General features: G+C 58.1%; 107 protein-coding genes (2 of these 107 cut by a window edge). 40 read left to right on the forward strand and 67 right to left on the reverse strand.

All coding sequences use genetic code 11. From position 1 onward, the window contains the following. Positions 1–640, reverse strand: the 5' portion of a protein-coding gene (locus A8B84_RS08250; protein WP_064227199.1) for an Acg family FMN-binding oxidoreductase. It extends 380 nt beyond the left edge of the window; the window shows 640 of its 1,020 coding nt (coding positions 1–640); the start codon lies at positions 638–640; the stop codon falls past the left edge of the window. 204 nt (positions 641–844) lie between these two features. On the opposite strand from A8B84_RS08250, the gene A8B84_RS08255 reads away from it, so the two are divergent. Further along, complete coding sequence (locus A8B84_RS08255) at positions 845–1,315, forward strand: C40 family peptidase (protein ID WP_227512638.1); 471 nt, start codon at positions 845–847, stop codon at positions 1,313–1,315. A gap of 20 nt (positions 1,316–1,335) precedes the next feature. On the opposite strand, the gene A8B84_RS08260 is transcribed toward A8B84_RS08255, so the two are convergent. Both A8B84_RS08260 and A8B84_RS08265 read right to left on the reverse strand, forming a co-directional pair. Beyond that, on the reverse strand, positions 1,336–1,809 hold the full coding sequence (locus A8B84_RS08260; protein ID WP_064227197.1) for a DUF4442 domain-containing protein: 474 nt from the start codon (positions 1,807–1,809) through the stop codon (positions 1,336–1,338). A 115-nt stretch (positions 1,810–1,924) separates the two neighbouring features. Further along, positions 1,925–2,530 (reverse strand): LysE/ArgO family amino acid transporter, encoded by a 606-nt coding sequence (locus A8B84_RS08265; protein WP_064227196.1) that lies wholly within the window; start codon positions 2,528–2,530, stop codon positions 1,925–1,927. A gap of 88 nt (positions 2,531–2,618) precedes the next feature. On the opposite strand from A8B84_RS08265, the gene A8B84_RS08270 reads away from it, so the two are divergent. Genes A8B84_RS08270 through A8B84_RS08280 form a run of 3 tightly spaced genes read left to right on the forward strand, consistent with a single transcriptional unit; the run spans position 2,619 to position 4,331 of the window. Continuing rightward, complete coding sequence (locus tag A8B84_RS08270) at positions 2,619–3,500, forward strand: LysR family transcriptional regulator ArgP (protein WP_064227195.1); 882 nt, start codon at positions 2,619–2,621, stop codon at positions 3,498–3,500. Between the two features lie 33 nt (positions 3,501–3,533). Continuing rightward, positions 3,534–3,875 carry a gamma-glutamylcyclotransferase gene (locus A8B84_RS08275; protein ID WP_227512637.1) on the forward strand — a complete coding sequence of 114 codons (342 nt, stop codon included), beginning with the start codon at positions 3,534–3,536 and terminating at the stop codon, positions 3,873–3,875. Between the two features lie 36 nt (positions 3,876–3,911). After that, positions 3,912–4,331, forward strand: coding sequence for a DUF2721 domain-containing protein (locus A8B84_RS08280; protein ID WP_064227193.1), 420 nt, complete (start codon positions 3,912–3,914; stop codon positions 4,329–4,331). Here the strand turns inward: A8B84_RS08280 and A8B84_RS08285 are convergent. After that, positions 4,322–4,942 (reverse strand): CPBP family intramembrane glutamic endopeptidase, encoded by a 621-nt coding sequence (locus tag A8B84_RS08285; RefSeq protein ID WP_201257868.1) that lies wholly within the window; start codon positions 4,940–4,942, stop codon positions 4,322–4,324. The genes A8B84_RS08280 and A8B84_RS08285 overlap by 10 nt on opposite strands. Continuing rightward, the gene (locus A8B84_RS08290) at positions 4,943–5,788 is read right to left on the reverse strand and encodes a crotonase/enoyl-CoA hydratase family protein (RefSeq protein ID WP_227512655.1); all 846 of its coding nucleotides are present in this window, start codon (positions 5,786–5,788) and stop codon (positions 4,943–4,945) included. A gap of 138 nt (positions 5,789–5,926) precedes the next feature. Between A8B84_RS08290 and A8B84_RS08295 the strand changes: the two genes are divergently transcribed. The 3 genes from A8B84_RS08295 (at position 5,927) to A8B84_RS08305 (ending at position 11,205) form a co-directional block, all read left to right on the forward strand. Then, a complete protein-coding gene (locus A8B84_RS08295) occupies positions 5,927–6,898 on the forward strand; it encodes a ribonuclease Z (RefSeq protein WP_064227191.1) in 972 nt (323 codons plus the stop codon). 142 nt (positions 6,899–7,040) lie between these two features. Beyond that, on the forward strand, positions 7,041–10,796 hold the full coding sequence (locus A8B84_RS08300) for a DUF1631 family protein (RefSeq protein WP_064227190.1): 3,756 nt from the start codon (positions 7,041–7,043) through the stop codon (positions 10,794–10,796). Positions 10,797–10,998: 202 nt separating this feature from the next. After that, positions 10,999–11,205, forward strand: coding sequence for a cold-shock protein (locus A8B84_RS08305; RefSeq protein ID WP_008176018.1), 207 nt, complete (start codon positions 10,999–11,001; stop codon positions 11,203–11,205). Positions 11,206–11,295: 90 nt separating this feature from the next. Here the strand turns inward: A8B84_RS08305 and A8B84_RS08310 are convergent, their stop codons facing one another. Further along, positions 11,296–11,775 carry an Lrp/AsnC family transcriptional regulator gene (locus A8B84_RS08310; protein ID WP_064227189.1) on the reverse strand — a complete coding sequence of 160 codons (480 nt, stop codon included), beginning with the start codon at positions 11,773–11,775 and terminating at the stop codon, positions 11,296–11,298. 157 nt (positions 11,776–11,932) lie between these two features. Between A8B84_RS08310 and A8B84_RS08315 the strand changes: the two genes are divergently transcribed. The 4 genes from A8B84_RS08315 (at position 11,933) to A8B84_RS08330 (ending at position 18,629) form a co-directional block, all read left to right on the forward strand. Then, positions 11,933–15,451, forward strand: a complete 3,519-nt coding sequence (locus A8B84_RS08315) for an indolepyruvate ferredoxin oxidoreductase family protein (protein WP_064227188.1) — start codon at positions 11,933–11,935, stop codon at positions 15,449–15,451. Further along, on the forward strand, positions 15,444–16,631 hold the full coding sequence (locus tag A8B84_RS08320) for an aromatic amino acid transaminase (protein ID WP_064227187.1): 1,188 nt from the start codon (positions 15,444–15,446) through the stop codon (positions 16,629–16,631). The genes A8B84_RS08315 and A8B84_RS08320 overlap by 8 nt, the downstream gene beginning before the upstream one ends. 56 nt (positions 16,632–16,687) lie before the next feature. Next, positions 16,688–18,070 (forward strand): sodium-dependent transporter, encoded by a 1,383-nt coding sequence (locus A8B84_RS08325; RefSeq protein WP_064227186.1) that lies wholly within the window; start codon positions 16,688–16,690, stop codon positions 18,068–18,070. A gap of 139 nt (positions 18,071–18,209) precedes the next feature. After that, positions 18,210–18,629 carry a universal stress protein gene (locus tag A8B84_RS08330; protein ID WP_064227185.1) on the forward strand — a complete coding sequence of 140 codons (420 nt, stop codon included), beginning with the start codon at positions 18,210–18,212 and terminating at the stop codon, positions 18,627–18,629. Between the two features lie 33 nt (positions 18,630–18,662). Here the strand turns inward: A8B84_RS08330 and A8B84_RS08335 are convergent, their stop codons facing one another. Continuing rightward, entirely contained in the window at positions 18,663–19,523 is an 861-nt protein-coding gene (locus A8B84_RS08335; RefSeq protein WP_064227184.1) for a DUF6544 family protein, read from the reverse strand. Between the two features lie 106 nt (positions 19,524–19,629). Here A8B84_RS08335 and A8B84_RS08340 point away from each other — a divergent pair, with 106 nt between their 5' ends. Then, complete coding sequence (locus tag A8B84_RS08340; RefSeq protein WP_064227498.1) at positions 19,630–20,484, forward strand: PA4780 family RIO1-like protein kinase; 855 nt, start codon at positions 19,630–19,632, stop codon at positions 20,482–20,484. A gap of 18 nt (positions 20,485–20,502) precedes the next feature. Here the strand turns inward: A8B84_RS08340 and A8B84_RS08345 are convergent, their stop codons facing one another. The 4 genes from A8B84_RS08345 to A8B84_RS08360 all read right to left on the reverse strand — a co-directional run bounded on the left by A8B84_RS08345 (position 20,503) and on the right by A8B84_RS08360 (position 23,303). After that, on the reverse strand, positions 20,503–20,973 hold the full coding sequence (locus A8B84_RS08345) for a MaoC family dehydratase (protein WP_064227183.1): 471 nt from the start codon (positions 20,971–20,973) through the stop codon (positions 20,503–20,505). A gap of 27 nt (positions 20,974–21,000) precedes the next feature. After that, positions 21,001–21,456, reverse strand: a complete 456-nt coding sequence (locus A8B84_RS08350; protein WP_064227182.1) for a CopD family protein — start codon at positions 21,454–21,456, stop codon at positions 21,001–21,003. Positions 21,457–21,477: 21 nt separating this feature from the next. Further along, positions 21,478–22,518, reverse strand: a complete 1,041-nt coding sequence (locus A8B84_RS08355; protein WP_227512636.1) for a GGDEF domain-containing protein — start codon at positions 22,516–22,518, stop codon at positions 21,478–21,480. A 113-nt stretch (positions 22,519–22,631) separates the two neighbouring features. Further along, entirely contained in the window at positions 22,632–23,303 is a 672-nt protein-coding gene (locus A8B84_RS08360; RefSeq protein ID WP_064227180.1) for an SDR family oxidoreductase, read from the reverse strand. Positions 23,304–23,449: 146 nt separating this feature from the next. On the opposite strand from A8B84_RS08360, the gene A8B84_RS08365 reads away from it, so the two are divergent. Both A8B84_RS08365 and A8B84_RS08370 read left to right on the forward strand, forming a co-directional pair. Continuing rightward, positions 23,450–24,280, forward strand: a complete 831-nt coding sequence (locus A8B84_RS08365; protein WP_064227179.1) for a zinc-dependent peptidase — start codon at positions 23,450–23,452, stop codon at positions 24,278–24,280. A gap of 64 nt (positions 24,281–24,344) precedes the next feature. Further along, positions 24,345–24,521 carry a DUF2897 family protein gene (locus A8B84_RS08370; RefSeq protein WP_064502513.1) on the forward strand — a complete coding sequence of 59 codons (177 nt, stop codon included), beginning with the start codon at positions 24,345–24,347 and terminating at the stop codon, positions 24,519–24,521. 42 nt (positions 24,522–24,563) lie between these two features. Here the strand turns inward: A8B84_RS08370 and A8B84_RS08375 are convergent, their stop codons facing one another. Next, complete coding sequence (locus A8B84_RS08375; protein WP_064227177.1) at positions 24,564–25,073, reverse strand: copper chaperone PCu(A)C; 510 nt, start codon at positions 25,071–25,073, stop codon at positions 24,564–24,566. 259 nt (positions 25,074–25,332) lie between these two features. On the opposite strand from A8B84_RS08375, the gene A8B84_RS08380 reads away from it, so the two are divergent. Further along, a complete protein-coding gene (locus tag A8B84_RS08380; protein WP_064227176.1) occupies positions 25,333–26,052 on the forward strand; it encodes a tellurite resistance TerB family protein in 720 nt (239 codons plus the stop codon). 3 nt (positions 26,053–26,055) lie between these two features. Here A8B84_RS08380 and A8B84_RS08385 read toward each other — a convergent pair whose 3' ends face one another. Continuing rightward, positions 26,056–26,394, reverse strand: a complete 339-nt coding sequence (locus tag A8B84_RS08385; protein ID WP_064227175.1) for a zinc ribbon domain-containing protein YjdM — start codon at positions 26,392–26,394, stop codon at positions 26,056–26,058. 40 nt (positions 26,395–26,434) lie between these two features. Beyond that, entirely contained in the window at positions 26,435–27,007 is a 573-nt protein-coding gene (locus A8B84_RS08390; RefSeq protein ID WP_064227174.1) for a histidine phosphatase family protein, read from the reverse strand. Between the two features lie 284 nt (positions 27,008–27,291). Here A8B84_RS08390 and A8B84_RS08395 point away from each other — a divergent pair, with 284 nt between their 5' ends. From A8B84_RS08395 to A8B84_RS08425, 7 genes are all read left to right on the forward strand, one after another. Then, positions 27,292–27,744 carry a YaiI/YqxD family protein gene (locus A8B84_RS08395; RefSeq protein ID WP_064227173.1) on the forward strand — a complete coding sequence of 151 codons (453 nt, stop codon included), beginning with the start codon at positions 27,292–27,294 and terminating at the stop codon, positions 27,742–27,744. Positions 27,745–27,846: 102 nt separating this feature from the next. Continuing rightward, positions 27,847–29,649 (forward strand): ABC transporter ATP-binding protein, encoded by a 1,803-nt coding sequence (locus A8B84_RS08400; protein WP_064227172.1) that lies wholly within the window; start codon positions 27,847–27,849, stop codon positions 29,647–29,649. 68 nt (positions 29,650–29,717) lie between these two features. After that, positions 29,718–30,491: an ABC transporter ATP-binding protein gene (locus A8B84_RS08405; protein ID WP_008176064.1), complete on the forward strand. Its 774-nt coding sequence runs from the start codon at positions 29,718–29,720 to the stop codon at positions 30,489–30,491. Beyond that, positions 30,481–31,416 carry an ABC transporter substrate-binding protein gene (locus A8B84_RS08410; RefSeq protein WP_064227171.1) on the forward strand — a complete coding sequence of 312 codons (936 nt, stop codon included), beginning with the start codon at positions 30,481–30,483 and terminating at the stop codon, positions 31,414–31,416. The genes A8B84_RS08405 and A8B84_RS08410 overlap by 11 nt, the downstream gene beginning before the upstream one ends. Further along, on the forward strand, positions 31,406–33,436 hold the full coding sequence (gene fhuB, locus A8B84_RS08415) for a Fe(3+)-hydroxamate ABC transporter permease FhuB (RefSeq protein ID WP_064227170.1): 2,031 nt from the start codon (positions 31,406–31,408) through the stop codon (positions 33,434–33,436). Before A8B84_RS08410 ends, fhuB begins: the two co-directional genes overlap by 11 nt. Then, positions 33,423–34,244, forward strand: a complete 822-nt coding sequence (locus tag A8B84_RS08420; protein WP_064227169.1) for a (2Fe-2S)-binding protein — start codon at positions 33,423–33,425, stop codon at positions 34,242–34,244. Before fhuB ends, A8B84_RS08420 begins: the two co-directional genes overlap by 14 nt. A 252-nt stretch (positions 34,245–34,496) precedes the next feature. Then, a complete protein-coding gene (locus A8B84_RS08425; protein ID WP_064227168.1) occupies positions 34,497–35,618 on the forward strand; it encodes a PQQ-dependent sugar dehydrogenase in 1,122 nt (373 codons plus the stop codon). Here the strand turns inward: A8B84_RS08425 and A8B84_RS08430 are convergent. Further along, on the reverse strand, positions 35,612–36,025 hold the full coding sequence (locus A8B84_RS08430; protein WP_064227167.1) for a GFA family protein: 414 nt from the start codon (positions 36,023–36,025) through the stop codon (positions 35,612–35,614). The genes A8B84_RS08425 and A8B84_RS08430 overlap by 7 nt on opposite strands. A 121-nt stretch (positions 36,026–36,146) precedes the next feature. Between A8B84_RS08430 and dkgB the strand changes: the two genes are divergently transcribed. Beyond that, complete coding sequence (gene dkgB, locus A8B84_RS08435) at positions 36,147–36,956, forward strand: 2,5-didehydrogluconate reductase DkgB (protein WP_064227166.1); 810 nt, start codon at positions 36,147–36,149, stop codon at positions 36,954–36,956. Here the strand turns inward: dkgB and A8B84_RS08440 are convergent. The 4 genes from A8B84_RS08440 to A8B84_RS08455 all read right to left on the reverse strand — a co-directional run bounded on the left by A8B84_RS08440 (position 36,925) and on the right by A8B84_RS08455 (position 40,006). Further along, positions 36,925–37,602, reverse strand: a complete 678-nt coding sequence (locus A8B84_RS08440) for a DUF6064 family protein (RefSeq protein ID WP_064227165.1) — start codon at positions 37,600–37,602, stop codon at positions 36,925–36,927. The two genes, dkgB and A8B84_RS08440, sit on opposite strands and share 32 nt — an antisense overlap. Then, entirely contained in the window at positions 37,599–38,399 is an 801-nt protein-coding gene (locus A8B84_RS08445; RefSeq protein WP_227512634.1) for an aldo/keto reductase, read from the reverse strand. Before A8B84_RS08445 ends, A8B84_RS08440 begins: the two co-directional genes overlap by 4 nt. A 330-nt stretch (positions 38,400–38,729) precedes the next feature. Next, complete coding sequence (locus A8B84_RS08450) at positions 38,730–39,500, reverse strand: glutathione S-transferase N-terminal domain-containing protein (protein ID WP_082905120.1); 771 nt, start codon at positions 39,498–39,500, stop codon at positions 38,730–38,732. Positions 39,501–39,532: 32 nt separating this feature from the next. Continuing rightward, on the reverse strand, positions 39,533–40,006 hold the full coding sequence (locus tag A8B84_RS08455; protein WP_064227163.1) for a sterol desaturase family protein: 474 nt from the start codon (positions 40,004–40,006) through the stop codon (positions 39,533–39,535). A 386-nt stretch (positions 40,007–40,392) separates the two neighbouring features. Here A8B84_RS08455 and dacB point away from each other — a divergent pair, with 386 nt between their 5' ends. Further along, positions 40,393–41,898 carry a D-alanyl-D-alanine carboxypeptidase/D-alanyl-D-alanine-endopeptidase gene (gene dacB, locus A8B84_RS08460; protein ID WP_138103016.1) on the forward strand — a complete coding sequence of 502 codons (1,506 nt, stop codon included), beginning with the start codon at positions 40,393–40,395 and terminating at the stop codon, positions 41,896–41,898. Between the two features lie 49 nt (positions 41,899–41,947). On the opposite strand, the gene A8B84_RS08465 is transcribed toward dacB, so the two are convergent. Beyond that, a complete protein-coding gene (locus tag A8B84_RS08465; RefSeq protein WP_082905121.1) occupies positions 41,948–43,423 on the reverse strand; it encodes a DUF4397 domain-containing protein in 1,476 nt (491 codons plus the stop codon). Positions 43,424–43,518: 95 nt separating this feature from the next. Further along, complete coding sequence (locus A8B84_RS08470; protein ID WP_064227162.1) at positions 43,519–43,758, reverse strand: DUF2798 domain-containing protein; 240 nt, start codon at positions 43,756–43,758, stop codon at positions 43,519–43,521. A gap of 144 nt (positions 43,759–43,902) precedes the next feature. On the opposite strand from A8B84_RS08470, the gene A8B84_RS08475 reads away from it, so the two are divergent. Beyond that, positions 43,903–44,781, forward strand: coding sequence for a DUF6279 family lipoprotein (locus tag A8B84_RS08475; protein ID WP_064227161.1), 879 nt, complete (start codon positions 43,903–43,905; stop codon positions 44,779–44,781). Between the two features lie 71 nt (positions 44,782–44,852). On the opposite strand, the gene A8B84_RS08480 is transcribed toward A8B84_RS08475, so the two are convergent. The 5 genes from A8B84_RS08480 to A8B84_RS08500 all read right to left on the reverse strand — a co-directional run bounded on the left by A8B84_RS08480 (position 44,853) and on the right by A8B84_RS08500 (position 49,648). Continuing rightward, positions 44,853–45,623, reverse strand: coding sequence for an SDR family oxidoreductase (locus tag A8B84_RS08480; protein WP_064227160.1), 771 nt, complete (start codon positions 45,621–45,623; stop codon positions 44,853–44,855). A 17-nt stretch (positions 45,624–45,640) separates the two neighbouring features. Then, a complete protein-coding gene (locus A8B84_RS08485; protein WP_064227159.1) occupies positions 45,641–46,330 on the reverse strand; it encodes a histidine phosphatase family protein in 690 nt (229 codons plus the stop codon). Further along, positions 46,330–47,394 (reverse strand): phosphotransferase family protein, encoded by a 1,065-nt coding sequence (locus A8B84_RS08490; protein ID WP_064227158.1) that lies wholly within the window; start codon positions 47,392–47,394, stop codon positions 46,330–46,332. The genes A8B84_RS08485 and A8B84_RS08490 overlap by 1 nt, the downstream gene beginning before the upstream one ends. Before the next feature lie 51 nt (positions 47,395–47,445). Further along, positions 47,446–48,264, reverse strand: coding sequence for an SDR family oxidoreductase (locus A8B84_RS08495; RefSeq protein ID WP_064227157.1), 819 nt, complete (start codon positions 48,262–48,264; stop codon positions 47,446–47,448). 172 nt (positions 48,265–48,436) lie between these two features. Continuing rightward, the gene (locus A8B84_RS08500) at positions 48,437–49,648 is read right to left on the reverse strand and encodes an acyl-CoA dehydrogenase family protein (protein ID WP_064227156.1); all 1,212 of its coding nucleotides are present in this window, start codon (positions 49,646–49,648) and stop codon (positions 48,437–48,439) included. Positions 49,649–49,801: 153 nt separating this feature from the next. Between A8B84_RS08500 and A8B84_RS08505 the strand changes: the two genes are divergently transcribed. Beyond that, on the forward strand, positions 49,802–50,695 hold the full coding sequence (locus tag A8B84_RS08505; RefSeq protein WP_064227155.1) for a LysR family transcriptional regulator: 894 nt from the start codon (positions 49,802–49,804) through the stop codon (positions 50,693–50,695). A gap of 3 nt (positions 50,696–50,698) precedes the next feature. Here A8B84_RS08505 and A8B84_RS08510 read toward each other — a convergent pair whose 3' ends face one another. Next, a complete protein-coding gene (locus tag A8B84_RS08510) occupies positions 50,699–51,055 on the reverse strand; it encodes a hypothetical protein (protein WP_227512633.1) in 357 nt (118 codons plus the stop codon). A 29-nt stretch (positions 51,056–51,084) separates the two neighbouring features. Beyond that, entirely contained in the window at positions 51,085–51,855 is a 771-nt protein-coding gene (locus tag A8B84_RS08515; protein WP_201257870.1) for an EAL domain-containing protein, read from the reverse strand. A gap of 193 nt (positions 51,856–52,048) precedes the next feature. Here A8B84_RS08515 and A8B84_RS08520 point away from each other — a divergent pair, with 193 nt between their 5' ends. Beyond that, complete coding sequence (locus A8B84_RS08520) at positions 52,049–53,203, forward strand: isocitrate/isopropylmalate dehydrogenase family protein (protein ID WP_064227153.1); 1,155 nt, start codon at positions 52,049–52,051, stop codon at positions 53,201–53,203. Between the two features lie 7 nt (positions 53,204–53,210). On the opposite strand, the gene A8B84_RS08525 is transcribed toward A8B84_RS08520, so the two are convergent. From A8B84_RS08525 to A8B84_RS08535, 3 genes are read right to left on the reverse strand one after another with little or no spacing between them, the layout of a single operon-like run. Further along, on the reverse strand, positions 53,211–53,783 hold the full coding sequence (locus tag A8B84_RS08525) for a DUF1439 domain-containing protein (RefSeq protein ID WP_064227152.1): 573 nt from the start codon (positions 53,781–53,783) through the stop codon (positions 53,211–53,213). Then, the gene (locus tag A8B84_RS08530) at positions 53,776–53,967 is read right to left on the reverse strand and encodes a CPXCG motif-containing cysteine-rich protein (protein WP_064227151.1); all 192 of its coding nucleotides are present in this window, start codon (positions 53,965–53,967) and stop codon (positions 53,776–53,778) included. Before A8B84_RS08530 ends, A8B84_RS08525 begins: the two co-directional genes overlap by 8 nt. A gap of 9 nt (positions 53,968–53,976) precedes the next feature. Beyond that, positions 53,977–55,203, reverse strand: a complete 1,227-nt coding sequence (locus A8B84_RS08535) for a pyridoxal phosphate-dependent aminotransferase (RefSeq protein ID WP_064227150.1) — start codon at positions 55,201–55,203, stop codon at positions 53,977–53,979. 238 nt (positions 55,204–55,441) lie between these two features. Here A8B84_RS08535 and A8B84_RS08540 point away from each other — a divergent pair, with 238 nt between their 5' ends. Next, positions 55,442–56,425: a D-2-hydroxyacid dehydrogenase gene (locus A8B84_RS08540; protein ID WP_201257871.1), complete on the forward strand. Its 984-nt coding sequence runs from the start codon at positions 55,442–55,444 to the stop codon at positions 56,423–56,425. 76 nt (positions 56,426–56,501) lie between these two features. On the opposite strand, the gene A8B84_RS08545 is transcribed toward A8B84_RS08540, so the two are convergent. From A8B84_RS08545 to A8B84_RS08565, 5 genes are all read right to left on the reverse strand, one after another. Then, on the reverse strand, positions 56,502–57,590 hold the full coding sequence (locus A8B84_RS08545; RefSeq protein WP_064227148.1) for a fatty acid desaturase family protein: 1,089 nt from the start codon (positions 57,588–57,590) through the stop codon (positions 56,502–56,504). Between the two features lie 387 nt (positions 57,591–57,977). Further along, complete coding sequence (locus tag A8B84_RS08550) at positions 57,978–58,643, reverse strand: LuxR C-terminal-related transcriptional regulator (RefSeq protein ID WP_064227147.1); 666 nt, start codon at positions 58,641–58,643, stop codon at positions 57,978–57,980. A 44-nt stretch (positions 58,644–58,687) separates the two neighbouring features. Continuing rightward, a complete protein-coding gene (gene acs / locus A8B84_RS08555) occupies positions 58,688–60,637 on the reverse strand; it encodes an acetate--CoA ligase (RefSeq protein WP_064227146.1) in 1,950 nt (649 codons plus the stop codon). Positions 60,638–60,942: 305 nt separating this feature from the next. Continuing rightward, positions 60,943–62,478, reverse strand: a complete 1,536-nt coding sequence (locus tag A8B84_RS08560) for a fatty acyl-CoA reductase (RefSeq protein WP_064227145.1) — start codon at positions 62,476–62,478, stop codon at positions 60,943–60,945. Between the two features lie 222 nt (positions 62,479–62,700). Further along, positions 62,701–64,026 (reverse strand): MinD/ParA family protein, encoded by a 1,326-nt coding sequence (locus A8B84_RS08565; RefSeq protein ID WP_064227144.1) that lies wholly within the window; start codon positions 64,024–64,026, stop codon positions 62,701–62,703. A gap of 205 nt (positions 64,027–64,231) precedes the next feature. Here A8B84_RS08565 and A8B84_RS08570 point away from each other — a divergent pair, with 205 nt between their 5' ends. From A8B84_RS08570 to A8B84_RS08585, 4 genes are all read left to right on the forward strand, one after another. After that, complete coding sequence (locus A8B84_RS08570; protein WP_064227143.1) at positions 64,232–66,217, forward strand: HDOD domain-containing protein; 1,986 nt, start codon at positions 64,232–64,234, stop codon at positions 66,215–66,217. Positions 66,218–66,241: 24 nt separating this feature from the next. Further along, on the forward strand, positions 66,242–68,416 hold the full coding sequence (locus tag A8B84_RS08575; protein ID WP_064227142.1) for an EAL domain-containing protein: 2,175 nt from the start codon (positions 66,242–66,244) through the stop codon (positions 68,414–68,416). A 233-nt stretch (positions 68,417–68,649) separates the two neighbouring features. Then, positions 68,650–69,303: a class I SAM-dependent methyltransferase gene (locus A8B84_RS08580; RefSeq protein ID WP_064227141.1), complete on the forward strand. Its 654-nt coding sequence runs from the start codon at positions 68,650–68,652 to the stop codon at positions 69,301–69,303. A 48-nt stretch (positions 69,304–69,351) separates the two neighbouring features. Further along, positions 69,352–70,359 (forward strand): DUF2156 domain-containing protein, encoded by a 1,008-nt coding sequence (locus tag A8B84_RS08585; RefSeq protein ID WP_064227140.1) that lies wholly within the window; start codon positions 69,352–69,354, stop codon positions 70,357–70,359. Here the strand turns inward: A8B84_RS08585 and murI are convergent. Then, positions 70,337–71,200 carry a glutamate racemase gene (gene murI / locus A8B84_RS08590; protein WP_064227139.1) on the reverse strand — a complete coding sequence of 288 codons (864 nt, stop codon included), beginning with the start codon at positions 71,198–71,200 and terminating at the stop codon, positions 70,337–70,339. The two genes, A8B84_RS08585 and murI, sit on opposite strands and share 23 nt — an antisense overlap. Then, on the reverse strand, positions 71,197–72,012 hold the full coding sequence (nudC, locus tag A8B84_RS08595) for an NAD(+) diphosphatase (protein ID WP_064227138.1): 816 nt from the start codon (positions 72,010–72,012) through the stop codon (positions 71,197–71,199). Before nudC ends, murI begins: the two co-directional genes overlap by 4 nt. Positions 72,013–72,163: 151 nt before the next feature. Here nudC and plsB point away from each other — a divergent pair, with 151 nt between their 5' ends. Beyond that, a complete protein-coding gene (gene plsB / locus A8B84_RS08600) occupies positions 72,164–74,632 on the forward strand; it encodes a glycerol-3-phosphate 1-O-acyltransferase PlsB (protein ID WP_064227137.1) in 2,469 nt (822 codons plus the stop codon). A 6-nt stretch (positions 74,633–74,638) separates the two neighbouring features. On the opposite strand, the gene A8B84_RS08605 is transcribed toward plsB, so the two are convergent. From A8B84_RS08605 to ppc, 6 genes are all read right to left on the reverse strand, one after another. Further along, positions 74,639–75,475: a class I SAM-dependent methyltransferase gene (locus tag A8B84_RS08605; protein ID WP_064227136.1), complete on the reverse strand. Its 837-nt coding sequence runs from the start codon at positions 75,473–75,475 to the stop codon at positions 74,639–74,641. Beyond that, positions 75,475–75,837 (reverse strand): hypothetical protein, encoded by a 363-nt coding sequence (locus A8B84_RS08610; protein ID WP_064227135.1) that lies wholly within the window; start codon positions 75,835–75,837, stop codon positions 75,475–75,477. Before A8B84_RS08610 ends, A8B84_RS08605 begins: the two co-directional genes overlap by 1 nt. 136 nt (positions 75,838–75,973) lie before the next feature. After that, positions 75,974–76,669 carry a tRNA (adenosine(37)-N6)-threonylcarbamoyltransferase complex dimerization subunit type 1 TsaB gene (gene tsaB / locus A8B84_RS08615; protein ID WP_064227134.1) on the reverse strand — a complete coding sequence of 232 codons (696 nt, stop codon included), beginning with the start codon at positions 76,667–76,669 and terminating at the stop codon, positions 75,974–75,976. A gap of 34 nt (positions 76,670–76,703) precedes the next feature. After that, the gene (gene adk, locus A8B84_RS08620) at positions 76,704–77,357 is read right to left on the reverse strand and encodes an adenylate kinase (RefSeq protein WP_008176153.1); all 654 of its coding nucleotides are present in this window, start codon (positions 77,355–77,357) and stop codon (positions 76,704–76,706) included. Positions 77,358–77,557: 200 nt separating this feature from the next. After that, the gene (locus tag A8B84_RS08625) at positions 77,558–78,928 is read right to left on the reverse strand and encodes an HDOD domain-containing protein (RefSeq protein ID WP_064227133.1); all 1,371 of its coding nucleotides are present in this window, start codon (positions 78,926–78,928) and stop codon (positions 77,558–77,560) included. 98 nt (positions 78,929–79,026) lie between these two features. Then, entirely contained in the window at positions 79,027–81,672 is a 2,646-nt protein-coding gene (gene ppc / locus A8B84_RS08630; protein WP_082905122.1) for a phosphoenolpyruvate carboxylase, read from the reverse strand. A 104-nt stretch (positions 81,673–81,776) separates the two neighbouring features. Here ppc and A8B84_RS08635 point away from each other — a divergent pair, with 104 nt between their 5' ends. Beyond that, positions 81,777–82,010 (forward strand): hypothetical protein, encoded by a 234-nt coding sequence (locus A8B84_RS08635; RefSeq protein ID WP_064227131.1) that lies wholly within the window; start codon positions 81,777–81,779, stop codon positions 82,008–82,010. 31 nt (positions 82,011–82,041) lie between these two features. Here A8B84_RS08635 and A8B84_RS08640 read toward each other — a convergent pair whose 3' ends face one another. The 5 genes from A8B84_RS08640 to cysM all read right to left on the reverse strand — a co-directional run bounded on the left by A8B84_RS08640 (position 82,042) and on the right by cysM (position 87,941). Further along, positions 82,042–82,386, reverse strand: coding sequence for a hypothetical protein (locus A8B84_RS08640; RefSeq protein WP_008176163.1), 345 nt, complete (start codon positions 82,384–82,386; stop codon positions 82,042–82,044). 136 nt (positions 82,387–82,522) lie between these two features. Further along, complete coding sequence (gene mazG / locus A8B84_RS08645) at positions 82,523–83,380, reverse strand: nucleoside triphosphate pyrophosphohydrolase (protein WP_064227130.1); 858 nt, start codon at positions 83,378–83,380, stop codon at positions 82,523–82,525. After that, positions 83,377–85,614: a GTP diphosphokinase gene (gene relA / locus A8B84_RS08650; RefSeq protein WP_064227493.1), complete on the reverse strand. Its 2,238-nt coding sequence runs from the start codon at positions 85,612–85,614 to the stop codon at positions 83,377–83,379. Before relA ends, mazG begins: the two co-directional genes overlap by 4 nt. A gap of 57 nt (positions 85,615–85,671) precedes the next feature. After that, complete coding sequence (gene rlmD, locus A8B84_RS08655; protein WP_064227129.1) at positions 85,672–87,021, reverse strand: 23S rRNA (uracil(1939)-C(5))-methyltransferase RlmD; 1,350 nt, start codon at positions 87,019–87,021, stop codon at positions 85,672–85,674. Between the two features lie 26 nt (positions 87,022–87,047). Beyond that, the gene (gene cysM, locus A8B84_RS08660; protein WP_008176171.1) at positions 87,048–87,941 is read right to left on the reverse strand and encodes a cysteine synthase CysM; all 894 of its coding nucleotides are present in this window, start codon (positions 87,939–87,941) and stop codon (positions 87,048–87,050) included. A 225-nt stretch (positions 87,942–88,166) separates the two neighbouring features. Between cysM and A8B84_RS08665 the strand changes: the two genes are divergently transcribed. Beyond that, positions 88,167–91,040, forward strand: a complete 2,874-nt coding sequence (locus A8B84_RS08665) for an ATP-binding protein (protein ID WP_064227128.1) — start codon at positions 88,167–88,169, stop codon at positions 91,038–91,040. A 12-nt stretch (positions 91,041–91,052) separates the two neighbouring features. Here A8B84_RS08665 and pdxJ read toward each other — a convergent pair whose 3' ends face one another. The 13 genes from pdxJ to rpoE all read right to left on the reverse strand — a co-directional run bounded on the left by pdxJ (position 91,053) and on the right by rpoE (position 104,426). Further along, positions 91,053–91,793 (reverse strand): pyridoxine 5'-phosphate synthase, encoded by a 741-nt coding sequence (pdxJ, locus tag A8B84_RS08670; protein ID WP_064227127.1) that lies wholly within the window; start codon positions 91,791–91,793, stop codon positions 91,053–91,055. Further along, a complete protein-coding gene (recO, locus tag A8B84_RS08675; protein WP_064227126.1) occupies positions 91,783–92,511 on the reverse strand; it encodes a DNA repair protein RecO in 729 nt (242 codons plus the stop codon). Before recO ends, pdxJ begins: the two co-directional genes overlap by 11 nt. A gap of 7 nt (positions 92,512–92,518) precedes the next feature. After that, positions 92,519–93,436, reverse strand: coding sequence for a GTPase Era (era, locus tag A8B84_RS08680; protein WP_064227125.1), 918 nt, complete (start codon positions 93,434–93,436; stop codon positions 92,519–92,521). Next, positions 93,436–94,125 carry a ribonuclease III gene (gene rnc / locus A8B84_RS08685; protein WP_064227124.1) on the reverse strand — a complete coding sequence of 230 codons (690 nt, stop codon included), beginning with the start codon at positions 94,123–94,125 and terminating at the stop codon, positions 93,436–93,438. Before rnc ends, era begins: the two co-directional genes overlap by 1 nt. Next, positions 94,122–94,511: a DUF4845 domain-containing protein gene (locus tag A8B84_RS08690; protein ID WP_064227123.1), complete on the reverse strand. Its 390-nt coding sequence runs from the start codon at positions 94,509–94,511 to the stop codon at positions 94,122–94,124. Before A8B84_RS08690 ends, rnc begins: the two co-directional genes overlap by 4 nt. 26 nt (positions 94,512–94,537) lie before the next feature. Further along, positions 94,538–95,344 (reverse strand): signal peptidase I, encoded by an 807-nt coding sequence (gene lepB, locus A8B84_RS08695; protein ID WP_064227122.1) that lies wholly within the window; start codon positions 95,342–95,344, stop codon positions 94,538–94,540. 12 nt (positions 95,345–95,356) lie between these two features. Beyond that, the gene (gene lepA / locus A8B84_RS08700) at positions 95,357–97,159 is read right to left on the reverse strand and encodes a translation elongation factor 4 (RefSeq protein ID WP_064227492.1); all 1,803 of its coding nucleotides are present in this window, start codon (positions 97,157–97,159) and stop codon (positions 95,357–95,359) included. A 104-nt stretch (positions 97,160–97,263) separates the two neighbouring features. Beyond that, on the reverse strand, positions 97,264–99,990 hold the full coding sequence (locus tag A8B84_RS08705; protein WP_064227491.1) for an EAL domain-containing protein: 2,727 nt from the start codon (positions 99,988–99,990) through the stop codon (positions 97,264–97,266). Positions 99,991–100,117: 127 nt separating this feature from the next. After that, a complete protein-coding gene (locus tag A8B84_RS08710) occupies positions 100,118–101,542 on the reverse strand; it encodes a DegQ family serine endoprotease (RefSeq protein ID WP_064227121.1) in 1,425 nt (474 codons plus the stop codon). Between the two features lie 135 nt (positions 101,543–101,677). Beyond that, the gene (locus A8B84_RS08715; RefSeq protein ID WP_064227120.1) at positions 101,678–102,127 is read right to left on the reverse strand and encodes a SoxR reducing system RseC family protein; all 450 of its coding nucleotides are present in this window, start codon (positions 102,125–102,127) and stop codon (positions 101,678–101,680) included. Further along, positions 102,124–103,143: a MucB/RseB C-terminal domain-containing protein gene (locus A8B84_RS08720; protein WP_227512631.1), complete on the reverse strand. Its 1,020-nt coding sequence runs from the start codon at positions 103,141–103,143 to the stop codon at positions 102,124–102,126. The genes A8B84_RS08715 and A8B84_RS08720 overlap by 4 nt, the downstream gene beginning before the upstream one ends. A gap of 20 nt (positions 103,144–103,163) precedes the next feature. Then, positions 103,164–103,724 carry a sigma-E factor negative regulatory protein gene (locus A8B84_RS08725; protein ID WP_064227119.1) on the reverse strand — a complete coding sequence of 187 codons (561 nt, stop codon included), beginning with the start codon at positions 103,722–103,724 and terminating at the stop codon, positions 103,164–103,166. A gap of 15 nt (positions 103,725–103,739) precedes the next feature. Continuing rightward, entirely contained in the window at positions 103,740–104,426 is a 687-nt protein-coding gene (gene rpoE, locus A8B84_RS08730; protein ID WP_064227118.1) for an RNA polymerase sigma factor RpoE, read from the reverse strand. Positions 104,427–104,560: 134 nt separating this feature from the next. Here rpoE and nadB point away from each other — a divergent pair, with 134 nt between their 5' ends. The 5 genes from nadB to A8B84_RS08755 all read left to right on the forward strand — a co-directional run bounded on the left by nadB (position 104,561) and on the right by A8B84_RS08755 (position 108,902). Further along, positions 104,561–106,165: an L-aspartate oxidase gene (gene nadB / locus A8B84_RS08735; RefSeq protein ID WP_201257872.1), complete on the forward strand. Its 1,605-nt coding sequence runs from the start codon at positions 104,561–104,563 to the stop codon at positions 106,163–106,165. Between the two features lie 40 nt (positions 106,166–106,205). Further along, positions 106,206–106,478: a succinate dehydrogenase assembly factor 2 gene (locus A8B84_RS08740; protein ID WP_064227116.1), complete on the forward strand. Its 273-nt coding sequence runs from the start codon at positions 106,206–106,208 to the stop codon at positions 106,476–106,478. Beyond that, positions 106,462–106,926 carry a hypothetical protein gene (locus A8B84_RS08745; protein WP_064227115.1) on the forward strand — a complete coding sequence of 155 codons (465 nt, stop codon included), beginning with the start codon at positions 106,462–106,464 and terminating at the stop codon, positions 106,924–106,926. The genes A8B84_RS08740 and A8B84_RS08745 overlap by 17 nt, the downstream gene beginning before the upstream one ends. 21 nt (positions 106,927–106,947) lie before the next feature. Continuing rightward, on the forward strand, positions 106,948–107,943 hold the full coding sequence (locus tag A8B84_RS08750; RefSeq protein WP_064227114.1) for a YgfZ/GcvT domain-containing protein: 996 nt from the start codon (positions 106,948–106,950) through the stop codon (positions 107,941–107,943). Positions 107,944–108,068: 125 nt separating this feature from the next. Beyond that, on the forward strand, positions 108,069–108,902 hold the full coding sequence (locus A8B84_RS08755) for an HDOD domain-containing protein (protein ID WP_064227113.1): 834 nt from the start codon (positions 108,069–108,071) through the stop codon (positions 108,900–108,902). Positions 108,903–109,079: 177 nt separating this feature from the next. Here the strand turns inward: A8B84_RS08755 and ung are convergent, their stop codons facing one another. From ung to thrC, 5 genes are all read right to left on the reverse strand, one after another. Further along, a complete protein-coding gene (gene ung / locus A8B84_RS08760) occupies positions 109,080–109,826 on the reverse strand; it encodes a uracil-DNA glycosylase (RefSeq protein WP_064227112.1) in 747 nt (248 codons plus the stop codon). Positions 109,827–109,829: 3 nt separating this feature from the next. Beyond that, positions 109,830–111,365 (reverse strand): lysine--tRNA ligase, encoded by a 1,536-nt coding sequence (lysS, locus tag A8B84_RS08765; RefSeq protein ID WP_064227111.1) that lies wholly within the window; start codon positions 111,363–111,365, stop codon positions 109,830–109,832. 51 nt (positions 111,366–111,416) lie between these two features. Further along, positions 111,417–112,512, reverse strand: a protein-coding gene (prfB, locus tag A8B84_RS08770) for a peptide chain release factor 2 (RefSeq protein WP_138103014.1) whose coding sequence is annotated in 2 segments (ribosomal slippage) — positions 111,417–112,439 and positions 112,441–112,512 — 1,095 coding nt in all. Because the reading frame shifts where the segments join, the coding sequence is not laid out codon by codon here. 392 nt (positions 112,513–112,904) lie between these two features. Further along, the gene (gene recJ / locus A8B84_RS08775) at positions 112,905–114,638 is read right to left on the reverse strand and encodes a single-stranded-DNA-specific exonuclease RecJ (protein ID WP_064227110.1); all 1,734 of its coding nucleotides are present in this window, start codon (positions 114,636–114,638) and stop codon (positions 112,905–112,907) included. Between the two features lie 6 nt (positions 114,639–114,644). Next, positions 114,645–115,343 carry the final stretch of a threonine synthase gene (gene thrC, locus A8B84_RS08780; protein ID WP_064227109.1) on the reverse strand. It continues 702 nt past the right edge of the window, so 699 of the gene's 1,401 nt are visible here — the last part of the coding sequence; the start codon falls outside the window, past its right edge; it ends in the stop codon at positions 114,645–114,647.

The raw sequence follows: 115,343 nt of genomic DNA on the forward strand, positions 1-115,343 counted from the left end.
CCAACTGGGCCACGGGCGCAACCATCCCGGGAACCGTCAAACCGTCGCCCTTGCGGCGGGGATGCATCCAGGCGGCCAGTTCCCGTCGCCAGCTCGGGTTGGACCACTGGGCAGCGTCGCCCTCTGCCACCAGCTCGGCCACCTGATGGCGGGCATGCTCTGAGTCCAGAACCTGGAACCAGGCCCCTTCGGTCTCTGCCGACTCTTCAAGAATGCTCAGCACGTTCGAAGGCACCTGCTTTGGCTCAAACCGCTTGCGATACGTCCGCCGCCTCGTAATCGCCTGGAACAACTCGGATTGCCGGCCCTCCGACCCGGAAGCTGGCGTAAACGTGACCGTGGCAAGCAGATCCTCATCGCCGGGATCCGGCAGAAGTGCGCAGTGGGCATTAAATCCGGCATGGGCGGCCGCAACCCGAAGATTGAACAGGGCGCACCCGCAGCTAATGGTCAGTTCCCTATCGTCGGGGTCGTTTACCGGCAAGGCCCGCAGCCGGTCAGCAAACAGAGAGACACCGGTCTCGCTGATCTCAAAGCGCCAGGGCTGTGTATTGTGACTGGAAGGGGCCAGTACAGCGCTTTCAAGGATAGTTGCCAGAGTATCTGGCGGAATGGCATTCGTGCGTTTTCCTTCGCTCATTTCGGCTCTCCCGAGAGGTCTCGTGACAGACTATTCCTGCATGAGAAGAAAAGATAGCCGGCGACCAACCCAGACTTCATTGAGCCGTATCAACAAAATCTCACGATCCGTAACCTGACATCCTTCAGGCCGACTATTACAGTAAAGACTGTTGATAAATGCACAGGATCCAGAATGCGTTATTGCTTGCGGAACATCTTATTTGTGGCACTCGCAGCGGTTGCGCTGGGCGGCTGCGCCAGCAGTGGTCATTTGCAGCCGGATTCCTCCCCGGGGCTACAGTCAGTGCCCGCTGAGGCTTCATCGTCAGACAGGGCACAGAAACTCTGGCAGGTGTTCGAGCGGTATCGGGGCACGCCCTATGAGTACGGCGGCACCTCCTCCAATGGCTTTGATTGTTCCGGGTTCATTCTTACCGCCTACCAGGAAGGGCTGGGCAAAGAGCTGCCCCGAACCACAACCCAGATGCTCGCCCATGGCGATGTGGTTCATCCCGGCGAGATTCGGCCGGGCGATGTGGTGTTCTTCCGGATTGGCGGCAAGGAGCAGCACGCCGGTATCTACATGGGCGGGGACCGGTTCATCCACGCATCAACATCTGCCGGCGTTATCCAGTCGTCGATCAGTGGCTATTACTGGAAGGGCCGCCTGACCGAGGCGCGGCGCTTTGACTGAGAGGGGCTGGCCAATCTGATTCAGCCTCTCTTCCGGCGAACGTAAAGAATTTTGTGCACCCTGGCCACGAGTTCACCGGATTCATCAACAATCTCCACGTCCCACTCCGGCAGCATCTTGTCTCCGTCTGCCGTTGCAGCCCGGATCTCGTCAACACGCTCATCGGTCAGCTCAAACCGGGCCATCACTTTGCCCTTGCCCGGGCGGATGAAGTCGATACTCGCGGATTTATCCCACACGATGTAGTCGTTGCCCAGTCGTCGCATCAGCAACAGCATGTACATGGGATCGACCATGCTGTAGAGCGAACCGCCAAAGTGAGTGCCCACGTAATTGGTGTTGTACCAGTGCTGGCCCATTTCCACCCGGGCCGAACTGAAATCTTCAGCGATATGGGTCACCCGGATTCCGGCTCCCAGATAGGGAGCAAACGTAGACAGCACACGGCGCATGGCCCCGGCACTGGCAAGCCAGCGACGTACAGTGGAATTCATCAAATATCCTCGGTGGTAAAAATGACTGCAAATTCAATAGCACGCTATCTTCCAACTGGAAGCGTGCCAATGCAAGAAATTCATACGACCGTTTGAATACTAAAGACCACCGATATCAAAGACCACTGAACGTGAGGTGCAGGGCGATGGCGGCCATCATAACGCCGATGACACCATCGATAATCCGCCAGGCCAGCGGCCGGGCGAGAATCGGGGCCAGCGCCGAGCCACCCCAGGCCAGCAGACCGAACCAGAGAATCGAGGCACTGCTCGCTCCAGCCACGAAGGTGGTCGCGTCCTCTTGCTGGGCTCCGATAGCGGGGATCAAGAGCAGCGTATCGAGATAAACCTGGGGATTCAGCAGGGTTACTGCCAGGGTTGTGAACACCACGGCCTTAAGGCTTCGTTTGGTTACCTCACCCGCTTCAAGAGCCGCCCGGCCGCGGCTGGCGCGGACAAAGGACTGGACCGCAAGCCAGCCCAGGAAAGCCACCCCGAGCCAACGGAGAATCTGCAACGCCTCAGGCATGGCCATCAGGGCAGCACTGATGCCGAACATGCCCAGGGTAAACAGCGTGACATCCGCCACCATGCACAATCCGGCCGACCACCAATGGTGTTCCCGGCGGATTGCCTGGCTCAGCAAATAGGCATTCTGCGCACCGATCGCCACAATAATGCCGCCACACACAATCAATCCGGTCAGGTAACTCTCAAGCACGTTGGTTTCTCCTTAATGATTGGCGCAAGGTTACCGCTTTCCATCTATACTTGAAATTCATACTCATAATGCTGCATCAGTTTTACTTATGATTGATTACAAACTGCTGGAAGCACTGGCGACGGTTATTGAGTGTGGCGGGTTCGAACGGGCTGGCCTGGCACTCGGGCTAAGCCAGTCGGCCATTTCCCAGCGCATTCGCACGCTGGAAATCCGGCTCGGGCAGCCGGTTCTGGTTCGTAGCCCGGTGCTCAAAGCCACGCCGGCCGGGCAACGCCTGCTCAACCATGTTCAGCAGGTGCAGTTGCTGGAAAGAGACCTGACAAAATCCATTCCGGCCATCTCGGAACCCACAGCAAGACTGCGCATAGCGCTGAATGCCGACAGCCTGGCCACCTGGTGGGCAGGGGCCGTGGGCAGTTTCTGCGCGGACGAGACCCTGCTGCTGGATCTTGTGGTCGAGGACCAGGACATTGGCCTTCGCCGGATGCGCGAAGGGGATGTGGCTGCCTGCCTGTGCAGCAGCCCCCAGCCAGTTGCCGGTGCCCGATGCGTACCCATCGGCACCATGACCTACATGCCGCTGGCAACTCCGGACTATGTTCAACGCTATTTCGAAAACGGCATCAGCGAGGCCAGCCTGCAGAGTGCGCCGGCCATCGTTTTCGGGCCCAATGACCAGCTGCAACACCGGTTCCTGGCCCAGTGCGGCTATCACGGCACCTTCCCCCACCACCTTTGCCCTTCCTCGGAAGGTTTTGTAAAACTGGCGCTGGCGGGTATGGGCTACGGTATGATTCCCGAAATGCAGGCACAACCAGAAATCGCCGCGGGGCGACTGGTGAGCATCGCGCCTGAACAAACCCTGGAAGTGCAGCTATACTGGCACTTCTGGCGTCACGGCGGCGGCGTGATGGACCGGCTGACCAACGCTCTGCGTTCTGCCGCCATTTTGAATTCAAACGTGTGAACAGGGGGAGCGACGATCAGACTAAAGCATCTTGTGGCAGTCTACGGCACCTTGAAACGAGGCCGGAACAACAGCCATATTCTGCGAGGCGCCCGGTTTGTCGGAACCGACCGGATGCCTGAACTGAGCCTGTATCACCTGGGCCCCTACCCGGGCGCCATAGAGGAACCTTCCCCGGGCGTTCGCGTGGAAGTCTATGCGGTAACAGATCCGATACTGAGAACATTAGACGAACTGGAAGACTTCTTTCCTGAAAGCCCGCAGAGCAGCCTGTATATCCGCCAGACCATGGCCACTCGCCACGGGCCGGCCTGGGTTTATATATACAATCGGCCGGTTAAAACGATCCAGCGGCTTCGCTCCGGGAGCTGGTAGACAAGCTCACACACCCTCACGCAAAAGGACACCAGATTGGACCTGACAACGCCTGCCCTGCTCTTCCCGGCCATTTCACTGCTGTTGCTGGCTTATACCAACCGGTTTCTGGTGCTCGCGCAGCTGATACGCCAACTCAAGCAGATGGACACCGAGGAAGACCACGCGCTGATCGCCCGGCAGATCGGGATGCTGCGCAAACGGATTGTGCTGACCAAACGCATGCAGGCCTACGGGGTACTGAGTTTCTTCCTGTGTACGGTTTCCATGTTCCTGCTTTTTCTGGGTGCCGACCTGCCGGGGGTGATCGCGTTCGGCGCCAGCTTGGTGCTGCTGTCTTTATCCCTCCTGTACTCGCTGTACGAAATCCAGATCTCCACCAATGCCATCAATGTGGAGCTGGCCAGTTTTGAGGCCCGCAAGAGTGCCGGCCGGGAAGATGTCGACTATTCATGAGACCGGTTTCCACCGGGATCGACAATTCTGACACCAAACCAGCGTGGAAACCGGAGCAGGCAATACAAGGCAATCATGTCGTAGAGGGCATGCCAGATCATGACCAACGTCAGACTCTCCGATAGCACATAGGCTGCACCCAGTATCAAACCAAGTCCGGTTGCCACCAGAAAATAAGTAAACGATACGTAGTGCACCAGCCCAAACAGCACCGATGCTGCCAACACGGCCGTCACCGGGTCCGTATGGGCCATCAGCCAGCCCTGGATTGCGCCGCGGAACAGCAGCTCCTCGCCAATCCCCGCCAGCAGGGACAGCAGGACCAACACGGCCGGGGAGTAGCCGGTGGCAAAGTCATACAGGCCCTGCATCTGGCGTTCGAGGTTTTCAGGGAACAAGCCTGGCACCCGTGTCAGCAGGAGCAGCATGCCATAGGTGGCCGCTGCGCCGACGGCGCCGTAAAGCAGGCTCGGCCAGAGCCCCGGACCGACGAGCAGCACCGGAATCCCGAATATCAGAATAGCCAGTAACCCGATGACGCCAATGCCGCCCTGGAATAACAGCGCGGCATTAGAAGAAATACCAGACGTTCGCCGGTTCCGCAGCACCATTTACTGATCGAACAACGGCTTCACCGGAAACAGTGCGTCATACTGAGGCGCCTGCTTCTGGGCTTTGGCCTGGAAAGTTTTCATCATGTCTGTCGGGCGGAACATGCCCGCCTGCCAGGTGGCCATGTACTTCAGGCTGTCTTCCACGCTGTGGTCGCGACTGTAATTGAGCATTTCCTTGCAGCCAGTGACGGCCAACGGGGAATTCGCGGCAATCTGACCGGCAATGTCCATAACGGCTGCCAGCATGGCTTCCTGGTCGGCGTAGACGGCGTTAACGAAGCCAAGATTCTGCGCCTCAGTGGCGGAAAACTTGCGGCCGGTATAAGCCAGCTCGCGAACCACGCCTTCGGGCATCAGTTTGGGCAGACGCTGAAGCGTGCCAACGTCAGCGGTCATGCCCAGCTCGGTTTCCTTGATGGTGAAGTAGGCATCCTCGGTGCAATAACGGCTGTCAGCCGCACAGACCAGATCAAGAGCGCCGCCAATGCAGCCACCGTGGATGGCTGCCAGCACAGGGAGTCGAATTTTTTCCAGGGAGGTCAGCGTATCCTGCAACTGCAGCACGACCCTGCGCAGGTTTTCCGCCATGCGACCGGGGTCGCCATTCATGGGCACCGCCTTGGGATCGCTGAACACGCCAAGATCCATTCCGGCCGAAAAGTGCTTGCCGGTAGAGGAAATCACGATCACACGGGCGTCAGTATTAGCTTCTATATCCTGCATGCATCGGGGCAACTCAAGCCAGAACGCCTTGTTCATCGTGTTCAGGGCCTCAGGACGGCTGAACTGGACGTGGGCGATATGGTCTTTGACCTCAATCGAAAAACTCTCGTAACTGGACAATTCAGACAAGACAGCACTCCTTATGTGTATGTCGCAAACCGGCTCATTAGCGGTCGCCCCGGCTAATGGTTTCTCAAATCTGCTACCTTCGTATTATGGCGGACAGAGAGTCGACACGTTAACCCGAAAAGGCCTGGTATGGAATTCACCTTCCTCGGCACTTCAGCCGGAACGCCCACAAAATCCCGCAATGTGACTGGGCTTGCGCTGAGCCACGGCGGACCGAAACACTGGTACCTGATTGACTGCGGGGAAGGCACCCAGCACCAGTTGTTGAGAACGCACCATTCGGTGATTCAGCTGCAGGCCATCTTTATCACTCACATCCATGGCGATCATACCTTCGGGCTCCCCGGGCTGCTCACCAGTGCCTCCATGCTTGGCCGAATCACCCCGCTCTACCTGGTCGCGCCCCGTCCGGTGAGAACCTTCGTTGAGGCGGCTCTGGGCAACAGTGACTCCAGCCTCAGCTTTGAACTGAGATTTGTCGATTCCGAAGCAGAGAATTTCCGCTGGGAAGACGATGCGCTGTCGGTTACGGCCGTTCCCCTTTCCCATCGAGTGTCCTGCCGGGCGTTTGTGTTCACTGAAAAGAATCTGGAACGCCAGCTGCTCCGCGACAAGCTTGAAGCGGATGGTATTGAGGCCGGTCCAGCCTGGGGCCGGCTGCAACAGGGCCAGGACGTGGTGTTGGAAGATGGCCGCCTTGCCCGTTGCGATGACTACACGCGAATTGCCAGAAAACCGCGCAAAGTCATCGTCGCCGGTGACAACGATCAGCCCGACCTGCTTCTGGAAGCGAGCACTGATGTTCAGGTGGTGGTCCATGAGGCGACCTACACACAGGAAGTCTCGGACCGGGTCGGCCCCTGGCCGCAACACAGCTCCGCTGCCCAGGTGGCCCGCTTCGCCGAGGCCGCAGGTGTGCCGAATCTCGTGCTTACCCATTTCAGCTCCCGATATCAGTTGAATCCGGATGCCTATCCGCACATTGGTGAGATCGAATCCGAAGCCACAGGTATTTATCGGGGAAAGCTGTATCTGGCGAGGGATTTCGCACGCTATACCCTGAGCAAGGATCTGATGTTTAACGCCACTGAGCGTCTATAATGCAGTCGTGGATTCAGGCTAGTGCAGAACCTCAGGTGTGTCGCTTTTGTAGATTCACTTTGCGTTTGGTGAAGTTCGAATTAAACTGCACTCAGGATAAATTGAACAAAGATTCACTTTTCACTGCTCAGGAAGGCGGTCAATGCCCCGGCTCAACGCGAAACAGTCCAGACTCAGCAAGGATGCGGTTGTTGTCACACCGGGCCTGATTCCTTGCGGCTGTGTCATTGACAGCGTGGCCCTGGACAGCAAAGAGCTTCGCCTCAGCCTGAAGCAGCTTACTTCGCCCACGGTGCTGGACCAGCTGTCATCCTCTGCCGCCACCCAGGCGGATCTTCATGTCTTCCTCGATCACGATCATGACAAGCAGCATATCCATTTCAGGGGCGCGGTCCGTGCTGGCCGGGGCAACAGCATTTCGCTCGACATCGCGGGCATCACCCCGGACCTGAAGCGCGAAGTTGATCTTCTGGTTCAGCACACGGGCAGGAGCAGGCTTGCGGAAGCGGCGCCAGACCCTGCACTGAAACAACTTTACCACCAGCATTGCCGTCGACTTCTGGAACAATTACTTCCGGAGTTTATGGAGGGCACCTTCGAGGGCATTGAAGCCGACCTGGAACAGGCCGCCGAGCTCCGTGAAATCACCCGGCTGAAGGATATGCGCTTCATCTTCCAAAGCCGCCAGCAGCGAATGCTCCAGGATTTCCAGGCCCAGTTCCAGGCCAATCAGGCGACCCTTGAGCCCGCCACTGAGTCCCGGGCCGGCAGCAAGGAGTTGCACCTGCTGCAACAACACGAGTTTGAAGACTGGCTTGATTTGCAAGCCATTGCCACGGGGATAAGCAAGGCAAATTCCGGCGCAACCTTCTTGCTCAACCAGTTTCTGAACCAGATTTTTCGGCAGGACGTCAACGATGACAACAACCCGCTGACACCTCGAGCGCTTTGTGTTTGCCTGCAATACATGGTCGACCATCTGGGCATTGCGCGGGAGCATCGCCTGACCATTTACCGAGCCTGGGAAAGCGCTCTGGGCAGAGTCTGGCCCGCGGCAATCCGCTCCCTGATCAATGATTGCCGCCGGGCCGGACTTGAAGCCCTGGACATCTCTGAGTTGCCGGCAAACTGGTCGCTGAGGGACCACCAATCAGAAGAAGCAGATTCAACTACTGGAACCGTGAAGAACTCATCGGCCGAGCCGGCGGGAACGGAAGACATTGGGCATGCGACATCAGAGATGCCATCGGCTGGACGCTCCCTATTCCAATTGATGGCACTGGAAGCAAGCCCCTCCTCCGAACTCGCAGACTGGGAGGAGCCGAACCCGAAGCTTTCGGAAAACCTCCGTTCCCGGCGCCGCGAGCTTCTGAATCGCTTACACGACGACGAACCGGATATGGCTGGGTTGCTCCAGGAACTGGCCGACTCGGACTCAGACCTGGCAAGCTCTCTGGACCGCACAGCGGTGGAGAAGGCCAACCTGGTGGACCGGCTGTTTGCGCCGCTAAAGACTCACGAGGAGCTGTCGGGTTCGCTCCGCCACCAACTGCAAAAACTTCGGCTGCCGGTATTTGAAACGCTGGTTGAGACACCGGACTTTCTGAATGCCGACGACCACCCTGCCCGGGACATTATTAACAACCTGATGCACATCTGCCTTGCTGAAAGAGCATCGAGCAAGAAACTGGAAGCGACAGTTGCCGACATCGTCGAGGAGCTGACAGAGATTGAGGTTTCGGACCCAGAACTGCTGGAGACTCTGGGCCAAAGGCTGAAACAGCTTGTTGAACGGCAGGATCAATCGTTTATCCGGAATTCAGAACGGCTGGCCAAAACCCTGGAGGGCAAAGAGCGCCTGCGCAGAACTCGCAAGCAGGCCAGGCAAAGGGTGAACGCGCTCCTTGGCGGCCGGCAGGTTCCGAAAATTCTGATCGGTCTTCTTCAGGCGGGCTGGGAGCAACTGATCGTTCTGACCATGTTGCGGGAAGGTCAGGAAAGCCGACACTGTGAAGAACTCATTGATGTAGTGGCGCAACTCCAGGCCTGGCTGTCTCCTGCCGGCACCTCCGAAGAGCTGGCATTTGAACGAGAACTTGAAAGCAGTGTGGTGCTGCAGTTTATTGAACGGGAGCTCAGAACGGCCGGTGATGTCTCACGAATACGACCCGTGATAGACGAGTTATCCGAAATTCTTCAGGGCCATGTGGAGGCACAGACCACCTGGGTGGAGGAGTACGGCGACGACGATGAGGCGCCGCTTACATTGCCTCCAGAGCTTGAGGACAGCCGTTGGGTCTCAAGGGCAAAGGACATAGCCGTCGGCGATTGGGTTGAAGTCTGGCTAGACAGCGGGGAGACCCGTCGCATGCGCCTGGTTTGGGGTGGCGAGGAGTCACTCCGGTTTGTTTTTCTCTCGCCCAAGGGAATGAGCGAAGTCAGTTACGGGTTCCCGGAGTTTGTCCGGAAACTCGCCGAGGGAGAAGCCTGGCTGGTAGAAGATGGCGACATCCCGTTCCTTGATCAAAGCCTGTTCAGCATTGTTGAGGAGGTTTACCGGAAGCTGAATTTCCAGGCCACCCACGACGCCCTGACCGGCTGCATGCATCGCCATGACTTCGAAAAGCAGGTGTCGGGGCTGATCAGCACAGCACCATCATCTCCGGAAGACAGTTCTTCCGCCCTGATGGTACTGGACATAGACGAGTTCAGTGTCATCAACGCTTCCTATGGCGCGGAAGCCGGAGACACCCTGCTAAAACACGTCGCCGACACGCTTCGGCAAGCTTGCGAGTCCCGTTTCTCAGAATCACACGTTGGCCGGATAAGCGGCAACGAGTTTGCAGTGCTCATCAATAACATCAGCACGGAGGACTGCCTCGATTTCGCAGAATCCCTGCGCCGAAACTTCGAGCAGCAGGTTTTCCAGCATGGGCCGGCGGAATACAAGGCAACGGTAAGCATCAGTATCCGACCGGTTACGGCTGCCGCTCACTCCCCCGGCGATCTTCTCAATCAAGCGAGCCTCTCACTCAAGGCAGCCAAGAAGCTGGGCGGAAACCGGATTGAACTGGCGAGGGGAAACAGGGACCAGTCACAGATTGGCACACCTCAGTGGGTCACGGAAATTGACCGGACTATCCGCGACGGCAGCCTCTATCTCCGGGCCCAACCAATTGTTGCACTTGCTCCGGAAAGCGGCGAAGGCAAGATGTATGAACTCTTGCTTGGCCTGAAAGACAGCGCTGGCAAGGAAATCTCGCCCCAGGGCTATATTGAGGCGGCCGAACAATTCAAACGCAGCACGCGAGTTGATTTGTGGGTCATTTCCGAAGTGCTGGCGTGGATGCGCGACAATCCGGAGGCGCTGGACAAAATCGCCACTCTTAACGTCAACCTCTCAGGCGCGTCTTTAAGCGATGACAGCTTCATGCTCGGACTGGAATCCAACCTCAGGTCGAATCCGGAGCTGGCTCACAAGATCTGTTTTGAGATAACCGAGACCTCTGCCGTGGCCAACCTCCATTTTGCTTCCGATTTCATGCGTGAAATGAAGCGCCTGAATTGCCGGTTCGCCCTGGATGACTTTGGCACCGGCCTGTCCTCCTATGCCTACCTGCAGAAGCTGCCAGTGGACTTCGTGAAAATCGACGGCATTTTCGTCAGGGACATGGCCACCAACCTGACTAACTACGCCATGGTGCGCTCGATCAACGAGCTGTGCCATTTCCTCGACCTGAAGACCATTGCCGAATACGTCGAGGATATGGAAATCATGGACACCCTGAAGGAGATTCAGGTGGACTATGCACAGGGCTTTGCCATCGCCAAACCTCGCAGGCTCGACCACCTGGGTAACAGAAAAACCGACACCCCGGTTTATGCCTACAAGAAATAGCTTTGCATTCTCCGGCAGTGAGAGTACAGTGGGCCTCGTTGGAAAGATTTAGCAAAGCATTTCATCAATAAGACCGCTCAGTTGTAACAAGTAGCACGTCCTGTTTTTGATCACGCCAGTTTTTTGTTTCCGCATACCGCTGATCAGGCATCAAAAGATGATCTGACGGCACATTAAATGATTGAAATCAGGAAAGAATATTATGTCTACAGTTACCGGCAACGTTAAGTTTTTCAACGAAGCAAAAGGTTTTGGCTTTATTACTCGCGAAAGCGGCCCGGACGTTTTCGTTCACTACAGCGCCATTCAGGGCGGCGGTTTCAAGACTCTGGCTGAAGGCCAACAGGTCGAGTTCACCGTTACCCAGGGCCAGAAAGGTCCTCAGGCGGAAAACGTAGTCGCTCTTTAATTATAAAGAGATGCTCTGCAAATAGCAGACGACACGTTTAGAAAAAGGCAGCTTCGGCTGCCTTTTTTCGTTCAGGTACCCGTCCTGAACCTACTGAATGCCTTCCACCGGGATCGTCTCGGTATTCTTTATCTCCCGCAACGCAAAGTTTGAATTCACCTGGGCAATGCCCTGCAGGGTGAAGATCTTTTCGTTCAGGAACCGATCGTAACTGGCCATGTCCGGCACAATCACCCTGAGTACGAAATCGGCATTACCGGTCACCGCGAAACACTGAAGTACCTCGGGGTAGCTGCTCACCTGCTGCTCAATTTCTGCCGTACTGTCGATGTTGTGCCTCTGCAGCGACAGATTGACCAGCACGCACAGACCCTGACCAATGCGCTCCGGATCCACTCTTGCGCTGTATCCCTGGATCACACCACTTTCCTCAAGTGTCCGAACTCGGCGCCAGCAAGCAGCCGGTGACAACCCCACCTGCTCGGCCAGTAACTGGTTACTGATGCGCCCATCCTGCTGCAGTGCCGATAGAATTTTCCGATCCAGCTTGTCCAGCTCTACCTGTTTCATTTGGTAACACCTGACTTTTATCAAAGGTTCTTTCTCTTTATTGTCATTTATCAAACATCCTTTCGCAAACTCTCGAAACCGTCACCCAATACGCAAGCACCTTTTGCGGACTTCCCTCTAGAATTTTGGTCATAAAATCGACAAAAAGGAGGGCGCCATGTCCGCCGATACCCCACAACTCGACGATTACAAACTCGAAGACCGCTACCTGCGGGAATCCGGTCGGGTGTTCCTGACCGGCACACAGGCGCTGGTCCGAATCCCCCTGATGCAAGCAGCCCTGGATCGCAAACAGGGACTGAATACGGCCGGCCTGGTAAGTGGCTACCGGGGCTCCCCTCTGGGCGCTGTCGACCAGGCACTCTGGCAGACCAAGGATCTCCTGGAGAAAAACCGAATCGATTTCGTGCCCGCCATTAACGAAGACCTCGCCGCCACGATCATGCTCGGTACCCAACAGGTGGAAACCGACGAAGACCGGCAGGTGGACGGGGTTTTCGGCCTCTGGTATGGCAAAGGGCCGGGCGTGGACCGCGCAGGCGATGCACTGAAACACGGCACCACCTATGGCTCCTCGCCCCATGGCGGCGTGCTGGTGGTAGCGGGTGATGACCACGGCTGCGTATCATCGTCCATGCCCCATCAGTCTGATGTGGCGTTCATGAGTTTCTTCATGCCCACCATCAACCCGGCCAACATCGCCGAGTATCTGGAGTTCGGGCTCTGGGGCTACGCCCTGTCCCGCTACAGCGGTTGCTGGGTCGGCTTCAAGGCGATCTCCGAAACCGTGGAAAGCGCGGCCTCTGTCGAGATTCCACCGCAACCGGATTTTGTTACCCCGGACGATTTCACCGCCCCTGAAAGCGGCCTTCATTACCGCTGGCCGGACCTGCCGGGGCCGCAACTGGAAACCCGCATCGAACACAAGCTCGCAGCCGTTCAGGCTTTTGCCCGGGCTAACCGCATTGACCGGTGCCTGTTCGACAACAAGGAAGCCCGCTTCGGTATTGTCACTACTGGCAAGGGTCACCTGGATCTGCTTGAAGCCCTGGACCTGTTGGGCATCGATGAAGACCAGGCCCGGGACATGGGGCTGGATATCTACAAGGTTGGCATGGTCTGGCCCCTCGAGCGCCGTGGCATCCTCGACTTCGTTCACGGCAAGCAAGAAGTGCTGGTAATCGAGGAAAAGCGCGGCATCATCGAGAGCCAGATCAAGGAATACATGTCAGAGCCGGATCGCCCCGGCGAGGTTCTGATTACCGGCAAACAGGATGAGCTAGGCCGACCACTGATCCCCTATGTCGGCGAGTTGAGCCCGAAACTGGTTGCCGGCTTCCTGGCGGCCCGTCTTGGTCGCTTCTTCGAGGTGGATTTCAGCGAGCGCATGGCTGAAATCAGTGCCATGACCACCGCTCAGGATCCGGGCGGCGTCAAGCGTATGCCCTATTTCTGCTCTGGCTGCCCCCACAACACCTCCACCAAGGTCCCTGAGGGCAGCAAGGCCCTGGCCGGCATTGGCTGCCACTTTATGGCGTCCTGGATGGGCCGGAACACGGAATCCCTCATCCAGATGGGTGGCGAAGGGGTCAACTGGATTGGCAAGAGCCGCTATACCGGCAACCCCCACGTGTTCCAGAACCTGGGTGAAGGCACCTATTTCCATTCCGGTTCCATGGCTATCCGTCAGGCGGTAGCTGCCGGCATCAACATTACCTACAAGATCCTGTTCAACGACGCCGTGGCCATGACCGGCGGTCAGCCGGTGGACGGCCAGATCACCGTCGACAGGATTGCCCAGCAAATGGCCGCAGAAGGGGTCAATCGGGTTGTTGTGCTCAGTGATGAGCCCGAGAAATACGATGGCCATCATGACCTGTTCCCCAAGGATGTCACCTTCCACGATCGGTCCGAGCTCGACCAGGTGCAGCGCGAATTGCGTGACATCCCTGGTTGTACCGTGCTGATCTACGACCAGACCTGTGCCGCCGAGAAGCGCCGCCGGCGCAAGCGCAAGCAGTTCCCGGATCCGGCAAAGCGGGCCTTTATCAACCACCATGTCTGCGAAGGCTGTGGCGACTGCTCGGTGCAGTCCAACTGTCTCTCGGTGGTGCCGCGCAAGACCGAACTGGGCCGCAAGCGCAAGATCGACCAGTCCTCCTGCAACAAGGACTTCTCCTGTGTTAACGGATTCTGCCCCAGCTTCGTGACCATTGAAGGCGGTCAGTTACGCAAATCCCGCGGCGTTGACACCGGCTCCGTACTCACCCGCAAGCTGGCTGACATCCCAGCTCCCAAATTGCCTGAAATGACCGGCTCCTACGATCTGCTCGTGGGCGGTGTCGGCGGTACAGGAGTGGTGACGGTCGGCCAGCTGATCACCATGGCGGCCCATCTGGAGTCGCGCGGTGCCTCGGTACTGGATTTCATGGGCTTCGCCCAGAAAGGCGGCACGGTGCTGAGCTACGTTCGTATGGCACCGTCCCCGGACAAGCTCCACCAAGTACGGATCAGCAATGGCCAGGCCGATGCGGTCATCGCCTGTGATCTGGTGGTAGCGTCTTCCCAGAAGGCCCTGAGCGTTCTCCGGCCCAACCACACCCGGATTGTCGCCAACGAAGCGGAACTGCCTACCGCCGACTACGTGCTCTTCCGCGACGCCGATATGAAGGCCGACAAACGGCTTGGCCTGCTGCAGGACGCAGTTGGAAAAGATCACTTTGACCAACTGGACGCCAATGGCATTGCCGAGAAACTGATGGGCGACACCGTATTCTCCAACGTGATGATGCTCGGTTTTGCCTGGCAAAAGGGCCTGCTGCCCCTGTCAGAAGCCGCCCTGATGAAGGCCATCGAACTCAATGGCGTGGCGATCGAGCGGAACAAGGAAGCCTTCGGCTGGGGCCGACTGGCGGCCGTGGAACCCAGCGCAGTCACGGATCTGCTGGACGACAACAAAGCCCAGGTTGTTGAGGTCAAAACCGAGCCAACCCTGGACGAACTGATCAACACCCGGCATAAGCACCTGGTCAACTACCAGAACCAGCGTTGGGCCGACCAATACCGGGACGCAGTTGCAGGGGTCCGGAAGGCTGAGGAGTCCCTCGGTGAAACCAACCTGCTGCTGACTCGTGCAGTAGCCCAGCAGCTGTACCGGTTCATGGCCTACAAGGACGAATACGAAGTCGCGCGACTGTTTGCCGAAACCGACTTCATGAAAGAGGTGAATGAAACCTTCGAGGGTGACTTCAAAGTCCACTTCCATCTGGCCCCGCCCCTGCTTAGCGGCGAGACCGACGCCCAGGGTCGCCCGAAAAAACGCCGGTTCGGCCCCTGGATGTTCCGGGCCTTCCGGCTGCTGGCGAAACTTCGCGGCCTGCGCGGAACCGCAATCGATCCGTTCCGCTATTCTGCCGACCGCAAGCTGGACCGGGCCATGCTGAAGGACTATCAGAGCCTGGTAGACCGGATCGGTCGTGAGCTCAACGCCAGCAACTACGAGACCTTCCTGCAACTGGCAGAATTGCCCGCAGACGTCCGGGGCTATGGCCCAGTCAGGGAACTGGCGGCAGAGAGCATTCGCGAAAAACAGACACAGCTGATCAAGGCGCTGGACACCGGTCGCCCGACCCTGATCCGCACCCAACAGGCCGACGAGGAGGCAAACCATGTTTGAAACACTCCAGCCCCTGCCTCAGGACCCGATCCTGCAGCTGATGCAGACCTTCCGTGAAGACAACCGACCAGACAAGGTGGATCTGGGCATCGGCGTCTACAAGGATGATGCAGGCAATACGCCCATCATGGCCGCCGTGCACGAAGCGGAGCGTCGCCTGCTTGAAGGAGAAACCACCAAAAGCTACGTTGGCCCTGCCGGTTCTGCCGGCTTCAACAGCGCCATGGCGGAGTTGATCCTGGGCAGCAACAGCTCGCTGGTCCGTGACGGCCGTGTATCGGTCATCCAGACACCGGGCGGCTGTGGCGCCCTGCGTATGGCCGCCGAGTTTCTGCGCCTGTGCAAGGCGGACACAAAAGTCTGGGTCAGCACGCCCACCTGGGCCAACCACTTGCCTTTGCTTGGTGGCGCCGGCCTGACTATTCGCGAATATCCGTACCTCAATCCAGAGACCCTGCAGGTAGACTTCGGCGCCATGCTGGAAACCCTGGAACGGGCGGATGCGGGCGACGTGGTGTTGCTGCACGGGTGCTGCCACAACCCCTCGGGCGCGGACCTGAGCCTGGCCCAGTGGCACGAAGTGACCAGCCTGATCCAGCGCAAAGGCCTGCTGCCCTTCGTGGACATGGCCTATCAGGGCCTTGGCGAAGGCCTGGACGCGGATGCAGCTGGCCTGAGGTACCTGGCCAGTGCGGTACCTGAAATGCTGATCGCGGCCTCGTGCTCCAAGAACTTTGGCCTCTACCGGGAACGCACCGGCGCTCTCGCCCTGGTTTTGGAAACCGCAACCGTAAATGCCGCCGCCACCAGCCAACTGCTGAGCGTCATCCGGTCGCATTATTCAATGCCACCGGCCCACGGCGCCTCAATAGTGGAGACCATCCTTGGCGATGACGCCCTGCGAGCCCAGTGGCAACAGGAGCTAAACGGTATGTGTGAGCGCATCCTGCATCTGCGTCACGCTTTTGCCGGCGCGCTTTCACCGGTCGGCGACTTCGAATTCATCGCCCGTCAACGAGGCATGTTCTCGTTCCTCGGAATCAGTCCGGAGCAGGTAGGCCGGTTACGGAAGGAACACGGCATCTACATGCTGGAAAGCAGCCGCGTAAACGTTGCCGGTTTGAACGACCGCGTCTTGCCACAAGTCGCTTCCGCCCTGCGCGAGGTGCTCGGCAAGTAAATACTTTTTCGACAACAACCAATCAGTCCGACAAAAACAATTAGCCGGAGAGAAGAATGAGTGAGAGTACCCAACCACACCAGCGGGCCAATAACCTCTGGTCCTCACGGATGGCCTTTATCCTGGCTGCGGCTGGTTCAGCCGTTGGCCTCGGGAACATCTGGAAGTTTCCGTACATTACTGGCGAGAACGGCGGCGGCGCCTTCGTTCTGATTTACCTGGCCTGTATCTTCCTGATCGGCGTGCCGGTACTGATTGCCGAGACCATGATTGGTCGGCGCGGCGGTCAGAGTCCGGTCGCCACCATGCGCACCCTGACCAAAAGCGAAGGCACCGCCAGGGGCTGGAGAGCCATCGGCTGGAACGGGGTAATTGCATCCTTCCTCGTGCTTTCTTTTTACGCCGTGATTGGCGGCTGGGCCCTGGTCTATATCGGCAAAGCCGCAACCGGGCTGTTTACCGGCGCGGACGCCGAGGCCATTGGCGGCCAGTTCGGCGGATTGCTGGCCAACCCCTGGGAACTGTTGCTCTGGCACTCCGTATTCATGGCCATCGTCGTGTTTATCGTTGGCCGGGGCATTCGCTCCGGGCTTGAGAAAGCCGTGAACATGCTGATGCCCCTGCTGTTCTTGCTGCTGATTGCGATGGTGATCTATGCCATGAACAGTGGCAGTTTTGGCCGGGCCGTGAGCTTTATGTTCTCGCCGGACTTCAGCAAACTGACCACCGCTGGTGTTCTGACGGCCCTGGGCCATGCCGCCTTTACGCTCAGTATCGGTATTGGTGTTCTGATGGCCTATGGCTCCTACCTGCCAAAAACCGTAAACATTGCGCGGACCGCCATGACCATTGCCGTGGTGGATACCAGCGTTGCCCTTCTTGCGGGGCTGGCCATCTTTCCTCTGGTATTTGCCAATGGCCTTGAGCCAGGGGCAGGTCCCGGCCTGATTTTCGTAACCCTGCCACTGGCCTTTGGCCAGATGAGCGGTGGCGCACTGTTCGGCACCATTTTCTTTGCCCTGCTGCTGGTCGCTGCCATCACTTCGGCCATTTCCATGCTGGAACCGGTGGTGGAATGGCTGGAAGAACATAAAGGTGTCAGCCGGGCGAAAAGTGCCTTTGGGGGAGGGCTGGCAATCTGGTTTATCGGTATCGGAACCGTATTGTCGTTCAACGTATGGGACAGCGTGCACCCGCTGGGCTTCATCCCGTTCTTCGAAGGCAAGACGGTGTTCGATCTGCTCGACTTCCTGGTCTCCAACCTGATGATGCCCCTGGGCGGACTGGCCATTGCCCTGTTCGCCGGCTGGGCGATGAAACGAGAGGGTCTGCCGGCCGATATTGGTCTGCAGGGCGGCAGCTACACGGCGTTTATGTTTGTACTCCGGTATTTAACGCCGGCCGGTATCGCCGTAGTGTTCCTTTACAACCTCGTCTGACGGTAACGAGGCACCCTTGACCGAAAAAGCCCGGTGAACTTCACCGGGCTTTTTTTGACATACCCAACAGGGCATTGCCAATCTGAATGCAAGACAACAGACCAATGTTCTGCAACTCAGGCGGAAAAGGAGAACTCTCATGTATAGCAAGATCCTCGTTCCGGTCGACCTCGCCCATACCGATAAAATGGTGAAGGCACTTAATACATCCATTGATATTGCCAAACATTACAACGCGACCCTGTGCTACGTCAGCGTCACCAACAGCACGCCGGGAGCCGCAGCTCACAATCCGAAAGAACTCAAGGAGAAACTGGCCGTCTTCGCGGAGGAGCAGGGGAAATCCCACGGCATCAGTACGGACAGCATCGTCATGGAGACCGCCGATACGGCAGTGGAACTTGAAGACAAGTTGCTTGAGGCTATTAAAACCACAGGTGCAGACCTGGTGGTGATGGCTTCTCATCCGCCGGGAATCGGCGACAAGCTCCACATTCTCCACTCCAACGGCGCCAACATCGTCAGGCACAGTAACATTTCGGTGTTTGTCGTGCGCTAAGGGCAAGGTACCCATGCGATTGCATCCGAGATACTACTCCGGATGCATCATGGCGGAGGGCCTCGGAAATTCCACATCTGTGACTTCGGCAATGAAGAAGGGAAAATAATCGTCCGTGGCAAAGAAATTCCCGGCTTCTACGCGGGTCGGCAATACAAATCCCTCAAACTCTTTAAACTCTGACAGGTATCCACCGAACGGCTGCAAGCGATGAACTTTTTCCGGATTCGCATTGCTCCAGCGGTCGAAACTCACTTGGAGGGGACGACCGTCTTCAGCCACCACAACATCCACCGCCTGCTCCATACCCTCGTGGCGGACAATCACCCTGGCCGTATTTACATCCACAAGCTGCCACGCAACCCCTGGGCCAGGCAGCAGTGCCGCCGGCGTCCAGAACACCGCCTCCGCCACATACCGGCCGAATGCCGAACGGGCGTGATCCGGATCGCCGCCCATCCGGGCCACCGGAAGCAATCCCATCAGCCAAAACCGCGTCCACTGCTCGGCGTCTGAGCCTGAAACCCGGAGGGCGCCACGGCTGGCGCCCATCTTCCAGATAAACCCTTCGGGCATAGCCAGCACCTGAGTGGCTTGCATATCCATGTAGTCGGGCGCATCCCGATTGCCCATGCCGAATTTTCCGGTCATGGATATCCGGGCAACCGTATAAAGCGGAGTACCGGGCTGAATGGTGTACCGGAAATACCGCCGGGCGGGCTCCGGCAGCCCCTCGAGGAGAGAAAGATCAAAAGGCTGCGGCGAAGCCGGCTGCAGCGCCGCCAACCTCGCCATGGCGGCCTGGTCCGCATTATGGTCAGCCTGTCGCCAGAACCACAGAGCGATGGTGACAGCAACCAACAGAATCAACAGGATCAGGAAAACGATTTTCATGTAAGCTATGCTCCGTAGCAGTCATTGTCCCTGCCCTGCCCGCATCCAGTCTTGTTCCAGATCAATGAACGTGGCTGGCCGACTCACTGTCCGTCTGAAAGGTTTTATGAAAGTACCGAAGAGATTACAACCACTTGTCGATGACGGCATGGTGGACGAAGTGCTCTACCAGCTTATGAGCGGCAAGGAAGCGCAGGTTTATGTGGTGCGCTGTGGCGACCAGACACGTTGCGCCAAGGTCTTCAAGGAAGCCTCCAAGCGAAGCTTCAAGCAGGCGGTGGAATACCAGGAGGGCCGAAAGGTCCGGAACAGCCGGCGGGCCCGGGCCATGAGCAAGAAAACCAAATACGGCCAGAAGGAGCAGGAAGATGCCTGGCTCAATGCCGAGGTGGATGCCCTTTACCGGCTTGCCGCCGCGGGTGTCCGGGTTCCCGAACCCCTGGGCTTCGTGGACGGCGTGCTGCTGATGGAGCTGGTGGCGGACGAAGACGGCAAGGCCGCACCCAGGCTGGATGATGTCATTCTTTCCCCGGAACAGGCCCGTGACTTCCACAGGCAGGTGATCCGTGAGGTGGTCCGCATGTTGAGTGCCGGTCTGATCCATGGGGACCTGTCGGAATTCAACGTTCTGGTCGATGCCAACGGACCGGTCATTATTGATCTTCCCCAGGCGGTCAACGCCTCCGGCAACAACAACGCGGAACGCATGCTCGAACGCGACGTCGACAATATGCGCCGCTATTTTGGCCGATTCGCGCCGGAGCTGTTGAACACCGATTATGGCAAGGAGATCTGGGCGCTCTACGAATCAGGCGACCTCCACCCGGAATGCAAACTCACCGGCTGTTTCCAGCACGATGATACCGCCGCCAACGTTGACGAACTGATGGAAATCATCGATGCGGCAAAGGAAGAAGAGTGGGAGCGGCAGGAACGAATGAGGGACTCTGAGGAGGACTGAAATAATAGCCGCTGCTGGTCAGCTCTCGGGCGTCGTTTTCTGTTCGCTGACCATTACTGACATCACTTCCTGTTCCCTGGGCCCGGGCAGAATACCCGTCAACCAGGCCTCGATCACCGGCTCACCGTGCTGATTCGAGAGTATCGCTTCGGCCCGGGCCCGGTTTTGCTCATCTACGTCGGTGATGGTGAACACGCAGGTGATGGTGTCGCCGAAATACACTGGCCGGAGGAAGCGAAAGTTCATTCCTGACGCCAGCCAGCCTATCTGCCCGCCTACTTCCGTGATCATTCCACCAACCAGCAGGCCATGGCAGATCTTGCCGTGCAGGTTCTTCGCTCGCGCGAACTCGTCGCTGTAGTGGACCGGGTTCTGATCGCGGCTGATTTCGCCAAAGGACAGGGTCTCATCCTCGGTGAACGTTCGTGCCAGGGTAAAGGAATCCCCCGCTTTCAGGCCGGCAATGGCTCTCTTTCGAATATCGGTCATGGTATCGGTCCCCGATCGTTCAGCAGGTTACAGGTACCGACCGCCAGACCCTATGGCGACCACAATCAGGCCGAGGATCAGATTGATACCGACTAGCCGGCGAATCTTGCCCACCTGAACACCGCCAGCCTGCGGATCCTTGTCTGCAACCGCCTGCTTGAGCCGCCGAAAAGGCGCAAAATACACGTGGAAGTAGAGCAGCATCATCACCAGGCCGAGCGTCTGCATGGCATGAATATGCCAGCCGGCACCGGCCATACCGCCAAACACACTGAAAATCATCCAGTAGCCGGTGACCAGTAGCAACACAACTGAGAGCCACACCCAGCGAAAGAATCGTTCAAGCGTCCTGGACCAGAGAACACCCCGCTGTGAGGCTTCTACAACCTCAACCACGGCCGGACGCATCGCCATGTAGGCGAAGAACATACCGCCAACCCAGATAACCGCGGACAGAACGTGCAATGCAATTGCAAGACTCATCAAAGCTACCCCTTTATCTCGTCAGATGGTTTCCAGCTCGACCCGATTACGGCCGCCGGTTTTACCCCGGTAAAGCGCTTCATCAGCCCGGCTGACAGCCGCACTCAGGTCGTCGCCAGCTCGCAGTTCGCTCACACCGATACTGATCGTAACTTCGGCATCACCGCCAGTAATCGCGCTCCAGTCCCTGGCCAAAAACGCGTTTCGTATCCGCTCCGCGCTTGCCTGCGCTTTGCCGGAATCCGTATCAGGGAGAATGGCCAGGAACTCCTCACCGCCCCACCTACCAATCAAATCCTGGGCCCGGAGCTCCTCACGAATCACATCGGCAACAAAACCCAACACTCGGTCGCCGGTTTCGTGGCCATAGGCGTCGTTGATTGATTTGAAATGATCGACATCCAGCAGAAGAAAGCCAACTGGGTGACCGCTACGGCTGAACCTGGCCAATTCTTTTTCAGCCAGATAGGTCATGTGCCGGCGATTGAAAAGCCCGGTCAGTGAATCCGTTGTTGCCATTTCCCGGAGCTTGCGCTGGGCTGTGACCACCATTCTCAGGTAATAGGAAGACAGGTAACTGAACATGGCAAAGACCACGCTCAGGTTAAACAGATGGACGATATGCAGAGCCGTTTGATGAATCGGCTGTAACGGCTCGATATACCACATCAGGACATCCAGGGCGATGTAGTAACCCCACAGGGCCAACAGCGCATAGATGGCCCATTTCCGTGATGCGGACACACAAATCGCCGGTATGAACATCAACAGGTAATAATGGAAACCGCTCTCCCATCCAATCAGAACGATGCCAAGTCCGGCATGGCCAAGCACTTCGGCCCAGATGAGTACGACCGCAATCCTGTTCCTGTGGTATTTGAGTGCGTAATAGGCCCCGGCGTACATGGCCACGCTGACCACGTTGATCCATGCCAGAATCGGCGAACCCAATGCATGAAAAAGAAAGAAAAAGATGACATCTACAGTTCCGGCGATCTGGGCACATCGCATGGCCAAACGCCAGAACTGGGGCCTGCGCTCCCGCTCAGGCTCATAATTCATTGGAGCACTCGCACTTTTCATCGACAGCAGAATTCCTTTTTAGGTAACAAGAGTACTCGTTAAAACAGAATCCTGCCTCACTCCAATGCAAACAAATGAAAATGTTTTCAGGATCACCACGGCAGCTCGTCGCCGTTGCTGTGCCAGAACGATCCGGTATTCTCCAGGGTCAGGCCATCAATCCGCTCTGCCAGGCCTTTTGCCGATTCTTCTGGAGTAATCAACCCACCAAAATTCACCATTCGGGTCTGAACATAACCCGGGTGCAGCTGGGCCACGGCGATACCCCGCGGTTTCAGATCCATCGCGAGGGACTTGCCAAAGGCATTCAACGCCGCCTTTGAAGCACGGTACCCATAGCGGCCGCCAGAGTCGTTGTCGGCGATAGAGCCCATCCGGCTGGTGATGTTGGCGATTTTGCCTCCGGAGGGGATTTTTTCGAACAAGGCTTCAGCCACTCTCAGGGGAGCATAGGCATTGATCTCCATCTGGGTGCGGATGGAATCGAAATCGATACTGCCCAGTTTCTCGTCCTGCAGCAGACCGGCATTGTTGATCAACAGATCGATACGCTCGCCCTCAAGATCGGCCACGAGCTTGGTTACGCCCTCATCGGTGGTCACATCGACTCTGTCGATGATCCTCGCCGCAACCTCTTCCAGCTCCGACGAGGCCTCCCGGCACACGCCGATCACCGAGCAGCCGCGGCTTGCATAGAGTCGGGCGAGCTCCAGACCAATGCCCCGGTTTGCCCCGGTGATTACAACAGTGGAATTATCGGACATATCAGCCTCCTCAACGATCAATACAGTTCATGCAGCTTCACATCCCCTGCACTGTAGAACAACCAGCAATACGGGCCCTGACTGCGTGCAGATCCAATTTTTCTGTAAGATACGGGGTAATTCAATCAATGGTCGCTGGGAGCAGCATGTCAGCAGCACTTGTTTTCGCAGTATTTGCAGTGACCCTGATCGCGGCAACCATATTCTACCTCTTCTTCTACCGCGCCTGGCGGAGGGAACGGGAACTGAGGGTCCCCTTTCCAACACCGTGGCGCGAGCATCTTGATTCGAACGTGCCGCTTTACCGACGGCTTCCTGAAGCCCTCAAGCAAACCTTGGAGCAACGGGTCCAGCTTTTTCTCTCCGAGAAAGAATTCTATGGCTGTGACGGCTTTGAGGTGGACGACACGGTGAGAGTAACCATTGCCGGCCACGCCTGTTTGCTGATTCTTGCCCGCCCCTATTCGGATTTTGACGAGGTAAGCAGCATTCTGGTCTATCCCGATGCCTATCACGTCAGAGACATTGAAAGCGATGGCATGGTTGTCAGCGAAAGTAATGAAATACGGGCCGGTGAGGCCTCAAGCAGGGGCCAGGTGGTGCTGGCCTGGCGAGAATGCCAGGAGGCCGCCAGGAACCCGCACAGTGGCCATAACGTCATGCTACATGAGTTTGCACACCAGCTGGACTACCTGGACGGCACCGCAGACGGGGCACCGCCGCTGAGTGGAGAGCAGGCCCGGCACTGGCAAAGTTCCATGACGACGGCCTACGAAGACCTCAGGCATTCCCTCCGGCACCACCATAGATCCTGGCTTGATCCATACGGCGCTACCGAACCGGCAGAATTTTTCGCAGTGCTGACCGAGGCATTTTTCCAGCAGCCGCGCCATCTCAAGCGAGAACAGCCCGAGGTCTACAAGGCCCTGCAAGGGTATTATCGACTGGACCCGACAACTCTGTGGCAGGATGCGTGACAGTTGTGACAGATCGATGCGTGGTCCACTATGTAGGGAAGCGGATCATTTGGTGGAGGTGGACATGCCAGCCATAGGATGGATATTCATAATTGTTGCCCTTGCGTTGATCGTGGGCAGCCTGATGATACTGCGCGACAATGCACACAGCATGAAAATCTCCGATGAGAAAATGAAGAAGATTCAGGCACGCAAGGCGGAGATCGAAGCCGAGGAAAGCGCCGAAGACAAAGAGTGGTAGCCCGGCCAGTTCAAGTATAGAAGACTGAACCGGGCTGATACGTCAGTGCCCGCTGTGGTCCATCTCTTTGCCAGAGTGGTCCATACTCTGTTTTTCCATCATCTCGCGATCCAGCGGCGCAACATTCAGCTCAACCTGCATATCTTCCGCGCCCTCAAAGCTCAGGGTCAGCGGAATACTCTCACCCTCGCGCAACGGGCTTTTCAGTTTTTCCAGCATCAGATGAAAGCTGTGGGGCTTCAACTCCACGGTACTACCCCCTGGTATGACAAGCCCGCCCTTGACCGGAGCCATTCGCATCACACCATCGTGCATGCTGGTCTCGTGGATCGATACGCTGTCTGCCCTGGGGGTTGCGGCCCCAACGAGGGTGATATCACTGCTGCCGCTGTTGGAGATGCTCATGTAGCCCACTCCCATGGGCGTGCCAGGCGGTGTGGGCCGGCTCCAGGGATGATCGACCTTTACCGGACCCTGGCTGTAATCATGGGCTAGAGCTGTCGGGGCAACCAGGGCCAGGGCCAGCACAAATACGCTCAGGCAGTACTTCATGTCCAGTGTTCCTTGTCGATGATATAGAGGTACAGGATAGAAAGACGGTACCGCGGATCCAAGCTTTTCAGTGCGACGAATGGTCGCAGATAGTCGGGCGAAGCGCCAAATCAAGCTCCCATGCCTTCAGAACGTCATCCATGGAACTAAATGCTGCCAAATATGACAACAGGGTAATACCGACCCCATGAACCCATGGCGTCAGGCAGCGTAAACTGGCGTCGATACATAGCGGGTTATCCGAGAAAGGAGCTGGCAAATGAACGTGATGTCTGTACTGAACCAGGTAATGAAACAGGCCCAGGGCACTCAATCCCAGGGTGGAGGCATGGATGTCAACAAAATGGTGAACAGCCTTGGCAGCCAATTCAATGGCGGCCAGGGTTCCGGTTCAGGCATCGACGTGAAAAGCCTGCTGGGCGGCGGAGCCCTGGGTATGATGCTGGGGTCCAAGCGCGGCCGGAAGATGGGCGGCAAAGCCCTGAAATACGGCGCCCTTGCAGGGGTGGGTGTCCTGGCCTGGAAAGCCTATCAGAACTATCAGACCAACAGTCAGAGCCCGGCGCAACCGGCAGCGGCACAGCAGGGCCAACCACTGGAGCAACTGCAGGGACAGGCACAGGAACAACGGGGACTGGAAATACTCCAGGCCATGATCATGGCGGCCCGTGCCGACGGTCACATCGATGCCAACGAGCGCGCCCTTCTCACCCAGGAAATCGAAAAACTGGGTCCGGATGATGAACTCCACGCCTGGATCCAACAGCAGTTCGACGCTCCGCTGGATGCATCTGCCCTGGCCCGCAATGCCGACTCGCCACAGGCAAGCCGGGAAATCTACATCGTCAGCGCAGTCATGATTGATGACCAGAACCCCATGGAACGAGCATGGCTGGATCAACTGGCCAGCGCCCTGCAACTCGACCCGGGCCTTGCCAGGGAACTCGAGCAACAGATCCAGAGTGCTACAACGGGGTAAAAGTCAGGCCTTCTTGACGAATTCCGATTTCAGTTTCATGGCGCCAATACCGTCGATCTTGCAGTCGATATCGTGATCGCCTTCAACCAGGCGGATGCTCTTCACCTTGGTGCCAACTTTGACAACGGAACTGGAGCCCTTGACCTTCAGATCCTTGATAACAGTCACCGAATCGCCATCCTGAAGCTCATTGCCGTTGGCGTCGCGAACCACCTTCGCGGCGTCAGCCGCCGCAGCCTCCGCCTCAGTCCACTCATGCCCACACTCCGGGCAGACCAGTTGAACGCCGTCTTCATAGGTATACTCGGAACTGCACTGCGGGCATGGCGGAAGCTGCGACATTATCATTTCCTGTTAATTTAATGGGCGCGGGATTATACCATCAACGCCCGGGCGAGACCCTCGCCAGCACCGTCGGATCTTCCGACAGAGGCAAAGCGATAATGGCGCCCTCATTCGACGAGGGAAAAATGCCCGTCAGGTCCGTGATGTTCACCTGATGCGACACCATAATGACCGGCGCCCCCGGCTCCAGCTGGTTCACCAGAGAAATCGTCTGCCGAGTCTGAGTCGGCCCGTCGCCACGATTCCGGAAAAACGAATTCAACGACGGCCACTCGGTCACCTCGCCCATGTTCATTCCGGTAGCGGTATCCATACAGCGACACCACTGACTGCTGAACACCCGCGCTTCGGTAATTCCATGGTCCGCCAGAAACGGCTTCCACGCCCGGGCCTGCTCCCGGCCGGTGTCGTTCAGATTCCGCTGGGTGCTGCAATCGTTAAGGTCAAAGTTGCCCGGGTCTCCGGTGCCGGGCGCCAGTGCATGGCGCAGCATCAGAACAGCCCGTCCGTCTCTGAGGGCCTCCCAGGCTTCTTCGTTGTTATCGGCAGCAACGGCTGGTAACGAAAACAGAAGGGCTAACAGGCCTGAAAACAGAATTCGGTTAATCATCTCCGACACCTCTCTTAGAAATGTGGTCGCATGTCTCTGCTTTCGCGGATCGACCTCTGGAGTCCGACAGAGGCATTGGGGGTGCCCTTCCAAAAATGTTGAAGGCCAGGGATGGCCTGAAACAAGCGCACATGGACGTGCTCGTAGCGGTTTTTGGAAGGGCGCCCCCAATGCCTCAGCCACCAAAGCCGAGAACCACGAAAAGATACGCGGATCCAGCCTACCAAGCTCACAACAACAAAAGGTAAACTCCCAGCAGAGCCAAGCCAAAAGAAGGAACCACCATGCCAATCTGGGTCGACGCCGACGCCTGCCCCGTCCCAATCCGGGAAATCATCTGCCGCGCCGCCACCCGCTGGCAAATCGTAACCACCTTCATCGCCAACCACGCCATCACCCTGCCCCCGAGCCCTTACATCAAGCGCCGACAGGTCCCACAGGGCTTCGATGTGGCAGACAACGAAATCATGGACCAGATGCACAAAGGCGATCTCGTGATCACGCAGGACATCCCCCTGGCCGCCGAAGCCATTGAAAAAGGCGCCGACGTCTTCAATCCCCGTGGCCAGGCCTTCACCAAAGAGAATATTCGTCAGCGCCTGGCCATGCGCAACTTCATGGAAGAAATGCGCAACGCCGGCCAGGTCACCGGGGGGCCAGCTCCCTTCAGCCAGACCGACCGCAAGGAATTTGCCGACAAGCTTGACCGCTGGCTGCAAAGAAACGCACGCGATTGATAATGATTCTGTTTTAAAACCCGGGCAGATCCGCTACCCTTCCCGCCTTATCGATTGCAGGCTCAGCGCGGGCCTGCCTGATTCACGGGAGAGAAGCGGAGTATGTCCTCACACAGCCACCAAACCACCAGCAGTTTTGCTGCCCTGGCCCGCCTGCTCAGATACGCCCGGGGCTATCGCCGACAGATCATCGCCGCCACCACCTGCTCCATCATCAACAAACTGTTCGATATCGCCCCGGAAATACTGATCGGTGTCGCCATCGATGTGGTCGTCAACCAGGAAGAGAGCTTTGTCGCTGGCCTCGGTTTTGAAACCGCCCAGGAACAGATCACCATTCTGGCCGTACTCACCTTCTTCATCTGGGCCGGCGAATCCCTGTTCGAATACCTGTTCCAGATTCTCTGGCGAAACCTGGCCCAGCGGCTGCAGTCGGACCTGCGGCAGGATGCCTACGAACATGCCCAGCGCCTGGACATGAGCTTCTTCGAGGCCCGTAGCTCCGGTCAGCTGGTGGCCACCATGAACGACGACGTGAACCAGCTTGAACGCTTCCTCGACGGCGGCGCCAACGCCATGATTCAGGTGCTGGTGACGGTTGTTGCCGTCGGCGCCGTATTCTTCGTGCTCTCGCCACTTATTGCGCTGCTGGCATTCACGCCCATTCCACTGATCATCTGGGGCGCGTTCTACTTCCAGCGCAAAGCCGGGCCATTGTATGCCGATGTCCGTGAAAAAGTGGGTGACCTGTCCAGCCGGCTGGCCAACAACCTGGGCGGCATCGCCACTATCAAGAGTTTTACTGCTGAACAGCGGGAAGCCAGGCGCCTGAAAGAGAGCAGCGAAGCTTACGTGGAGGCCAATCGCCGGGCCATCCGTATCAGCTCGGCCTTTATCCCGGTAATCCGGATGGCCATCCTCGCCGGCTTCCTGGCCACCTTCACGGTTGGCGGCATGATGGCCCTCGAGGGCAGCCTGAACGTGGGTGCCTATGGTGTACTGGTGTTCCTGACCCAGCGCCTGCTCTGGCCCCTGACAGGGCTTGCCGAGGTCATTGACCTGTTTGAACGTGCCATGGCCAGCACCCGTCGGATTCTGGACCTGCTGGCCGAACCCGTGCACGTGCGTGACGAGGGAGGCAAGGCTCTCGAGGAACCGGTAAAAGGCGACGTTGAGCTGGAGAAAGTAAGCTTTCACTATCCCTCCAGCGGTGCCGGCATCCGGGATATCAGCCTGACCGTGCCAGCCGGCAATACGCTTGCACTGGTTGGCGCTACCGGTTCCGGTAAATCGACTCTGATCAAGTTGCTGCTCCGGTTCTACGACCCGAGCCATGGCGAAATCCGAATCGATGGCCAACCCATTCGGGACCTCAGCCTGAAATCCCTGCGCGGCGCGATCGGGCTGGTGAGCCAGGATGTCTATCTGTTCGAGGGCACCATTCGGGAGAACCTGGCCTACGGAAATCCGGCTGCCAGCGACGCGGAAATCACCGACGCTGCGAAAACCGCGGAAGCCTGGTCCTTCATCGAAGCCCTCCCTGAAGGCCTGGATACACCGGTCGGTGAACGGGGCGTTCGCCTTTCCGGGGGACAGCGCCAGCGACTGTCCCTCGCCCGTGCGCTGCTGAAAAATCCGCCGATCCTGGTGCTTGATGAAGCCACCAGCGCCGTGGACAACGAAACAGAAGCCGCCATCCAGCGGTCACTGAAGCGCATTGGCCATAACCGGACCGTGATCATGATTGCCCATCGACTCTCCACGATCGTTGATGCCGACTCCATTGCGGTGATTGAAGGCGGCAAAGTGCTGGAACAGGGAACCCACCGGGAGCTGCTGGACCAGGATGGCGCCTACGCCAACCAGTGGCGGGTACAGACCGGACAGATTCAGGCCGCCGTTTAACGCAATATATATTGATAGTGATTCGCATTTAAATTATCCTGCAGGCCCTCAGTATTCCGGGAGCCTGCATGCCTGTTTTTTTTGACGTTTCCAGTCTCAATGTTCGCATTGGCGACACCGCCATTCTTCAAAACCTGAACCTCGGATTCGTTGAGGGTGAGGTAACCGCCCTGCTCGGGCATAACGGCTCCGGCAAATCCACCCTGCTCAAGGTGCTTGCCCGGCAGCTTGCACCGTCTTCTGGCGAAGTACAGCTTTTGGGGAAATCCTTCCGGAGCACAGGCGCCCGGGAGTTTGCCCGCAGCGTGGGCTATTTGCCCCAGCATCCACCGGGAACCGACGGTTTGACGGTCCGCGAGCTGGTTGCCCTGGGTCGCTACCCCTGGCGCGGCCCACTGGGCCGCTATAACGAGGAAGACCACCGGCTGATTACCCAGGCCATTGAAGACACAGGGCTTGGTCAGTTCCAGCATCGCTCTGTCGACACCCTCTCAGGTGGTGAGCGCCAGCGTGCCTGGATTGCCATGCTGCTGGCCCAGCAGACCCAGTGCCTGCTTTTGGATGAACCCATTTCCGCCCTGGATGTAAAACACCAGGTTGAAACCCTGCGCCTGGTCCATCGTCTCGCCGAACAGCGGGATCTTACGGTTGTCGTGGTTCTGCACGATGTGGATCTTGCAGCGCGGTTCTGCGACCGCCTGGTCGCCCTTAAATCCGGTCAGCTTGTCGCCGATGGCAGCCCCCGGGACATCATGGACTCCGGCATCCTGGAATCCATTTATGGCGTGCCCATGGGCGTAATGGAGCGCGCGCCCGGGCAGTGGGTGTCCTATGTTCACTAGGTCTGAACGCTGTTGGCGATACGGCGCGGCTCTGCTGTTGAGCCTCGTGCCGGTCTTTTCCAGTGCCGCTAGCTGGCAGCACGAACAGGGAACCCTGACCCTCGATAAAACGCCGGAACGGGTGATTGCTCTCAACTGGGCCGCCACCGAGGCGCTGCTGTTACTGGGTGTCACTCCCATCGGCGTTGCCGATCGCGATGGCTATAACGTGTGGGTCAAGGAACCGGAACTTCCCGAAGGTGTGGCCAACATCGGCACCCGGGTGGCACCGAGCCTGGAAGCCATTGCCGAGCTCAAACCGGATCTGATCGTCACCAGCTCCGAGATGGCTCCTGCGGCTAACCTGCTGGAGCGCATTGCGCCTACCTACGTTGTCAGCGTTTACAAGCAAGGCTCCCGACCGTTCGAAAAGGCCAGCGGCATGCTTACAACGCTCGGTGAGATACTGAACCGGGAGGAGCAGGCAGAGGCTGTTCTCAACGACATCGACCAGACCCTGCAGGCTCAGCGCCGTCGTCTGGAGAATGCCGGCCTCACGGACCGACCGGTGGCGCTGGTGAACTTTCTGGACGACCGACACGTTCGCGTATACGCACCCAACGGCCTTTTCCAGAGCGCCCTGAACGCCCTTGGCCTTGAGAACGCCTGGCCCCACTCCGGGAATTACTGGGGGTTCTCGGTCGTCGGGCTTGAAGCACTTGCGCCCTATCAGGACAGCCGGATCGTTGTCATTTCTCCGACCCTGCCCGGGTTGTCTGACACCCTGGCCAACAGCCCTTTCTGGACCTATCTGCCGCCGGTTCAGCGCGATCAGGTGTACCAGATTGATCCGGTCTGGCCGTTTGGCGGGGTTTTCCCGGTCAAGCGACTGGCAACGTTACTCGCTGATGGTCTGCTGGCCGGAGGTTCAGACAATGTACGCTGAATCCGCAAACAGCCCGGTCAGCCGCCCATCCCTTCCCGCAAGGGTGCCGGTAGCAGCAGCACTGATCTGGTGTGGCGCGTTTCTCGCGAGCGCGGCGCCCTGGTTTGGCCAGCTCGACGTCGGCGCCCTCATCGCCGCATTCTGGACGTTCGAAGCCAACAATTACGCGTCGGTACTGGCGCACTACAGCTGGGCACCCCGTGTCGCCATTGCTGTCCTCATTGGCTGTGGCCTTGGCCTCGCCGGCGCGGTTACCCAACAGATCCTCGGCAATCCCCTCGCCTCGCCCACAACCCTGGGCGTGGAAGCCGGCGGCCAGTTCGGGGTAACAGTCGCGACCATGTTCTTCCCCGGGTTGCTCGCCTTCAGTCAGGACCTGGTGGCGGTTTCCGGCGGGCTACTGGCAATCGGCTTGGTTATCGCGCTCACCTGGCGCCTGGGCTTTTCTCCGGTCACCGTGATACTGGCCGGGCTTGTGGTCACCTTTTTCCTGGGCGCCGTGAACATGGCGTTCCTGTTACTCAAGGGTGAATGGCTGGGAAACCTGTTTATCTGGGGCGCGGGCTCCCTGGTCCAGAATAATTGGCAGCCGTTAATGGAACTCTGGCCCCGAGTACTGGCGCTGGGCGTGTTAATGATCCTGTTGATGCGCCCGCTGCAAGTCATGCAACTGGGGCAGACCTCTGCCCGATCCCTCGGCGCCAAGGTCGGTCTGATTCGGGTGCTGGCGCTGTTTCTGGTGGTTCTGATGAGTGCCACGGTGGTCAGCCGGGTTGGTGTCGTGGCCTTTATCGGTCTTGCGGCACCGGTGCTGGCAAGGCTGCTGGGCGCCCGTACCCTGTCCGAGCGCCTGATCTGGAGCAGTCTCCTGGGCGCGGGTCTGCTGTTACTGGCGGATACCCTCGCCCACTGGGCAACCACCTGGGGCGACGGATCACTGGTGCCCACCGGCACAACCACCGCCCTGATCGGCGGACCGATTATTCTGCTGGCCCTGCAGGGTTTGAAGAACACCCATCATATGCCCGGGCAAGACGACAGCCCCGCCGGTTTCCTGCCCAAAAGGCGTTCCACCCCTGTGATTGGCGGAGCCATAGCCGCCCTCCTTTTGAGCACCATTGGTATCTCCATGGGGTGGTCCCCGGGGCTGGACGAGTGGAGCTGGACTCCGATCGCCCAGTGGCACGAGGCGTGGGTCTGGCGCGGCCCCAGATTACTGGCAGCTATTCTTGCGGGTGTGGCCCTGGGCCTCGCAGGAACACTAATCCAGCGAATGACAGGCAACCCCATGGCCAGCCCGGAAATGCTCGGCATCAGCGGCGGCGCGGCGGTGGTTATGGTTTTGATCGTTCTGTTCGGTGCCGATATTGGCCGGGCAGGACAGCTGGGAGCGGCCACCCTGGGCGCCGCAGCTGCCCTCGGTTTGTTGATCATGCTGGCCCGCAAGCACCGGTTTGCCGGCAACCAGCTCCTGCTTGGCGGGCTCGCCTTATACGTGTTCATGGACGCGGGCCTTCGACTGGTCATGGCTTCCGGTGGCACGGTCGCCTCGCAGCTTCTCAACTGGATGTACGGTTCCACCTGGCTGGTCTCGGAAGCCGAGGCCCTGGGGCTTTTGGCGCTGATCGTGCTGATTTCAGCTGCCCTTCTGGCGATTATCCGACCCCTGAGCATTCTTCCCCTGGGTGAAACATCGGCCAGTTCACTGGGCTTGCCGGTAACGAAAGTCCGTCTGCTGTTGCTTCTTTTGGCGGCGCTGCTGACCGCTGCGGCGACGGTGGTGATCGGCCCGCTGAGTTTTGTGGGTCTTATCGCACCCCACCTGGCCCGTGTTCTGGGCCAGCAGACCGTAGGGCGACAGCTCGTTGTGGCTGCCCTTGCCGGAGGCTTGTTGCTGGGCGTTGCCGACTACCTCTCCAGAATCGTTGTTTACCCCAACCAGCTTCCGGCGGGGCTTCTGGCCGCCCTGGTCGGTGGCCTGTATTTCCTCTGGGGGCTGAGTCGCCATGGCAGAGCCTGACCCTAAGCCCGGGCTCGGCCAGTGGGCCCGGGAATACAGCCATCTTCTGAGCCAGTCAGGGCTGGATCGGGAATCGGTTGTGAACGAGGCGCTGCAACCCGCTGTCGGTGCGCGAAGCGGCCTCTTTTCTCTGGCCCAATGCCTGGAGCAACCGTCGCTACTACTCAGCCAGGTTGGCATCGAATACCCTGACAACGCCGGGCCCCGGGCCGTGCGCGCGTATATTTCTGTGCTTCAGCAGGATCTGGCGCTGAGCGTTATTGCGCCGCTGACCCTGAGGCTGTTCCGCGACGGCCACGCGCCTTTACCGGATGCCAAACGAATCTTCCTGGCTCCGGCAGACCACCCGAAACAAACCGTATCCCGTTGGTATCAGCTGCCGGGTGGCGAGGGTGTTGATGAAGAAACGTTTGTCAGATCAGCAGGAGCTCTGACAGCTGAGTGGTACCCTGTCTTCCGGCGCCAGTTGGGAGTCAGCCCGGGCGCCTACTGGAGCAGTACAGGTCTTGGACTGGGGGCGCCGTTTTCAGCCGTGTGGAACCGGGTCGACCCGCAAGCGCTTTGCCAATTGGCGCAAGGCTGGCTGGAGCAATTTCAAAACGATGCAAACCAGTTTATTGGCTGGATTCCTGCGGTGTTCGGTGAGCAAGCCACGGCAATCCCTCAGCGAAAGGGGTGTTGCCTGAAATACCTGCTGCCGGAGGGCGGTTACTGCGGTACCTGTGGCGTACATCGCAAGGAACGACTCGCTGCACTTACGCCCCAAAAGCAGACGACAACGCCAGGCCAATGGCAACCAGGCCGATAAGCACACCGGCACCTGCCGCAAGCTTCAAACCTTCGATCATTTCCTGTTCGAGTGCCATTCCCTTTCCTCCCGTTTGACGAAAACCAAGTTAATTTCACTTTAATGCGAATACTTATTATTTGCAACAGGAGATCAATGATCCGTAATGTGTCCGGAGCCCTATACTCTTGGGGGCGGGACCAAGCCTCGGCGAAGCCCGCTTCAACTGCTACTCTGAATGTTCTAATGGCACCGGTAAGAACGGAGGCTTCAATGGGTAATCTCAAACACCTTGTCCTGACAGGCAGCTTATTGCTGGTTGCCGTTCCCGGCATGGCGAACCAGACCTTTTCCTCCGATAAAGCGGATTTCCGCCTGGAAACCGTAGCGCAGAATCTGGAACACCCCTGGAGCCTGGCATTTATGCCGGACGGCTCCATGCTGGTGACAGAGCGGGAAGGACAGCTGCGAATGATTCGGAACGGCTCGCTGGTAAATGCCCCCATCAGCGGGGTACCCGAGCTCGTGGTATCCGGCCAGGGCGGATTGCTGGACGTTATCCTCCATCCGGACTTTGAGCAGAATCAGGTGCTGTTTCTGAGCTACGCCCACCGAAATCGGGACGGTATGACCACCCGGGTGGCGCGCGCCCGCCTGGGCGATGATCGCCTTACTGACGTTGAGGTCATCTTTGAAGCGCTACCCCGCTCCAACACAAGTCGGCACTTCGCGGGCCGCATGGAATTTGACCGGGACGGCAATCTCTACGTCTCGGTCGGCGATCGTGGCGACATGGATCGCGCCCAGGACGACGCTGACGATGCCGGAGGTGTTCACCGAATCACAACCGACGGCGCCCCGGCGCCGGGCAACCCGTTCCTGGACACCAGCGGCGTCAACGATACCTTTTATACAACCGGCAACCGCAATATCCAGGGCATGACCATCCACCCGGAAACGGGCGAGATCTGGAGCCACGAACACGGCCCCCGGGGTGGCGACGAAATCAACATCATCCGGGCAGGCACCGATTACGGATGGCCGACAATCACCTACGGCATCGACTATTCGGGCCTGCCCATTACTGACAAAACCAAGAAGGAAGGCATGGCCCAGCCACTGCATTACTGGGACCCGTCCATTGCGCCCTCGGGCATGGCGTTCTATACCGGAGATCTGTTTCCGGAATGGCAGGGGGACCTGTTCGTAGGCGCACTCAAAATGCGCAAGCTGGTTCGCCTGCGCATCCAAGACGGTGAGGTGACGGAAGAGGAAGATCTGTTGACCGGTCTCGAGGAGCGAATCCGCGATGTGCGCATGGGCCCCGATGGGGCACTCTGGCTGCTCACGGATTCACCCCGCGGCAAGGTTTACCGGATGGTGCCGGCTCAGTGAGGGTCGTTGGTTCTCTCAGTCTTTTCGAACTGCGGCAGTTCGTCGGTAATCTCGAACCAGTCGGACTTTGAACCAACGAAGACGTGTTGGGCCGGCCCCTTGCCCAGGGGTTCGTTGATGCAACCGACTCTGAGCCGGAGAATCCCGGGAATGGCATCAACACGGCTGTAGAGCTGGCTGCCGCAACGGCTGCAGAAACCCCGGTACTTGCCGGGGCGTGATTCGAACTCGGTAATCCTGTCTTCGCCGGATACGAACCGGAACCGCACCTTCTGCACCGGCGCGCTGGCCGAGAACGCACTTCCGTGGGCACGCCGGCACTGGTTGCAGTGGCAAAGGGCCACCGGGCCGAGCGGGCCGTCGTATTCGAAACTGATATCGCCACACAGGCAACGACCGGTGTACATGGTCCGGGCCTCACTGCTTCTGGTCACTGGTTAAGTCACGCGCGATGATACCCGCGGGCCACTTGAAGAACCAGTCTGCCGGCACCACTTTAGAAACACATGATTCGCTAAGGAGGACATTATGTCATTCAGCGCACTTCCGAAAATCGGCATGGGAACTTTCCGGCTCAAGGGCAATGACGCCCGTGACGCCGTCAAGAGCGCCCTGTCCCTGGGCTACCGCCATATTGATACCGCCCAGATGTACGAGAATGAAGCGGAAGTTGGCGATGGCATTACCTCCAGCGGCATTCCGCGCCGGGAAATTTTCCTGACCACCAAAATCTGGTTTGACCAGCTGCACGCCAGCGACCTGATCAACAGCCTGCACGACAGTCTTGCGCGGCTGAAAACCGACCATGTGGATCTGGCCCTGATTCACTGGCCATCGCCCGGCGATGAAGTGCCCATGAAAGAATATCTTGGTGCCCTCAGGGATGCCCAGCGCGAAGGGCTGGCCGAGCACATCGGCATTTCCAACTTCACCTGCGCCCAGATGGATGAGGCGAAAGAGATCCTGGGCGACACACCCATTTTCACCAACCAGGTAGAGGTGCACCCCTTCCTCGCCAACCGCAAGGTCGTGGAGCATGCGCAGAAGCTCGGCATTACCGTTACTGGCTATATGCCGCTGGCAGTCGGCAAGGTGATGGAGGACGAAACACTGCAACGCATTGCCGGTGAGCGAAACCTGACGCCGGCCCAGGTGGCTATTGCCTGGGTGGCATCGAGAGGCGTTGTGCCCATCCCTTCGTCCACACGCCCGGGACACCAGAAGGCCAACCTGGAGGCGCTGGAGGTTGAGTTGAGCGAGGAGGAAATACGCGCGATTGACGAACTCGACCGTAACGAACGCATCGCTAATCCGGACTTTGCGCCGTCCTGGGACTGAGCCAGGAGCCTGCACCCACCAGAAACAGCGTAGCCACAGGGGCGACCAGCAACCACCAAGCTTGCAGCACCCAGAACATGGCCGCGCTGAACAGACTCCACAACACCAGCAGCGGCAGGTAAAGCCAACGCCAGGGCCCGGTTATCACTGCAACAATCAGGGCACCGGCCGCTGCGGTGGTTCCGGGCGCGATGCCAAACAGCGCGAGCGCCTGCCACTGGCCAGACTCCGCTACGGCCAACCAGGGCAAACCACAAACCACGATCAGCCAGAGGGCAACAAATCGGCCAGATGGTAGCGCGGCCTCACGAACGCCACCGGAAAACATCGCGGCGGCAAGCAGAACCCCTTGCGCCACAAAGGCCCAGCCAAACCAAACCGCCGGCCAGTTAATGGGGCCGAAATAGCCCACCAGAAAGCCATAGCCACTGACTGCCCAGGCAACCGCTATCAGCCCGACAGCCAGACGCCGTGCGTTCCGCCCCTGCCTGAGAAGCAGAACAGGAATGCCAATGGCAGCAACCACCGCCAGCACCTGCCAGGGCCATAGATCCTGGTTGATCCGAACAAACAGCCGCAGAAACACCTGCGGCCCGAACATCACAAAATCCTGCAGCGAGTAGCTCAGCCAATCCGCACCACTCACAGAGACCTCACGTAATCCGCCATCCGCTGGCGCTGGCCGGCATTCGGAAGCGCGCCATAGAGTGCGCCCATGTTCTCCTTCATATGCTCGACCTTGCTCGTGGCCGGGATGGCACAGGTCACGGCCGGATGGGAAATGATGTACTTGAGAAAGAACTCTGCCCAGTTGCTGACGCCGACCTCCCCGGCCCAATTCGGCAGCGGCTCGGACTGGAACCGGCGAAACAGCGAACCACCCTGGAACGGCCGGTTAACAATCACCCCGATGCCTCGCTCCTGGGCCAGTGGCAGCAACCGATCCTCAACCTCGTGATCCAGAACGTTATAGGTCAGTTGCACGAAATCCAGCGATTCCCGCTCCATGATCTGTGCAAACTCCCGGTGCCGTCGACCGTGGGACGTGGTGATGCCGATATACCGAACCTCACCGTTGGCCTTCATCTGCTTGAGGGTTTCAAGATGCCCTTGCCAACCCAGCAAATTGTGCACCTGTAACAGATCGAACCGTTCAACACCCCAGCGCCTGCTCGAACGCGCAGCCTCCGCCCGGGTTTCTGATTCATCGCCGGTCCAGATCTTGGTTGCTGCAAAAATCCGGTCGTGGGCGTCCAGAGAGTCCAGCGCTTCACCCATGACATCCGCTGCGCTGCCATACATCGGCGAGCCGTCCACAACGGTTCCGCCCAAATCGAAAAAGGTCTTCAAAACCCTGGTACGCTGCTGAACCAGCTGCGTGTCGCCACCCACGTTGAACGTAATCCAGGTGCCCATACCGATCGCAGGGATGGATTCGTCCATACCGGGAATCCTGCGCATGATAGGAGATGAAGCAGCGTTTCCCGACGTGTTTGCAAAAAGCATCGGGGATTTGAGAGCAATTCCAGCCAGGCCGGAACTGATAAGAAACTTCCTTCGCGTGATCCGATTCGCCATATCGGCTCCCCCACTGACATAAATTTCAGTGCGAATAGCACAATGCCCGAACAGCGCGGGTGGGTCATCCCTTCTCCAGCCCGTGGAGGGCCATGGATGGCCCGACCGAGCCTACATGGAAGTATTTACGGCGTGTCTGGAGAAGGGATGACCCACCCGGGCGGCAGCTACATGGCTGACAGTCTTACCAACAAATCAGTTCCCGTAGTGAGCATCGAGATATTTCAGAATGCGGGCAGACTCGAACAAGCCCTCCCCGGTATTGGGGTCTTCAAGATAAGGCACCTGAACCCGCTTGTGCACCTGGAAAAACGCATCCCGCTTGCCACCGGGAATCGGGGTATAGGGCCCTGGTTTAATGCGCTGCTTCGCCGGCCCGATTTCAGTCCAGTGCTCCTTGCCCAGATTATGCAGGGTATACGGAATTTCCAGTTCACAAAGCCGCTCACGCACCAGCCGTGAAAACGGGCTGCCCTCGAAACTCCAGAGGTGCAAAGGCTGCTCCGGACGCTTGCCCTGGCTGACCCTCAGCCCCCGCATGGCACTGGTCACAGAAGCTACCGAACCCAGGACCGGCTGCCAGACCCGACCGCGATAGTAGGAAGGCACCGACCGGCCGGCATATTGCCGGAACAGATACTCGATGATTTCCTCGGATTCGTACATGACTGTGCCCGTGTTCTGATCCGCCAGCAGCGGGAACTGTTGCCTGCCTCCCAGAGCCTCTGCCTGGGCCCGGAAAACCGAACCACCCGTCGGGCAGGGCCGGATGTCCACATCCAGATTCAGGGCAGTCAGGGCTTCACGAACACGACGGCAATAAGGACAGCCTTCCATGTCATAGAGCACGATCGGCTTTTCCGGCTGGGGAACATTTTTTACCACCAGGCAACCACGCCAGGCAGTGAGCGACGATGTGGCGACCGAGCCCAGCACGTGGACGTTATGAGACAGCATATTCGACATAAACAAACCTTTTTTTGGAGACCACGCCATTATCACGCAATCTGACGATTTTCCATTGGCTCCCGGGTGCCCATGATGTGGTCAAACCAGGGCTTCGTCACGCACCAGTTGGCGTTGGGGTTTGGTCCCATGTGGTGATCATAGTGCCAGGGTAGGTTCTCCCTCGCCCAATCCGGATCCAGATGTGAGCGCTTATGGACCCGGTAGTAATTCCAGGCACTGTAGTAGAGGGTGCCTACGAAGAATGGTGCCACAGGCAGCAGTGGAGTGACTGCTGCAGCCCCCGCAACCAGTGCAGCCACCTCTTTGGTTTGAGCGTTCCAGGTCAGGGGCGGATTGCGATAATCGTCATCGAGGAAGCCATTTCGACGCACATTGCGATGATGATCATGCCAGTGAAACGACCAGAAACTTGCCCGGTTCCGGCCCAGTTCATGAAGAACGTGTTTATGGAATACCCATTCCACGGCATTCGCAGTCAAAAGACCCAATGGAATACCGATCATGTTGCCCTCCTTTCGTTGTTTTCGGAACACTTGGTTACACACTATCTAGGAAACGCCCTTTTCGGTCCCAATTCCATGACCCAGATGCCGGAAAAAGCAGCCGAAAATCTGATAACAGGGTCATTGACAACCAGAAGGTTAATTTTTGTCCACCTAACTCCATGATTCGCAAGGGCACTTACATCGCGTCACAAAAATTCAATACAAACAACGACACTACTGCCATTTTTTAACGTCATGTAGAGCTTTTCTGCATAGTACAAACGGCCAGGATGGGCTATTGTTGAAGTATAAGAACTCACTGGACGGTGATGATGGTTATCAAGGGTATGCGACGCTCAGGCTCATCAAGAGCAGAAAAACTGTGTCCTGGATTCAGGCGGGCTATGCTGGCATCCCTCGTGGCCTTCACTGTGATGGCGGCTCCTTCCGTCGCAGTCGCCGAGAACGATGACTCCGGCTTCTCCGGCAATCGCCTCTGGACCAATCAGCTGAAGGATTACGCGCTTCAGTCCCTGCAGAATGAAGATGCCATGAGCATGGCGGCCATTCCCCTGAACGGCCCCGGCATCAATCAGTACATCAATGCCGATGCCCTGATGAGTCCTGGCTCCATCATGAAACTGGTGACAACCTTTGCGGCACTGGAGTTACTCGGCCCCAATCACCACTGGGATACCGATTTCCTGACCGACGGCGTTATGGCCGGCGACACCCTCAAAGGTAATCTCTACGTCCGCTTTGGCGGCGACCCGAAGCTCACCATCGAACGGCTCTGGACAACGCTGAGCGAGCTGCGCAGCATGGGGATTACCAGAATTGAGGGCGACCTGATTCTTGATGGCACCTACTTCCAGGTGGACGGTGGTTTTCCTGCGTTTGAGGACAACGGCGACAACCCCCACGCGCCATTCCTGGTAGAACCTTCCGCCTACCTGACCAACCTCAACCTGATGCACTTCCAGATCCGCGCCGACGAGCGTGGCACACAGGCCTGGAGTACGCCCTCCCTGGGTGAAGTCGTCATCGACAACCGCGTGGTTGCCACCGCTGAGGGCCCCTGCCCGTCGCGACGAAACTTCGAATGGGAACCCATTATTCATGAAGACCAACGGGTGACTGTTCGGGTAACCGGTGAACTGCCCCAGGGCTGCCGAACCACCACCTACCTGTCGTTGCTGCCCCATGAGCAGTACAGCGCCTCGTTGATCCGTTCCTTGCTGGCAGACCTCGGGGTCGTGGTCTCGGGCGGCGATCTCAACGGAGTCACGCCGGAAGATGCACGGCTGGTGATGAAAACCACCTCGCCGGATCTGGTCACCATGGTGAGGGACATCAACAAGTGGAGCAGCAACGTCATGGCTCGCCAGCTGTTGCTTACCATTGGTGCGGAGAACCGTCTGGAAGATGAGAACGATGACCGGGTTGCCGGCATTCGTGTGATCTATGACTGGCTTGAAGACAAGGGTATCAACACCGCCGGTATGGTGATCGACAACGGCGCCGGCCTCACCCGGCATGGCCGCATTACCGCCCGCCAGGGCGCGCAGATCTTGCAACACGCGTGGAACAGCCCGTATTCGGCGGACCTGATGGCCTCCATGCCCATCATCGCTATGGATGGAACCATGGCACGCCGCCTGCGCAATACCGGCATGGATGGTGAGGGCCGCATCAAAACCGGTTATCTGGAAAACGTGAGATCGATCGCCGGATTCACCCGCGATTCGAATAACACCACCTGGGCGGTGGTGGGGATGGTCAATAACGATCCTGCCTGGAACGGCCAGGCCGTGCTGGACCGGATTCTGTATTCGCTGCATTTCCGGCCGCCGACCGGGACTGCCATTTCCCATGCCGACTCCGGCACTTCTGAAACCAGTATTCAATAAAAAGCCCCGGCCGTGGCCGGGGCTCAACTCAAAGCTTTAACAACACGTTTTACTGGGGCTGACCTACGAAGTCATCGAACAAGATAAGCCCCAACGCTTGCAACGCTGGATCTGCATTATCAGGATCCGCATCCCGCGCAACCACTGTGTAGACTCCACCTGCATTCAGCTCAACACCTTCGGCGGTGATCGCCGGTGTACCAGTGCCTGCCAGCGCAATGTAAACGTTATATGTGCCATCCGCTATCGGCAGGTAATCTGTTACGGCTTTGAAGGGCACGTCTGACAGAGCCGGATCTGCGTTACCGATACCGTCCTGAGTGCCCGGTACCAGATAGATGTCGACATTGCCGGCGGCAGTGGACGCGTGAACAATTCTCAAAGAGGCTTGGGTCGCGATGCTGCGAACAGTATCCTCTGCGACGAGCGCTTCGATGTTATCCAACTGCCCAACCGCAAGAACGCTATAGCCTTGACCGTTGACGAGTGGCAGTGTCTCGTCAATGACAACCTGCCCACCACTGAGACCGGTTCCAGCAGCAGCAACCCGAACTCGGGTATCCCCGGCCGGCAAAGCAGCATAGCCATCAAGGAAGGCGAACGGAGAAACACTGCCGAACGGGATGTCAGACAATGCCGCCGAACCTGTTTCGCCAACAAAAACGTCAACGTTAGGTGCGTTGGAAGAGGCATGCACAACGCGCACGCCGGCGTCCTGGCCTGCGTCGAAAATTTCGGCAACATTACTGCCATTAAGTACGACTAAGCTGATCGGGCTTGCATCGCCATTCGCACCAGTATTGTCGACGGCGCCGACCAGAAGATCAGAACCTGCCGGCAAGCCAATCTGCCCGCTGTCATAAACAACGGTGTCTGAACCTGCAGGAGTGACCCGAATCTGATAGTCGTCTGAGGCCGGAAGCTCCAGTGGGCCTACACTTTCTTTGAAGGAGAAGCTGAAGGTAGCTTCGGCAGGAAGCGGATCGCCGGAAGCTGTCACATATACATCCACTGGACCAGCGGCAGCGGTCTGGGCCTCGGGCGAAAGATGAACAACCCTCAAACGCGCGCTGTTGGCATCATCACGGGCGCCATCATCGGTCAGAATCAGAGGCTCGATGGTCTCGTCGCCAACTTTACCAACTGCAATCACGTCGTAGCTGGTATCGGAACGAAGCGAAACCCCATCGGCAGAAATCACTGTCACAGTCTCACCGCCCGGGAGCAATCCGTCGACAGCAATATCAGCAACTCCAGCACTCGGCGTCAAAACAGCGGCCTGCTTATAATCAGCACCGGGGACAACAACATCACCGTTCACCCGTACATTTACCGCGGGTGCATCCGAAGATGCATGCAGGACTCGGACACTGGTGGTTGCTGGATCATCATCGTCATCAAGCCAACACCCGGACAGCATGACACTGCCCGCTAAAACCATCGGTAAAGCGTATTTTGTATTCATTGTTTCAACTCCCCACTTGTAGAGGTTGTTTACCAGGATTTGAGTGGTTCGAACCTGCATAAATTCAGTCCATGAATCATGCGTCAATGCATTTACGGGGAGTCAGAACGAACGGATTTGCATCTTTTAACATTTAAGCTTACATGTGTACGCAATCAGTCAAGTCTGCGCATGGTGAACTCAGTCATCTTCCCGGCAAGCGGAGCGATGAAGGTCACCAGAGGGAAGGCAACGGCCCAGGCGACCAGGAAAGCCGGTCCCCATCTGTAATGGAACTCACTGTCGATGCCCGTATTGATGAAAGTGATCACCCCGGACATCAGCAGGGACATGATTCCGGACATGTAAAAGCCGAAAATCAGCTGGCGTAGACGTGAAAGTCTCATTTTGCTCATGACTTCTCCTGAACAATGCTCCAGCGTTCCTCGGAGCAGCATCTGAAAGGCGTGATATGTCGTACACTGTTAATCAATAAACGCTGAATGATAGTGAGCTTGCAACCCTTTTTCGATACGCCTTTTTACCAAGACAGGTGAGCCATGGATACCGGTCACGAGAGCGCAACCAGTTTTGCCAAACCCTTTGTTCTCATTCTGGTACTGGCGTTTGGTCTGGTTGGCTGCAGTTCGACCAAGGTGGCTTATCGATATGCGGACTGGGGCATTGTGTGGTGGGTTGAGGACTACGTGTCACTTACCGCCGACCAGAAGCAGCAACTCAACAACGATATTGCACAACTCCGGCAATGGCATTGCAGTGCCGAGCTGCCCCGTTATCAGGCCTGGCTGGATGAACTCGAGTCTGACGTATCCAACAAGCCACCCGATCAGGCCACTATAGAGTACCATCAGCAGCAACTTTTCAGTTTCTTCCCGAGTCTTCTGGAACGGGCAGCCCCGGTCGCAACAAACCTTCTCTCCAGCCTGAGCGATGAGCAGGTACAGGAGTTGGCGGACAACATGGGGCAAAGCCAGCGGGAAATGGAAGAGGAATTCCTGGCCGATTCCCCGGAAGCGACAGCCGAGGCCCGGGCCGAGAGAACCGCAGAGCGGGTCGAACGTTGGCTGGGAGAACTGAACAGTAATCAACGAGACATCGTGCGGCAATGGTCAGCCAATCGGGGCGCCCAGACTGAAATCTGGCTGCAGGGGCGAAGGAACTGGCAACTGGCACTGCTGGAGATATTGGAGGGAAGAGACGAGCCTACGTTTGAGGCGGAACTGGAATATCTGATTCTCAATTCCGAGGAGGTGAGGGGCGAGGCCTACAAAGCCATGATGGCGGAGAGTCGCGTTGCCATGGCGTCCCTGATGCATGATCTGATCCTGGCAGGTGACAACACAACACTGGCCCATCTGCAGAATCGGGCAGTAGAGCTCAAAAACGATTTTGAAGCATTGACCTGCTCGCCGGCCTGATATTCCCGCCGAATTGAACAAGGGGCCAGATGAAGACTTTCATCTGGCCCCTACCTGCCCTGAGACTACACTTAGACCGTCAGGTAACCACCATCGGCGTTGATGCAAGCGCCCGTGGTATAGCTGGAAGCATCGGAAACCAGGTACAGAACGGTACCCGCCATTTCACTTGGATCCGCTACCCGCTTCATGGGAATGTGAGCCATGGCCTGCTTCTTGATGGCTTCGTTCGTAGTCAGGGCGCTGGCAAACTTGGTATCGGTCAGCCCCGGCAGCAGCGCATTCACGCGGATTTTCTGCTGGCCCAGCTCCATGGCAAAGGATTTGGTCATGGAAATCACGGCGGCCTTGGTGACCGAGTAGATGCCCTGGTAGTGGCCCGGATTTACACCGTTCACGGAGGCCACGTTCACAATGGAACCGCCACCGGCTTTCTTCATCATCTGGGCGCCACGGGCGCACATGAAGAAATAGCCCCGGATATTCACATCCACGGTCTTGTTGAAAGCGCCCAGATCGGTGTCTTCCACCGGCCCGAAATAGGGATTGGCGGCAGCGTTGTTCACCAGAATATCCAGCTTGCCGTGGGTCTGCTCAATGTGCCCCCAGATACTCTCGATCTGGTCCATATCACCAATGTGGCAGGCGTAGGCCTCGGCGCTACCGCCGGCATCCCGGATGCTGCTGGCAACGGCTTCGCATCCATCGATCTTGCGGCTGCTTACGATGACGTGGGCGCCATACTCGGCCAGGGTGCGGGCAATGCTCTCGCCGATGCCGCGGCTGGCACCGGTAATCAGGGCAACCTTGCCAGTAAGATCAAACAGGTTCTTGCTGCTCATTCGTTCACCTCAATTCACTATCGGAATGTCACCAGGGCGGGGTCATCCGCTTCCAGGTGGCTGTAGTTATTAAAAACGGCCAGGCTACGCCGTGGGCCGGAATACAGGACTCGCGAAACACTGGTGTTGGCAATGACCTCGTTGAGGCCGAGTGCCCGAGCGTCATCCAGGCCCAGCAGATGCTGGGCGATCACGGAAATGGGCCCGCCAGAGGTCGCTACCAACACGTCGCCGCCATCGGCGTACTCGATCATCTCCTCGAAGGCCGCCAGGACACGGGCCTTGAAGTCCGGCCAGCTTTCCTCGTACTCATGGTCATACTCACCCGAGGCCCAGCGATGCACAGCGTGTACAAAGGCCTCCTGGAACGCCTTGGCCGGCTTGGGGAACGTCTTGAGATCCCGCGCCATCACCGCGCGGTCACTCCACTCCGGGCGGTACCGGGCCACCACGGTTGTGTGGTCAAACTCGTTGAAGCCGGGAACCACCTGCATATCGGGCAGTTTGGATCCGTACCCGGTGGCGATGGCTTCGACGGTTTCCCGGTGGCGCTCCAGATCGCCCCCGAAAATCGCCGCCGGTTCAACTTTGCCGGCCAGCCAGCGGCCAAGCACCCTGCCCTGCTCCCAGCCGGTGGAAGAGAGTTGGTCATAGTTCTCCTTCCCGAAACTGGCCTGGCCGTGACGAACCAGATAAATCGTCGCCATTACAGGGAGCTCTCCGCAATCAGTCGCTGGCAGCGCTTCTCAAGGTAATTGGCGGCGTGCCCAAAGGCAGCGAAACGCTTGTCTTTGGTCTGGCCATGATAGAATCGGTAATAGATCTGCTGGATGATAACTGCCAGCCGGAACAGGCCGTAGATCTCATAGAAATCGAAGTTGTCGACCATAAAGCCGGACTGCTCCATGTAATACTCCACCACCTGCTTGCGGGTGAGCATGCCAGGGCGATGGGTCGGTTGCCGACGCAGCATCTGGAACGGGCCTTCGTCGTCCGCCTCAATCCAGTAAGCCAGGCTGTTACCCAGATCCATCAGCGGATCGCCGATGGTTGCCATCTCCCAGTCCAGCACGCCGATTACCTCGAACGGGTTGCCCGGATTCAGCACCACGTTGTCGAAGCGGAAATCGTTGTGGATCACGACCTGGGCAATGTCCTCGGGCATCTTGTCGTTGAGCCAGCTCATGACCTGCTCGAAGTCGCCCACATCATCGGTGCGTGCCTTGCGGAAACGGTCACTCCAGCCGCCAATCTGGCGCTGAACGTAACCTTCGCCCTTGCCCAACTTGTCCAGGCCTGCTGCTTTGGCATCGACACGGTGAAGATCCACCAGCTTGTCGATCACGTTCAGGCAAAGCTTGCGGGTATCGGCTTCACTGAGTTCGAAATCCTTGGGAAAGTCCTGGCGCAGAATGATGCCCTTTAACCGTTCCATCACATAGAAATCGCAACCCAGCACGTCGTGATCATCACAAATGGCAATGATGTTGGGCACGTAGGGATAAACCGGTTTTAGCGCCCGCATGACCTTCGCCTCACGCAGCATGTCGTGGGCGGACTTGGCGATCTTGCCGAACGGCGGCCGGCGCAACACGTAGGAACGGTCGCCGTAATCCACCTGATAGGTCAGGTTTGAGGCGCCACCCGGGTATTGACGAATCTCTGGCTCGCCTTGCAGATCCGGGATCGCCGCTTTCATGAACCGGTCTACGGCGCCGATGTCCAGTTCCTCGCCTTCCCGGATGTCCACGGCCTCGTCGATCTGGGTCATTCAGGACTCTCCTTTTGAATCTTAAGTTTAAGACAGTTTGGGACAGCGCACTCAGGCCTTGCTGCCACCCATCTTGTTCATCCAGCGCTTGCTTTCCTGATGCATCAGCCAGTCGAAAGCCTTGGGCGCATGGCGTTTGAGCATCCACATGCGGCGCTCCTTGGCATGGGGTAGTACCCAGAAACTCTTGTTCTCCACCGACCGGAAAATATCCTCGGCCACATCCTCGGCGGTTACCGTGGAGCGCTTCATCAGCTTGTTCACATTCTGCTGAATGCCGGGAATGTCCGAACGCATGCTGCTGGTCAGATTGGTCTGGAAAAACGCCGGGCACACGCAGCTCACATGAATACCGGCATCCCGAAGCTCCTGGCTCAGGGTTTCAGACAGGGCAATCACCCCGGCCTTGGTCACATTGTAGCTATCCATTAACGGCGCCAGCATCAGCCCGGCCATGGAAGCCACATTCACAAACGCCCCGGAGCCCTGCTGCTTGAACTGCGGCGTGAACGCTTTGCAACCACGAACCACACCCAGCACGTTAATATCGAGAATCCACTCCCAATCCGCCATGGTGGTATCTTCAATGGAACCGGCAGAGGCGACGCCAGCGTTGTTCACCACCACATCAACGCCACCCCATTTCTTCACCAGATCATCGCGGACCTTTTCGAAATCCGTGAGCCGGCGAACATCGCACTCGACGAAGTAGCCCTCGCCTCCGGCGGCATTAATCTCTTTCTCGACGCCAACACCCTGCTCCGGGTTAATGTCGCCGATGCAAACTTTGGCGCCTTCTTTGGCATAACGCAGTGCTATGGCGCGGCCAAGTCCGCTTGCGCCGCCCGTGATGAATACTCTTTGTGTCATGGTGATTCCCGTTGTATCGGATTTTTAGTCAGCTTAACTCACAGGTATACGAGAGTGGGCGGGGCTTGCCTTCTGAAACTGTGCGGAGCCATGGATGGCGTAGCCAAGCGTACATGGACGTATCCACAGCGTGTTTCAGAAGGCCAGCCCCGCCCGCTCCGCCACCGAGCTATCAGTTCTTGTACTTTCGCAATTCAAGACGAGCCACCATAGCCCGATGCACCTCATCCGGGCCATCCGCCAGGCGTAAAACACGGGCATAGGCAAACAGCTGCGTCAGCGGGAAATCGTCGTCGCTGACCCCGGCACCACCGTGAATCTGAATGGCCTGATCCACAATGGTTTGCAGCATGGACGGAATCACCGCCTTGATCATGGAGACTTCCTGAAGTGCCCCCATGATGCCCTTGGTATCCAATGCCCAGGCGCATTTGAGGGTCAGCAGACGAGCCTGCTCAATGGCCATGCGGGCATTGGCAATGATATCCGGATTACCGCCCAGCTTGGCGATCGGCCGCCCGAAGGCCTCACGAGTGGTGGCACGCTTGATCAGAATCTCCAGTGTACGCTCCGCCGCACCGATGGCCCGCATGCAGTGGTGCACGCGGCCTGGCCCCAGACGGCCCTGGGCAATCTCGAAACCGCGGCCCGGGCCGGCGATGAAGGCGCTTTTGGGCAACCGGACGTTGTCGAACAGCACCTCGCCGTGGCCGTAGGGCTCGTCGTATTCGCCGAATACCGGCAGCATACGCTCGATCTTGACGCCCGGGGTGTCCAGCGGCACCAGCACCATGGAATGACGGCGATGCTTGTGGGCGTCCGGATCGGTAAGTCCCATGAAGATGGCAACCTTGCAGTCCGGGTGTCCGATACCGGTGCTCCACCACTTGCGGCCGTTCAGAACCACTTCGTCGCCATCAACAACGGCAGTCGCCTCCATATTGGTGGCATCGGAAGAGGCAACCGCCGGCTCGGTCATGCAGAAGGCGGAGCGGATCTCACCGCTGAGCAGGCGCGGCAGCCACTCGGCTTTCTGCTCTTCGGAGCCGTAATGGATCAATACTTCCATATTCCCGGTGTCCGGCGCGTTGCAGTTGAAGATCTCCGGCGCAATAAAGCTGCGCCCGGTTTCCTCGGCAATCAGGGCATAGTCTGAGTTCAGCAGGCCGCAGCCGTATTTTTCGTCCGGGAAGAACATGTTCCAGAGGCCCTGGGCCCTGGCTTTTTCCTTCAGCTCCCGAATGATCGGCAGCACAACCCAGCGGTTATCCAGGGAGGCAAGCTCCTTGTGGTACTGCTCTTCAATAGGAAAAATCTCATCCTTCATGAACTGCTTCACGCGGCTGAGATAATCCTGTCCTTTCTCGGAAATATTGAAATCCATCGCCGTCTCCTCGCTAACGGTTGCACGGTGGCGTGCACGGAATAATCACGTTGAGACCAGTCTAGGGATGACTTAACTATTACGCGACTGAATTATTCTTATCGTTTATTATTAACCATACTTATTCAAAATTTCCAAAGAACGGACCCGCTCATGGCCCTCAATCGCTTGGACCTGAACCTGCTGCACGTCTTCGACACCATCTACCGGGAAGGAAGCCTGACCCGCGCGGCCAGGGCACTGCATCTGACCCAACCAGCGGTCAGTCACTCGCTGTCCCGGCTTCGGGACCACTTTGATGATCCGCTGTTTACCCGCCAGGGCAACCAGATGGTGCCAACGCCCCTGGCCCGGCGCTTCCTCGAGTCCATGCGACCGGGGCTCACCCAGATCCAGGGTGCGGTAAACCAGTTTCATGCCTTTGACCCGGCCACCCAGCGCAAAACCTATTCACTCGGGTTGCGAGACATCCTGGAATCCACCTTCCTGCCCCGCTTGATGGCACGACTGGACGCCTACCCGGAACTGGAGATCGTCAGTCAGCGGATTGCGCGGCGTGATATGGAGACGCAACTGGCGGCGGGCAAACTGGATTTTGCCGTGGATGTGCTATTGCCCGTGAGCAATCAGACCTCCCACGAACTGCTGCGGCGCGACCGGCTCGTGGTTCTGGCACGGGAGGGTCACCCACTAGCAGAAGGGGCCCTGGACATGGAAGGGTACTTGTCCGCAAAACACGTGCTGGTGTCTTCACGTACCGAGGGGCCCGGGATTGAGGATTTCGAGCTATCGAGGCTGGGGGTCCAGCGCAGCATCCGCCTAAGGTGCCAGCATTACTACGCCGCTTGCAGAGTGGTGGAGGACACCGATCTGTTGCTGACCATGCCCGAAGCCTACGCCCGCATCATTGCCCAGCGGGCCAATATCCGGATCATGGATCCGCCAGCAGACCTGCCATCCATCGACGTTCACCTTTATTGGCACAAGGCTTACGAGCGAGAACCGGCGCTGATCTGGTTCCGGGAGCAATTGAAGGCGATCAGCTGAGAATCAGTAAGCGCCGACAAGCATCAGGAAACCGAAAAATCCGATAGCCGTGATGCCCAGGGAGGCCAAGACTATAGCAAGCCCCCACCAGACAGCGGCGCCATCGGAGATTTCCACACCGTGGCCCCGCAGGGTTCGGTAGAACGCCCAGGGACCCAGGACAAACGCGCCAACCACCGCGAAAACCAGCCCAACGCTGATCCCGGCAAAGGTCCAGGTAGCCAGAACCATGGCGCGGTCTTTTACCTGGTCAGTAACGCCGTGGTGCTCCAGAAATTTCTTGCAGAAAAACCAGATCAGGGCGAACAGGATGATGACAAAAACGAGTCCGCCGACAATGGTGATCATTCGGTATAGCAAGGTGTTGTTCCTGTCAGTTTAGAGGCCGATCAGGCCGGAAACTCGGGCTCCGGAAGGCATTCAAACCCCGGTTTGGCAAACAGATAGCCCTGGTAGAGATTAATTCCCTGAGACCGCAACCAGAAATATTCCTCCTCGGTTTCGACGCCCTCGGCAATAATCTCACCGCCCAGTTGTTTCATCATCGTGATAATCCCGGCCACCACCGCCTGCTTGTTCGGCTCGGTATGAATATTACGAACCAGTGCCATGTCCAGTTTAAGAAGATTGGGCGGACTTGCCATCATGATGTTGTAACGGGAGAAGCCAGCGCCGAAGTCATCAATAGCCGTACTGAACCCCATTTCCTGATAGGCCTCGATGATGGACACAAGGTGATCAACAGAGGTTGAAGTCAGCGCCTCATCCTCGGTCAGCTCGAAGATAATTTTACGAGTATCGAAATTGTAGGTCTTGGCCGCTGCAAGGGTTGTCCGAATACAGTACTCGGCTCGGTACACTGCATTGGGCATGAAGTTAATGCTGAGCATTGGCTCCATTTTCAGCCGGGCCGCAAGCTTGACCGCCTTGACCCGACAGACCTGATCAAATGCATAGCGATTGCGCTCATTCACCTTCGAAAGAACGCTCATGGCGCCCTCACCGTCGGTCCCCCTTACCAGGGCTTCATAGGCGTAGACGGATCGGTTAAGAGCGTCAACGATGGGCTGGAACGCAAAGGTAAAGGAAAAATCCAACCCTTCCCCACAGGCGCATTGCTCACAATGAGACTCATCAAAAAGTACGGCGGGCTGGTTCACTTCAACTCCTGACTTCACTTCTGGCGGTTTTACACTGTCAATAAGACGTATTTTCAATCCAATATAGCTTCGAACCCCTCCCCGGTAAAACCACTTTATGGTTAAAGCATGTCAAACGGTGGCATCCCCCGTTTACATGACTAAACTGGGGTTTGTCGCTTATACGTGTCTGTCCACAAAAGGAGTTTCCCGAATGGCCCAATCTACCCGCATCGCTGTAACCCCGGGCGACGGCATAGGCCCCGAAGTGGTGGCCGAGGCTGTGCGCTGCCTGGAAACCCTGCGCGCCAAACACGGCCTGGACATCGAGTGGACGCGTTTCCCCTGGCCCTCCCACGCCTGGCACGAAGAGCATGGAGAGTCCATGCCGGCGGATGCCCTGGCGCAGTTACAGAAGTACGATGCCATTCTGTTGGGCGCCCTCGGGGATCCCGGCCCTGTGGACGACCCGGACCGCTACCTGCTACCGGACAGCATTTCCCTGGCGCCACTGCTGGACATGCGCAAAGGGTTCGACCAGTGGGTCTGCGAGCGCCCGGCCCGGCTTCTTCCCGGTGCCCGCCAATACCTGGCGGATGAGCGCGCCAAGGACATCGACATGCTGGTGATTCGGGAAAACTCGGAGGGTGAGTACGTCAGCCAGGGTGGTCGATTACGCAAGGGCACGCCAGACGAGGTAGCCACCCAGATGGAGGTGTTCACACGGAAGGCAACTGACCGGATCATACGTTACGGATTTGAACAGGCCCGAAACCGCGCGGCAGATCGGGTAAAGGAAGGCCGGACGCGAACATTCCGGACACTCGATGGCCGAACCTGCGAAAGCCAGGTGTGCCTGGTAACCAAGCGCAATGCCCTGCGCTACTGGGGCGATATGTACACCGAGGCCTTTGAAGAAATCAGCAAGGAGTACCCGGATGTGGCCACGCACCATGAACTAGTGGACGCCGCCTGCATGAAGTTCGTGCAAAGCCCCTGGGCATTCGACGTGGTGGTGGCCAGTAACCTGCAGGGCGACATCCTGACGGACCTGGCCGCGGTGCTGTCAGGCGGCATGGGGGTTGCGCCTTCCTGCAACCTGAACCCCACCGATCCGGATATGCCTTCCATGTTCGAACCCACCCACGGCAGCGCGCCGGACATCGCCGGACAGGGCCTGGCGGACCCCACCGCCATGCTATTCACCGCCGCCCGCATGCTCGAATGGCTGGGGCGCAAAGATCCCGCCATTGCCGCCGCGGGCAAAGAACTGTTCGATGCAGTGGCTGCCGATCTGGCCGAAAATTCCGGTAGCCGGCGAGGCACCCACGAAATCGGCTCTGCGATCTGCGAGAGGCTATCTCAGTAAATCAGGGCTACTGGTCGGCCATGACGAATTCAAGTCGGCCAGGTGCCACGCGCACATCCACAGGCATCATACCGAACATACGCTGGGCGAAGTCGGTTTCGTCCAGCCGGTACACCGGCATGGTCTCCAGCATCTGGGCCACGAGCCGCATCACCGTATCGGTTACAGGCTTCAGATCTCCTTTGAAGAAGGGGGAGTCGATACTGCTCTCCAGAAGCTGCAACCGTCGTATGAAAATGGCTTTTTCAGCACTGTCGTAAACCGGCGCACCCTCAACCTTCAAGGCAATATCTACGGGCAGCTTTGTCATCAACGCATTCAGGGCAACCTGCCCCCTCACATCGATTACTGCCACGTCCCGGCCATCGGGCCCGAGGGTAATGTCTGCATCATCGAGACTCAGACTCAGCGGAGAACCGCTGTTCAACTGGTTGCGATCAAATTCACGCACCACATCCTGGAGATGTCTCTCCAACTCACCTTCAGAAATCGAATAGGGCGACAGACTGGCACAGCCGCTGGCGAGCACCAGCATCAAAACCAGTAGCGCCCGAAAGAGATACAGCGGCGTTCTATTCATTTTCAGCCCGGGCCTCCACTTGAGGCGTCAGATTGTCATCAAAAACCACGTGCAACAGGATGGGCCTGCAACAGACCTGGCAATCCTCGACATACTCCTGTTCCGGCACTGAAGGGTCGACGCTGATATCCAGCGTCTCCCAGCAGTACGGGCACTGAATCAATACCGAGTCCAGGGCTGACATGGCATCACCTCAGAACTGTTGTTTGGCCATCCACGGGATGACGCGATCAAACGCCTCTTCCAGTTTCTCGCAGGTTGTGGAAAAACTGATCCTGACGGCGTTGGTACACCCTTCGCCGAAGGCATCACCGGGCACCATACAGACGCCCGTTTCTTTCAGCATCCGCAGGGCCAGATCCGAGCCATCTACATGGGGCGGCAGGTCGGGAAACGCAAAAAAGGCACCACCAGGCTTGTAGCCAGTCATGTAGGGCGTCTGGTCAACCAGCTCAACCACCTTGTCCCGACGCTCACGATAGATATCGACCATATCGCGAACGCACTGCTGGTCCCCCGTCAGAGCGGCCACACCGGCAAACTGGGAGGGCGTGTTGGCCACCGACGTGGTGAACATGTGGTAGCGCCGCAGCGACTTGATCGCCGCCTGGCTGGAAATTACCCAGCCTACACGCAGCCCCGCCATGCTATACGTCTTCGAGAAGCTGCTGATGCACATGATGTTGTCCAGGTCCATCGAGCAGTTCAGCACGCTGGCGAAGTCGTCATCGTCGAAGATCAGGTGATCGTAAACTTCGTCCGCATAAACCTGGATGCCCCGGTAGGCGCACTCTTCAAGGATGGTTTCAACGGTACTGCGCGGGTAAACCGCCCCGGTCGGATTGTTGGGGTTGTTCAGGATCAGCGCGAAGGTACGGGGCCCCATGGCCCGGATAACCTCATCCGGGTCCAACTGGTGGTTGTTTTCCGCCCGGGTCTGGACAAATTTCACCTCACCACCGTTCATTCGGATCAGTGGTGCATAGAGCAGGAATGACGGATCCGTCACGATAAACTGCCGACCTGGCGCAGAGGTAGCGGAAATCGCCAGGTACATGGCCTCTGTGGCACCACTGGTAATCAGGATGTTATCCCGGGTCAGCTTGCGGTTGTAACGCTTGCCGTAGTAGTCACGCAGGGCCACCAGCAGTTCCGGCAGACCGGCATCCATGGTGTAGCCGGTCTGCCCCGCATTGAGCGCATCGATGTAGGCATCGATTACGTGCTTGGGGGTCGGCAGATCCGGCTGACCGATGGAAAGATGAATGACATCCTTCATGGTGGCCGCCATATTCACCATGCGCCGGATGCCCGGCACCGGGATCGCCTGCATGGCAGGGTTCCAACTGGCCTTGGTTTTCCGGTACTTCACTCTACGCGGTTTGGTCTGGCCGGTTTCTTTGTTGGCGGCTTCTGCCATAAACACCTCCTGCAAAGGGGCAAATAGAATCTACTCCTGCAGGTTAGTCAGTATGAAAGGCCTCTACAAGACAAAACGTCATAAAGATGATGTACGTGAAAGTACCGCCATCACCGCCGTCAGAGCAAAATCTGTTGCCACGCAAGTTGACCCGACAGTACCTGCCGACCAGACTGTAAATACCCTCATGGGCGATCGTCAGTCACACATAGTCATTCATCACAAAAGCGGAGGCTCAATGACTCAGCACAGCAAACCTGTTGTTACCGTTCTCACCGCGCCAGGGGAACAGGAACCGCCGGGGATGGACGCAGTCAGGGCCCGCGCGGATGTGCGCTTTGCCTGTGACGAGCCAACCCTTCGCGACACCCTGCCCGGCACCGACATCATGATGGTGACGGACTTTCGCACAGAGGCCCTGGCGGCCGCCTGGCACACGGCAGACAAGCTGAAATGGATCCACGCTACCAGTGCTGGCGTCGATGCGCTGATGTTCCCGGACTTGATCAAGGGTGATGTCACCGTGACCAATGCCCGGGGCATTTTCGACCGCACCATTGCCGAGTATGTGCTCTGCACCATCCTGATGTTCGCCAAGGATTTCCCTAACTCCATCCGGCTGCAGATGAAGCACCAGTGGAAACATCGGGATACGGAACGGGCTGAGGGCAAGCAGGTTCTGGTTGTCGGTGCCGGCTCTATTGGCCGCCAGATTGGTCGCCTGGTCGGCGCTGCCGGATTAAAGGCACACGGCATTGCCCGCAAACCGAGAAAAGAGGATCCGGATTTTGTAGCGGTGCACGGCAACGACGATATTTATGAGCAGTTGGGTCACGCGGACTTCGTGGTGATTGCGGCACCTCTGACGCCCCAGACCGAAGGCCTGTTTGACGAGAAAGCCTTCAAGGCCATGAAAAACTCCGCCCGCCTGATCAACATTGGACGCGGCCCGATCGTCAAAACCAATGATCTGATCACAGCCCTCAAAAATGGCGAGATTGCCGGCGCCGGACTCGATGTCTTCGAAGAGGAACCGCTGGCAGAAGATCACCCACTCTGGGACATGGAGAACGTCACCATGACCGCCCACATGGCCGGCGACTTCATCGGCTGGAAGCGAGCCCTGACCGACCAGTTCCTGGAGAACTTCGACCGCTGGCACAAAGGCGAGGAGTTGTTCAACCTGGTGGATAAGGAACTGGGGTACGCTGGCAGCAAGTAGCTAGCTTGTAGCTGAGCCCGGAGCCATCTTCAACTGTAGGTCGGATTAGCCAAAGGCGTAATCCGACAAACCTCGCCTACACCCGATTACGTGCGGAATACCGCCGCTGCAACGGCAACAAATCAAACACACGCTCCGGATTATTCGGATCCACCAGCTCCGTCGGTGACTTGTATACCCGGGGCGTGCTGTACAACAGCTTGAGCGCCGTACCATGTGGCATGGCCACATACCGCTCCCCATGATTCTCCTCCAGCCACCGACGCACCCGCGGCGCCATGTTGTGTCCCATTTTCGGGAAGAAGTGGTGCTCCACGTGATAACTGAACCGAAAATGCAACCGGTCCAGCAACGGATGGCTGCGCAGGCTCATGGAGTTGTCGAGGGGGTTATTGGTTTCGGTCTGTGGGCGCAGGAAGTGATTGGTGAGAATATAGCCCTGCCCCAAAGCATTGGCAGCCATGAACGGGATCAACACCGTAAATACTGCCAGCGGTCCGGACACAACTGCCAGCAACACCCACACAGCGATACAGGCGCAGGACTGACGAATCGCCGTGCGACGGTCAAATCCCTTGAACTGCTTGCGACGCTTCGCCTGAAACCAGAGCACCAGCTGGGCGTGAAAAGTGAAGGAATAGGTCAGGAACAGGTAGCTGTACCAGGTACCCGAGCCTGGCGCCAACTTGGTGAACTTCTTCTGTTTAGGGTCCGCCTTATAGCGACGCAGGGTACCAAAGCTGTCCGGGTCTGCATCGCCAGCATTTGTGTTACCGTGATGAACCACATTATGCCAACGGCGCCAGAACTCGGGTGGCACAATCAACGGCCCGAACCCCAGCCACCCAAAAAAGTTCTGCCAACGCCGGCTCATTCCCAGCGCCCCGTGCAACACCTCATGGGCCAGCAACGCCTGGCAACCTATCGTATGCCCTACCAGAAGACCAAGCCCCAGATTGGCATACCAGGGCAGCCCCGCCAGCAGAATGGCCGCTATTCCGCCCCATATGATCAGCTGCAATGGCAGGAACCAGACCACCCGCCAGGTTTGCGGCTTGAACGTATCCGCCGGCAGTTCCTTTTTCATTCTATCCCTGAGTTCCCGCTCGTCCGGCTTGCCAAAAGCGGTCTGGCCCAACGCATCGGGTTGTACGGCAGCGTTCATTTGTCACCTTTGATCTATCGGTAGGAATTCATCAATCTCTGAATGCTTCAGAGTACACGTGTGCGCCGAATTTAACTAACAAAGATTGATATGACAACACCGGAACTGAATTAAGCCGAGGAAGAGATAAAAAATGGAACACCTGTATTGTTTTTTAACAGCCGAGAAGTCGTTCTGAAAAGTTTAAGTGCAGGGTGGGAAGGGCCTCCGCAGGATGTCTTTGGCCACGGATGGCCAAAGCCAAGCGCACATGGATGTGCTCGTAGCGGTCCTGCGGAGGCCCTTCCCATCCTGCACAAACACCACACAAAAGAGCCTGATCCAAACCAAAAAAAACGGGAGCCCTCAGGCTCCCGCTCATTATTCATTCAAACTAGTAAAACCAAATCAGCTACCAGACAACGACTGATCCGAAGGATCGATCTCCATCTGCTGGATCGCAATCACCGCCTGGGTGCGGTTCCGCACCCCGAGCTTCCGGAACACCGCCGTGATATGCGCTTTGATGGTGGCCTCCGACACGTCCAGATCATAAGCTATCTGTTTGTTCAGAAGCCCCTCGGCCAGCATTCCCAGCACCCGGAACTGTTGCGGCGTGAGCGACGCCAGCTTCTCGGAAAAGTCGGTGGCATCCGAATGCATCCGCTCGATCTTGTCAGCCACCCCCTCCGGCAACCAGACATCCCCTTCCAGAACAGCCTGAATCGCCTCAGTGATGGTGGGCAGCGGCGCCGACTTCGGAATAAAGCCGGAAGCACCGTAGTCAATCGAGCGACGCATCACCTGCAATTCCTCAGATCCTGACACAACCACCACAGGCAGCCCCGGGTACTGCCCGCGCATGAACACGAGCCCGGAGAAGCCGTGGGCACCCGGCATGTTGAGATCCAGCAGAACCAGATCCGCATCCGGGTGCGACTCTACCGCCGCCTGTAGTGCCTTGATGCTGTCGACTTCCACCGTCTCGGCATCGGGCACCGCCTGACTGACCGCCTGCTTCAATGCTGCGCGAAACAGCGGGTGATCATCAGCGACGATAATTGTTTGTGCCATTCAACAGATTCCTTACAGGTACGTGGCCTGGTAACACACAGGCGTTACTGGTTCGCACGACCGCTGATCAGGTCATCGACTACACCCGGGTCTGCCAGCGTAGACGTATCACCCAACTGGTCGTGCTCGTTAGACGCAATCTTACGCAAAATCCGGCGCATAATCTTGCCAGAACGGGTTTTGGGCAGTCCAGGCGCCCACTGGATCACATCCGGCGAGGCAATCGGACCGATTTCCTTGCGTACCCACTGCACCAGTTCCTTCTTCAGCTCGTCAGAGGGCTCCTCGCCATGAACCAGGGTAACGTAGACGTAGATGCCCTGCCCTTTGATTTCATGGGGATAGCCAACAACCGCCGCTTCGGCGACTTTATCATGGGCAACGAGCGCGCTTTCAACTTCCGCGGTACCCAGACGGTGACCGGACACGTTCAGAACGTCATCGACGCGGCCGGTGATCCAGTAGTAGCCGTCCTCATCACGACGGGCACCATCACCGGTAAAGTACATGCCCTTATAGGTGCTGAAATAGGTCTGGGCAAAGCGCTCATGATCGCCAAAGATTGTGCGCATCTGGCCCGGCCAGCTGTCCAGGATAACCAGGTTACCCTCGGTCTTGCCCTCAAGGATATTGCCGTCATTGTCCACCAATGCCGGCTGGACACCGAAGAACGGAACGGTTGCGGAACCCGGTTTCAGATCAATGGCGCCCGGCAGCGGAGAGATCAGGATGCCGCCGGTCTCGGTCTGCCACCAGGTATCCACGATGGGGCACTTGCTGTTGCCGATAACCCGGTGGTACCACTCCCAGGCTTCCGGGTTGATCGGCTCGCCCACCGAGCCCAGCAGTTTCAGGCTTTCGCGGGTGGTGCCGCTCATGCAGGACTCACCTTCCGCCATCAGGGCACGGATTGCGGTCGGCGCGGTATAAAGGATGTTTACCTTGTGTTTGTCGACCACCTGTCCCATACGCGAGCTGTCAGGATAGTTAGGCACACCTTCGAACAGAACGGTGATGGCACCGTTGGCCAGCGGGCCATACAGGATGTAACTATGGCCGGTCACCCAGCCAAAATCAGCCGTACACCAGTACACGTCACCCGGGTGGTAATCGAACACGTACTCGTGGGTCATGGAGGCATAGACCATGTAACCGCCGGTCGTGTGAAGCACACCCTTCGGTGCGCCTGTGGAGCCAGAGGTGTACAGCATGAACAGCGGATCTTCGGCGTTCATGGGCTCTGGTGGGCAGTCTGCAGATGCAGCCTTCATCAGATCCTCGTAACGCTCGTCACGGGCGTCATTCCAGGGCACTTCGGAATTGCCGGTACGGGTCACTACCACCACTTTTTCGACATTGGCGGTGTCTTCGTTCTTGAGGGCGGCATCCACGTTCTTTTTCAACGGGATCTTGCGGCCACCACGAACACCTTCATCCGCGGTCACCACAAAGCGGGACTTGCCGTTAACGATGCGCGCGCCCAGGGCTTCCGGAGAGAAACCACCGAAAACCACAGAGTGAATCGCGCCGATACGAGCACAAGCCAGCATGGCGACGGCTGTCTCGACAATCATCGGCATGTAGATCGTAACAACATCACCCTTTTTCACGCCCAGCCCTTTCAGGACGTTGGCGAATTTGCTGGTTTCTTCGTGCAGTTCGCGATAGGTCACGTTACGCGAATCGGCAGGGTCATCACCTTCAAAAATGATGGCGGTCTGGTCGCCACGCTTCTCCAGGTGACGGTCCAGGCAGTTGGCAGAGGCATTCAACTGGCCATCTTCGAACCATTTGATGGACAGGTTGTTGTAATCGTAGGTCGTGTTTTTAACCTTGGTGTAGGGCTTGATCCACTCAAGGCGCTTGCCGTGCTCACCCCAGAAGGTATCCGGGTCTTCAACTGACTGACGATACATTTTTTCATACTGTTCCCGGTTCAGAAGGGCCTGTTTGGCCACTTCCGGGCTTACCGGATATACCTGTTTACCAGTCATTGTGCTCCCCCTTTAGTCGGAGTCTGTTGTCATTGTCGGTTTTGGAATTCAGACGTTGGGACCTCTCCGGCCCTGTAGACGGATAGTGGTAGTTCACCATGCTAGCCACTACACAATGAATTAGACTAACGTCCTAATCCGCCTGAACTTTTAGCCCAAAAAGGTCGGTAACCCGCAAGAAAACAACGGTAAATTGCGCCGAACGAGAAGCTTTCTAAAGGATAGTTCGATTGGAGCCGATGGCAAACCGGGAAGAGCAACGGCCGGGCAGAAAAAAGCCCGGTCTTGGCGACCGGGCTCTGGATTCACGCTGCCTTTTTGCGAGCCTTGGCAGAGCGGAGGCTATAAACCTTACGCTCCTTGAGGGCGTAGCGATTAAGGCCCGCCAGGTGGATCTTGCGCAGGTAAACCGACCAGTCAATCTGCCGTGCGTCCACCGGAAACAGAACCTTGTCCAGCTCGCCCATCCTCGATGCCAGGGCCAGCAGATCGTCATTCCGGAAGATGTAGTCCGGAGCGGTGTAGAAACCAAAGATGGTGGCCAGCGAACGGGTCGTGTCCAGATTCCGGAGCACTTTCAACTCGCGATTCTGGCCCAGCATACGCAAAACCTTCCCGGTAATGCTCAGGGGAATGCGAACCCCGCCGACAACGGCATCGAACAACCGGCGGTTAACCGCAATAAAGGGTTTGGTCGGCTGACGGTAGAACAGCTGATCATATTCGGCGAAATTGGCTTTGGACTCCGCCATAAGGTGATCAATGAACTGTCCCAGGGAAACCGGGTTGGAGCTGCCACTACAGCACTGGTAAATCCGGTGACGAGGTGCATCAGCAACGGCTTCGGCAGCCGCCAGGATGATGGCGTTGGCCACCAGATCCACAGGGATAACGTCGATAACACCAGTGCGTTTGCCGGGGAATAACGTGACCTTCTCACGGGCGTAGGCAAGGATAATGGCGTCTGCCACTTTTACACCCTCAATCCAGCCCGGCGCGGGCTCTTCGAGTGCACTTTCAATAATTGATGGGCGCACGATTGTCAGCGCGCGCCCTGACAGGGCCTTCAGCAGAAGTTGCTCACCGAGCCATTTGGTAAAGGTGTAGGTATCGCTCCAACCGTAGTGATTGGCTTCACGAATGCCCAGGTCTACCAGCTTCTTTTCCAGCATTTTGCCGGAGTAGCGCGAGCGTACGTCCGCAATCTTGTCCTCCAGCAGGCGAACCAGCTCTTCGATCTCGTAATAGCCCTCCGTACTGCGGGGAATGGATTCTCCCGCCGGCTTGATTACCGTTTCTGTGATCTGTCCGGAATTCATGCCGTTCACATAACAGGTGGAAACCTGAAGTACCGCCAGGGACTTGTTCTGTCGGGCAAGCTCGGCGACGTTTTCCAGGCACTGTGTATTGATCGCAAGCGCTTTATCAAGCTCTTCACGGAAATTCACACTGGCCGCGGAATTGATGACCACATCAATGCCACCAGCCAGCTTACGGAAACGGTCTGCGGACAGGCCAAACAATGGCTCGGTTACTTCCCCGGTAACGCAGTGCACACGCTCGTCGATGAAGGTTTCGAAAGCCTCGTTGTCATCCTGACGAAGCCGATCAAAGACAGATGAGGTGGCGATCTCATCGAAAAAACGGTCCCGGGCATTGGGATGGCGTTTATTACCACGGATCAGCAGGTGAATGCCGCCAATATCGGGGACGGCGCGAATAAGCTTTTCCAGAACCACTTTGCCGAGAAACCCGGTGGTACCAGTAATCAGAACATGCTTGCCCCGGAGCCGCTCAAGTACTTTTGAAGACGCTTCGGGATTCAGCTGCTGTGTTGCCATGGGAGAACTCCTTCTCATTTCAATTCGTTGTCGGCGCACACCTGCCAACAAAGGGAAAATTTGCGAATCAGGTACAACAGATCCACTGCATATTGCGGGCCACGATTCAAATTTATGCTTAATCCTTGCACAACTTTGGTGACAGAGCGGTGACACACAGCAAAGTTACGCTACAAAAAGTGCTAATAAAATGACGGAAAAGAGGGTAGGTTTTTCTGCCTATCAGGAGCGACCCGGATCATTGCCCGAGAGAGACCGCAGAAGCTGATCCAGGGAGATATCTGCCGGCTGCTCCTTCAACACCCGCACCAGGCGATCCTGCTCGCCAAAGCTGATGCGATCGTAAAAAGGCTCGCGGAGCACCGGGTGGGTCGGTTCAGGGGGTTCCGGCTGGCGCGCGGGAGGCGAAATCTGGTCCGCCAGCTCACGAAGGTGGATGGCCAGATGATGCTTGCGTTCGGGGCTGAGGCTCTCCCACTGGAACGACCCCAAACCGGTCTGGATAATCTCGATGGCATCACTGTCCAGCGTGCTCCCCAGCAGTGCAAAAAGCCGGGTGAATGCTTCATAACGCAGCATCGGGTCCACCGGCGCCTGACTGAACACTGCCTCAATTTCACCAACGGCCTCCAGGCAACGCTCTTTGATCGCCGGCGCCTCACTCTCAGCCTGGGGCTCTGGCTTGCTCAACCCTTTGGGTGGGTTCGCGGACTCTCTTTTCGACACTTTGTGCCAGTATGCCGCAATACCGGCCTTGCGCCTGGGTAACTGGGACAGCCGCACATCCAGCATGTCCGCAAGGGTATGAAACTGGCGGCATGAGGGGTCCGACACGGGCAGAAGCGCAACGGGCTTCTGGTTGAGAACCGACTGGCGAAGGGTTTCGTCCCGCCAGATCCCACCCATGTAATGGAGCGAGATTCCCAGGTGGCGCTGGGCAGCGGCATCCAGGCGCTGGAACACAGATCGCGCCTGGCTGGCACCCTGGGCCATATTCACCAGAATACTGGGTATCCGGTTGTACCCCCTGCGCCGCAGAACCTTGATCAGCGAAAAGGCGTCGGTAAGAGAGGCCGGATCCGGGGTCACGACCATGCACGCCAACTCTGTTGCAGCAATCATATGCAGCCCGGCGGCCTGCAAGCCGGCAGCAGTATCGGTGATGACGTAATCGTAGCGGCTTTCCAGGTTATAAAGCGCCCGCAGTATACGGAGGCTTTCAGTCGGCCCCATGTCCATACATTCCTGGACGCCAGATGCCCCCGGCACAATGTGCAGTCCGTAATCGGTCTCGAGGATAATGTCCTCCAGACGACACTCTCCGGCCATCACATTGGCAAGGGTTTTTCGCGGATACAGGCCCACCATGATGCTGACATTGGCCAGATCGGTGTCGCCATCCAGCAACAAAACCCGGTTATCCTGCCTTGCCAGGGTAAGCGCAAGATTCAGGGCAACCGAGGTCTTACCCACCCCACCTTTGCCGCCGGTAATGGCGATGGTGCGAGGTTGGTTCGGATTGTGCTTAACAGGTTCTCTGGCGTTCATCACCGGTAATCTAGGTCCCTGATTTTTCGGTTTCGGATAGTTTAACCTGTAAAAATTCTACACATATCACGAATCAGATAATATATTGCTTAAAAAAAGAGCAATAAGTATTTAATAACGACGGATTATTGTCTAAGCTCTTTTCGGACAATAAGAATGAACGCTCCGTCAGATACTGATTTTTCGCCGCACGGCAGGTAAGCCTATGCACATTGCGCCTGATTTACAGCTACCGAGTCTCCCGGAGGTGACCTTGCGGGCGCTCGATGCTTGCCATCAGGACGAGAGCTACCGAAAGATCAGCGAGATTGTCTCTGCCGATACGGCGCTGGTCGCTCGCATACTGGCACTGGCCAATTCCGCCCTGTACGGGCCCTCTACCCCGATTAGATCCGTTGACCAGGCACTCCTGAGACTCGGCACCCGCCGTTTTCACACGCTGGTACTGACCGCCGCCCTGCGACAGCTGCTGTTCGAACTGGGCGGGGACGAATGGCAGCAGCTCAGAGACTTCTGGCGACACTCGCTCACTACCGCCCTGACCGCCCGGGCCCTGGCCACGCTCACCCGCTACCCGGAACCAGACGAAGCCTTCATGCTGGGCATGCTTCACAACATCGGTGAACTGATCGCTATTAAAACGCCAGCCACCGAGGCGAAGCAACACTATCTTGATCACCAGTCAGACATCGCCGCCGAGCTCGTGGCCTCCTGGGGGCTGGGGCCCATGGCCGCCGATGCCATGCGCTATCAGCAGGCACTGCCCTCGGAACTGAGAGATGCCGGGCATCTGGTAAAGCTGATCAGCCTCGCCACCCGGCTAGCCCTGTCAGACGCCGCCGGCATTGCAGCTGCCGGCACGGTATTCGGACTGAACGAAGAACTGACCCGTGAGATCAACCGCCGTATCGGACATGAAGTCTCGGGCATGGCCGCTTCTATGGGAATCCCACTGGATGAGGATTACTGTGGCGAAAGCGCCTCGAGGCAACTCAAACAGACTATTCTGCGTCAGGCCATGGCGAACCAGGCCATCAACCTTGCCGACCTGACCGGTGAAACCGAGGATATTCTCGCCGAAACGGTGAACAGTCTTACCCTGATCACGGGCTTACCGGCACTTTGCTTTGGACACACAGGAGACAACCTCGTGCTCCTGTCCGGCACCATTGGAGACATCCCCGAACTGGCAGTAACCGCCAAGCCCGGTGGCAGTGTCCTTACCGAAGCCTTCATTTCCGGCCTGCCAGTTAGTCTTGGCGAACGCTCACCCACGGTACTGGACCGTCAGCTGCTCTCGCTGTTACACACACCATCGCTGCTAGCCGTGCCGGTCAAGGGTGGTGACAATTGCCCTGGCGTATTCGCCCTGGGCACCGACAATGATCATCTGCCGACAACTCTTGAACTGGCGGATATCTTTACCCACCAGTTGTCTTCCGTGCTGGCAGACCGAACGGCTGCTGGAGCAGCTGCAGACACTGGAACGGAAGGACTGGATCAGGAAATAGCCCGCGACCGGCTGCGCAAACAGGTGCACGAGGTCAGTAATCCCCTGACCATCATCAGACAGTACATTTACCAGTTACGCGGCAGGCTTGAAGATGCCGGTGTCCAGCAGGAGCTGGACGTGATCCGCGATGAACTGGACCGGGCCGGCAACCTTTTGCTGCAGATGAGCCATACTGACAACAGCCAACACGGTGACGACGGGGTTGAGCTCAATGCCGAACTGGAAAGTCTGGCCCGTATCCTCGAAGATAGCCTGTTCAGCTCTGCGAACCGCAACCTGAAATTATCCCTGTGTAGCGAACCAACACGGGTTACGGCTGGCGCTACCAGGATTCGCCAGGTTGTTATCAACCTGGTTCGTAACGCTGCGGAAAGCCTTCCGGATGATGGTGGCACAGTTGAAATACATACATCTTCCCCGGTGTGGCAGAATCATCGCACCTGGGTGGAGCTGGAAGTTAAAGATACAGGCAGGGGAATACCCGGTGAGATCAGGGACACCCTGTTTTCACCAGTGAAAACCACAAAGGGAGAAGGCCACAGCGGTTTGGGCCTGAGTATTGTGAAGCAGCTAGTCGATGACATGGAGGGCATCATAGCTTGTCGGACGGGGCAGGAGGGCACCACCTTCAGGATTCTGTTCCCGGCGGCCAGCCATAAAAAGAACGAGACCGACTGACGCAGAAACAACGGACACAGACCGATGGCACCTGAACAAACTGATCAGCCTTTCAGTCACGGGTTAACGGCACGGATACTGGTAGCGGACGACGAGCCCCGCCTGCTGAATACACTGGCTTCGCTGTTGCGCAGCCGGGGGTACGAGGTTGCGGAAGCCCACGGGGGTCGAAAAGCCTGTGACCTGATTGACCAGGAAGCGTTCGATCTGGCGCTGCTGGATCTGCGGATGCCAGAAGTCAGCGGCTTCGATGTTATGGCCCATCTCGCCAATAGGCAACCGGATTGCGGAGTGATTGTGGTTAGCGGCGAGAGCTCCTTCAGCGCCGTGAGCCGGGCCCTGCGTCGGGGTGCCCTGGATTACATCCGCAAACCCTTCGATCCTGAAGAGCTGTTGGCCACCGTCGAAAGTGTTATCGGGAAGAAATCACTTCTTGAAGCCCACGAACATATCCAGATGCGGCTGGAAAAATCCGAGGCCCTGCACCGATATATTGTTAACAGTTCGCCCGACATCGTGTTCATGCTCGATCAAGACGGCCACTTCTGTTTTGTAAACAGCAAGGTCGAGAGCCTGCTGGGATATCAGCCAGCAGAACTCTGTGGTCAGCATTTCCGACATATCCTCGACGACCGGGACGTGACCCGGGGAACCCTCGCTCTGAAGGGGCCCAACATCACCGCAGACAACCCCAGAACCCTGGAGGTTCGCCTTAAAACCCGCGGAAGCCGCCGGGCAACCCGACACTTCGAGATAACGGCCTTTCCAATCGATCCGCAAACCTGGCCCCATTCCGGAACAACCCAGGGTGGCGGGAATGGCAATGGCGCGCGCTATTACGGCACTGCCCGCGATGTCACCGAGCGAAAGGAGGCCGAAGCGTTCATCAATTTCCAGGCCTATCACGACTTGCTGACCCGCCTGCCAAACCGTGCACTTTTCAAGGACCGTCTTGAGCTTGCGATAACCCACGCCAAACGCGGCGGCCAGAAACTCGCAGTGATGTTCCTGGATCTGGACCGCTTCAAGGTCATCAACGATACCCTCGGCCACGCCATGGGAGATCGTCTGTTGCAGGCGGTAACCCACCGTCTGGAGAAATGTCTGCGCAAGGGCGATACTCTGTCCCGCTTCGGTGGCGATGAATTCACCTTGCTATTGCCCTCCATCCATAATCACGAAGATGCCAGACAAATCGCCAAGAAGCTGATTGACGCCCTCAGGGCACCTTTTCAGTTGGGTGATCACGAGGTATTCGTGGGCGTGAGTATCGGTATCGCCATCTTTCCGGAAGCCGGCGAATCCATGGACCAGCTGATCCAGAATGCCGACATTGCCATGTACCACGTCAAAGGCAAGGGCAAGGACGGCTACCGCTTCTATTCCGACAGCATGAGTATTGATACTGCCAACCGGCTCAACCTGGAGCGGGATCTGCGACTGGCTCTGGAACGGGACGAGCTGAGGGTTTTCTACCAACCCCAGGTTTGCTCCACAACCAACCGGGTCGTCGGTCTCGAAGCCCTGGTCCGCTGGCAGCATCCCGAACGTGGACTGCTCTACCCCGGGGATTTCCTGCCCCTGGCGGAGGAGACCAAATTGATCGGCCAGCTCAGTGAAAGGGTTCTGGATCAGGCCTGCCAGGACGTTGGCCGCTGGATCCGGGCTGGCCATGCCGACCTCAGGCTGGCCGTCAACCTGTCACCCATCCAGGTCGAACACCCGCGCTTTGTGGAAACCCTGATGCAGCAGGTAAAGGCCCACAACTTCCCGGCCGGCAATCTGGAAATCGAAATCACCGAAAACGTGATCATGAACGATCTTGAGCAGATTTCCCAGAAACTCCGTGAACTGGCGGCTCTGGGTGTCCGGATAGCGATTGACGATTTTGGCACCGGCTATTCGTCACTGAATTACCTGCACCGCCTCCCAATCCATACCCTCAAGGTCGACCAGTCTTTCGTAAAAGCCATTCGCAGTGGAGAGGACGGCGCGTGCATCGTGAATGCCATCGTCGCCATGGCTCACGGGCTGAAACTGGAGATTGTTGCCGAAGGCGTGGAGACCGACGAGCAACTGGAATACCTTCGAGGCCTGGGCTGCCACCAGGTTCAGGGCTTTTTCTACGGCCCTGCCAGGCCTGCGGCCGAAATCTCCAGAACCCTCGGCACCACAAGAGCCAAAGCCGCATCATTCTGATAGACGATTATTTATTGTCTGACACTCCGATATAAAACCGCGATCTGGTTTGCAAAGTATTGCAGTACGTTACTTTGTGTATCCGGAAATGCGCATTACTGCACATATTTCTCCCACCCTGTTCTCTAAGCTCAAATTCATAGGCGCTGATCACCGGAATGTCCGACATTCTCGGACCAATAACGACAAAAACGGTGACGGCATCCAAGGAACAAGAACAGGCAGCAGTCATCATGCGCGACAAGTACAAGTATATTGGTCCCGTCTACGATTTCCTGAGCAACCTCTATAGCGGCAAGAACATTCACCGTTGCAAGACAGCGATGCTGGATGTTGAAACCGTCCAGCCCGGAGACAGGATACTGTTCGCCGGGGTTGGCCACGGCCGGGATGCCATTCGGGCTGCTGAACTGGGCGCCGATGTGACTGTGGTGGATCTGTCCGAAACCATGTTGCGAAAGTTTGCCGAGACTCAGGAAAAAGAAGCACCACACCTTACTATCCGTCGCATCCACAGCGACATCATGAAGGTGGATGAGTTCGAGCAGTACGACATGGTGGTGGCCAACTTTTTCCTCAACGTATTCGACGAAGACATGATGGTCCGGGTCCTGGAGCATCTGATACGTCTGGGCAAGGCCGACGCCCGAGTGGTTGTTGGCGACTTTTCCTACCCCACGGGCAACCTGCTTTCCAGAATGTTCAAGAAGCTCTACTGGTACATGGCGGTCTTCATTTTCTGGCTGTTCGCCAACAATGCCTTCCACAAAATCTACAACTACCCCGAGCACATGCAGCGGCTGGGCCTTCAGGTCACGGACAAGAAGCACTTCAAGCTTCTGAACATGAACTGCTACTGGTCCATTCTCGGACGCAAGCAGGCCTGAGCACTTCGCTAGAGAGTCACCCAACAAAAATAAACAGGGAGCAGCAGCATGTCGGATCAGATACTCGCACTGGACAGGGTTGGCGCGCTGGAGAGCGGCTCATTTACATTTACCGAGCGTGTCGATTTCCTGAAGAGATACGGCACCCATTCCCAGTCGTTTTCCACGCTCCAACCAGGCATGCAGTATTTCGATGTACCGGGTATAGGTTACATCGCCTACATGCGCAAGTGGGGGGCAACCTTCGTGCTCTCGGACCCGGTCTGTGCACCGGAGGATTTCGGCGGCCTGCTGGAGAGCTTTCACCAGAAATTTCCGAATGCCAGCTACATCCAGGTGTCCAAGCCAGTGGTCGACTTCCTCCATCTGCGCTTTGGCCTCTACGGCACCCAGTTTGGCAGCGAGTCCCGCATCGATTTGAGAAAATGGTCCCTCAGTGGAAAGAAGAAGCAGATTCTCAGAACCGCACTGAACCAGGCGGAGAAAAGCGGTATTACCGTCAAGGAACGTTTCAGCGACGACCACACCCGTGAAATATCTGAGGCCTGGATCCGAACACGGAAATGCAAGAGCAATGAAATTCGATTTCTGATACGCCCCATGGAAATGGACTACCGCGAAAACGAAAGGCACTTCTACGCCTATCAGGATGGCAAGGCGGTCGGGTTTATCTATTTCGACCCGATCTATCGCAACAACGAGATCATCAGTTATGTGCCCAACATTTCCCGGGCCAATGCCGATTTCCGCCAGGGTATTTTCTATACCCTCATGGCCCATGCGATGGAAGTTTTCAAGGCCGAGGGCGTGCCCTACCTGGATCTTGGGCTGATTCCCTTGTCACTGGATTCGGCAACAGAACATCAGGAGAGCAGGCTGCTGAAACGTCTCCTGCACGGACTCTATGAAAAAGGTAATTTCCTATATAATTTCAAGGGACTGGAGTTCACCAAATCTCGCTTCCGGGGCGAGAACTTTAAAACCTATTGCTGTCACAAACGGTCGATTCCGGCGCTGGAATTCCTGGCCATGTTTAAACTGACCCGATTGCTGTAACTCCCGGGGCATCACCGGGCCAGTCTTCATTGAGCAGCCTCGGCGCCAACCCGAGTCCTGTCATGAAAGTTATGATTCCTTTGGGCGCCGAACCTGAGAACAAAGCTGACATTACGGGGTGATCCCCTGCCCCGCAGGTCTGGCCTTCGGCCAGCGCAAGTTGTCCTTTCTGTTCCAGCAGCCAGGCCACCCGCCGGGCAATGGCCTCCCCCGAGTCGACCCAGAAACGAACTGACGGGAGAGTCTGCTTAAGGCTTTCCAGTAACAGCGGATAATGGGTGCAGCCCAGAACCACCGTGTCGACATCGGCGTCTCGAAATGGCTGCATTGCTGCTTGCAGCTCGGCAAGTGGAACTTCTCGCCCAGAAACCAGGTCCTCCGCCCAGCGCACCAGCCCCGGATGACCGATGCGTTCAACCTTGCAGTCGCCGGCGAATTCGTCAATCAGCCTGTCCAGATAGGGTCTGCGAACCGTTGCCGGCGTCGCCAGAAGCCCCATCCGCCGGTTCACGGTTTTCGCCGCCGCCGGCTTGATGGCGGGCACCACCCCCACAACCGGCACCGGTGTCATGGCCCGTAGATGCGGCAGAACCACGGTGCTGGCGGTATTGCAGGCCACGATGATAACGTCCGATGGGTACAGCTGGAGAGCTCTGGCAATCAGGGTGCAACAGCGGTCAATCACGACCGTTTCGGATTTATCGCCATAGGGAAAGCCTGCGTTGTCCGCAAGGTAGACGATCTCCAGCCCCGGCAGATATCGGTGAATGCAGGCCGCGACGCTCAGCCCGCCCACGCCGGAGTCGAACACCAGAACCCTTGGAGGCGCCTGCCCGCTCAAACCGGAATGCCTCCCCGGGAAATCTCGTTCTCCATGGCCCGGATCAGCCGGCCCGAAATCGTGGTTTCCGGCGGCACAGGTGGTGTATCACCCGGCAGGAACCAGTCGGCATCGGCAAGCTCATCCTCCTGAAGAACCAGCTCGCCCCCCGCGTAATCGGCAAAAAATCCGACCATCAGTTGGTGAGGGAAAGGCCAGGGTTGCGACGCATGGTAGCGGATATTGGTGACATCCAGCCCGGTCTCTTCCTTCACCTCGCGATGCACAGCGCCCTCGAGGCTTTCGCCGGGCTCAACAAAACCGGCAATGAGGCTGTAGAAATGCCTCTTGACCCTTGAAGACCTGGCAAGCAGCAGCCGATCGTTCCGACGGATCACCACTATCACGCAGGGTGCGAGCCTCGGATACCACGGGATTCCGCAGGGTTCGCACCACTTGGCCCGCTCCCTGGGATGGAAGCCGGTTTGTTCGCCGCACCGACCGCAATAGCGGTGGTCGCGCCACCACTGCCATACCTGAATCCCGGTGCTGAGCATATCCGCCGGGGCATCACTGAGCATCAGCAGAGCATCCCGCAAGGGAATAGTCTCATGATCACCAACACCAGAGTCCGGTAATTCGGTCACGAATACGTCGCGTCCGTCGTAGTTGCCCAGAGACACTGACTCGGGCAACCCGTCCCGGAAAAGGCGACTGTCGCCATGATGCAGCCAGCCGTTATCAGGCTTGACCACGTCTGTCCCCGACAACGCGAGGATGAGATCGCCTTTTTCCGGCGGCCGGGTCGTCCAGCCGGGTATCCACTGAGTCATTCGACCACCATTTGATGCGTCAATCGGGTGATTAATAGATCAGTCCGAAATGTACCACATTGCTGCACCGGCCAAGAATGAAAGCTCGACTTTCCGCTCTGTACTCAACCAAGTAAACTTGGCACCTGTTTCTTCAACGGAGTTGCAATTTATGCGTCTTTACCAGGGCATTCGCAGCCTGATCCTGACCCTTTTCCGCAAGATACTGTTCATCTGGGTCCGGACAGATGTCAGCGGCAACAGCGTTGACGCCCTCGCCCTGGATCCCGACAAACCGGTTTGCTACGTGCTGCAGTACAGCTCACTGTCGAGCCGCCTGGTTCTCGAGCAGGAGGTCATCCAGGCAGGCCTGCCGGGCGCCACCGAAGCCCTGCCGGTGAAGAACGGTCCGTCCCACTCCTTCTTTTTTCTCTACCGCCGGATTGGCGGTTTTTTCAGAGGTCGCCAGGCGCCAGCGCCCACCAATGAATTTCAGGCTCTGGTTCGCTACGGACTCGAACATCCAGACCAGGATGTCCAGATTGTGCCTGTGTCCCTGTTCTGGGGCCGCTCTCCGGACAAGGAAAAATCCCTGGTCAAACTGCTGCTATCCGACACCTGGTCCATTGCTGGTCGGCTTCAGAAGTTCCTGATCATCATGGTTCACGGCCGCAATACCTACGTACAGTTCAACCAGCCGCTGTCACTGAAGCAGGTCATCGATGAATACCGGCACAGTGAGGAGCGCGCCAACCGCAAACTGGCGAGGATTCTGAGAACCCACTTCCGCCGCGTTCGCCAGGCTGTTCTGGGGCCCGACCTCTCTCATCGCCGCACCCTGGTGGCAGGCCTGGTGCGCACCCAGGCAGTCAAGGAGGCTATTCGGGAGACCGCGGCAAAAGACGACATCCCCCCGGAGAAGGTTCGTGCCAAGGCCTACAAGTACGCAGACGAAATTGCCGCCAGCATGTCCATCGTTACCATCCGGTTCCTGGAAGTGGTGCTCTCATGGCTGTGGAACCGGATCTACAAAGGTATTGCCGTTAACAATATCCGGGTGGTGAAAGAAGTGGCCCAGGACAACGCGGTGGTCTATGTGCCCTGCCACCGGTCACACATCGACTACCTGCTGTTGTCCTATGTGCTCTACAAGAACGGCCTGATGCCACCGCATATCGCCGCTGGCATCAATCTCAATATGCCGGTTGTCGGGCCGATCCTGCGCCGGGGCGGGGCATTCTTCATGCGCCGCAGCTTCAAGGACAACCCCCTGTACGCCACCGTTTTCAATGAATACATGCACGTGATGTTCTCCCGGGGCTACTCCGTCGAGTACTTTGTGGAAGGTGGTCGCAGCCGCACGGGCCGGATGCTGCAGCCGCGGCCGGGCATGCTGGCAATGACCGTTCGCAGCTTCCTCCGCGACCACCGCAAACCCATTGTGTTTGTGCCCGTTTACATCGGCTATGAAAAAGTCATGGAGGGTCGCTCCTATCTGGGCGAACTTCGTGGCAAGAAAAAAGAGAAAGAGAGCGTATTCGGCCTGGCGAAAACCGTTCGCAAACTAAGCAACTCCTTTGGTCGCGTCGCGGTGAACTTTGGCGAAGCCATTCACCTGTCAGAGGTTCTCGATGATGTTCACAGCAGCTGGCGGGATGAGGCCTACGACACTGAATATCGTCCACGTTGGCTTAACAGCGCGGTGTCGGAGCTATCGTTCCGGGTGGCATCCAACATCAACGCCTCGGTTGCCGTTAACCCGATCGGCATGACCGCTACGGTTCTGCTGGGCACCGACCGACTGGCGATGGATGAGGGCCAGTTAATCCGCCTGATGGATCAATACGCCGGGCTGCTCAGGGCTTTCCCCTATGCGGAAACGGTAACCCTGCCTGAGGGCTCCGGCAAGGACTGGATCGCCTACTGTGAAGACATGGGCCTGGTTAGCCGCCAGCCTCAGAAACTCGGCGACATCATTGCCCTGGAAGGCAGTAATGCCATCCTGATGACCTACTACAGGAATAACATCCAGCATCTGTTCGCACTGCCCTCATTGATTGCCAGCCTGTTTGAAAACAAGGATTCGCTGGGTCGGGACAAGATCGTGTTCCTCGCCAGCGTGGCCTATCCTTACCTGCAATCCGAGCTGTTCCTGAAGTACCAGCCGGATGAAGCCAAAAACGTGATCAATCAGTGGATTGATGTTCTCATTGAGCAGGGCCTGCTGAAGCCGCTGGATGATGACCGGATCGGTCGGCCGGAGGAAGGGACAGAGTCGATGCTGAGGCTCAGGGTTCTCTCCCGCTTTATCATTCAGACCGTCGAGCGCTACCACATTGCATTGGGCATTCTGCGCAAGTACGGCTCGGGTAAGATCAGTGCCTCCGAACTGGAAGAGCAGAGTGCGCTGCTGGCCGAACGCATGTCCATCCTGTTCGGTCTCAACGCACCGGAGTTCTTTGACAAGAGCCTGTTCCGGAACTTCATTGCCAATATGCAGAACAATGGCGTTATCACCACCGACGATAATGGCCTGCTGTGCTACGGGGAAGGACTGGATGAGGTGGCGGATGATGCACGCCTGGTGCTGAGTGTCGAGAAGCGACAGGCTATCCAGCAGGTCACCATGATGGGCGCCTGATCGCGCTCACTGGGTTGGCAGCGCCTTGATGGAGTAGACATCATAACGGCTGCTTTTGCCTTCTATGCGAGTTGTCGGCTCCGGCCCCTCAATCGCCGGGGCCTTCCGGGGTCGCTTGACCACAACCCGGTAACGGGCACGCTCAAGAGCGCCAGCCAGCAGCTGCCCGGAATCCTCGTCGTCCCCCACGATGGTACGAAACACCTGCATTTCCTTTTTCACCAGAGCCGACTTGTCCCGGTGGGGGAACATCGGGTCCAGGTAGACGATATCGGCAGCCTCGGCATCAGAGTTCAGCAGCCAGTCAATACTGCTGCCTTCCAGCAATCGCATGCGCGCGACGATAGCTTCGCAATCCATGTTCAGGGCGGCCCGCGCCAGACCATCCGCCAACAAGGCATGGATCACCGGATTACGCTCGAACAGCGTGACCCTGCAACCGAGGCTGGCCAGAACGAAGGCATCCTGGCCCAGCCCTGCGGTCGCATCAACCACATGAAGCGTCGCACGGGTTTTCTGCAGGCCGACCGCTTTGGCCACCAACTGACCGGCACCACCGCCATGTTCGCGACGGTACCCCATCTTGCCGGTAACAAATTCCGCGCGCACCGGCCCGGGTGCACCCTTGCCGGTCACCTGCAGGCCAAGACCCTGCTCATCAAGGAATAGCAAAACCGGAAAATCCCTGACATCTCTGGGTCGCACGACACCGAGATTGATCAGCCCAAGAGACTCAGCGAGAGCCTCGGCCTGGAATCGGTCTCCCAGCGCGCTGCGGGCAACGGCGACGGTGTTCTGGCAAAGGGCAGAAAGGGCGGACGGTTCGGAAGAAGAGTCAGGCATCAGACCAGAATATCAATTCCGGCCAGGCTACCATCGCCGCCAGTTTCCTGACCGGCGGCTGCGACAGAGGCGAATGTGGACAGAGCCCTGGCGGCTGGCAGGGAAACCTCGTCAGCACGGAACCGCTCCAGACGGACGTCTTCGGCGGCACGACGGGCCTCAACCCGCCGCTCGAGGCTTTCAGTCGCATTACGGTCGTTGACAATGCCCTGACGGCCATCAGCCAAGTCACGGCGGGCGGCATCGGGCGCTTTTTCCGGCGTTGACGCAGGCGCACGGGCCGCATCGCTGCGCTCCCGAACAGGGCTGTTGTTGCCGGTCTGGAAATTGAAATTGTTACCCGGGTTAATACCGCCAATCATGTTCAGATACCACTGGCCGGATGACAGGAAAACGTGAGCTGGAAGTATGGAAGATTATCGCCTGGAAGAAAAGACGGTTGGTCAGTTTTTACCCAGGATGGCGACTTGCCCGGATTAAACCGGGCGTCCATCGCGACTATCGGCCGGGCAGCTTTTTCCAGGCCACTTCATCCCTGATATACACCGGCTGAGCCTGCTCTGCCGGCACCGCCTTTCCCTGCTCGTAGGCGATCACTGCCAGGCGCCCAACCCAGGCTGCACGGAGCACCAGAGTTTCATCGATAGTATCTACCCTTCCGGATACCTCCTCGGGCATGGCGGAGCGGTACTGCCAGCCCGGACCTGCTCCGAACCAGCGTTCAGCGCCTGCGGGCAGCGTCACCGCCTCCGGCGGACAGACCTGTTCCGGAGCCAGCGCCACCGGGAGTCCTGACCGGGCGGCGAAACAGCCCCAATAAACCTCGCCCATACGGGCGTCGAATGCCACCGCAATACCGGTGTCCTCGGGGATCTCCAGGGCATCAATGGCACCCAGAGCAACCGCCTCCAGTGAGGAGACGGGCACCACCGGGATATCGAGCCCCCAGGCAAGGCCCTGTACGACACCGGTGGCGATCCTCACCCCGGTGAAAGAGCCCGGGCCGCAGGCAAATGCCAGGGCGTCCAGCTCTGCCGGGGCCAGGTTTTTCTCAGCCAACAGCTCCCGCACCATTGGCATCAGAAGCCGGGTGTGGCCCCTGGGGGCAAGCTCGAAGCGTTCGGATATCTCGCCATCAACAAGAAGGGCTGCCGAGCAGCCCTCTGATGACGTATCCAGTGCCAACAGTTTCACAGGTGTGAAAACCTCAGGTCAGGATGCCAATGATTTACTTGAGTTCAGACAGGATCTGGTCGCGAATGCTGTCCAGGCTGCCAACGCCTTCCACGCGGACGTATTTCGGCGCCGCAGCAGGCTCTTTCGATGCCCAGTCCTGATAGTAGCCGACCAGCGGTGCGGTCTGGTCGTGGTAGATCTTCAGACGCTTGCGAACCGTCTCTTCCTTGTCGTCCTCACGCTGAACCAGCGGCTCGCCGGTTTGGTCGTCCTTGCCCTCTACTTTGGGCGGATCGTATTTCACGTGATAGATGCGACCGCTACCTTCATGTACCCGGCGCCCGGACAGACGGCTGACGATTTCTTCGTCATCGACGGCGATTTCGACCACATAGTCGATGGCAATTCCCTGGTCTTTCAGAGCCTCGGCCTGGGGGATAGTCCGCGGGAAGCCGTCCAGCAAGAAACCGTTCTTGCAATCCGGCTGCTGAATGCGCTCTTCGATCAGCGCAATAATAATGTCGTCAGACACCAGGCCGCCTGTTGCCATGACTTCCTTGACCTGCTTGCCCAGCTCGGACTCGGCTTTTACCGCCGCCCGCAGCATGTCACCGGTGGAAATCTGGGGAATATCAAACCGTTCAGTAATGAACTGGGCCTGAGTTCCCTTGCCTGCGCCCGGTGCGCCTAACATGATGATTCGCATAACGCTGTGCTCCCGTTTTAGTCATTATCATTTGAAAAGCTGTGGCAAAAACCTCTGCCTTTGCGACAGCCTCTCCTGCACGGAACAGGTGTCAGCCGGAACGGCGAAGGCGCATTATACGAAGTCAGCCACGTCAGAGAAAGTCGACCTCCGTATCATGCACCGGAAGTGCGCATTTCCCAGCGAATAACGACAGGGTGTCAGGATGACAGGGAGCTGGCCAGTGCGTCCAGATCTGGAGCCACGCGATCAAGTTCTACATTCAGCTCTTCCAGAACCTCCGGTCGCAGGCCCAGGCCCTCGAGCAAAGCCGGTACGTCGTCGGGGTTGAACTCATCACCAATACCCCGATCTTTAAGCAGGGCGTTGGCCAGCTGAACCATCAGGACATAGTTCTCATGCTCGCCGTGGTAACCGGACTGCTGATGAACACCGGCCGCCTTGACCACCGGATCCGGCAGTTGCCACAAACGGTGCAGTATCCCGCCAATGGCGCCATGGCCAACCGAGAGGATCTCCTGGCCATTGCCCTGCCCGAACACCTGCTGTTCGAGAGAGTGCATGCTGGCCTCAGGATTGGCCTCGCGAAGCTCATTGAGTTCATCGAACTCCGCCGGGAAAAGATGCCCGACCAGCAACAGGCCGAAGTTGTGCAACAGCCCGCAAAGATAACCCAGACCTTTCTCGGCACCGCACCGCGGCGCAATAATCTGGCATAGAAACGCGCAATACAGGGAGTGGCGCCAGAAATTATCCATACCCAGAATGCCATGGCGGGGTACTTCAAAGGCGCGAACAGAGGCAATGCCCAGGGCGATGTGAGCCACACGGTCGAACCCCAGTACACGGGTGACCGCTTCCTGTACCGAATTGATCTGGCCCGGATAATTGAACAGTGCAGACCGGGCATAACGCATGATCTGCGCTGTCAGGCTCGGATCAAACTCGATCAGCTCGGCGAGCTCCCGGGCGGTGGCGTCGGTATTGGCGGTCAACCGAAGGATGCGAAGGGCGAGGGCCGGCATTGGTGGCAGGCGGTAGAGTTTCTGGAGTTTGTCGGCCACTTCCTCGAGCGTTAGCGCCTCGCGGTTGCCATTCCCGGGCCCCCGGATAACCAGGTGCCCTTCCCTGGCGCCTGCCAGCGCCAGCCGGAGGGATCGGCCATCCATCTCTATCAGAGAATGATCGGTACCGCTGGAGAACACGGCCTGATCCGACTGAATCACATCCTCATCAACGATAACGGGCAGTTCGTAGGCCTGCCCGATGGGTGGCGTGAAGCCGGGATCGCAATCCCCGAACAGGCGCATGGTCTGACGAGCGGTCAGCGGCTGCAGGCGCCGACCAGTCAACTGGTGGAGGGCATCCGGGTCCAGGGAACTGTCGAACTTGTGCACGGCCATCACGACGCCGGTAATATCGATCAGGAGGGTGGCCTGAATAAAGGCGTCCTGCGACAGGCCCGAGGCAATAACCGCCGCATCCAGGCTGGTCACCTGATCTATCGGCAGTTCTTGATAGCTGATGCCCTTGCGGGCGAGAAAACGTTCCAATCGTGCAGCCAGAGCCACAGCTTACTCCCTTTGTTCTTCGTCGGTGGCCAGGCTACCCGGCCTTTTCCCGGCACTCTTTTCGGCACTATCTCCGAGCAAATCATTAGCGTACGCGATCAACCGGTGTTGCGCATGCCCGCAGCAATGCCCGCCATGGTGACCTTCAGGGCCCGTTCCACCAGTTCCGGCACCTCGCCCTTGCCCTCACTTTGCCGATCCCGCCGCAGCAGTTCAGCCTGAAGGTAATGCAGTGGATCCGTGTAGGGGTTGCGGACCCGCATAGAATGCGCGAACACGGGCTCCGCCTCAAGCAGATCGGTTTGCTCCTTGAGCTCCAGAAGCCGCTCTATGCAACCCTGGAGGCGTGTTCGAAGGCTTTCACCCAAGGCTTTTAGCCGGTCATCGTCCAACAAGGTCTGCTCATAATAGCTGGCGATACGCAAATCCGCCTTGGCCAGGACCATCTCCAGCATATCCACGTAGGTGCGGAAGAACGGCCAGCCCTGCATCATCTCCCTCAATACTGGAAGCCGGTTATCCCGGGCCGCTTCCTCAAGCGCGACGTCACTACCCAGCCAACTCGGCAGCATCAGCCGCATCTGAGTCCAGGCGAAAATCCAGGGTATGGCCCGAAGGCTTTCCACGCCGCCGGTTGCCTTTCGCCGGGCCGGCCGGCTGCCAAGTGCCAGTTTACCCAGGGCCTGCTCGGGTGTGACCTGGCGGAAATAGGGCACGAAATCCGGATTCTCCCGAACCACATCCCGATAGGCTTTCAGGGACCGCTCGGTTAGCCAGTCCATGGTTTCCCGCCAGCTGTCCTCCGGCTTGGGTGGCGGCGCCAGAGTAGCTTCAATAACCGCGGTGGTGTAAAGCGTCAGGCTCTGGACTGCCAGCCGGGGCAAACCGAACTTGAACCGGATCATTTCCCCCTGCTCAGTGATCCGGAAACTGCCGTTTACCGAGCCCGGTGGCTGGGACAGAATCGCCCGGTTGGCAGGTCCACCACCGCGGCCAACGGTACCACCCCGACCATGGAACAGGGTCAGATGCACACCGTACTGGCGGGCGACGTGAGTGAGTTTCTCCTGGGCCTGGTACTGGGCCCAGGCTGCCATAAGTTGACCCGCGTCCTTGGAGGAATCCGAGTAGCCGATCATCACTTCCTGCCGGCCCTGGCAATACTCCCGGTACCATTCCACCTCGTACAGTGCCGACATGCTGTCCGGCGCGCCACGCAGGTCATCCAGGGTTTCAAAAAGCGGGACGACCCGTATTGGAAACTTCATCCCGGATTCCCGCAGCAGCAGAATCACACTCAACACATCAGAAGGCTTGCTGGCCATGGAAATCACATAGGACCCCAGGGCTTCCGGGGTTTGTTGCGCCACCACTTCGCAGGTTGCCAGCACCTCCGCAACGGATTCAGAAGGCTCCCAATTGCGGGGGACCAGCGGGCGTCGGCCCTGAAGCTCCTGCACCAGGAACGCCTGGCGCTCCTGCTCGGACCAGGACAGATAATCCCCCATACCGAGATAATCGACCATCTCGGCCACGGCCTCTGCGTGACGGCTCGCCTCCTGGCGAATGTCCAGCCGGATCAGCGGCAGGCCGAAGGTGTGTGCACGCCGGATGGTGTCCAGCAGCGGGCCGTTGGCTATATCCTCCAGACCACACTCAACCAGCGACCGATAGCAGAGCTCCAGGGGGCCGGTGAAATCCTCGTTCTCAAACAGAATACCGCTGGCGTCAGCAGTCTCGCCATTGACGCTCGCCTCGGCCCAGTCACGGGTTTTGATCAGCCGTTCGCGGAGTTCAGCGAGCACATGGCGATAGGGTTCCCGGGAATCACCAACGACGGCCTTGAGTTCGTCGCTTGCCTGCCACATGGACAGTTCCGCTCGCAGCGCCTGAATATCGCGAAGATAGAGATCCGCTGCCATCCAGCGGCCAAGAAGGAAGACCCGACGGGTAACCTTGTGGGTAACATTCGGATTGCCATCGCGATCACCGCCCATCCAGGACGCAATCCGGATGGGTGACGCCTGCAGGGGCAGGCCCTTCCCCGTCGCACCCTCCAGAGAGGTGTCCAGGCTCCTCAGAAACTGTGGCAAAGCCTGCCATAGACTGTTTTCGATAACCGCAAAGCCCCACTTGGCCTCATCCACCGCGGTTGGTCGCTCATGACGAATCTCGTCGGTGTGCCAGGCTTCCGTCACCAGCTGGGACAGGCGGTTGACGATTTCCTCCCGTTCGGCCGGCATCAGGTCGTCGTGGTCGAGCCGAGCCAGGCAATCCGACATTTCGTCGTATTTCATGATCAGGGTGCGCCGGGCCACTTCGGTGGGGTGGGCCGTGAGCACGAATTCTATGCGTAAGTCCGCGACCCGCTGATGCAATTCTTCCGGCGTGACATCGCCGCTCTTCAGCCGCTCAAACACCTCACCCAGCGATTCCACCATGAGATCGGACTGGTGGCCCCGCTTGCGACGGATACCATGGTATTGTTCGGCCAGGTTGGCCAGGTTCAGGAACTGGTTAAAAGCCCGGGTTACCGGAAGCAGCTCATCATCGCTCAGCTTGCCGAGCAGATTCACCAACCGCTGGCCGGAACCGCTTTCCTGGCGGCGATCAGCCTTGGCGGCCGCACGGATTTCCTCGATCAGCTCATAGCAATCCTGTCCGGGATACCGCCGTATGCTCTGGCCAAGCAGCTCGCCCAGCATTCGTACGTTTTCTCGGAGTTCGGGATGTAGCTCAGTCACATTGGCGTCCTTTTGAATTGACGGAGGCGAAGTAAACTTACGATACTAAGGAACAGTCGAGAAAGTCTATTGGCGATTCAAGCCTGTAGCTGCAAGGAGTCATCATGAAGGTCACTGATTTGCCCAAGCACTGGGAAAAGCAAAAAGAGTCTGTGGAGCGCACCCACGATTACAACCTGCGTCTGCCGCTGGAAGATGCCGCACGGGTGGCTGCACTGGCAGAGCTATACCCGGACCGCAGTGAGAGCGATATTCTGAACGATATGATTGGCGCGGCACTAGACGATCTGGTTCGCCAGAGCCCGCTGAAGGACAAGCTGGAAGGGAAGGATAAGTAAGTAACGACGGGCAGCGTTCGCTGCCCTTTCGTCAGGCTACTGATTCCAGCTGACGAGCCTTGAGGCGCTGGATGTGCTTCTGGCTCAGGCTGACGAACTTCGGAGTCAGCCCCTGATCTTCGTAGATCTCGAAACCATCCTCGTCGTACGCCACCACTTTGGTGCCCTGAACATACGGAAAGCTGGTCTCCATTTCGTCCAGTGCTGCAGAAATCAGATCCCGCATCAGATCCTGAGGTGACTTCATCGGATAGAGCGCTGCGAGTTTCTCGAGACGCTTGTGATGCTGGTCAGACAACGCCATGAAGTAGGCGTCTCGGGTAAGCCGACCACGTGCATGCTTGTCCCAGTAGTTGACCAGATCTTTGATTTTCATGGTGCCTTCACTCCTGCATCTTATTGATGGCGCACGGCGCACGAAAACTGTGCATCCGTTTCCGGAAGTGTAGACGAAGCCGTCGGTCTGGGGGCGAGAAAATTGGTAACGGATTGTACTTACCGATCCGTCCTGTTCAGTCCCCGTTTCCTCCCCGCTCCACGCCTTTAACCGCCTGCCAGACGGCGTCCAGCGCCTCCAGCGATTCTTCGTCCATGTCGCGGCCCTCGCGCTCAAGTACACGTTCGATCGCCCGGAAGCGGGCATCGAATTTGTGGTTGGTTCGATTGAGGGCCTGCTCAGGGTTAACCTTCATGAACCGTGCCAGGTTCACGCAGACGAAAAGAAGATCACCCAGCTCATCCTCAACGGCATCCGGATCGCCCGCGCCGGTGTGCGCCGCTTTCCAGGCTTCCTTGAGCTCGTCGATTTCCTCATGGAGTTTGTCGAAGACGGGGCCGATATCCGGCCAGTCAAAGCCGTGGCGGGCCGCCCTTCTCTGGAGCTTTTCGGCCCGTGCCATGGCTGGCAGGGTCCGGGCAATGCCGTCAAGCCGACTTACTGGGGCGCTGGCTTCCGGTGCCGGCTTCATTGCCCGCTCCTCGGCCTTGATGCGCTCCCAGCTTTCCTTGATCCAGGCCTCATCCGGCCGATTATCCGGATCAATGCTGCTTTCCAGGGTCCCTTCCGGAAAAACGTGTGGATGCCGCCTTACCAGTTTGCGCACCAGATGATCGACCACACCGTCAAAATCGAAATGGCCATCTTCCCGGCCAAGCTGGGTGTAGAAAATGACCTGGAACAGCAGGTCCCCCAGCTCGTCTTTCAGATGCGGGTAATCCTCTCGCTCAATGGCATCGGCGACTTCGTAGGCCTCCTCCAGCGTGTGCGGCACGATGGTCCTGTAGGATTGCCTGGTATCCCATGGACAGCCCGTCTCCGGATCCCGAAGCCTGGCCATCAGGGTTTTCAGATCCTCGATGGTATAGCTCATCCGCGTTTACGCCTTACATCAATGATATTGGGCAGGTTGCGAATCTGCGCCAGCAACCGCGCCAACTGCTCCAGACTGGAAATTTCCACCGTCACGGTCATGGTAGCCGTATTCTCATCCTTGTTACTCAGGGTATTAAGCGACAGCACATCACTCTTGGAGGCCGACAGCACCTGGGTGATATCCCTGAGCAGTCCGGACCGGTCATAGGCCTCAATCTCGATATCAACCGGATAGACCGCCGCCGGCCGGCCACCCCAGCTCACCTCAATGATCCTGTTGGGCTCGAACTCACGCAGGTTCAGGAACGTCAGACAGTCCTGGCGATGCACCGTAACGCCCCGGCCGACGGTGATGTAGCCACCAATAGCGTCACCGGGCAAGGGTTTGCAGCATTTAGCCACCTGTGTCTTGAGCTTGCCAACGCCCAGGATCTGGATGTCCGATTCGGTATCGTAGGGCTTGCGGCGCTGGGTGCTGAGCTTCAGATCCAGCTGTTCGGACTTGGGCTCCAGCATCTGCTGGGCCACATTGGCGACATGAGTGGGGCGAAGATCGCCGGCACCCGTGGCGGCAAACATGTCCTCCGCACTGTGATAATTCACCTTCTTCGCGAGCTCACCCAGATCCACGTCGTAAAGGGACAGACGCTTGAACTCGTCCTCGAGGATGGCACGGCCATCAACGATATTGCGGCCCCGATCCTGCTGTTTGAACCAGTGGGTAACCTTGGCCCTTGCCCGGGAGGTCTGGATGTAACCCAGACTCGGGTTCAGCCAGTCGCGGCTGGGGGCCGGATTATTGGAGGTCAGGATGAACACCTGGTCGCCGGTTTTCAGCGGATAGGTCAGCGGGACAATCCGGCTGTTCACCCGCGCACCTCGACAGGCGTGGCCGATTTCGGTGTGAACCCGATAGGCAAAGTCCACCGGCGTTGCACCCTGTGGCAGATCCACAACGTGGCCTTCAGGTGTGAATACATACACCCGATCAGATGCCACATCGGATTTCAGGTGGTCCGCCAGTCCGGACAGATCGCCCAGTTCTTCCTGCCACTCCAGCACCTGGCGCAGCCAGTTGATCTTGGCATCGTAGCCTGTGGACTTGTTGCCCTTATCCATCCCCTTGTACAACCAGTGGGCACAGACGCCCAGCTCCGCCTCCTCATGCATTTTGTGGGTACGGATCTGCACTTCCATGACCTTGCCCTCGGGGCCGATCACCGCCGTGTGCAACGACTGATAACCGTTTTCCTTGGGGTTGGCTATGTAGTCGTCGAATTCGTTCGGAATATGGCGCCACAGCGTGTGGACGATACCCAGGGCGGCGTAGCAGTCGCGCACTTCCGGGACCAGAATTCTCACAGCACGGACATCGTAGACCTGGGAGAAATCGATGCCCTTGCGCCGCATTTTCCGCCAGATGCTGTAGATGTGCTTGGCGCGGCCAGACAGCTCGCCTTCAATGCCATAGGCTTTCAGTTCGGTCTGCAGGGTTTCAATCACCCGCTTGATATAGCTGTCCCGGGCGAGCCGCTTTTCATCAAGCAGCTTGGCGATCTTCTTGTACGCAGACTCATGCAGGTAGCGAAAGGACAGGTCCTCCAGCTCCCACTTGATGTGGCCGATGCCAAGGCGATGGGCCAGCGGCGCATAGATATCAAACACTTCCCGGGCCACGCGCATGCGTTTTTCTTCCGGGGCATCCTTGACCGCCCGGATCGCACAGGTTCGCTCGGCCAGTTTGATCAGGGCAACCCGAACGTCGTCGATCATGGTGACGAGCATCTTGCGGACGTTGTCCAACTGGCCTTCACTCTGCCCAAGCACGTTCCCCTTCAGCGGGTGGTGGATGGATGAAATAGCCGCCATCTGCTGCACACCGTTGATCAGGCCTGCCACCTCGTCGCCAAACTCCTTGCGGATCGTCTCGAGGGGAACACGCTCTTCACGTACCGCGCGGTAAAGAATCGCCGCCACCAGGCTGGCCTGATCCAGATGCAGCTCCGCCAGGACCTGGGCCATCTCAATGCCGATCCGGAAGCTGCTGGAACCAGGGGCCCATTGCCGGTCCTGCCGGAACGCCTGAAGATCGATCTCCGCGGCTTTTTCGCAGGCCTGCCGGAACTGACCCGGGTCTTCCAGGTGTGTCTGCGAGGCTATCTGGTGAACCCAGCCCTCAATATCCACCTGGCCATCGCCAGTCATTGCGTAGTCTTCGCGAACTTTTACCATATCAGTCTTGTTATTCCTGATGGTTTCCGCAGCCATCCCTGACTGCCCACAACATCGTCAGCCGGAATCCCGCTCGAACAGCGCGATGGATTCCACATGGGTGGTGTGGGGAAACATGTCCATCACACCCGCGCGCACCAGGCGATAGCCGTTGCGCACCATAACGCCCGCATCCCGCGCAAGGGTAGCCGGGTTACAGGAGACATAGACTATCTTCCGCGCACCGAAGGCGGTGAGGTATTTGCAGATTTCCTCGGCACCGGAGCGGGGCGGATCAATCAGGATCTTGTCGAACCCTTCCTTCGCCCAACTCTGGCCGGTGAAGTCTCCGTGCAGATCGGCACCGTGAAAATCGACATTGTCCAGGCCATTCAGTTCCGCATTTTCCCGGCCGCGCACGACCATGGTCTCGTCGCCTTCCACGCCAACAACCTGTCCTCCCCTCCGGGCCAGGGGCAGCGTAAAGTTCCCCAGACCGCAGAACAGATCCAGGACACGCTCACCCGGCTGGACATCCAGCCATTCCACGGCCCTGTGTACCATCGCGCGGTTAATGCCTGCATTGACCTGAGTAAAGTCCATGGGATGAAATTTCATGGTCAGGTCGAATTCTTCCAGCCTGTAGCTCAGCCGTTCATCATCCCGACCAGAGGATTCGGGCCATATCCGATGCACCGTGTCGGGACCTTTTGGTTGCAGGTAGATATGCAAATCGTGGGCCTGACCAAAGGCGATGAGCTTTTCCCGATCACCGGCCGAGAGGTCATCCATGTTCCGGAACACCATCACTGCCACATCATCGCCACAGGCAACCTCCACCTGGGCGATTCGGCTGTATGCGTCCAGGTCGTGCAGCATGTTGCGCAGGGGCAGTATGCGGTCGCCAATGCGGGGATCCAGCACCACGCAACGATCGATGTCGGTCAGGAAACTATTGCGCTTCTCCCGGAATCCCACCAGGACAGACTCCCTGGCCTTGACGTAACGAACCCCGAGGCGGGCCTTGCGGCGATAGCCGAGGCTCTCCTCCGATCGCAGCGGCTCAATCCATTGTTCGGGCTCAATGCCCCCGAAATGGGCAAAATGCTCCCGCAGGGTGTTTTCCTTGAACTCGATCTGGGCATCGCCACTCATATGCTGAAGGCTACAGCCACCGCACAGGTCGGCAAACTCGCAGGGTGGCGTCTGGCGATCCGGCGCAGCTTCGAGAACCTCTTCGGTGCGCAATTCGTCAAACTTGCTTCGACTGGACACCACTTTCGCCATCACGGTTTCGCCCGGAAGGGCGCCATCCACAAACTGGGTCTTGCCATCCTGACGGGCGATACCCCGGCCGTCATGGCTCAGGGTCTCAATCTCACAGCGCACGGGCTCTTTTGGAAGAACCTTCCTGCGTCGTCTGCTCATACTCGGGTCTCTTGGTGGAATCGTGTTCAGGCGCCGGGAAATACACCGGTGGATAGATAGCGGTCGCCGCGGTCACAGATAATGGCCACAATGATGGCGTTTTCAACCTGCTGCGAGAGCTTGAGCGCGGCCGCGATCGAACCGCCGGAGGAAACGCCACAGAAAATGCCTTCCTCGGACGCGAGGGCCCGCATGGTGTTTTCGGCCTCTTCCTGGCCAACATCCAGTACCTCGTCCACCCGTGCGGCATCGTAGATTTTCGGCAGGTAGGCTTCGGGCCATCGCCGGATCCCGGGGATCGAAGCGCCTTCTTTTGGCTGCAGCCCGATGATGCGAATATCCGGGTTGCGCTCCTTGAGGTAACGGGACACGCCCATGATGGTGCCGGTGGTGCCCATGGAGCTGACAAAATGGGTGACGCGCCCGCCGGTCTGTTCCCAGATCTCGGGACCGGTTGTGCGGTAGTGCGCCAGGGGGTTGTCCTGGTTGCTGAACTGGTCCAGCACCCTGCCCTTGCCCTCCGCCTGCATCTTGAGGGCCAGGTCACGGGCGGTTTCCATACCCTCTTCCCTGGTGACAGTGACAATTTCCGCACCGTAGGCGCGCATGGATGCCCGACGCTCCTCGCTCATGTTCGCAGGCATGATCAGCACCATGCGGTAACCCTTGATCGCAGCCGCCATGGCCAGGGCAATGCCGGTGTTGCCACTGGTCGCCTCGATCAGGGTATCGCCTGGCTTGATGTCGCCCCGGCGCTCCGCCTCCTGGATCATGCTGATAGCCGGGCGGTCTTTGACCGAGCCGGCAGGGTTGTTTCCCTCCAGCTTGGCCAGAATCACGTTACTCGTCTCCCCGGGGAGACGCTGCAGGCGAACCAGAGGGGTGTGCCCGACATAATCTTCAATGGTGGGAAAATGCATATGATAACCCTGTGGTACACTTTTGGCTTCGCATGATACGCGTTATCGCCCCGGTCTCCCAATACAGCTTCTCGCTATATCCATGACCGGCGGCTATATCCGACACCGGATTTTCCGGTACTGCCGGGACTGATACCACAGTTATCCCGTTCCGGATCAGCTATTCTTAACACGGACGTTTCCCGCTCTGCGGTGCGGACATAAGCAATAATTCAGGAACACGGTATGCGACGTTGGGGCATTCGCAAGAAAGTTTTGGTGGTCACACTGGTTCCCACCCTCTTGACCACCCTGATGCTGGGGCTGTTCTTTACCTACAGCTGGGTTAACAATATAGAAAGCCTGCTGAAAGATCGGGGCGAATCACTCTCTCGTCAGCTCGCCGCCGGTTCCGAGTACGGCCTGTTTACCGCTAACCGCAGCTTGCTCAGCAGCCTCTCCAATGCCCTCCTGGAAGAGCAGGACGTGCGCTCCATCACCTTCTTTGGCAGTGACGGCTCGCGCCTGCTTCACACCGGGCCGGGAAGCTCAGAGACCGTTCAGTCCGGGGAACTCACCGCCGAGCACGCAACCCGGATATCCCGAAAAAACAGCACTCGCTTCATCACCCCTGTTTTTCTCCAGGATCTGATGATCGAGAGCATGCTCGACCCGGATGCCCGCCAGTCCATGTCGAATCTGCGAGAGCCTCTGGGCTGGGTGGTTGTGGAAATGTCCCATATCCGCACCGAAAAAGAGACGTACAAGGCCCTGCTGATTTCCCTGCTGCTCATTCTCGGGGGTGTCATTCTCAGCATGGCCATTGCCCTGCGACTGAGCCGCGCGTTCACCAACCCGGTGTTCGAACTGAACGAGGCCGTTGCCAAACTCAAGGAAGGCAAGCTGGATACCCGGGTCTACACCGGCGCCGGGCCGGAGTTCGAACAGCTGGAATCCGGCCTCAATGCCATGGCCGAAGAGCTGAGCAAGGCCCAGGCGGAAATGCAGCAGAACATCGACCAGGCCACCGAAGATCTGCGGGAAACCCTGGAAACCATCGAAATCCAGAACATCGAGCTGGATTTCGCCCGCAAGGAAGCGCTGGAAGCGAGCCGGATAAAGTCAGAGTTCCTGGCCAACATGTCACACGAAATCCGCACCCCGCTGAACGGCATCATCGGCTTCACCGAGCTGCTCCTGAAGAGCCCCCTGCCACGGCAGCAGCGGGACCATCTGAGCACCATCAGGAAATCCTCGGAGATCCTGCTTACCATCATCAACGACATCCTGGACTTCTCCAAGATTGAGGCCGGTAAGCTGATCCTGGACCGGGTGCCCTTCCAGTTGCGGGATATTGTTGAGGAAGTCATGGTCATGCTGGCGCCGGCCGCCCATGCCAAGAACCTGGATCTGGTGCCACTGGTCTACAACGATGTGCCGGACAACATCATGGGTGACCCTTTGCGGGTCAAACAGGTGATCACCAACCTGGTCAACAACGCCATCAAGTTTACCCAGACCGGCGAGGTAGTCCTGCGGGCGAGCCTGGAAGAGGAAGAGACCGATTCCAACCGGGTTACGCTGCGCCTGAGCATCACGGATTCCGGCGTGGGTCTCTCCCGGGCCCAACAGCAATCCCTGTTCAACGCCTTCAGTCAGGCCGATGCCTCCACCGCCCGTCAATACGGTGGTACCGGCCTCGGGCTGGCCATCTCGAAGCGTCTGGTTGAGGAGATGGGGGGCAAGATCGGGCTTGAGAGCGAACTTGGCAAGGGCTCGACCTTCTGGTTCACCCTCACCTCGGAGCTTGCCACCAGCGGTGAGGCCATTGCCCCCCGGGATGCCCTGCGTGGTGAACGGGTCATCTATCTGGAACAACAGAAAACCACCGGCCTGGCCGTGGAACACCTGTTGCGGGACTGGGGCATGGTGGTCGACCGGGTGGCCTCCCCCGGTGCACTGCAGGAACACATTGAGGAAGCCCAGAAAAGCCAGGCCGGTTACGCCGTGGCTATTGTCGGCATTACCCGGCACCTGCTCAATTCCAGCCAGTACTGCAGCCTTGTCCGTACCCTTGAGATCGAACGGGATTGCCGGACACTGTTGCTGACCCCCACCCTGGAAACTCACGACACGCCACTATCGGGGCTTGCCAGCGGCCACCTCACCAAACCGGTGTGCCGCGATTCCCTCTACGACGAGCTTCTGCTGCTGGTGCACGGCATCAATTCCAGCGGCCGGGTGCCCGAATACGAGATTTCCGCCAACCGAGTGACCACCGCCAATGTTCCCCGGGTACTGGCAGTGGATGACAACGACGCCAACCTGAAGCTGGTAATGACCCTGCTGGAAGACTGCCAACTGGACGCCGAGGGCGCTTCCAGCGGATTTGAAGCCCTGAGCAAGGCCAGACAGAAACCCTTCGACCTGGTCTTCATGGATCTGCAGATGCCCGGCATGGACGGTGTGGAAACCACGGCCAGGCTGAGGGAGATGGATACCGGCAATCACCGGACCCCGATCATTGCCCTGACCGCCCATGCCCTGTCGGACGAGCAGGAACGGCTGACCAAGCAGGGTTTCGATGGCTACATGCCCAAACCCATCAGCAGTGGCCAGCTCAACGACATCATTCATGAGTACACCGGCTACGTTTGCCCGAAGAGCGGCAGCGACGGTCGGCTTCCCGTGCCGGAAGTTCGCGACACCCGTCGGGCCCTGCGGCCATCAACGCGCAAAATGCAGCAGGACTGCGTCAGCGTCGAGGAAAGCATTCAGCTGGCCGCCGGCAAAGCTGACCTGGCGGAAGAACTGTTCAGCATGCTGCTGGAACAGGTCCACGTGGATCGGGAGCGGATCCCGGATCTCTGGACCAACGACAATATGGATGAGCTGCTGGAGTGCGTTCACAAACTCCATGGCGCCACCCGCTACTGCGGCGTACCGGAACTGAGGGCCGCAGCCAACCATCTGGAAACGGCGATCAAATGCTCTGCCCCGGATCTGGAGCACCAGAAAGACCAGTTGCTCTCGGCCATGGAGCGCCTGCAGATCTGGAGCGACCAGACCGACTGGCAACAGCTGTTCCGCGAACGCCACGAGGCCGCCGAAACGACCTGACGCTACCTCGAATCAGGCCCGGCTCCGGGCCTGATCAATAATGGCCTTCATATCCCGGACCGCTTCTTTCAGACCGGTGAAAACCGCTCGGGCGATAATGGCATGGCCAATATTCAGTTCGTTGATGCCATGGATCGCCGCTACCCGCTCGGTGTTGTGATAATGCAGGCCATGGCCGGCATTGACGATAAGCCCTTTCTTGCGGGCATAGGCCACCGCATCGGCAATGGTTTTGAACGCGGCATTTTCAACCTCTGGCGTTTCGGCCTCGGCATACTCTCCGGTGTGAAGTTCGACTACCGGCGCGCCGCAACGCACTGCGGCATCAATCTGGGCCGGGTCCGGATCAATAAACAATGACACTTCGGCGCCAATTCGGGCCAGGCGCTCACAGGCCTTGGCCACCCGGGATTCCTGACCTTCCACATCCAGACCGCCCTCGGTGGTCAATTCCTCACGCTTCTCCGGCACCAGGCAGACACATTCCGGCCGAACCTGCTCGGCAAACGCCAGCATGGCATCGGTAACCGCCATCTCCAGGTTCATCTTGGTCTGAAGCACTTCCTTGAGTAACAGCACGTCCCGATCCTGGATATGACGCCGGTCTTCCCGCGGATGGATCGTGATGCCGTCTGCCCCGGCTTCCTCGGCCATAAGTGCTGCCTGCACAGGGTCCGGATACCGGGTCCCCCTCGCCTGACGGAGGGTGGCAACGTGATCAATATTGACGCCAAGCAGTACTCTAGGATTCATGGGATTCTCCCCGAAGGTGAGTGAAAAGGCTGCGACTGTTCAGGGGGCGCCCCTGCAAAAGATAATCGATCAGTACCCGCATGACCCGCTTCGCCAGCCGCCGACAGCGGTCCGATTGCAGATCATCCCGGGCCAGATCCAGTAATACTTCCCCGGGCAGATTCCGCAGTCGCACACCGGCCGACAGCCCGGAAACAATACCCTGCTCCGGATCATAGCAATACTCCCGGTCGGGCTCGACGGATTGCCCCGTATCGGTAGCAAGATCCCAGGCAAAGTCGTAACCCAGGGCGGCAGCAAAAGCCAGCTCGAACCGCCGCAGCACCGGCTCCACGTCTGTGGTGTCAGACAGCTGGCGGATGGCATCTATGTAGGCTGCAAAGAGGGTCGGATGGGGATCAGCAGCGGGCAGAACCCGCTGCAACAGTTCATTCAGGTAGAGGCCACTATAGAGCGACACTGTCCGGGTGATTTTCGGGCCGGTTCGCACATCGACCTGGGTCAGGGTTTTCAGGTCACCCCGACCCGCCCAGTCCACCACCAGCGGCTGGAAGGGCTGGAGCTGGGCTTTCAGAGGACTTTTGGCACTGTTGGCGCCCCGGGCAAGGACGGTCATCCGGCCATGGTTCAGGGCAAAGAGATCCACCATCAGGCTGGTTTCCCGCCAGGGCCGGCGGTGCAGGACATAAGCGGGCTCCTGAAGTTCAGGCCCCTTCATCGCCGCCTCAGAGGTCGTTCATGCCCAGGCTCTTCAGGGCCCGGTCGCTGTCTGCCCAGCCACGCTTAACCTTGACCCAGAGCCTCAACATGATTTTGCTGTCGAACATACGCTCCATATCCGTGCGCGCCTCCTGACCAATCCGGCGCATCCGCTCGCCCTTTTCGCCGATGATGATCTTCTTCTGACCTTCACGCTCGACCAGGATCAGTGCGGAAATATGCAGGGTCTTGCCCTCCCGCTTGAACTCCTCGATCTCCACCGCAACGGAGTAAGGCAATTCAGCCCCCAACTGGCGGGTGATTTTTTCCCGGACGATCTCCGACGCCAGGAAACGCTCACTGCGATCGGTAATCTGGTCGTCCGGGTAGAAGTGGATACTCTCCGGCAGGAAACGCCCCACCGCCTCTTCCAGAGGTTCAAGGTTGGTCTCTTTCAGGGCCGAAAGCGGAATGATCTCGGCAAACTCACGCTTTTTCGAGAGCATGTCCAGGTGCGGCAGCAGGCTTTCCCGCTTTTCAATCTTGTCGACCTTGTTCACCGCCAGGATCACAGGGCATTTCAGCCGGCTGAGTTTCTCCAGCACCATTTCATCCGCCGTCGTCCAGGCCAGCTGCTCCACCACGAACACCACCACATCGACATCAATGAGTGCCGACGTGGCTGCCTTGTTCATGTAACGGTTAATGGCCCGGGGCTCTTCCTCATGCATGCCCGGTGTGTCCACGTAGATCGCCTGCACCGGCCCCACCGTCTTGATCCCAAGCACCTGATGACGCGTGGTCTGCGGCTTGCGGGAGGTTATGCTCAGCTTCTGCCCCAGGATATGGTTCAGTAGTGTGGACTTGCCCACGTTCGGACGGCCGACGATGGCCACAAAACCGCAGCGACTGTCCGGGTTTTCCGGACGGGTGATATCGTTCATTACTGGTTCTCCACGCCCAGCTCTTTCAGGGCGTTACGGGCTGCCTGCTGCTCGGCCACCCGGCGGCTGCTGCCGGTCCCGGTGGTCTTTCGGTCCAGCGAAGGCAGCGCACAGGATACATGGAATGTCTGGTTGTGAGCCTCGCCATCCACCGAAATCACGTCATAGCGCGGTAATGGAAACTGGCGGGACTGAAGGTATTCCTGCAAGCGGGTCTTGGGGTCTTTCTGGGTATCCTGGAGATCAAGCTTTTCCAACCGGTGCTCGAACCAGCGCAAGACCTGTTCCCGGCAAGTGTGAAAGTCACTGTCCAGGTAGATCGCACCAATGATGGACTCCACCGCATCAGCCAGGATGGATTCGCGACGGAACCCGCCGCTTTTCAGTTCACCGGAGCCCAGGCGCAGGTAACTTCCGAGTTGGAACTCGCGGCCAATCTCAGCCAGCGTCACGCCCTTTACCATGCGGGCCCGCAGGCGGCTCAGCTGGCCTTCACGGGCTTTTTCGAAGTGCAGAAACAGATACTCGGCAATAACCATGTTCACAATGGAATCGCCGAGGAATTCGAGGCGCTCGTTATTCTGGTTTCCGAAGCTCCGGTGGGTAAGTGCCAGCAGAAGCCGCTCCGGCGATTTGAACTGATAGCCAATGCGCCGCTGTAACTGATCCAGATCCGGTTGTGAACTCACTTGCCCTTCATCTCATATTGGTGCTTGAAGTGAACCACCGTATCCACATTACTGAACAGGTTGTTACGCACTTCGTAATCAACATTGATAACGACCAGATCGCCGTCTTTATCGACAGAAATATTCTTGGCATCGAAACCCCGGACATTGTTCACACTGAGCCGCTTGTTAATCAGTGTGCGGACCTGGGCCGGCCCCATCTGAGAGAGGCCCTCGGTGCCATCGAGACTTTCCAGCGCCTCCTGAATCGTGATGTCATCCAGGTAGGCGGGGCCCAGCTTGATCACCAGCGTCAGCAGACCACCAAAAAACAGCACCATAACCATCATGGTCAATGCCGAAGCACCCCGCTGACGGCCCATGCCGGAAAGATTGTTTTTCTTCATTACGACTGCGCTCCAGATAGTCCGAGTTACTCGATTCCGCCTACACGATCAAAGGATGGCAGACTGGTAAGGGATTTCCAGTGCATCCAGATAGCAAAGGCCTTGCCCACCACCAGCTCGTCCGGGACCGTGCCCCAGTAGCGGCTGTCATTACTGTTGTCGCGATTGTCACCCATGACGAAATAATGGCCTTCGGGCACCAGCCACTCACCCTCACCACTGCCACCGGGCCGACCCATGGTCAGGAAAATGTCGTGCTCGACTTCACCCAGATCTTCACGGCGCAGCTCCATCGGCGGCAGTCTCGCGATAAATCGCGTTTCGACCTTCTCACCGTTGATGAACAACTGCTTGTCACGGTAACGGATATGATCGCCCGGCAGACCGATTACCCGCTTGATGTAGTTGGTCTGGCCGTCTTCCGGGTAGCGGAACACCATCACGTCGCCACGCTGCGGATCGCCAACCGGGATCACTTTGGTCCCGGCAACAGGCAGTCTCAATCCGTAGGCGTATTTGTTCACCAGAATGAAGTCGCCCACCTCCAGGGTAGGCAGCATGGACCCTGACGGGATCTGGAACGGCTCCACCAGAAAGGAGCGCAGCACCAGCACAATTGCCAACACCGGGAAAAACGATCGGCTCAGGTCGACCAGGTAGGGTTCTTTCGGTTCCTCAGATTCCGAGGATGAGCCATCACCCACTTCTCCGGCAGCACCACTGGCACGGTAGGCAGCAAGACGACGATCACGAAGAAACAGCTTGTCCGCCAGCCAGATCAGACCCGTTGCAAAGGTCAGTACCACCAGTACCAGGGGAAAATCGATATCCATCCAGGAGGCCTTTTATTTATCTACTTTCAGTACGGCAAGAAACGCTTCCTGAGGCACCTCGACATTACCCAGCTGCTTCATACGCTTTTTACCTTCCTTCTGCTTCTGCAGCAGTTTCTTCTTCCGGCTCACATCACCACCGTAACACTTGGCGGTTACGTTCTTGCGCAGTGCCTTGACCGTGACCCGCGATACCACCTGATTACCGATGGCGGCCTGAATGGCAATATCGAACATTTGCCGCGGAATCAGTTCTTTCATCTTCTCGATCAGCTGGCGACCTTTGTGATGGGCCTGCTCCTTGTGCACGATCAGAGCCAGGGCATCAACGCGCTCACCGTTGATCAAAACGTCCAGCCGCACCAGATTGGCGGTCTGGAATCGGGTAAAATGATAATCCAGAGAGGCAAAACCGCGGCTGGCCGACTTGATCCGATCAAAGAAGTCCATTACCACTTCGGCCATGGGCAGCTCATAGGTGAGCTGGACCTGGGTCGTCATGAAGTGCATGTTCTTCTGGACGCCACGCTTTTCCTCGCACAAGGCTATTACGTTGCCGATATGCTCCTGGGGTACCAGGATATTCGCTTCCACAATCGGCTCACGCATTTCCTCAATGGAACCAATATCCGGAAGCCGGGACGGGTTGTCTACCGACAGCGTCTCACCCTGTTTGGTAACCACCTCATAGATAACCGTTGGCGCCGTGGTGATCAGGTCGATGTCGTATTCCCGTTCCAGCCGCTCCTGGATAATCTCCATGTGTAGCATGCCCAGGAAACCACAGCGGAAACCGAAGCCAAGGGCATCGGAGTTCTCCGGCTCGAAAAACAGGGAAGCATCGTTCAGGGTCAGCTTTTCCAGGGCGTCCCGAAAATCGTTGTAGTCGTCGGCGCTGACCGGGAATAACCCGGCGTATACCTGGGGTTTAACCTTTTTGAAGCCCGGCAACATCGGCGTCTGCTCGGCGAACTTCTGATGCACGATGGTGTCGCCGACGGGCGCACCATGAATATCCTTGATGCCTGCCACTACGAAGCCGACATCGCCGGCTTCGAGCATGTCGGTGTCCTTCGGTTTGGGATTGAAAATACCGACCTTGTCGGCGTTCCAGGCCTTGCCGGTGGACTTGATAACGATCTTGTCGCCTTTTTTCAGGGTACCTTCGGTCACCCTTACCAGAGACACCACGCCCAGATAATTGTCGAACCAGGAATCGATAATCAGCGCCTGCAGTGGCGCGCTCCGGTCGCCCTTTGGCGGCGGGATTTTCTTGATCAGATCTTCCAGCACATCCTCAACACCCAGGCCACTCTTGGCGCTGCAGCGGACCGCATCAGAGGCTTCAATGCCGATGATGTCCTCGATTTCCGCCGCTACCCGTTCCGGTTCGGCCTGGGGCAAGTCCATCTTGTTCAGAACTGGCACCACTTCGAGGCCCTGCTCAATGGCGGTATAGCAGTTGGCCACCGACTGGGCTTCAACGCCCTGCCCGGCGTCGACCACCAGCAAGGCCCCTTCGCAGGCATAAAGCGACCGAGAGACCTCATAGGAAAAATCCACATGGCCCGGGGTGTCGATAAAGTTCAGTTTGTATTCCTGGCCGTCACGGGCTTTGTAATTCAGCGTGACACTCTGGGCCTTGATGGTAATCCCTCGCTCACGCTCGAGATCCATGGAGTCCAGGACCTGCTCGGCCATTTCACGGTCGGTCAGGCCGCCGCAAACCTGGATAAAACGGTCTGCCAGCGTGGATTTACCATGGTCGATGTGGGCGATGATGGAAAAGTTACGGATTCGGCTCAGTTCAGTCACAGACAATGAATACTCAGTTAAGACGAAGGATTGAGCCCGGAGGGGCCGCTACCGGGATCCGGGAACGGCGTGATTTTACCGGTTACCGGCCGCCATTGCCATGATCAGGAAATCAGCGGCCTTTCGTATTGCCGGATCAGGAAGCCAATGAGGGCATCCTCGTCCAGCGGATAGCTGAACAGGTTGCCCTGACACTGGGCACAGCCGTGAGTTTTCAGGAAGCTCAGTTGCTGCGGGGTTTCCACACCTTCTGCAACCACTGTGAGGTGGAGCTTGCGGGCCAGGGCAATTACCGCGGAGGCAACATCGGTAGCACTGACATTGTAGGGTATATCGCGGATGAACCGGTGATCGATCTTGATCACATCCAGGGGCAGCTGTTGCAGCGAAACCAGAGAACAGGAACCGGTGCCAAAATCATCGAGAATCAGACAGACCCCCAAATCATGGAGCGACACCAGCAACTCCCGGAGCATTCGTGGATCTTCATTGAGCAGTTCCGCCGGCATTTCCAGCTCGAGGCGCTCGGGCGAGACGCCGGTTTCGGTGATGACCTGGCGAATCATATCCAGGAAACCGGAATCGGTCAGCTGGCGAACGGACAGATTCACCGCCATTTTCAGAGATTCGAAACCGGCCCGTTCCAGGGCCTGCACCTGAATACAGGCCTGCCTTAGGGCCCATTCTCCCAGGCGCACGATCAGGCCCGTTTCCTCAGCCAGGCCGATGAACTGCTGGGCGGAAACCAGTCCTTTCTCCGGATGATGCCAGCGCAGGAATGCCTCAACCCCGATGACCCGCTCACTGGCCAGATCAATCTTCGGCTGGTAGTGCAAAACGAAGCGATCACCATCCAGGGCCGTGGCCAACTCCTCCTGCTGCAGGAGCCGGCGCGCCGCCTTGATATTCATGGCCGGCGTGAAGAACTGGAAGGTATTGCGTCCCAGTTCCTTGGCGCGATACATGGCCAGATCGGCATACTTCATCAGGGTCCCGGCATCCTCGCTGTCGTGCGGGATCATGGTAATACCAATACTGACCGTGATACCGACTTCATGATCGTTCAGCCGGATCCGCTGGCACAGGCTGCGCAGGATAGTCTCTGCCACCTTGCTGGCGGCGTCCGAATCACTGATCCGTGACAACAGCACCACGAATTCGTCGCCGCCGAGCCTGGCAACTGAGTCCTCTTCCCGGACGCAGCCCACCAGCCACTGGGCCACCTGGCGAAGGAGCTCATCCCCGGAATCATGACCCAGGGTATCGTTGATACGCTTGAACCCGTCCAGATCCAGGAACATGAGCGCGGCCGGCTCACCGCTTCGGCGGCTACGGCTGACTACGTGGTTCAGGCGGTCGCGGAACAGCTGCCTGTTCGCCAGCCCTGTGAGCGGATCGTAGAATGCCAACCGGTGCAGCTCCGACTGGGCAGCCTTGAGCTGGGTGAGATCCCGCAGGCTAAGCACAACCCCATTGACACCGGGCACCGACAACATGGCGGTAAAGGTGCCCTCCATATCCCGCCACTGCCCCTCGGCATCGCGAATACGAACCCGGATTACCGGCATCTGTTTACCGGGCGACTGCACGGAATCGTCAAAGCCTTTCTGTAGCTGAGGCCAGTCGTCGCCGTGAACCAGTTCTTCAAAGTCCAGGGACTGAACCTGGTCCGGTTCAAAACCGAGAATATCGAGGCTGGACGGGCTGGCGTAAAGAGCCTGCCCGGCACGATCCATCACCAGAGTGACGTTGGCAGCGCCCTCGGTAATTGCCCGATAGCGGCCGGCACTGATCTGCGCCATCAGACGTGACCGGATCAGCGCGAGCACGAAGAGGAACAGCAAGGCACTGATGACCAGGCCGCTGCCCAGAACGATCGGAGGACGCGGATCCGAGGCCAGGAAATCAAAGGCAGGTGTGGAACGGGTCTGCAACAACCAATCGCGACCACCGTGGCTGATAGTCTGGCTCATCTGGAAACTGAATTCGTTATCGAGGGAACCCAGGTTGGAGCCGTACATGAGGTTCTGCCGCTCCACCACTCCGGCATCGTAGATCCGGACATCCAGAAACGGCGAGATCAGGCCGACGATGCCGTCGATCAGGTTGTTCATCCGGAAGGCACTGAACACATAGCCTGCCAGCATCATGCGACGCTCGGCCCGGATCTCGGGCACGGTTCCGCCCTGGTACACGGGGTAGTACATCAGGAAACTTGCCTGGTCTTCACCAAGCTCTTCCTGAACCAGTACCACCTTGGCCGTAACGGTGGGTACAGCCTCATCACGGGCCTGCTCCATGGCCCGACGATGGATGGGATCGCTGAAGGCATCGTAGCCAAGGGCCCGGCGATTGCGCTCAGTGCCCGGCTCCAGATAAACCATGGGATAGTAATAGGGGCCACTGCCCAGCGGGTTCACCAAGTAATTATGCACCCCCTCCGCCCGGACAGAAGCAATATGATCGGCCATCTGGCGGACACCGATACGGCGAACATAGCCAATACCCTGAATGCCCGGGTAGTAACGGTTGATATCCACCTTGTCGACGTACTCGCGCCACTGGTCACGGGAAACGTCTCCGGTCACCGCAAACAGACCGGCACTACCGGCCAGCACCTGCTCGTAGTTCAGCAGGCGCTCTTCAATGGCGGATTTCAGTTGCAGAGACTGGGTGCGAAAACGAGCCTCCGTGCGGTCTTCAACCAGCCGAATGGACACTTGCCAGAGCAACAGGGTGACAGCAATGGCAACGGCAAAAATCAGCCAGGCGACCCAGGCGTTGCGAAATTCCAGTAACTTGCGAAGGGAGAGTTCCTGTCTGTTCATCATGGGGCTGGTCCGTTCCATGGCCACTCATTTTTGTTGATTCGCTGAGTATAACAAAAGCCCCCGCAGGTGTCGTTTCCGACACCTGCGGGGGCTTTCTTAGCCTATGATCTGGCTCAGGAGAGGAATATCAGGGCTTCATCACCAGATACAGTGCCCGGCCTTGGCGAACCACCCTAACCGATACCGCCTTGCCCTCAGGCAGCGACCGCACAACCTCGCGAAACTCCTGTAAGGAAGTCACTTTCTGGCGGTTGATTTCAGTGATCACATCCCCCGCCCGGATGCCAGCGTCAGACGCAGCACCGCGGGCAACGTTATTGACCACAACGCCGCCTTCAATGCCCATGGAGTCGGCCATATCCGCAGGCAGCGGCTCAACCATCATGCCCAAAGGCGCAGACGCGGGACCACCACTGTCACCGGAAGGCGCAGCAGCTTGCTGGCTTCCCTCCTCGGGGAGGCGACCAATTTCAACCTGAAGCTCGATTTCCTCGCCACCTCGAAGCACTCTGAGCTCGGCGGTTTCACCTACCGGAGTGCGGCCTACCATAGGCGGCAAGTCAGAGGAAAGCTGCACCTCATCACCGTCATAGCTGAGAACGATGTCCCCCGACTGCAGACCCGCCTTCTGCGCCGGTGAGTCCGCCATCACTTCGGCAATCAGCGCACCGCGAGGCCGTTTCAGACCAAAGGACTCGGCCAGGTCACGATTTACCTCCTGAATCAGCACCCCGAGCCAGCCGCGGGACACAGAGCCCTTGTCACGCAACTGACGGAACACATTCATGGCATCGTCGATAGGAATGGCAAACGAGACCCCCATGAAACCGCCAGAGCGGGTGTAGATCTGGGAGTTGATGCCCACCACTTCACCTTCCAGATTAAACAGGGGCCCGCCTGAATTGCCCGGGTTGATTGCCACATCGGTCTGGATGAAGGGCACATAGTTTTCCGATGGCAATGACCGCCCCAAAGCGCTGACGATGCCGGCAGTCACCGTATAGTCGAATCCGAAGGGCGAGCCGATCGCAAAGACCCATTCACCGACCTTCAGATCCCGGGACTGGCCTACCTTCACCACTGGCAGGTCATCCCCGTTTTCAATCTTCAGCACCGCCATATCGGAACGGGGATCGGTTCCAACCAGGGTAGCAGGCAGTTCGCGACGGTCGTTCAGGCGCACGATAATCTCATCAGCACCTTCAACCACGTGATTGTTGGTCAGTACGTAGCCGTCCGAGGATACGATGAACCCGGAGCCCATGGAACGTCGGGGCTGTGAGTTACCCGGCCCGCCACCAAACGGAGACTGCGGGCCGCGGAAGAAATCCTGGAAAAACTCGGGGAGTTGTTCGAGCTGACGCTCATCAAACGGCATCCCGGGGGCGCGGGAATTCCCGCGTCGGGGTTCGGTCGTTGTGCTGATATTCACCACAGCACCCGCATTCTCCTCAACCAGCTCGGTGAAGTCCGGCAAGCTTCGGGCTGCACTGGCCTGACTCCAGCCCACCAACACCATGGCGGACAGAACGAGAAACAAAACAGCCGGCATCCTTCCGGGTATAAAGTTCTGTGACGGTTGGGCAACTGCTGTTGCACTCGACATGTGGTACCCCCTATTGTTCTAGCATATACGCGTAAATTTTGGGCTCACCCCACCGATTTTCAACTTACAAAACCGTAGGATTTACAGACAGTTTTCAGAGGAAATCCGGTTTACCCGGACCAGACGGGGCTCATAATCCCTGCCGCCTGCGCGTTGCAATTTTCGCCCTGCAAAAAAGCCCAGGGCCAGGCCAGCAACGGCAGCCAGCATCGCTGCGCCATCGTGCCCGCCGGACAGCTGGTGACCGAGGACACTTGCAACCACCATAAGGATCAGCGGCAAGGCGTAAACCAGAAGCGAAGCGCCCAGCAACGCCTGCTCATCAATACCGATAGTGACTTCATCCCCAACCCTGGCATTGATCGAGTTGGTCACCAGAATCTGATTGGCGCGTCCACCAGACGCCGCCGCCAGTACTTTCTGACCGCAGCCGTTGCGGGCGGCACAACTCTGACAAGCACTGGTTCGAATCGTCTGGACCCAGACCCGGTCGCCCTTGAGCGCGACAACCTTCCCGGTTTCGGTAATCACGATTCACCCGCACCCAGGGCCAGCGAGTCTTCAATGCGCACCGACTCGGCGACCTGCCGGGCTGTTTGCGGTGGCAGTTCGCCCACAACAGTGACCAGGAAGGCGTTGTCTCCCTCCTTTACCTGGTGCATGTAAACTGTCGTGGCGCCGATTTTGGAGGCGCCCGTGGGCATGGTTACCGGACCAGCCGGTTCAACGAACACTGAAAAAGCCGCCAGGCCATCGGAGAAGGCAACCGCCTGCCCCTTGCCGGAGCGGGGCGCTGCGGCGGGTACGAATCCCTCCGGGCGCCAGCCAAGCTGCCATCCGTCCATACGCTGTACCACAGATGCCGAGGCAGGGGGTTCGTCCAGGGTTCTGGAGATTTCCCTGCCCTGGGTACGAATCACAAACTCGCTGTCGGGAATGTCTTCGCCGATGTGAAGACTGGTGAACTGGAACTGCTCAAGCACCTCGCCCTCAGCGTTCCGGACATGGCTCTTCACCAGCAACCCAGTGGATTTTTCCAGCCAGAGCCGATGGCTATAGCGGTAGGAATCTTTAGCGCTCAGCGCCACAGAAACCACCTCATATCCGGCAACCCGATCGTCACCTTTCATCTCTGCCCGGTACCAGCGGCTAACCGGCACCAGCTGGCTGGTGAATGCTTCGGCAAACGGCCCCGAGGGAATGACCTGATCAAGCTGTATCCGGCCGGTTTCAGGAAGCACGCAGACCACGTTCATGCCCTTGCGAACAATTTCGCCGCTTCCGCCGTCCTGCAGCACCAACCGCTCTTCAACAACACCATCATTATAGCGATGCGCAATTTGCATGGAGTGCACACTCTCACCACGGGCGTAAACGAACACGCCGCGATAGGAGGTCATGTTCAGAGCCGGCCCGAGCCTTTCGAGCCAGGCGGCAGCCTCATCTTCTTCCGCAGCAGACAGCAGAGGTCCTGCAAGTGTAAGCAGAATACCAACAACCACTGACAGCGCACGGCTTCGGGAAAAATCTTTGAAGGCTTGAGGCATGATTACACTCGCTCCGGGGTTCAGTAGCCGGCACCGTTGGCGCTGACCAGGCGGGCATAGCCAACGGCGCCCCGCCCTGCACCAACGCTGTTGTGCTGTGCGTGTTCCAGCAGGTAGCGACTCATGTATTCCCACTGCTCCTCATCCAGACCCTGCAGGGCGATCTCCCTGACAGGCTGATTCTGAACAGGCGTTTCCGGTGCGGCCGCTGTCACGGGCTGAACCGGCCCCGGGCCGGACGAATCCCAGCCGGCGCCAGCCCCAAATCCGACCAGCAGCGCCATGGCCACCATGGCGGCCGCCGGCCAGTGCCATCGGCCCGCCTTATTGGCCTGAACAGCGGGCTCTGGCCGGGACGTCCCGGAGCCGCGGCCATCAAGCAATTCACGGACGGCCAAACTGACGTCCATACCATGGGCCGGGGAGTGGCCATCATGCATAAGGTCCCGCACGTCCTGCCAACGCTGCCACTGCGCCCGAACCTCGTCCTGGCTTTCGTGTGAAAGCAGGCGACGTACCGAAAGCTCGTCGGCTTCGTCGTCCATCATGGCGGACAGTGTTTCTCTGAGACGATCATCCATGGGATGCAACCTCAATTACGTCACGGAATGATTGAGTAAAGGTCCAAGATGCTTATCAACCGCATCCCGGGCCCTGAATATTCGTGAACGGACGGTACCGATCGGGCACTCCAGAATGCCAGCGATATCCTCATAGCTCAGGCCATCGTACTCCCTGAGCAGGAAGGCAGAACGCAACTCCTCGGGGAGCTGTGCAATAGCCCTGTTCAGTTCTTTCTGGAGCTGCTCCCGTTGCAGAAGTCGTTCCGGCGATGCAGTATCGCGGAGTCGGGAGCCGTCATCAAAATTCTCCGCCTCGGCCGAATCGGCACTACCCTGCGGACGACGCCCCCGGGACTCCAGATAGTTCTTCGCGGTGTTCACGGCGATCCGGTACAGCCACGTGTAGAAGGCACTGTCTCCCCGGAAACGCTCGATCGCCCGGAATGCCTTGACGAAGGTCTCCTGGGTCAGATCCATGACTTCCTGAGTGTCGTAGACGTACCGACTGATAATAGACGCGACTCTGGACTGGTATTTGACCACCAGTAGATCAAAGGCGGCGCGATCACCATTGCGGACCTTGCGGACCAACTGCAGGTCTGTCTGGCTATCGGAGTGTTCGCCTTGACGTTTCTCTGTATCAGGAGTCATGGACTGGTTGCCGGGGTTCCCTGATTTGATGGCCAGCTGTCCGGCCTGTACCAAGTTTCGCTGCGTCATTGATGCTATCCGGCGTCCGTTAGTGGAACGGGCTTAGCCACCTGTACGGCGGCTCACCCTGTCAGGCCAAATAGACAGCAAGCGTAAAGTTTAGTTCAATACACGTCCACATTATGGCCTGCGATAACGACCCGATGCCACAGTCCTTCGAATACGATGTTCTCATTATCGGCAGCGGAGCTGCCGGCCTCACCGTCGCCCTCAATCTGCCAGAGCATCTGAAGGTCTGCGTGGTGAGCAAGGCGCAGATCAGCAGCGGCGCAACCCTCTGGGCGCAAGGAGGGATCGCTGCGGTTCTGGATGATCAGGACTCCACCGAAAACCACATCACTGACACCCTGAATGCTGGCGCCGGCCTGTGCCATGAGGACGCCGTGCGCTTCACTGTTGAGCACGGCAAGGAGAGCATTGACTGGCTGATCGATTCCGGTGTCGACTTTACCCGGGATCAGGATGCCCACTATCATTTGACTCGGGAAGGCGGTCACAGCCACCGGCGCATCATTCACGCAGCTGATGCCACCGGCCACGCAGTTTCAACCACTCTGACGTCCCAGGCAGAGGCACGACCAAACATCGAACTTATGTCCGGTCGTGTGGCAGTGGACCTCATCACCAATCGCAAACTGTCCCTGCCGGGCAACCGATGTGTCGGTGCCTACATCCTGAATCTTGAAGACAACCACGTAGAGCTGTTCCGGGCAAGATTCACGGTTATTGCCACCGGTGGCGCCTCCAAGGCCTACCGCTACACTACCAACCCGGACGGCGCCTCCGGCGATGGAATCGCCATGGCCTGGCGTGCCGGCTGCCGGGTAGCGAACATGGAATTCAACCAGTTCCACCCCACCTGCCTTTACCATCCCCACGCCAAATCCTTCCTGATCACGGAAGCCGTGCGCGGGGAAGGTGGTCTCCTGAAATTGCCTGATGGGTCGCGGTTCATGGACCGCTTTGACGAACGCGGCGAATTGGCACCGCGGGATATCGTTGCCCGCGCCATTGACCATGAGATGAAGCGACTGGGTGCTGATCACCTTTACCTGGACATCAGCCACAAGCCCGCCGATTTTATCAAGCACCACTTCCCCACCATTTACGAGAAGTGCCTTGGCTTTGGCATTGATATCACTCGGGAGCCCATCCCCGTGGTGCCCGCTGCCCACTATACCTGTGGTGGCATCATGAGTGACGAGCGGGCCAGAACTGATGTCAATCAGCTCTATGTGGTGGGCGAAGCAGCATTCACGGGACTCCATGGTGCCAATCGCATGGCCAGCAATTCCCTGCTTGAGTGCCTCGTGTATGGACGCGCCGCCGCGGCCGATATTGCCCGTCGGGAAGCCGACATTCCGCCACCGCCGGAAGCCCCGGACTGGGACGAGAGCCAGGTCCGGGATTCTGATGAAGACGTTGTTATCTCCCACAACTGGGACGAGCTGCGACATTTCATGTGGGACTATGTGGGCATTGTGCGGACCACCAAGCGCCTCCAGCGGGCCAAGCACAGGGTGGACCTGCTGTCTGCCGAGATCGGAGAGTTCTACAGCAATTACCGTGTGACCAACGACCTGCTGGAACTTCGTAACCTGGTCACCGTGTCAGACCTGATCATCTGCTCGGCACTGCAGCGCAGGGAAAGCCGCGGACTGCACTACACGCTGGATTATCCGGGACTGCTCAATGAGGTCCGTGATACCGTACTGGTTCCCACGACCTACCGAACGCTCGCGCCCTGAGCGAACGCTGACTGTTACACACGATTCAATGGAAAACACTATGTCAGAGACACCTGCATCTTCCGAAAAAGCAGAATTCAACCGCCTGTGGTGGCACAGCCGCCGCGGCATGCTGGAGTTGGACAACCTTCTGATTCCATTCATGGAAGAGGCCTATCGCAACCTCGACGCCGAAGACCAGGCTCGTTACAAGAAGCTGCTCACCTGCGAGGACAATGACATGTTCGAGTGGTTCATGCAGCGCAGCCGCCCGGCAGATCCGGACCTCCAACGCATGGTCGACATCATTCTCAAACGTGTCCAGCCGGATTGAGCTGACGCTCACCCCCTCATTGCCGGTTGGCGTCCTCGCAGTGCTGCCCTGGCTGCTGTTACTGATCTTCCTGCTGGTCGCGGCGCTGGCCGGCAAAATCTGGTTTCTTGCTGCAGCACCGATTGCACTGGGCGGCGCCACCTTGCAGTACCGGTCCAACGGATTACTGGTGGGCGGGGGTTCTGTGCACGGCCTTCTGATTGAACACGGAAAGATGTACGCCAAAACCGGAGACAGCCGGCACGTTCAGGTGCTTCCGCTGGCATCCAGTCGGATCTGGTCCGGGCTGGCACTCTTGAAACTGCGACCGACCGGCACCAGATTCCAGTCTTACACCACGATTCTGCTTGCGCCATCACCCGGCAGACCGGGTAACGTTGCAGCAGACGATTTCCGTCGCCTGAGGGTATGGCTCAGACTGGGCCGATCCGGGCGATCAACCACCTGATTCACCGATCTGGAGCACGCCATGACCGACACAGACTCTCCTGTATCAGCCGTTGCAGACTATCCGCTGCCCAGCAGCGGCTGGGCAGTTCTCGACGACCGGGTGGTTGTGCGCATCTGCGGCCCCGGCACCGACAAGTTTCTTCAGGGCCAGTTCAGCCAGAACCTGGACGAGGTAACTCCGGATCGCTCACCGCGGGCGGCCGCGGCAACACCCAAGGGGCGTGCCTACTGCCTTACCCGCATGGTCCGGGAAGGTGAAGATATCCTGATGGACTTTCCCTCCGAGCTCGCCGACGACATCATCAGCCACTTGCGCAAATACCTGATGCTGTTTCGCGGGACCACCATGGAGGTTGTGCAGGAGGTCAGCATTATTGGAATCCTGGGCAACCAGTTGGCTGAAAGCCTGGCCGGCGACGCTCTGGAAAGCCTTGAGGAAGCCAGTGACTCGATCGCACTCCGTGACGGCCTCCTGGTAAAGACCCAACCTACAGCAGAGGGCACGGCCCGCTTCGAATTCTGGAAGACTGAAGACAGTGAAGTGGCACTTCCTGCCAGCGACCGGATGCCCGCGACAGACTGGCAGGCCTCCGAGATCGCTGCGGGTGTGGCCTCTCTCACGGCCGCCACACAGGAGTCCTTCGTGCCACAGATGCTGAACTGGCAGCACGTGGACGGCGTGCATTTCAAGAAAGGCTGCTACACCGGGCAGGAAGTGATTGCCCGGATGCATTTCCTCGGACAACTGAAGAAAAGCCTGTTCCGCTTCCGGATGGAACAGGCCGAAGACCTGCCCGCTCCCGGGAGCGCCCTACTTGCGGGCGAACGGTCAGTGGGTGAAGTGGTAAACGCAGTAAAATATCGCGACGGCAGCATAGAGCTGCTCGCTGTTGTGCGCCACGATGCAGCCGAAGAAGCCCTGCATCCCGATGGCCTGCCAGAGGTGGTGCTGATGCCAATGCCACTGCCCTACCCAGTGCCCGAAAGGGAAAAAAGCGCACAATCAGATACATAAGTTGACAGGCAAACGCGCCAGAATTTGCTATTTTGCTATGCAGTAGCTCACATATTTGATTGCTCGGACGGTGGCGCACACATTCTGGCCATTCTCCGAAATCTTTAAGCGGACCTTTACTGACCATGTCGAATATTGTTGAAACCATCAAAGCCGATCTCAATGCAGCCATCGAAAATGACAAGCTGGTGCTTCCCACCCTTCCGGAGGTAGCCCTTCAGGTCAGAGACATTGCGCAATCCGAGGATTCTTCAATCGCCGACCTGGTTAAGGTCATCAGCAATGACACGGCCCTTTCCGCGCGCATCATCCGGGTGACCAACAGCCCGCTGTTCCGCGGCAGCCGCGCCATTGAGAACCTGAACATGGCGGTAAGCCGCCTCGGCATGGCCTACACCAGCAACCTGGCCATGGGCCTGGCGATGGAGCAGATGTTCCAGGCCACCTCCGACATGATCGACAAGCGCATGCGTGCCACCTGGCAGACCAGTACCGAAGTGGCCGGTGTCTGCCACGTTCTGGCGCAACACTACACCAAACTCAAGCCGGACCAGGCCACCCTTGCAGGCCTGGTGCATCTGATCGGCGTGCTGCCCATCCTGCGTTATGTGGAAGACCAGGATATCCAGATCAGCAGCATCATGCTGGACAATGTGGTTGATGAGCTGCACCCGAAGATCGGGGCGACCATCCTCAAGAAGTGGGATTTCCCGAAGGAGCTTCAGAACGTTCCCCTGGAATACGCCAACTTCAACCGTGAGGTGCCGGCGGCCGACTATGCGGATCTGGTAATGGTTGCCAATCTGCAGCTGGTTGCGGGTTCGGAGCATCCGTGGACGGAGATGGACTGGACGAAGATTTCGGCCTTTGATCGTCTTGGGTTGGATCCGAATGTCGACATGAGCGAGGAAGAGGATCTGAACGCCCAGATGGAAGCGGCTATGGCGCTGCTTCAGTAATACCTACCTCGGCGCCTTGCCCCCGCGATTTTGGGGGCTGGCGCGGGGGCGGTGAGTCTTTCCCTCGGGAAAAGAACTCGCTTCGCTCAGACACCTTTTCCTGTCGGGAAAGGCTCACCGCCCCCACACCGATCCGACTTCTGAGGGGCATCTTTCCCTTCTACATACTTTGCCGCCTCAAACCTTTTTGGAAGGCTTTCCATACTGTTCAAGCAGGGCGTCTTTTGAAGGCAGTTGCCAATCGACCGTGGGCTTTCCCTGCTGAGCCAACCAGTTGTTCGCCTTCGAGAAGTGCTTACAACCGAAGAAGCCCCGGTAAGCGCTCAGTGGCGAGGGGTGGGGGCCGTCTAGGACCAGGTGTTTGCTGCGGTCGATGTGCTGGCCTTTCTTCTTCGCGTAGCTGCCCCAGAGCAGGAGTACCACGCCTTCCCGTTCGCGGTTGATGGTTTCGATGACTTTGTCGGTGAAGGTTTCCCAGCCTTTGCCCTGGTGGGCGCCGGCCTGGCCCTGGACGACGGTCAGAACGCTGTTGAGCAGCAAAACGCCCTGCTCTGCCCACGGTTGGAGGCAGCCGTGATCGGGCGGAGCGATGCCCAAGTCGTCCTGGATTTCTTTGAAGATGTTCACCAGCGAGGGCGGGATGGCCACGTTCGGGCGCACGGAGAAGCACAGGCCGTGGGCCTGGCCGGGGCCGTGGTAGGGGTCTTGGCCAAGGATAACCACTCTTACGTTATCCAGCGGGGTGCTGTTGAGGGCGTTGAAGCAGTGTTGGCTGGCGGGGAACAGGACTTTGCCGGCCTGTTCCTCGGCGGCGAGGAATTCCGCCAGGCCCTGCATGTAGGGCTGGCGGAACTCTTCCGCGAGATGTTCTTTCCAGCCCCGGCCGGGCCTGAGCTGGCTGGCCAGTACCTCAACCGGGCTCATGGATCACTCCTCGTCTTTACGGCTGTCGGCCTTGTGCTCGGGGCGCATGGCCGGGAACAGGATAACGTCGCGGATTGATGCCGAGTTGGTCAACAGCATGGCCAGCCGGTCGATTCCAATACCTTCGCCGGCGGTGGGCGGTAGGCCGTATTCCAGGGCCATGACGTAGTCTTCGTCGTAGAACATGGCTTCGTCGTCACCGGCGTCTTTCTCGGCCACCTGAGCCTGGAAGCGCTCGGCCTGATCCTCAGCATCGTTCAGCTCCGAGAAGCCGTTGGCGATTTCGCGACCGCCCACGAAGAACTCGAACCGTTCGGTGACGAACGGGTTGCTGTCTTTGCAGCGGGCCAGGGGCGACACTTCTTTCGGGTACTCGGTGATAAAGGTCGGCTGCATCAGACGATGCTCGGCCGTAGCCTCGAAGATCTCGATCTGGACTTTGCCTAGGCCCCAACCATCCTTCAGATGAATACCGAGGTTTTTCGCCACCTGGCGGGCACTGGCGTCGTCCGCCAGCTGTTCCGGCTTGATGTCCGGGTTGTAGCGCAGGATGGCGTCGACTACGGTCAGGCGCTCGAACGTTTTGCCGAAATCGTACTCGATGGTTTCTTCGCTACCATCCGCCAGGGTGCGGGTGTTCACGACAGTCGTCGTGCCCAGCACTTTCTGCGTAATGGTGCGCAGCATGTCTTCGGTCAGATCCATCAGGTCGTTGTAGTCGGCGTAGGCCTGGTAGAACTCGACCATGGTGAATTCCGGATTATGACGGGTGGAGAGACCCTCATTGCGGAAGTTCCGGTTAATCTCGAATACCCGCTCAAAGCCGCCAACCACCAGGCGCTTCAGGAACAGCTCCGGCGCAATGCGCAGGTACATGTCGATACCCAGGGCGTTGTGGTGGGTCACGAAGGGGCGCGCTGTGGCACCGCCGGGAATCACCTGCAACATCGGGGTTTCCACTTCCATGAAGTCGCGGTCGGTGAAGTACTGACGCATGGCGCTGATGATCTTCGAGCGCGCATAGAACACCCGACGGCTGTCCTCGTTGACCATCAGGTCGACGTAGCGGTGGCGGTAACGGGCTTCCGTGTCGGTCAGGCCCTTGTGTTTTTCAGGGAGCGGGCGCAGGGACTTGGTGAGCAGCACGTACTCATCCATGGTCACGTACAGGTCGCCCTTGCCCGACTTGGACAGGGTGCCACGGACACCCACGATATCCCCCAGATCCCAGTGCTTGGTGTCTTTCTGGACATCCTTGGAGGCGTAGATCTGGATCCGGCCGGTCATGTCCTGAACCACCTTGAATGCCTTGCGATCGAGCATCATGCGGCCGGCAATGGCCACCTTGATACCGAGGGACTCCAGCTCTTCCTTGGATTTATCACCATATTTCGCCTGCAGTTCGGCAGCGGTGGCGTCACGACGGAAGTCGTTCGGGAAGGCATTGCCCTCGTCGCGCATCTCTGACAGTTTGGCGCGGCGCTCGGCAATCAGCTTGTTGTCCTCATGCTGTGCGGCATTCTGAGTTTGATCAGTCATTTTGGCTCACTAGGAATCGGGTTGTCCGGGTTAGCGTGGCAAAGGCGCTGATTACAGCGCCATCTTCAGGCTGGCTTCGATGAACTTGTCAATGTCACCGTCCAGCACCGACTGGGTATTACTGGTTTCAACCTTGGTGCGCAGGTCCTTGATACGGCTGTCATCCAGAACATAGGAGCGGATCTGGCTGCCCCAACCGATATCGGCCTTGGCGTCCTCGGCCTTCTGCTTCTCGGCGTTGCGCTCCTGCATCTCACGCTCAAACAGCTTCGCCTTGAGCTGCTTCATGGCCTGGTCCTTGTTCTGATGCTGGCTTCGGCCAGCCTGACAGGCCACAACAATACCGGTGGGGTTGTGAGTCAGACGTACCGCCGACTCGGTCCGGTTAACGTGCTGACCACCGGCGCCGGAGGCACGGTAGACATCCACCCGCAGATCCGCCGGATTGATTTCAATTTCGAAGCTGTCATCCACTTCCGGTGACACAAACACGGAAGAAAACGAAGTATGCCGACGGTTGCCGGAATCGAACGGGGACTTACGCACCAGCCGGTGCACGCCGGTTTCGGTACGCAGCCAGCCATAGGCATAGTCGCCCTGGATGTGAATGGTGGCACTCTTGATGCCGGCCACTTCACCTTCCATCAGCTCGACAATCTCGGCCTTGAAGCCCCGACGCTCGGCCCAGCGCAGGTACATGCGCAGGAGCATGTTGGCCCAGTCCTGGGCTTCGGTGCCACCGGAGCCGGCCTGAATATCCAGGTAGGCGTTGTTGGCGTCCATTTCGCCGGAGAACATGCGGCGGAATTCGAGCTTCTCAAGCTCTTTATCAAGGCCCTCAAGATCTGATTCGATCTCGCCAACGGTGCCCGCATCCTCTTCTTCTGCGGCTATGTCCAGCAGACCTTCGGCGTCTTCCAGGCCGGAGGTGAGGTTGTCGATGGTCTTGACGATCAGTTCAAGATCCGCTCGCTCTTTGCCCAGAGCCTGAGCCCGCTCGGGGTCGTCCCAGACACTCGGCTGTTCCAGTTCGCGCTCAACTTCGGTCAGTCGCTCACTACGCTGATCGTAGTCAAAGATACCCCCTGAGCGCTTCAGTGCGCTCACGAAGCTCTTTAATCTTCGTCACAATGGGATTAATTTCCATGAAACCCTTACTCGCTCTAGAAAATGGAGAGTAAAAACAGAGGGCGGATTCTACCCGAAATTGCTTTTTAAATCAGCCGTGGTTTTCCGGCCTTGAGGAGCAAACAGCAGATGTGGATTCCAGAGACCGGTGCAAGCAGGAGGCAGGCAAGGCTTTCCGGGAGACGCTGTAAATACATCCCTGTACGCTTGACGAAAACATCCCTGTTTTCGACACTCCCGGAAAGCCTTGCCTGCCTCCTGCCCATGATTTTGGTTTCATTCTTCAGCCTGATCGGCCGGGGGCCGGCGGAGCTTTTTCTGCAGGGAAAAGGTGGCTGAGCGCAGCGAGTTCTTTTCCCGGAAGAAAAAGCTCCCCCGGCTCGCGGCCAGACTCCTGTACCCAAAAAAGGCTCAGGAAAGCGGCTCCAGATAATCCACCAGAAGCTGAAGATTGGTGCGCCCCCGGAAGGTATTGGCATCCGGCTTGTAAACAACCCGAGCCCCGGTGCGGGTGTAGTCGGGCACTTCCGGGCCGGTATTGAAAGCTATGCCGTCGATAATTCCGCCGCCCTCGGCTGGTTGCAGCACCAGTTTTAGGTGGTTCTCCCCAACGATTCGCTGGCTCACCACCCGGAATTCGCCGTCGAACAGCGGCTCCGGGAAGTGTTGCCCCCAGGGGCCGGCCCGCTTGAGCAGTGCCGCGGTGTCTAGGGAAAGCTCGCTTGGCCCAAGGGGCCCGTCGGTGGTGATCGCAGCTTCCAGATCCTCCGCCGACAGCGTGTCGCGAACGGCGTGATCAAAGGCTTCGGAGAAAGCATCCAGATCCGCTTTGGCGAGGGTCATGCCGGCGGCCATGGCGTGGCCACCAAACTTTTTCATCATGCCGGGGTGGCGGGAATCGACCACCGCGAGCACATCCCGGATATGCAAACCCGGGATGGAACGGGCGGAGCCCTTGATGTCTTCGCCATTGTCATCCGGGGCAAAGGCAATGGTTGGTCTGTGGGTCTGCTCTCGAATTCGGGCCGCGAGGATGCCGATAACCCCCTGATGCCATTCAGGATCAAACAGGGCGAGGCCCCAGGGCAGCCCCTCAAGATCAAGAGACATGGAAGCCAGCAGATCCTGTGCCTGGGCCTTCATGTCTTTCTCGATGGTCCGGCGTTCACGGTTGAAGGTGTCCAGCTCCCGGGCCAGTCGACGAGCCTCGTCCGGGCTGTCTGCCAGCAGGCAGGCAATGCCGATACTCATGTCATCAAGCCGTCCCGCGGCATTGAGGCGGGGGCCAACCACAAAACCGAGATCGGTTGAGCTGATCGCGGTGTGGTCTCGGCCTGCGATTTCCAGCAGTGCAAGGATTCCCGGCCGGGCCTCGCCCTGACGTATACGGCGCAGGCCCTGCTCCACGAAGATCCGATTGTTATGGTCCAGGGGCACGACATCAGCCACCGTACCCAGGGCCACCAGGTCAAGCAGGCTCCCCAGGTTCGGCTCGGGATCGGGCAGGCGATTGGTTTCACGGAGCTGCTTGCGCAACGCGGTGAGCACGTAAAACATGACACCAACACCGGCGGCGTTCTTGCTCAGGAAAGGACAACCCGGCTGGTTGGGATTGACGATGGCATCGGCATCCGGAAGCTCTTCGCCGGCCAGGTGGTGATCCGTCACCACCACTTTCACGCCAAGTTCTTTTGCCGCTCGAACGCCCTCAACGGCGGATATACCGTTATCGACGGTGACCATCAGATCGGGAAGCTGACCTTCATCGCGCAACCGCTCAATAATACCCGGTGTCAGGCCGTAGCCATCGGCAAACCGGCTGGGGACGCGAAAATCGATGCTCTCCAAACCCAGCATCGAAAGGCCAAGCATGGCGACGGCCGTGCTGGTGGCGCCATCGGCGTCAAAATCCCCGAGCACAAGAACCCGCTGTTGCTGCTCGATGGCTTCTGCAAGAAGCTCGACAGCCCGATCGATGCCCCGAAGTGACAACGGTGAAGCAAGGTGCTTGAGGGTGTAACTCAGTTGCTCATCAGAGGTTACGCCACGGGCGGCGTACAGGCGGCGAAGCAAGGGGGGCAGGTTTTGCCCCCAGTCCGGGAATGTCTCGGGCTGGGGGCGACGCAGGATCTTTTTTGGTGTCATACCCGATCAGGCGTTTTTCCAGTGCTTGGCAATAAACTCCTGCACACCGGCAATGTTGTTATCCAGCACTGTGTAGCGCTCTTCACGCTCGAACAGGTCGGCCATATGAGCCGGCAGCGGCGGCTTAACACTCAGGCCGGACTCGGCTACAGCATCCGGGAACTTGGCCGGGTGTGCAGTACCCAGGGTGATCATCGGTACCGCGTGATCGCGCCGGCAGCTGCGCGCAGCGCGAACCCCGATGGCGGTGTGAGGGTCGAGCAGATACTCGTTCTGCTCGTAAATCTCACGGATGGTATCGCAGGTGGTCTTATCATTCACCGCATCACTGTCGAACAGCTTGCGTGCGTGCTTCCAGCGATAATCCTCAATGCTGACCGGGCCTTTGGCGGCATTTTCCAGCAGGGTCTTCACTGCCAGCCCATCACGGCCGTGCAGATCAAACAGCAGACGCTCGAAATTGCTCGACACCATGATATCCATGCTCGGAGACAGGGTGTGTTCCAGCTGGTGCTGTTCGTATTTGTTGCCACTCATGAAACGATGCAGGATATCGTTGCGGTTTGTGGCAATGACCAGCTGGGAAATCGGCAGCCCCATCTTCTTGGCCAGGTAGCCGGCAAAGATATCGCCGAAGTTCCCTGTGGGTACTGAAAACGCCATGCTGCGATCCGGACCACCCAGGGCAAGGGACGCGTGGAAGTA

This window comes from Marinobacter sp. EhC06 (assembly GCF_001650915.1).
Classification (GTDB): domain Bacteria; phylum Pseudomonadota; class Gammaproteobacteria; order Pseudomonadales; family Oleiphilaceae; genus Marinobacter.

Excerpts from the sequence above, each read along its gene's own strand:
- A8B84_RS08260 (WP_064227197.1), bottom strand. The coding sequence starts at position 1,809 with ATGAATTCCACTGTACGTCGCTGGCTTGCCAGTGCCGGGGCCATGCGC.
- A8B84_RS08270 (WP_064227195.1), top strand. The coding sequence starts at position 2,619 with ATGATTGATTACAAACTGCTGGAAGCACTGGCGACGGTTATTGAGTGT.
- A8B84_RS08285 (WP_201257868.1), bottom strand. The coding sequence starts at position 4,942 with ATGGTGCTGCGGAACCGGCGAACGTCTGGTATTTCTTCTAATGCCGCG.
- A8B84_RS08295 (WP_064227191.1), top strand. The coding sequence starts at position 5,927 with ATGGAATTCACCTTCCTCGGCACTTCAGCCGGAACGCCCACAAAATCC.
- A8B84_RS08300 (WP_064227190.1), top strand. The coding sequence starts at position 7,041 with ATGCCCCGGCTCAACGCGAAACAGTCCAGACTCAGCAAGGATGCGGTT.
- A8B84_RS08305 (WP_008176018.1), top strand. The coding sequence starts at position 10,999 with ATGTCTACAGTTACCGGCAACGTTAAGTTTTTCAACGAAGCAAAAGGT.
- A8B84_RS08310 (WP_064227189.1), bottom strand. The coding sequence starts at position 11,775 with ATGAAACAGGTAGAGCTGGACAAGCTGGATCGGAAAATTCTATCGGCA.
- A8B84_RS08315 (WP_064227188.1), top strand. The coding sequence starts at position 11,933 with ATGTCCGCCGATACCCCACAACTCGACGATTACAAACTCGAAGACCGC.
- A8B84_RS08320 (WP_064227187.1), top strand. The coding sequence starts at position 15,444 with ATGTTTGAAACACTCCAGCCCCTGCCTCAGGACCCGATCCTGCAGCTG.
- A8B84_RS08325 (WP_064227186.1), top strand. The coding sequence starts at position 16,688 with ATGAGTGAGAGTACCCAACCACACCAGCGGGCCAATAACCTCTGGTCC.
- A8B84_RS08330 (WP_064227185.1), top strand. The coding sequence starts at position 18,210 with ATGTATAGCAAGATCCTCGTTCCGGTCGACCTCGCCCATACCGATAAA.
- A8B84_RS08335 (WP_064227184.1), bottom strand. The coding sequence starts at position 19,523 with ATGAAAATCGTTTTCCTGATCCTGTTGATTCTGTTGGTTGCTGTCACC.
- A8B84_RS08340 (WP_064227498.1), top strand. The coding sequence starts at position 19,630 with ATGAAAGTACCGAAGAGATTACAACCACTTGTCGATGACGGCATGGTG.
- A8B84_RS08345 (WP_064227183.1), bottom strand. The coding sequence starts at position 20,973 with ATGACCGATATTCGAAAGAGAGCCATTGCCGGCCTGAAAGCGGGGGAT.
- A8B84_RS08350 (WP_064227182.1), bottom strand. The coding sequence starts at position 21,456 with ATGAGTCTTGCAATTGCATTGCACGTTCTGTCCGCGGTTATCTGGGTT.
- A8B84_RS08355 (WP_227512636.1), bottom strand. The coding sequence starts at position 22,518 with ATGAATTATGAGCCTGAGCGGGAGCGCAGGCCCCAGTTCTGGCGTTTG.
- A8B84_RS08360 (WP_064227180.1), bottom strand. The coding sequence starts at position 23,303 with ATGTCCGATAATTCCACTGTTGTAATCACCGGGGCAAACCGGGGCATT.
- A8B84_RS08365 (WP_064227179.1), top strand. The coding sequence starts at position 23,450 with ATGTCAGCAGCACTTGTTTTCGCAGTATTTGCAGTGACCCTGATCGCG.
- A8B84_RS08370 (WP_064502513.1), top strand. The coding sequence starts at position 24,345 with ATGCCAGCCATAGGATGGATATTCATAATTGTTGCCCTTGCGTTGATC.
- A8B84_RS08375 (WP_064227177.1), bottom strand. The coding sequence starts at position 25,073 with ATGAAGTACTGCCTGAGCGTATTTGTGCTGGCCCTGGCCCTGGTTGCC.
- A8B84_RS08380 (WP_064227176.1), top strand. The coding sequence starts at position 25,333 with ATGAACGTGATGTCTGTACTGAACCAGGTAATGAAACAGGCCCAGGGC.
- A8B84_RS08385 (WP_064227175.1), bottom strand. The coding sequence starts at position 26,394 with ATGTCGCAGCTTCCGCCATGCCCGCAGTGCAGTTCCGAGTATACCTAT.
- A8B84_RS08390 (WP_064227174.1), bottom strand. The coding sequence starts at position 27,007 with ATGATTAACCGAATTCTGTTTTCAGGCCTGTTAGCCCTTCTGTTTTCG.
- A8B84_RS08395 (WP_064227173.1), top strand. The coding sequence starts at position 27,292 with ATGCCAATCTGGGTCGACGCCGACGCCTGCCCCGTCCCAATCCGGGAA.
- A8B84_RS08400 (WP_064227172.1), top strand. The coding sequence starts at position 27,847 with ATGTCCTCACACAGCCACCAAACCACCAGCAGTTTTGCTGCCCTGGCC.
- A8B84_RS08405 (WP_008176064.1), top strand. The coding sequence starts at position 29,718 with ATGCCTGTTTTTTTTGACGTTTCCAGTCTCAATGTTCGCATTGGCGAC.
- A8B84_RS08410 (WP_064227171.1), top strand. The coding sequence starts at position 30,481 with ATGTTCACTAGGTCTGAACGCTGTTGGCGATACGGCGCGGCTCTGCTG.
- fhuB (WP_064227170.1), top strand. The coding sequence starts at position 31,406 with ATGTACGCTGAATCCGCAAACAGCCCGGTCAGCCGCCCATCCCTTCCC.
- A8B84_RS08420 (WP_064227169.1), top strand. The coding sequence starts at position 33,423 with ATGGCAGAGCCTGACCCTAAGCCCGGGCTCGGCCAGTGGGCCCGGGAA.
- A8B84_RS08425 (WP_064227168.1), top strand. The coding sequence starts at position 34,497 with ATGGGTAATCTCAAACACCTTGTCCTGACAGGCAGCTTATTGCTGGTT.
- A8B84_RS08430 (WP_064227167.1), bottom strand. The coding sequence starts at position 36,025 with ATGTACACCGGTCGTTGCCTGTGTGGCGATATCAGTTTCGAATACGAC.
- dkgB (WP_064227166.1), top strand. The coding sequence starts at position 36,147 with ATGTCATTCAGCGCACTTCCGAAAATCGGCATGGGAACTTTCCGGCTC.
- A8B84_RS08445 (WP_227512634.1), bottom strand. The coding sequence starts at position 38,399 with ATGGACGAATCCATCCCTGCGATCGGTATGGGCACCTGGATTACGTTC.
- A8B84_RS08450 (WP_082905120.1), bottom strand. The coding sequence starts at position 39,500 with ATGTCGAATATGCTGTCTCATAACGTCCACGTGCTGGGCTCGGTCGCC.
- A8B84_RS08455 (WP_064227163.1), bottom strand. The coding sequence starts at position 40,006 with ATGATCGGTATTCCATTGGGTCTTTTGACTGCGAATGCCGTGGAATGG.
- dacB (WP_138103016.1), top strand. The coding sequence starts at position 40,393 with ATGCTGGCATCCCTCGTGGCCTTCACTGTGATGGCGGCTCCTTCCGTC.
- A8B84_RS08465 (WP_082905121.1), bottom strand. The coding sequence starts at position 43,423 with ATGCAGGTTCGAACCACTCAAATCCTGGTAAACAACCTCTACAAGTGG.
- A8B84_RS08470 (WP_064227162.1), bottom strand. The coding sequence starts at position 43,758 with ATGAGCAAAATGAGACTTTCACGTCTACGCCAGCTGATTTTCGGCTTT.
- A8B84_RS08475 (WP_064227161.1), top strand. The coding sequence starts at position 43,903 with ATGGATACCGGTCACGAGAGCGCAACCAGTTTTGCCAAACCCTTTGTT.
- A8B84_RS08480 (WP_064227160.1), bottom strand. The coding sequence starts at position 45,623 with ATGAGCAGCAAGAACCTGTTTGATCTTACTGGCAAGGTTGCCCTGATT.
- A8B84_RS08485 (WP_064227159.1), bottom strand. The coding sequence starts at position 46,330 with ATGGCGACGATTTATCTGGTTCGTCACGGCCAGGCCAGTTTCGGGAAG.
- A8B84_RS08490 (WP_064227158.1), bottom strand. The coding sequence starts at position 47,394 with ATGACCCAGATCGACGAGGCCGTGGACATCCGGGAAGGCGAGGAACTG.
- A8B84_RS08495 (WP_064227157.1), bottom strand. The coding sequence starts at position 48,264 with ATGACACAAAGAGTATTCATCACGGGCGGCGCAAGCGGACTTGGCCGC.
- A8B84_RS08500 (WP_064227156.1), bottom strand. The coding sequence starts at position 49,648 with ATGGATTTCAATATTTCCGAGAAAGGACAGGATTATCTCAGCCGCGTG.
- A8B84_RS08505 (WP_064227155.1), top strand. The coding sequence starts at position 49,802 with ATGGCCCTCAATCGCTTGGACCTGAACCTGCTGCACGTCTTCGACACC.
- A8B84_RS08520 (WP_064227153.1), top strand. The coding sequence starts at position 52,049 with ATGGCCCAATCTACCCGCATCGCTGTAACCCCGGGCGACGGCATAGGC.
- A8B84_RS08525 (WP_064227152.1), bottom strand. The coding sequence starts at position 53,783 with ATGAATAGAACGCCGCTGTATCTCTTTCGGGCGCTACTGGTTTTGATG.
- A8B84_RS08530 (WP_064227151.1), bottom strand. The coding sequence starts at position 53,967 with ATGTCAGCCCTGGACTCGGTATTGATTCAGTGCCCGTACTGCTGGGAG.
- A8B84_RS08535 (WP_064227150.1), bottom strand. The coding sequence starts at position 55,203 with ATGGCAGAAGCCGCCAACAAAGAAACCGGCCAGACCAAACCGCGTAGA.
- A8B84_RS08540 (WP_201257871.1), top strand. The coding sequence starts at position 55,442 with ATGACTCAGCACAGCAAACCTGTTGTTACCGTTCTCACCGCGCCAGGG.
- A8B84_RS08545 (WP_064227148.1), bottom strand. The coding sequence starts at position 57,590 with ATGAACGCTGCCGTACAACCCGATGCGTTGGGCCAGACCGCTTTTGGC.
- A8B84_RS08550 (WP_064227147.1), bottom strand. The coding sequence starts at position 58,643 with ATGGCACAAACAATTATCGTCGCTGATGATCACCCGCTGTTTCGCGCA.
- acs (WP_064227146.1), bottom strand. The coding sequence starts at position 60,637 with ATGACTGGTAAACAGGTATATCCGGTAAGCCCGGAAGTGGCCAAACAG.
- A8B84_RS08560 (WP_064227145.1), bottom strand. The coding sequence starts at position 62,478 with ATGGCAACACAGCAGCTGAATCCCGAAGCGTCTTCAAAAGTACTTGAG.
- A8B84_RS08565 (WP_064227144.1), bottom strand. The coding sequence starts at position 64,026 with ATGAACGCCAGAGAACCTGTTAAGCACAATCCGAACCAACCTCGCACC.
- A8B84_RS08570 (WP_064227143.1), top strand. The coding sequence starts at position 64,232 with ATGCACATTGCGCCTGATTTACAGCTACCGAGTCTCCCGGAGGTGACC.
- A8B84_RS08575 (WP_064227142.1), top strand. The coding sequence starts at position 66,242 with ATGGCACCTGAACAAACTGATCAGCCTTTCAGTCACGGGTTAACGGCA.
- A8B84_RS08580 (WP_064227141.1), top strand. The coding sequence starts at position 68,650 with ATGCGCGACAAGTACAAGTATATTGGTCCCGTCTACGATTTCCTGAGC.
- A8B84_RS08585 (WP_064227140.1), top strand. The coding sequence starts at position 69,352 with ATGTCGGATCAGATACTCGCACTGGACAGGGTTGGCGCGCTGGAGAGC.
- nudC (WP_064227138.1), bottom strand. The coding sequence starts at position 72,012 with ATGACTCAGTGGATACCCGGCTGGACGACCCGGCCGCCGGAAAAAGGC.
- plsB (WP_064227137.1), top strand. The coding sequence starts at position 72,164 with ATGCGTCTTTACCAGGGCATTCGCAGCCTGATCCTGACCCTTTTCCGC.
- A8B84_RS08605 (WP_064227136.1), bottom strand. The coding sequence starts at position 75,475 with ATGCCTGACTCTTCTTCCGAACCGTCCGCCCTTTCTGCCCTTTGCCAG.
- A8B84_RS08610 (WP_064227135.1), bottom strand. The coding sequence starts at position 75,837 with ATGATTGGCGGTATTAACCCGGGTAACAATTTCAATTTCCAGACCGGC.
- adk (WP_008176153.1), bottom strand. The coding sequence starts at position 77,357 with ATGCGAATCATCATGTTAGGCGCACCGGGCGCAGGCAAGGGAACTCAG.
- A8B84_RS08635 (WP_064227131.1), top strand. The coding sequence starts at position 81,777 with ATGAAGGTCACTGATTTGCCCAAGCACTGGGAAAAGCAAAAAGAGTCT.
- A8B84_RS08640 (WP_008176163.1), bottom strand. The coding sequence starts at position 82,386 with ATGAAAATCAAAGATCTGGTCAACTACTGGGACAAGCATGCACGTGGT.
- mazG (WP_064227130.1), bottom strand. The coding sequence starts at position 83,380 with ATGAGCTATACCATCGAGGATCTGAAAACCCTGATGGCCAGGCTTCGG.
- relA (WP_064227493.1), bottom strand. The coding sequence starts at position 85,614 with ATGGTAAAAGTTCGCGAAGACTACGCAATGACTGGCGATGGCCAGGTG.
- rlmD (WP_064227129.1), bottom strand. The coding sequence starts at position 87,021 with ATGAGCAGACGACGCAGGAAGGTTCTTCCAAAAGAGCCCGTGCGCTGT.
- cysM (WP_008176171.1), bottom strand. The coding sequence starts at position 87,941 with ATGCATTTTCCCACCATTGAAGATTATGTCGGGCACACCCCTCTGGTT.
- A8B84_RS08665 (WP_064227128.1), top strand. The coding sequence starts at position 88,167 with ATGCGACGTTGGGGCATTCGCAAGAAAGTTTTGGTGGTCACACTGGTT.
- pdxJ (WP_064227127.1), bottom strand. The coding sequence starts at position 91,793 with ATGAATCCTAGAGTACTGCTTGGCGTCAATATTGATCACGTTGCCACC.
- recO (WP_064227126.1), bottom strand. The coding sequence starts at position 92,511 with ATGAAGGGGCCTGAACTTCAGGAGCCCGCTTATGTCCTGCACCGCCGG.
- era (WP_064227125.1), bottom strand. The coding sequence starts at position 93,436 with ATGAACGATATCACCCGTCCGGAAAACCCGGACAGTCGCTGCGGTTTT.
- A8B84_RS08690 (WP_064227123.1), bottom strand. The coding sequence starts at position 94,511 with ATGAAGAAAAACAATCTTTCCGGCATGGGCCGTCAGCGGGGTGCTTCG.
- lepB (WP_064227122.1), bottom strand. The coding sequence starts at position 95,344 with ATGGATATCGATTTTCCCCTGGTACTGGTGGTACTGACCTTTGCAACG.
- A8B84_RS08705 (WP_064227491.1), bottom strand. The coding sequence starts at position 99,990 with ATGATGAACAGACAGGAACTCTCCCTTCGCAAGTTACTGGAATTTCGC.
- A8B84_RS08710 (WP_064227121.1), bottom strand. The coding sequence starts at position 101,542 with ATGCCGGCTGTTTTGTTTCTCGTTCTGTCCGCCATGGTGTTGGTGGGC.
- A8B84_RS08720 (WP_227512631.1), bottom strand. The coding sequence starts at position 103,143 with ATGCCTCAAGCCTTCAAAGATTTTTCCCGAAGCCGTGCGCTGTCAGTG.
- A8B84_RS08725 (WP_064227119.1), bottom strand. The coding sequence starts at position 103,724 with ATGGATGATCGTCTCAGAGAAACACTGTCCGCCATGATGGACGACGAA.
- rpoE (WP_064227118.1), bottom strand. The coding sequence starts at position 104,426 with ATGACGCAGCGAAACTTGGTACAGGCCGGACAGCTGGCCATCAAATCA.
- nadB (WP_201257872.1), top strand. The coding sequence starts at position 104,561 with ATGCCACAGTCCTTCGAATACGATGTTCTCATTATCGGCAGCGGAGCT.
- A8B84_RS08740 (WP_064227116.1), top strand. The coding sequence starts at position 106,206 with ATGTCAGAGACACCTGCATCTTCCGAAAAAGCAGAATTCAACCGCCTG.
- A8B84_RS08750 (WP_064227114.1), top strand. The coding sequence starts at position 106,948 with ATGACCGACACAGACTCTCCTGTATCAGCCGTTGCAGACTATCCGCTG.
- A8B84_RS08755 (WP_064227113.1), top strand. The coding sequence starts at position 108,069 with ATGTCGAATATTGTTGAAACCATCAAAGCCGATCTCAATGCAGCCATC.
- ung (WP_064227112.1), bottom strand. The coding sequence starts at position 109,826 with ATGAGCCCGGTTGAGGTACTGGCCAGCCAGCTCAGGCCCGGCCGGGGC.
- lysS (WP_064227111.1), bottom strand. The coding sequence starts at position 111,365 with ATGACTGATCAAACTCAGAATGCCGCACAGCATGAGGACAACAAGCTG.
- recJ (WP_064227110.1), bottom strand. The coding sequence starts at position 114,638 with ATGACACCAAAAAAGATCCTGCGTCGCCCCCAGCCCGAGACATTCCCG.